The organism is Clostridium minihomine, assembly GCF_900240385.1.
GTDB classification, from domain to species: Bacteria; Bacillota; Clostridia; order Oscillospirales; family Acutalibacteraceae; genus Faecalispora; species Faecalispora minihomine.
Window position 1 is genome coordinate 171,294 of sequence record NZ_OEQH01000005.1, and the last position, 115,343, is coordinate 286,636.

Annotated in this window: 117 protein-coding genes and 1 tRNA gene (2 of these 118 cut by a window edge); 33 read left to right on the forward strand and 85 right to left on the reverse strand. The window is 45.6% G+C overall.

Annotation, left to right across the window (positions count from 1 at the left end; genetic code table 11):
* From C1A02_RS12120 to C1A02_RS12315, 41 genes are all read right to left on the reverse strand, one after another.
* A protein-coding gene (locus tag C1A02_RS12120; RefSeq protein WP_101698495.1) for a hypothetical protein crosses the window boundary here: on the reverse strand, positions 1-474 show its start. It extends 1,257 nt beyond the left edge of the window; the window shows 474 of its 1,731 coding nt (coding positions 1-474); it begins with the start codon at positions 472-474; its stop codon lies beyond the left edge, outside the window.
* 12 nt (positions 475-486) lie between these two features.
* Positions 487-867: a hypothetical protein gene (locus tag C1A02_RS12125; protein WP_101698496.1), complete on the reverse strand. Its 381-nt coding sequence runs from the start codon at positions 865-867 to the stop codon at positions 487-489.
* A complete protein-coding gene (locus C1A02_RS12130) occupies positions 867-3,740 on the reverse strand; it encodes a YhgE/Pip domain-containing protein (protein ID WP_101698497.1) in 2,874 nt (957 codons plus the stop codon). The genes C1A02_RS12125 and C1A02_RS12130 overlap by 1 nt, the downstream gene beginning before the upstream one ends.
* A gap of 40 nt (positions 3,741-3,780) precedes the next feature.
* Positions 3,781-4,347 (reverse strand): bacteriophage Gp15 family protein, encoded by a 567-nt coding sequence (locus C1A02_RS12135; RefSeq protein WP_101698498.1) that lies wholly within the window; start codon positions 4,345-4,347, stop codon positions 3,781-3,783.
* On the reverse strand, positions 4,344-4,784 hold the full coding sequence (locus C1A02_RS12140; RefSeq protein ID WP_101698499.1) for a DUF6673 family protein: 441 nt from the start codon (positions 4,782-4,784) through the stop codon (positions 4,344-4,346). Before C1A02_RS12140 ends, C1A02_RS12135 begins: the two co-directional genes overlap by 4 nt.
* Positions 4,784-5,239 (reverse strand): phage tail tube protein, encoded by a 456-nt coding sequence (locus C1A02_RS12145; RefSeq protein ID WP_129588170.1) that lies wholly within the window; start codon positions 5,237-5,239, stop codon positions 4,784-4,786. Before C1A02_RS12145 ends, C1A02_RS12140 begins: the two co-directional genes overlap by 1 nt.
* 45 nt (positions 5,240-5,284) lie before the next feature.
* Positions 5,285-5,713 (reverse strand): chloramphenicol resistance protein, encoded by a 429-nt coding sequence (locus tag C1A02_RS12150; RefSeq protein WP_101698501.1) that lies wholly within the window; start codon positions 5,711-5,713, stop codon positions 5,285-5,287.
* The gene (locus tag C1A02_RS12155) at positions 5,710-6,114 is read right to left on the reverse strand and encodes a hypothetical protein (protein ID WP_101698502.1); all 405 of its coding nucleotides are present in this window, start codon (positions 6,112-6,114) and stop codon (positions 5,710-5,712) included. Before C1A02_RS12155 ends, C1A02_RS12150 begins: the two co-directional genes overlap by 4 nt.
* Positions 6,114-6,506 carry a DUF6751 family protein gene (locus C1A02_RS12160; RefSeq protein WP_101698503.1) on the reverse strand — a complete coding sequence of 131 codons (393 nt, stop codon included), beginning with the start codon at positions 6,504-6,506 and terminating at the stop codon, positions 6,114-6,116. The genes C1A02_RS12155 and C1A02_RS12160 overlap by 1 nt, the downstream gene beginning before the upstream one ends.
* Entirely contained in the window at positions 6,488-6,862 is a 375-nt protein-coding gene (locus tag C1A02_RS12165) for a head-tail connector protein (protein WP_101698504.1), read from the reverse strand. Before C1A02_RS12165 ends, C1A02_RS12160 begins: the two co-directional genes overlap by 19 nt.
* Before the next feature lie 13 nt (positions 6,863-6,875).
* Positions 6,876-7,913 (reverse strand): coat protein, encoded by a 1,038-nt coding sequence (locus C1A02_RS12170; protein WP_101698505.1) that lies wholly within the window; start codon positions 7,911-7,913, stop codon positions 6,876-6,878.
* 13 nt (positions 7,914-7,926) lie between these two features.
* On the reverse strand, positions 7,927-8,559 hold the full coding sequence (locus tag C1A02_RS12175) for a phage scaffolding protein (RefSeq protein ID WP_101698506.1): 633 nt from the start codon (positions 8,557-8,559) through the stop codon (positions 7,927-7,929).
* 223 nt (positions 8,560-8,782) lie between these two features.
* Positions 8,783-9,007 (reverse strand): hypothetical protein, encoded by a 225-nt coding sequence (locus C1A02_RS12180; protein WP_101698507.1) that lies wholly within the window; start codon positions 9,005-9,007, stop codon positions 8,783-8,785.
* Positions 9,004-10,557 carry a phage minor capsid protein gene (locus C1A02_RS12185; RefSeq protein ID WP_101698508.1) on the reverse strand — a complete coding sequence of 518 codons (1,554 nt, stop codon included), beginning with the start codon at positions 10,555-10,557 and terminating at the stop codon, positions 9,004-9,006. Before C1A02_RS12185 ends, C1A02_RS12180 begins: the two co-directional genes overlap by 4 nt.
* On the reverse strand, positions 10,557-11,957 hold the full coding sequence (locus C1A02_RS12190; RefSeq protein WP_101698509.1) for a hypothetical protein: 1,401 nt from the start codon (positions 11,955-11,957) through the stop codon (positions 10,557-10,559). The genes C1A02_RS12185 and C1A02_RS12190 overlap by 1 nt, the downstream gene beginning before the upstream one ends.
* 12 nt (positions 11,958-11,969) lie before the next feature.
* Positions 11,970-12,251: a hypothetical protein gene (locus C1A02_RS12195; RefSeq protein WP_101698510.1), complete on the reverse strand. Its 282-nt coding sequence runs from the start codon at positions 12,249-12,251 to the stop codon at positions 11,970-11,972.
* Positions 12,238-13,608 carry a PBSX family phage terminase large subunit gene (locus tag C1A02_RS12200; RefSeq protein WP_243578009.1) on the reverse strand — a complete coding sequence of 457 codons (1,371 nt, stop codon included), beginning with the start codon at positions 13,606-13,608 and terminating at the stop codon, positions 12,238-12,240. The genes C1A02_RS12195 and C1A02_RS12200 overlap by 14 nt, the downstream gene beginning before the upstream one ends.
* Complete coding sequence (locus C1A02_RS12205) at positions 13,559-14,467, reverse strand: terminase small subunit (protein ID WP_129588171.1); 909 nt, start codon at positions 14,465-14,467, stop codon at positions 13,559-13,561. The genes C1A02_RS12200 and C1A02_RS12205 overlap by 50 nt, the downstream gene beginning before the upstream one ends.
* A 780-nt stretch (positions 14,468-15,247) precedes the next feature.
* Positions 15,248-15,709, reverse strand: coding sequence for a hypothetical protein (locus C1A02_RS12210; RefSeq protein WP_101698513.1), 462 nt, complete (start codon positions 15,707-15,709; stop codon positions 15,248-15,250).
* Positions 15,710-15,714: 5 nt separating this feature from the next.
* Entirely contained in the window at positions 15,715-15,954 is a 240-nt protein-coding gene (locus C1A02_RS12215) for a hypothetical protein (protein ID WP_101698514.1), read from the reverse strand.
* Positions 15,951-16,307 carry a hypothetical protein gene (locus tag C1A02_RS12220; protein WP_101698515.1) on the reverse strand — a complete coding sequence of 119 codons (357 nt, stop codon included), beginning with the start codon at positions 16,305-16,307 and terminating at the stop codon, positions 15,951-15,953. The genes C1A02_RS12215 and C1A02_RS12220 overlap by 4 nt, the downstream gene beginning before the upstream one ends.
* Positions 16,304-16,693 carry a VRR-NUC domain-containing protein gene (locus C1A02_RS12225; RefSeq protein ID WP_101698612.1) on the reverse strand — a complete coding sequence of 130 codons (390 nt, stop codon included), beginning with the start codon at positions 16,691-16,693 and terminating at the stop codon, positions 16,304-16,306. The genes C1A02_RS12220 and C1A02_RS12225 overlap by 4 nt, the downstream gene beginning before the upstream one ends.
* Before the next feature lie 5 nt (positions 16,694-16,698).
* Positions 16,699-16,857 (reverse strand): hypothetical protein, encoded by a 159-nt coding sequence (locus tag C1A02_RS13565; RefSeq protein WP_164997206.1) that lies wholly within the window; start codon positions 16,855-16,857, stop codon positions 16,699-16,701.
* On the reverse strand, positions 16,854-18,374 hold the full coding sequence (locus C1A02_RS12230) for a DEAD/DEAH box helicase (protein WP_164997207.1): 1,521 nt from the start codon (positions 18,372-18,374) through the stop codon (positions 16,854-16,856). The genes C1A02_RS13565 and C1A02_RS12230 overlap by 4 nt, the downstream gene beginning before the upstream one ends.
* Positions 18,375-18,669: 295 nt before the next feature.
* Positions 18,670-20,661 (reverse strand): DUF927 domain-containing protein, encoded by a 1,992-nt coding sequence (locus C1A02_RS12235; RefSeq protein WP_101698517.1) that lies wholly within the window; start codon positions 20,659-20,661, stop codon positions 18,670-18,672.
* Entirely contained in the window at positions 20,583-21,047 is a 465-nt protein-coding gene (locus tag C1A02_RS12240; protein ID WP_164997208.1) for a CHC2 zinc finger domain-containing protein, read from the reverse strand. The genes C1A02_RS12235 and C1A02_RS12240 overlap by 79 nt, the downstream gene beginning before the upstream one ends.
* 45 nt (positions 21,048-21,092) lie before the next feature.
* Positions 21,093-21,515, reverse strand: coding sequence for a single-stranded DNA-binding protein (locus tag C1A02_RS12245; protein ID WP_101698519.1), 423 nt, complete (start codon positions 21,513-21,515; stop codon positions 21,093-21,095).
* Positions 21,512-21,838: a hypothetical protein gene (locus C1A02_RS12250; protein ID WP_101698520.1), complete on the reverse strand. Its 327-nt coding sequence runs from the start codon at positions 21,836-21,838 to the stop codon at positions 21,512-21,514. The genes C1A02_RS12245 and C1A02_RS12250 overlap by 4 nt, the downstream gene beginning before the upstream one ends.
* The gene (locus C1A02_RS12255; protein ID WP_101698521.1) at positions 21,838-22,293 is read right to left on the reverse strand and encodes a hypothetical protein; all 456 of its coding nucleotides are present in this window, start codon (positions 22,291-22,293) and stop codon (positions 21,838-21,840) included. The genes C1A02_RS12250 and C1A02_RS12255 overlap by 1 nt, the downstream gene beginning before the upstream one ends.
* Before the next feature lie 463 nt (positions 22,294-22,756).
* Positions 22,757-23,023, reverse strand: a complete 267-nt coding sequence (locus C1A02_RS12260; RefSeq protein WP_101698522.1) for a hypothetical protein — start codon at positions 23,021-23,023, stop codon at positions 22,757-22,759.
* Entirely contained in the window at positions 23,024-23,872 is an 849-nt protein-coding gene (locus tag C1A02_RS12265; protein WP_243578010.1) for a PD-(D/E)XK nuclease-like domain-containing protein, read from the reverse strand.
* On the reverse strand, positions 23,869-24,447 hold the full coding sequence (locus C1A02_RS12270; protein WP_101698523.1) for a hypothetical protein: 579 nt from the start codon (positions 24,445-24,447) through the stop codon (positions 23,869-23,871). The genes C1A02_RS12265 and C1A02_RS12270 overlap by 4 nt, the downstream gene beginning before the upstream one ends.
* A 52-nt stretch (positions 24,448-24,499) precedes the next feature.
* Positions 24,500-25,231, reverse strand: coding sequence for a hypothetical protein (locus C1A02_RS12275; protein WP_101698524.1), 732 nt, complete (start codon positions 25,229-25,231; stop codon positions 24,500-24,502).
* 46 nt (positions 25,232-25,277) lie between these two features.
* Complete coding sequence (locus tag C1A02_RS12280; protein WP_101698525.1) at positions 25,278-25,763, reverse strand: hypothetical protein; 486 nt, start codon at positions 25,761-25,763, stop codon at positions 25,278-25,280.
* The gene (locus C1A02_RS12285) at positions 25,760-27,196 is read right to left on the reverse strand and encodes an ATP-binding protein (protein ID WP_101698526.1); all 1,437 of its coding nucleotides are present in this window, start codon (positions 27,194-27,196) and stop codon (positions 25,760-25,762) included. Before C1A02_RS12285 ends, C1A02_RS12280 begins: the two co-directional genes overlap by 4 nt.
* Complete coding sequence (locus tag C1A02_RS12290; RefSeq protein ID WP_101698527.1) at positions 27,183-27,416, reverse strand: hypothetical protein; 234 nt, start codon at positions 27,414-27,416, stop codon at positions 27,183-27,185. The genes C1A02_RS12285 and C1A02_RS12290 overlap by 14 nt, the downstream gene beginning before the upstream one ends.
* Positions 27,413-27,754 carry a sporulation initiation factor Spo0A C-terminal domain-containing protein gene (locus C1A02_RS12295; RefSeq protein WP_101698528.1) on the reverse strand — a complete coding sequence of 114 codons (342 nt, stop codon included), beginning with the start codon at positions 27,752-27,754 and terminating at the stop codon, positions 27,413-27,415. Before C1A02_RS12295 ends, C1A02_RS12290 begins: the two co-directional genes overlap by 4 nt.
* 40 nt (positions 27,755-27,794) lie before the next feature.
* On the reverse strand, positions 27,795-27,980 hold the full coding sequence (locus C1A02_RS12300; RefSeq protein WP_101698529.1) for a hypothetical protein: 186 nt from the start codon (positions 27,978-27,980) through the stop codon (positions 27,795-27,797).
* Positions 27,981-27,994: 14 nt separating this feature from the next.
* Positions 27,995-28,504, reverse strand: coding sequence for a hypothetical protein (locus C1A02_RS12305; protein ID WP_101698530.1), 510 nt, complete (start codon positions 28,502-28,504; stop codon positions 27,995-27,997).
* A gap of 241 nt (positions 28,505-28,745) precedes the next feature.
* Positions 28,746-29,006, reverse strand: coding sequence for a hypothetical protein (locus C1A02_RS12310; protein ID WP_101698531.1), 261 nt, complete (start codon positions 29,004-29,006; stop codon positions 28,746-28,748).
* A gap of 112 nt (positions 29,007-29,118) precedes the next feature.
* The gene (locus C1A02_RS12315; RefSeq protein ID WP_101698532.1) at positions 29,119-29,307 is read right to left on the reverse strand and encodes a hypothetical protein; all 189 of its coding nucleotides are present in this window, start codon (positions 29,305-29,307) and stop codon (positions 29,119-29,121) included.
* A 69-nt stretch (positions 29,308-29,376) separates the two neighbouring features.
* On the opposite strand from C1A02_RS12315, the gene C1A02_RS12320 reads away from it, so the two are divergent.
* Positions 29,377-29,763: a DUF2513 domain-containing protein gene (locus tag C1A02_RS12320; RefSeq protein WP_101698533.1), complete on the forward strand. Its 387-nt coding sequence runs from the start codon at positions 29,377-29,379 to the stop codon at positions 29,761-29,763.
* A 301-nt stretch (positions 29,764-30,064) separates the two neighbouring features.
* Here C1A02_RS12320 and C1A02_RS12330 read toward each other — a convergent pair whose 3' ends face one another.
* Both C1A02_RS12330 and C1A02_RS12335 read right to left on the reverse strand, forming a co-directional pair.
* Entirely contained in the window at positions 30,065-30,871 is an 807-nt protein-coding gene (locus C1A02_RS12330) for a BRO-N domain-containing protein (RefSeq protein ID WP_101698535.1), read from the reverse strand.
* Positions 30,872-30,895: 24 nt separating this feature from the next.
* Positions 30,896-31,123 (reverse strand): helix-turn-helix transcriptional regulator, encoded by a 228-nt coding sequence (locus tag C1A02_RS12335; RefSeq protein ID WP_101698536.1) that lies wholly within the window; start codon positions 31,121-31,123, stop codon positions 30,896-30,898.
* A gap of 159 nt (positions 31,124-31,282) precedes the next feature.
* On the opposite strand from C1A02_RS12335, the gene C1A02_RS12340 reads away from it, so the two are divergent.
* The 4 genes from C1A02_RS12340 (at position 31,283) to C1A02_RS12355 (ending at position 34,452) form a co-directional block, all read left to right on the forward strand.
* Positions 31,283-31,834 (forward strand): helix-turn-helix domain-containing protein, encoded by a 552-nt coding sequence (locus tag C1A02_RS12340; RefSeq protein WP_101698537.1) that lies wholly within the window; start codon positions 31,283-31,285, stop codon positions 31,832-31,834.
* Between the two features lie 16 nt (positions 31,835-31,850).
* Positions 31,851-32,273: an ImmA/IrrE family metallo-endopeptidase gene (locus C1A02_RS12345; protein ID WP_101698538.1), complete on the forward strand. Its 423-nt coding sequence runs from the start codon at positions 31,851-31,853 to the stop codon at positions 32,271-32,273.
* Positions 32,274-32,389: 116 nt separating this feature from the next.
* Positions 32,390-33,250: a zinc ribbon domain-containing protein gene (locus C1A02_RS13785; RefSeq protein WP_243578011.1), complete on the forward strand. Its 861-nt coding sequence runs from the start codon at positions 32,390-32,392 to the stop codon at positions 33,248-33,250.
* A gap of 158 nt (positions 33,251-33,408) precedes the next feature.
* Positions 33,409-34,452, forward strand: a complete 1,044-nt coding sequence (locus tag C1A02_RS12355) for a site-specific integrase (protein WP_164997209.1) — start codon at positions 33,409-33,411, stop codon at positions 34,450-34,452.
* A 163-nt stretch (positions 34,453-34,615) separates the two neighbouring features.
* Here C1A02_RS12355 and C1A02_RS12360 read toward each other — a convergent pair whose 3' ends face one another.
* Positions 34,616-35,410, reverse strand: coding sequence for a hypothetical protein (locus C1A02_RS12360; protein WP_101698540.1), 795 nt, complete (start codon positions 35,408-35,410; stop codon positions 34,616-34,618).
* A gap of 276 nt (positions 35,411-35,686) precedes the next feature.
* On the opposite strand from C1A02_RS12360, the gene C1A02_RS13570 reads away from it, so the two are divergent.
* Together C1A02_RS13570 and C1A02_RS12365 are read left to right on the forward strand one after the other, a co-directional pair.
* On the forward strand, positions 35,687-35,857 hold the full coding sequence (locus tag C1A02_RS13570) for a hypothetical protein (protein ID WP_164997210.1): 171 nt from the start codon (positions 35,687-35,689) through the stop codon (positions 35,855-35,857).
* 900 nt (positions 35,858-36,757) lie between these two features.
* Positions 36,758-39,673, forward strand: a complete 2,916-nt coding sequence (locus C1A02_RS12365) for a tetratricopeptide repeat protein (RefSeq protein ID WP_101698541.1) — start codon at positions 36,758-36,760, stop codon at positions 39,671-39,673.
* Positions 39,674-39,924: 251 nt separating this feature from the next.
* Here C1A02_RS12365 and C1A02_RS12370 read toward each other — a convergent pair whose 3' ends face one another.
* The gene (locus tag C1A02_RS12370) at positions 39,925-40,314 is read right to left on the reverse strand and encodes a hypothetical protein (RefSeq protein ID WP_101698542.1); all 390 of its coding nucleotides are present in this window, start codon (positions 40,312-40,314) and stop codon (positions 39,925-39,927) included.
* Positions 40,315-41,007: 693 nt separating this feature from the next.
* On the opposite strand from C1A02_RS12370, the gene C1A02_RS12375 reads away from it, so the two are divergent.
* On the forward strand, positions 41,008-41,916 hold the full coding sequence (locus tag C1A02_RS12375; RefSeq protein ID WP_101698543.1) for a hypothetical protein: 909 nt from the start codon (positions 41,008-41,010) through the stop codon (positions 41,914-41,916).
* A 733-nt stretch (positions 41,917-42,649) separates the two neighbouring features.
* Complete coding sequence (locus tag C1A02_RS12380; protein WP_101698544.1) at positions 42,650-43,081, forward strand: hypothetical protein; 432 nt, start codon at positions 42,650-42,652, stop codon at positions 43,079-43,081.
* A 123-nt stretch (positions 43,082-43,204) separates the two neighbouring features.
* On the opposite strand, the gene C1A02_RS12385 is transcribed toward C1A02_RS12380, so the two are convergent.
* The gene (locus C1A02_RS12385; RefSeq protein WP_101698545.1) at positions 43,205-43,588 is read right to left on the reverse strand and encodes a hypothetical protein; all 384 of its coding nucleotides are present in this window, start codon (positions 43,586-43,588) and stop codon (positions 43,205-43,207) included.
* Positions 43,589-44,360: 772 nt separating this feature from the next.
* Between C1A02_RS12385 and C1A02_RS12390 the strand changes: the two genes are divergently transcribed.
* A complete protein-coding gene (locus C1A02_RS12390; RefSeq protein WP_101698546.1) occupies positions 44,361-44,936 on the forward strand; it encodes a DUF5067 domain-containing protein in 576 nt (191 codons plus the stop codon).
* A gap of 815 nt (positions 44,937-45,751) precedes the next feature.
* Here the strand turns inward: C1A02_RS12390 and C1A02_RS12395 are convergent.
* From C1A02_RS12395 to C1A02_RS12410, 4 genes are all read right to left on the reverse strand, one after another.
* On the reverse strand, positions 45,752-46,615 hold the full coding sequence (locus tag C1A02_RS12395; protein ID WP_101698547.1) for a hypothetical protein: 864 nt from the start codon (positions 46,613-46,615) through the stop codon (positions 45,752-45,754).
* Positions 46,616-46,621: 6 nt separating this feature from the next.
* Positions 46,622-48,076 carry a class I adenylate-forming enzyme family protein gene (locus C1A02_RS12400; protein WP_164997211.1) on the reverse strand — a complete coding sequence of 485 codons (1,455 nt, stop codon included), beginning with the start codon at positions 48,074-48,076 and terminating at the stop codon, positions 46,622-46,624.
* Positions 48,069-48,323: an acyl carrier protein gene (locus C1A02_RS12405; protein ID WP_101698549.1), complete on the reverse strand. Its 255-nt coding sequence runs from the start codon at positions 48,321-48,323 to the stop codon at positions 48,069-48,071. Before C1A02_RS12405 ends, C1A02_RS12400 begins: the two co-directional genes overlap by 8 nt.
* A 92-nt stretch (positions 48,324-48,415) precedes the next feature.
* Positions 48,416-49,495 carry a hypothetical protein gene (locus C1A02_RS12410; RefSeq protein ID WP_101698550.1) on the reverse strand — a complete coding sequence of 360 codons (1,080 nt, stop codon included), beginning with the start codon at positions 49,493-49,495 and terminating at the stop codon, positions 48,416-48,418.
* Between the two features lie 644 nt (positions 49,496-50,139).
* Between C1A02_RS12410 and C1A02_RS12415 the strand changes: the two genes are divergently transcribed.
* The 10 genes from C1A02_RS12415 (at position 50,140) to C1A02_RS12455 (ending at position 61,370) form a co-directional block, all read left to right on the forward strand.
* Positions 50,140-51,105, forward strand: coding sequence for a CPBP family intramembrane glutamic endopeptidase (locus C1A02_RS12415; protein WP_101698551.1), 966 nt, complete (start codon positions 50,140-50,142; stop codon positions 51,103-51,105).
* 42 nt (positions 51,106-51,147) lie between these two features.
* Complete coding sequence (locus C1A02_RS12420; RefSeq protein ID WP_101698552.1) at positions 51,148-51,921, forward strand: hypothetical protein; 774 nt, start codon at positions 51,148-51,150, stop codon at positions 51,919-51,921.
* A gap of 584 nt (positions 51,922-52,505) precedes the next feature.
* Entirely contained in the window at positions 52,506-55,142 is a 2,637-nt protein-coding gene (mgtA, locus tag C1A02_RS12425; protein ID WP_370737806.1) for a magnesium-translocating P-type ATPase, read from the forward strand.
* 494 nt (positions 55,143-55,636) lie between these two features.
* The gene (locus C1A02_RS12430; protein WP_101698553.1) at positions 55,637-55,930 is read left to right on the forward strand and encodes a hypothetical protein; all 294 of its coding nucleotides are present in this window, start codon (positions 55,637-55,639) and stop codon (positions 55,928-55,930) included.
* A 181-nt stretch (positions 55,931-56,111) separates the two neighbouring features.
* Positions 56,112-56,291, forward strand: a complete 180-nt coding sequence (locus C1A02_RS12435) for a hypothetical protein (protein WP_101698554.1) — start codon at positions 56,112-56,114, stop codon at positions 56,289-56,291.
* A gap of 5 nt (positions 56,292-56,296) precedes the next feature.
* Complete coding sequence (locus C1A02_RS13575) at positions 56,297-56,449, forward strand: hypothetical protein (RefSeq protein WP_164997212.1); 153 nt, start codon at positions 56,297-56,299, stop codon at positions 56,447-56,449.
* 488 nt (positions 56,450-56,937) lie between these two features.
* The gene (locus C1A02_RS12440) at positions 56,938-58,830 is read left to right on the forward strand and encodes an OPT family oligopeptide transporter (protein ID WP_207204910.1); all 1,893 of its coding nucleotides are present in this window, start codon (positions 56,938-56,940) and stop codon (positions 58,828-58,830) included.
* 80 nt (positions 58,831-58,910) lie between these two features.
* Entirely contained in the window at positions 58,911-59,270 is a 360-nt protein-coding gene (locus C1A02_RS12445) for a PqqD family protein (protein WP_101698555.1), read from the forward strand.
* Between the two features lie 160 nt (positions 59,271-59,430).
* Entirely contained in the window at positions 59,431-60,870 is a 1,440-nt protein-coding gene (locus C1A02_RS12450) for an aminoacyl-histidine dipeptidase (protein WP_101698556.1), read from the forward strand.
* A 311-nt stretch (positions 60,871-61,181) separates the two neighbouring features.
* Positions 61,182-61,370 (forward strand): hypothetical protein, encoded by a 189-nt coding sequence (locus C1A02_RS12455; protein WP_101698557.1) that lies wholly within the window; start codon positions 61,182-61,184, stop codon positions 61,368-61,370.
* 82 nt (positions 61,371-61,452) lie between these two features.
* Here C1A02_RS12455 and C1A02_RS12460 read toward each other — a convergent pair whose 3' ends face one another.
* On the reverse strand, positions 61,453-62,277 hold the full coding sequence (locus tag C1A02_RS12460; protein ID WP_101698558.1) for an undecaprenyl-diphosphate phosphatase: 825 nt from the start codon (positions 62,275-62,277) through the stop codon (positions 61,453-61,455).
* Positions 62,278-62,961: 684 nt separating this feature from the next.
* Here C1A02_RS12460 and C1A02_RS12470 point away from each other — a divergent pair.
* Complete coding sequence (locus C1A02_RS12470; RefSeq protein ID WP_101698560.1) at positions 62,962-63,537, forward strand: 5-formyltetrahydrofolate cyclo-ligase; 576 nt, start codon at positions 62,962-62,964, stop codon at positions 63,535-63,537.
* A 204-nt stretch (positions 63,538-63,741) separates the two neighbouring features.
* Here the strand turns inward: C1A02_RS12470 and C1A02_RS12475 are convergent, their stop codons facing one another.
* The 10 genes from C1A02_RS12475 to C1A02_RS12520 all read right to left on the reverse strand — a co-directional run bounded on the left by C1A02_RS12475 (position 63,742) and on the right by C1A02_RS12520 (position 74,581).
* On the reverse strand, positions 63,742-64,530 hold the full coding sequence (locus C1A02_RS12475) for an ABC transporter ATP-binding protein (RefSeq protein ID WP_101698561.1): 789 nt from the start codon (positions 64,528-64,530) through the stop codon (positions 63,742-63,744).
* 26 nt (positions 64,531-64,556) lie between these two features.
* On the reverse strand, positions 64,557-65,609 hold the full coding sequence (locus C1A02_RS12480; RefSeq protein WP_101698562.1) for a FecCD family ABC transporter permease: 1,053 nt from the start codon (positions 65,607-65,609) through the stop codon (positions 64,557-64,559).
* 2 nt (positions 65,610-65,611) lie between these two features.
* The gene (locus tag C1A02_RS12485; RefSeq protein ID WP_101698563.1) at positions 65,612-66,664 is read right to left on the reverse strand and encodes a FecCD family ABC transporter permease; all 1,053 of its coding nucleotides are present in this window, start codon (positions 66,662-66,664) and stop codon (positions 65,612-65,614) included.
* The gene (locus C1A02_RS12490) at positions 66,661-68,439 is read right to left on the reverse strand and encodes an ABC transporter ATP-binding protein (RefSeq protein WP_243578012.1); all 1,779 of its coding nucleotides are present in this window, start codon (positions 68,437-68,439) and stop codon (positions 66,661-66,663) included. The genes C1A02_RS12485 and C1A02_RS12490 overlap by 4 nt, the downstream gene beginning before the upstream one ends.
* A 123-nt stretch (positions 68,440-68,562) precedes the next feature.
* Positions 68,563-69,531, reverse strand: a complete 969-nt coding sequence (locus tag C1A02_RS12495; protein ID WP_164997213.1) for an ABC transporter substrate-binding protein — start codon at positions 69,529-69,531, stop codon at positions 68,563-68,565.
* A gap of 102 nt (positions 69,532-69,633) precedes the next feature.
* Positions 69,634-70,458, reverse strand: coding sequence for an AraC family transcriptional regulator (locus tag C1A02_RS12500; protein WP_164997214.1), 825 nt, complete (start codon positions 70,456-70,458; stop codon positions 69,634-69,636).
* A gap of 49 nt (positions 70,459-70,507) precedes the next feature.
* The gene (locus C1A02_RS12505) at positions 70,508-71,500 is read right to left on the reverse strand and encodes an ABC transporter substrate-binding protein (RefSeq protein ID WP_101698565.1); all 993 of its coding nucleotides are present in this window, start codon (positions 71,498-71,500) and stop codon (positions 70,508-70,510) included.
* A 171-nt stretch (positions 71,501-71,671) separates the two neighbouring features.
* Positions 71,672-72,664: an ABC transporter substrate-binding protein gene (locus C1A02_RS12510; RefSeq protein ID WP_101698566.1), complete on the reverse strand. Its 993-nt coding sequence runs from the start codon at positions 72,662-72,664 to the stop codon at positions 71,672-71,674.
* Between the two features lie 230 nt (positions 72,665-72,894).
* On the reverse strand, positions 72,895-73,722 hold the full coding sequence (locus C1A02_RS12515) for an AraC family transcriptional regulator (protein WP_101698567.1): 828 nt from the start codon (positions 73,720-73,722) through the stop codon (positions 72,895-72,897).
* Between the two features lie 22 nt (positions 73,723-73,744).
* The gene (locus C1A02_RS12520) at positions 73,745-74,581 is read right to left on the reverse strand and encodes a helix-turn-helix domain-containing protein (RefSeq protein ID WP_243578013.1); all 837 of its coding nucleotides are present in this window, start codon (positions 74,579-74,581) and stop codon (positions 73,745-73,747) included.
* A gap of 360 nt (positions 74,582-74,941) precedes the next feature.
* On the opposite strand from C1A02_RS12520, the gene C1A02_RS12525 reads away from it, so the two are divergent.
* Entirely contained in the window at positions 74,942-75,133 is a 192-nt protein-coding gene (locus tag C1A02_RS12525; protein ID WP_101698569.1) for a hypothetical protein, read from the forward strand.
* A gap of 130 nt (positions 75,134-75,263) precedes the next feature.
* Here C1A02_RS12525 and C1A02_RS12530 read toward each other — a convergent pair whose 3' ends face one another.
* The 7 genes from C1A02_RS12530 to C1A02_RS12560 form a co-directional block, all read right to left on the reverse strand.
* Entirely contained in the window at positions 75,264-77,546 is a 2,283-nt protein-coding gene (locus C1A02_RS12530; RefSeq protein ID WP_101698570.1) for a hemoblobin-interacting domain-containing protein, read from the reverse strand.
* Positions 77,547-78,074: 528 nt separating this feature from the next.
* Positions 78,075-80,051, reverse strand: a complete 1,977-nt coding sequence (locus C1A02_RS12535; protein ID WP_101698571.1) for an ABC transporter permease — start codon at positions 80,049-80,051, stop codon at positions 78,075-78,077.
* Positions 80,044-80,811 carry an ABC transporter ATP-binding protein gene (locus C1A02_RS12540; RefSeq protein WP_101698572.1) on the reverse strand — a complete coding sequence of 256 codons (768 nt, stop codon included), beginning with the start codon at positions 80,809-80,811 and terminating at the stop codon, positions 80,044-80,046. The genes C1A02_RS12535 and C1A02_RS12540 overlap by 8 nt, the downstream gene beginning before the upstream one ends.
* A 115-nt stretch (positions 80,812-80,926) precedes the next feature.
* Entirely contained in the window at positions 80,927-81,934 is a 1,008-nt protein-coding gene (locus C1A02_RS12545; RefSeq protein WP_101698573.1) for a sensor histidine kinase, read from the reverse strand.
* A 1-nt stretch (position 81,935) separates the two neighbouring features.
* Positions 81,936-82,607: a response regulator transcription factor gene (locus C1A02_RS12550; RefSeq protein WP_101698574.1), complete on the reverse strand. Its 672-nt coding sequence runs from the start codon at positions 82,605-82,607 to the stop codon at positions 81,936-81,938.
* Positions 82,608-83,027: 420 nt separating this feature from the next.
* Positions 83,028-83,114: transfer RNA gene (locus C1A02_RS12555), tRNA-Leu, on the reverse strand.
* Positions 83,115-83,414: 300 nt separating this feature from the next.
* Entirely contained in the window at positions 83,415-84,209 is a 795-nt protein-coding gene (locus C1A02_RS12560) for a class I SAM-dependent methyltransferase (RefSeq protein WP_164997215.1), read from the reverse strand.
* 639 nt (positions 84,210-84,848) lie between these two features.
* Between C1A02_RS12560 and C1A02_RS12565 the strand changes: the two genes are divergently transcribed.
* Positions 84,849-85,622: an SDR family NAD(P)-dependent oxidoreductase gene (locus C1A02_RS12565; RefSeq protein ID WP_101698576.1), complete on the forward strand. Its 774-nt coding sequence runs from the start codon at positions 84,849-84,851 to the stop codon at positions 85,620-85,622.
* A 646-nt stretch (positions 85,623-86,268) separates the two neighbouring features.
* Complete coding sequence (locus tag C1A02_RS12570) at positions 86,269-86,481, forward strand: hypothetical protein (RefSeq protein WP_164997216.1); 213 nt, start codon at positions 86,269-86,271, stop codon at positions 86,479-86,481.
* A gap of 235 nt (positions 86,482-86,716) precedes the next feature.
* Here the strand turns inward: C1A02_RS12570 and adhE are convergent, their stop codons facing one another.
* The gene (gene adhE / locus C1A02_RS12575; protein WP_101698577.1) at positions 86,717-89,338 is read right to left on the reverse strand and encodes a bifunctional acetaldehyde-CoA/alcohol dehydrogenase; all 2,622 of its coding nucleotides are present in this window, start codon (positions 89,336-89,338) and stop codon (positions 86,717-86,719) included.
* Between the two features lie 485 nt (positions 89,339-89,823).
* Here adhE and C1A02_RS12580 point away from each other — a divergent pair, with 485 nt between their 5' ends.
* Both C1A02_RS12580 and C1A02_RS12585 read left to right on the forward strand, forming a co-directional pair.
* Positions 89,824-90,357, forward strand: coding sequence for a hypothetical protein (locus C1A02_RS12580; RefSeq protein WP_101698578.1), 534 nt, complete (start codon positions 89,824-89,826; stop codon positions 90,355-90,357).
* A gap of 269 nt (positions 90,358-90,626) precedes the next feature.
* Complete coding sequence (locus C1A02_RS12585) at positions 90,627-91,730, forward strand: hypothetical protein (protein WP_101698579.1); 1,104 nt, start codon at positions 90,627-90,629, stop codon at positions 91,728-91,730.
* A 63-nt stretch (positions 91,731-91,793) separates the two neighbouring features.
* Here the strand turns inward: C1A02_RS12585 and C1A02_RS12590 are convergent, their stop codons facing one another.
* The 7 genes from C1A02_RS12590 to C1A02_RS12620 form a co-directional block, all read right to left on the reverse strand.
* Positions 91,794-92,903 carry a metal ABC transporter permease gene (locus tag C1A02_RS12590; RefSeq protein ID WP_101698580.1) on the reverse strand — a complete coding sequence of 370 codons (1,110 nt, stop codon included), beginning with the start codon at positions 92,901-92,903 and terminating at the stop codon, positions 91,794-91,796.
* A complete protein-coding gene (locus C1A02_RS12595; RefSeq protein ID WP_101698619.1) occupies positions 92,887-93,810 on the reverse strand; it encodes a metal ABC transporter permease in 924 nt (307 codons plus the stop codon). The genes C1A02_RS12590 and C1A02_RS12595 overlap by 17 nt, the downstream gene beginning before the upstream one ends.
* Positions 93,810-94,574 carry a metal ABC transporter ATP-binding protein gene (locus C1A02_RS12600; protein WP_101698581.1) on the reverse strand — a complete coding sequence of 255 codons (765 nt, stop codon included), beginning with the start codon at positions 94,572-94,574 and terminating at the stop codon, positions 93,810-93,812. Before C1A02_RS12600 ends, C1A02_RS12595 begins: the two co-directional genes overlap by 1 nt.
* An 8-nt stretch (positions 94,575-94,582) precedes the next feature.
* The gene (locus tag C1A02_RS12605; protein ID WP_207204911.1) at positions 94,583-95,527 is read right to left on the reverse strand and encodes a metal ABC transporter solute-binding protein, Zn/Mn family; all 945 of its coding nucleotides are present in this window, start codon (positions 95,525-95,527) and stop codon (positions 94,583-94,585) included.
* A 27-nt stretch (positions 95,528-95,554) separates the two neighbouring features.
* Positions 95,555-96,208, reverse strand: a complete 654-nt coding sequence (locus C1A02_RS12610; protein ID WP_101698582.1) for a metal-dependent transcriptional regulator — start codon at positions 96,206-96,208, stop codon at positions 95,555-95,557.
* Between the two features lie 221 nt (positions 96,209-96,429).
* On the reverse strand, positions 96,430-97,053 hold the full coding sequence (locus C1A02_RS12615; RefSeq protein WP_101698583.1) for a DUF47 domain-containing protein: 624 nt from the start codon (positions 97,051-97,053) through the stop codon (positions 96,430-96,432).
* A 48-nt stretch (positions 97,054-97,101) separates the two neighbouring features.
* The gene (locus C1A02_RS12620; protein WP_101698584.1) at positions 97,102-98,154 is read right to left on the reverse strand and encodes an inorganic phosphate transporter; all 1,053 of its coding nucleotides are present in this window, start codon (positions 98,152-98,154) and stop codon (positions 97,102-97,104) included.
* 702 nt (positions 98,155-98,856) lie between these two features.
* Between C1A02_RS12620 and C1A02_RS12625 the strand changes: the two genes are divergently transcribed.
* The 4 genes from C1A02_RS12625 to C1A02_RS12640 all read left to right on the forward strand — a co-directional run bounded on the left by C1A02_RS12625 (position 98,857) and on the right by C1A02_RS12640 (position 101,934).
* Complete coding sequence (locus tag C1A02_RS12625; protein WP_101698585.1) at positions 98,857-99,291, forward strand: Dps family protein; 435 nt, start codon at positions 98,857-98,859, stop codon at positions 99,289-99,291.
* A 158-nt stretch (positions 99,292-99,449) separates the two neighbouring features.
* Complete coding sequence (locus C1A02_RS12630) at positions 99,450-100,349, forward strand: sigma-E processing peptidase SpoIIGA (protein WP_101698586.1); 900 nt, start codon at positions 99,450-99,452, stop codon at positions 100,347-100,349.
* Between the two features lie 8 nt (positions 100,350-100,357).
* Complete coding sequence (gene sigE, locus C1A02_RS12635) at positions 100,358-101,074, forward strand: RNA polymerase sporulation sigma factor SigE (protein WP_164997221.1); 717 nt, start codon at positions 100,358-100,360, stop codon at positions 101,072-101,074.
* A gap of 290 nt (positions 101,075-101,364) precedes the next feature.
* Positions 101,365-101,934: a hypothetical protein gene (locus tag C1A02_RS12640; protein WP_101698588.1), complete on the forward strand. Its 570-nt coding sequence runs from the start codon at positions 101,365-101,367 to the stop codon at positions 101,932-101,934.
* Positions 101,935-102,104: 170 nt separating this feature from the next.
* Here C1A02_RS12640 and C1A02_RS12645 read toward each other — a convergent pair whose 3' ends face one another.
* The 6 genes from C1A02_RS12645 to C1A02_RS12670 form a co-directional block, all read right to left on the reverse strand.
* Entirely contained in the window at positions 102,105-102,602 is a 498-nt protein-coding gene (locus tag C1A02_RS12645) for a DNA-deoxyinosine glycosylase (RefSeq protein ID WP_101698589.1), read from the reverse strand.
* On the reverse strand, positions 102,586-103,926 hold the full coding sequence (locus tag C1A02_RS12650) for a CCA tRNA nucleotidyltransferase (RefSeq protein ID WP_101698590.1): 1,341 nt from the start codon (positions 103,924-103,926) through the stop codon (positions 102,586-102,588). The genes C1A02_RS12645 and C1A02_RS12650 overlap by 17 nt, the downstream gene beginning before the upstream one ends.
* A gap of 103 nt (positions 103,927-104,029) precedes the next feature.
* Positions 104,030-104,239, reverse strand: a complete 210-nt coding sequence (locus C1A02_RS12655; protein WP_101698591.1) for a hypothetical protein — start codon at positions 104,237-104,239, stop codon at positions 104,030-104,032.
* A gap of 16 nt (positions 104,240-104,255) precedes the next feature.
* Positions 104,256-105,419: a GerAB/ArcD/ProY family transporter gene (locus C1A02_RS12660; protein ID WP_101698592.1), complete on the reverse strand. Its 1,164-nt coding sequence runs from the start codon at positions 105,417-105,419 to the stop codon at positions 104,256-104,258.
* Complete coding sequence (locus tag C1A02_RS12665) at positions 105,416-106,585, reverse strand: Ger(x)C family spore germination protein (RefSeq protein ID WP_101698593.1); 1,170 nt, start codon at positions 106,583-106,585, stop codon at positions 105,416-105,418. Before C1A02_RS12665 ends, C1A02_RS12660 begins: the two co-directional genes overlap by 4 nt.
* Complete coding sequence (locus C1A02_RS12670) at positions 106,582-108,234, reverse strand: spore germination protein (RefSeq protein WP_101698594.1); 1,653 nt, start codon at positions 108,232-108,234, stop codon at positions 106,582-106,584. Before C1A02_RS12670 ends, C1A02_RS12665 begins: the two co-directional genes overlap by 4 nt.
* Before the next feature lie 195 nt (positions 108,235-108,429).
* On the opposite strand from C1A02_RS12670, the gene C1A02_RS12675 reads away from it, so the two are divergent.
* Positions 108,430-108,705, forward strand: a complete 276-nt coding sequence (locus C1A02_RS12675; protein ID WP_101698595.1) for an anaerobic ribonucleoside-triphosphate reductase — start codon at positions 108,430-108,432, stop codon at positions 108,703-108,705.
* Positions 108,706-108,989: 284 nt separating this feature from the next.
* On the opposite strand, the gene C1A02_RS12680 is transcribed toward C1A02_RS12675, so the two are convergent.
* The gene (locus C1A02_RS12680) at positions 108,990-109,532 is read right to left on the reverse strand and encodes a type II toxin-antitoxin system PemK/MazF family toxin (RefSeq protein ID WP_101698596.1); all 543 of its coding nucleotides are present in this window, start codon (positions 109,530-109,532) and stop codon (positions 108,990-108,992) included.
* A 250-nt stretch (positions 109,533-109,782) separates the two neighbouring features.
* Between C1A02_RS12680 and C1A02_RS12685 the strand changes: the two genes are divergently transcribed.
* The gene (locus tag C1A02_RS12685; protein WP_101698597.1) at positions 109,783-110,688 is read left to right on the forward strand and encodes a patatin-like phospholipase family protein; all 906 of its coding nucleotides are present in this window, start codon (positions 109,783-109,785) and stop codon (positions 110,686-110,688) included.
* Between the two features lie 79 nt (positions 110,689-110,767).
* Here C1A02_RS12685 and trpS read toward each other — a convergent pair whose 3' ends face one another.
* Positions 110,768-111,778 carry a tryptophan--tRNA ligase gene (gene trpS / locus C1A02_RS12690; protein ID WP_101698598.1) on the reverse strand — a complete coding sequence of 337 codons (1,011 nt, stop codon included), beginning with the start codon at positions 111,776-111,778 and terminating at the stop codon, positions 110,768-110,770.
* 25 nt (positions 111,779-111,803) lie between these two features.
* Positions 111,804-112,994: an aminotransferase-like domain-containing protein gene (locus C1A02_RS12695; RefSeq protein ID WP_101698599.1), complete on the reverse strand. Its 1,191-nt coding sequence runs from the start codon at positions 112,992-112,994 to the stop codon at positions 111,804-111,806.
* Positions 112,995-113,182: 188 nt separating this feature from the next.
* On the opposite strand from C1A02_RS12695, the gene C1A02_RS12700 reads away from it, so the two are divergent.
* On the forward strand, positions 113,183-115,343 hold the 5' portion of the coding sequence (locus tag C1A02_RS12700; RefSeq protein ID WP_243578014.1) for a SpoIIE family protein phosphatase. 185 nt of this gene lie beyond the right edge of the window; only the first 2,161 of its 2,346 coding nucleotides appear in the window; it begins with the start codon at positions 113,183-113,185; its stop codon lies beyond the right edge, outside the window.

Below are 115,343 nucleotides of genomic sequence, written 5' to 3' on the forward strand. Positions count from 1 at the left end.
CTGCTTAAACGCGATGATGATCTTGCCGAAATTCTCCACGGGGCATTCGCAGAAATAATCCAGCGCATCCGGCTGAAAATCCTTGCTGATCATCAGTACACCGCCGAGCGTGTACCACTGGATATTAACCAGTGCGGGATAGTCCGGCAGGAAATGAAGCGTCAGCCCGGCGCAGGTGTGCTGTTCCGTGAAACTGATTTCCAGAGTTGGGGGATCCACAAAGGCGCCATTCTCGTCTGACATGCTCTGGCTCCAATACCCGAAATCCATACCCGCGGGAGAATCAGGGAAAAGAGCCCTGCTGCCGTCCAGCAGGAAGAAATTATCCTCTAAGGTTGCATAGTCCGGTATGGCCAGATCGTCGCGCTTGAGCTGTTCAGCGTCTGCAAAGGGCTGGATGTTTGTTGCAGCCGGTATGCTGTCGTTCTTGGCGGTTACATCAATCAAATCAAGCGCAATTTCGGTGTATTCCAATCGATCACTTCCTTATGACGGCTTTCGCGCGGGAGATTTGGCGGTAAAGTTTACAGTGAGGCCCTTCCAGTAGCTTGCGCTGTCATGCTGAGAGAGTAGCTCATCCCCGACATTTGCAAAGTAAGCGGTAAAGGTGTAGTTCCCGGACTCACCTGGAACGACGACTGTGTGGAACTCTACCGGTTCCGTGAGTTTATCCCATAGTTTTTGATACTCTGTTTTGCTAACTTTAGTGCTACGGGCCAGCTTCAGCTGATAGTTGAAATATACGCCAATCAGCTTGCGCTGTAGGTTGCCGTCCTCGGTGCGCTTTGCATACTTATCGAGGAAATCCGCTGTACGCTTTAGACTGACAATAGGGATATCAAATTTTACTCCGTCGATAATGAGCATCAGCGGCCACCTCCTGTTGCAAACGCAGGACCCACTCTGTGGCCCTCTTGTTCAATTTCGAATTTCATCCAGCGGACAAATCCCGCATTATCTCCGGAAGCAATTACATTCACCTGCGGCTGAATGTTGAGCTTGTCAATCTCACTTGCCACAATGCTGCGAATTAGGTCTGCTGGAGCCTCAATGTTTGTGCCGCTGCGCTGGTCGCCAAGAATCGCCGCGAACTCTGCGCGCGGCGGAATAACTGCGCCGGTAGCAAGGCGGGGGATAGACATGTGATCCATTTTTTGAATACTAAAGCCAAAAGTAGTGCCCGCCATATCTCCAAAAATATCCCAGTCCGGGATGTCTACGCTGATGCGGTTCAGTAATCCGATCACAACATTCATTCCGTCAATAAATCCGTTTACAAACCCCTCAAATAATCCGATTAAAAAATTGATAGATTTTTTGAAACCGTTCTCAACCGGTGTAATCACATGCTCCTGGAACCAGTCAGATACGCCTTCCCAAACGCCGCTGACCGTTTTCCAAGCGGTTCCTGCTGCGGTAGAGATTCCCGACCATAAGCCAGAAAAGAATTTGCTTACTGGCTGCACAACATTTGTATTAAACCAAGCACCCGCGACACTCCACGCATTTCTAATCCACTCCCAAGCAGCCGCGCCTGCAACTTTAACTTGGTCCCAGTGAGTGACCAGCAGGTACACAATGGCGATTAGTGCGGCAATCGCGGCCACGACGAGTGTAATTGGGGACGTAAGCACGGCCATGGCAGTATTAAAGAGCCATGTTGCCGCTGTAACGGCGACCGTAGCTGCTTGCTGCGCCCATGTGGCGACGGTATGAGCTGCGGCGCCTGCCGTGGTGATTACCCACTGTGCAGCTTGCTTTACCAGAGCGGCGGTCTGTGCCGCTATTTCAACTACTAGAGACACTGCAGTTTTAATCATCCCAACACAGGTTGATGCGAACGTCTGCATTGCACCCCACGCACCGACTAGGGCGGTCTTAAGCCCCGCGAAGCTAATGGATGCCAAGTGCTGCACGGTGGCCGCAAGAGCAGATAAGCCTTGTGTTTGGGAGAGCGCTCCGATGTATTTCACATAGTTTGCAAACTCGATCAGTTTCCACAAGCCAAAAGCAGCAGCAACCCCAACAACCCATCCCCGGATAAGTTCACCGTGATTGTTCACAAAGTCTGCAATTCCTTGGAGTGCGCCCTTAATGGCGGTGAGTACAGCCGCTATAATGCCACCAGTCCACGCGGCCAAAGGCTTTAAAAAGTTGTCAAATAACCAGAGGGCAAGAGGTTTTAGGGCATCAATGATTCCGTTCAAAATCTCGATCGCTGCCGCCAGCCCTTCTAAGAACAGCGGTACGACATTATTGCTATACCAAACGTTGATTGGAACTAAAACATTTTTATAAAACCATAATAGCCCTTCTCCGACGTTGATCGCAAAAGGCGTTAAAGCCTCCCATACTTTGTGCAAAGCTGAGTTAATTTTGCTGTAGTCGATTTTTGCAAGGCCGTCTTTCCAAGCAGTGATGAAGTCTGGGAGTCCTTTACCTAAAACCCATTTTCCAACAGGCACTAAGAAGGTGTTATAAAAATCAACAAGTCCTTGCCACGCGAACCCGCCAAAGCGTTCAAATTCTGTCCACAAGCCAGCTAAAGCAACTTTCGTAGGCTCAAATGCCTTGTTTAGATTTGCAAAAATCCCCCTGATGGTATCTGCTGCAGTCTGTACCGCCGGACTAACTGTAACACCTGCGCCGATCTCCTGACCGCCGATTGGATCTATTACTGCGCCGCTGGAAACATCCGGGGTGCTGGTATCCGTAGTCGAGTTGCCGGACGCCGTATCCTGCTGCAGAACATTCAGTTCATCGAATCCTGCGAGTGCTCCATCAGCAGCCTTACCAGCCTTTTTCGTGGCATCGGCAAGCTTGCTCTGCGCCTTTGCGGCATCGTTCGAGGACGTGGCAATATTAGTGGCCGTATTTGCCACCGCCTGCTGCTGGGTTGCCTGGCGGCCAAATAGGGCGGTTGTGACCTGTGCAAAGAGATTTGCAATACGGGTAAGGGCTGTGATGATAGCATTCAGCCCCGGCAGCACCGCGCTGGCAATCGGAATCAGAGCATTACCGACTGCAACCTTTAGGTTATTGAAATTAAAACCTAATTGCTGTACTTGGCCGGAATAGGCACCCGTTAGTTTTGCAGCATCCCCCACTTGAAAGCGTGTTTCTTCCATGATGCCGAGATATTCCGCCTGTATTTTCTGTTCTTTTGTAAGGTTGTTGCTAGATACGCCGATACTTTTAGCGTAGTCCTCCCACATCTTAGCAACGTTTTTCGTAACACCGGCGTTATCAACCAAGATTGAGTTTTCGTTTTTAAGACCTTCGGTTGCGGTAGAAACTGCGTCGCCAAGGGAATAGCTGGCCTGCCGGCCAAAGGCTGCGGAATCCTTTAGCGCCTGTAAGGTATCCTGTATCTGCGGGTCGGTGTAACCGCGCGAAGCGAGGTTTTTATAGGCAGTAATGGCGTTCGTAGCAGGAATAAGGCCGTCAGAGATATATTCGTCGATAAATTTCTGCGCTTGCTTAAAGCTACGTCCTTGACCCTCAAGGATGCTTTGTAGCCCCAGCAATGCGTTGGATAGTTCCGTTGCAGCATTTACCGAAGCTTTGCCAAAGTTGACAACCGCGGCGACACCAAAAGCAATACCGGCAGCTGCGGCCAGCTTTTTCAGGGATGAGGTAATGCCGTCCAGACCGTTGCCGATGTTTTTGACGCCCCGGTTAAAGCCCGCGCTGTCGATTTTGGTGTCAATATTAATGCTGCCGTCGTAGCCTATTGCCAAAGCACATCACCTGCCTTTCATAAATAAAACAGCTCGAGCATCACTGCCCGAGCTGCGCCATGAATTTATTGATTGCAGCCTGTTCTTCTGAGGTGTAAACCTCCGGCAGGTCGACGACTTCTCGCATGGAGTAGTACCATTCCTTTTCTTCTTTGGTGAGCTTTCCTTTCGCTTTTTGCTTGCGCAGGTAAATCAGCCGCGAGAAAAAACAATCCTCTGGCAGGTCAAGAAACATGTAGGAAAACCGCCACCAGTGTAGGTTCGTAACCGATAAATCAATATGATATGTTTGTTCAATGGCTGCCATGATGTATCGCGCGTCCTGCGTCCAGCTGTAATATCGGGCACTGTCCCCATCCACTTCGCCGGGTTTGGCATCCTGGTCGCAATTGAGAAACTTCACAGCCAATTCAGTAGATACCACACGATTAGGCGGGATTTCAGAATAAAGTAAATTCAGCATTACAACTTGCTTTTCAAAACCGGTCAACTCCGGATCCTCGAAAGCAGTCATTATTTGCAGCCCGATTCGGTAATCAGTATTCAGTTCATATTCCTGCCCGTCAATTTCCACGACGGTTGGCAAGCCGTCAATTAAGATGTTCATTTTTTCAATACGCCGGGCTTTTTACCTTTGGGAGTGTATTTCCCAATTTGTTTTTCCCGAGCCTTCTGAACAAAAGGAGTAATTCCATTGATAAACTGTTCAAACATATCGAGCGTATTAGCGTCACCAAAAGCGGCTTGGCTGGTTCCGACTCCGAATACCTCGTCGATTTTCTCACGCAGGAATTTGCTAGTTTCACGCAGCAAAGCTAGGGCGGGGCCAAAGTTTGTGGGAATACCCATTTCGTTTGTTTCGGTGTTGCTTTGCAAAGCTGCTGCTTTCTGCCGGTACTCTTTTTCTTTTTCCTCAAACTCGCTCAGCAGGCCGTAGAAGCGTTCAACGAAGGAAATGTCCGTAGGGTTAAAGGCAACTACCCGGTTCGGGTCGTCGTTGACACACAGCCGAATTTCGCCGGTGTTAATATGCAAGCTTTGCATTATTCGCCACCTCCGGCAGTAAAGGTCTTGGTAGATGGGTTGAATGTGCCCTTGACCGGGTCGCCAACCATATTCACAGTGTAGTTAATTTCCACGCTCTTGCCGCCGTCGCCGCCGAAGTCATCAATCTGGATGGACACAGTGTTTTTCTCCGCAGGGTAAGCGCCACCGGTAGCTGTTCCGTACAGGTTGACCATCACAACATCTGACCGGGCATCGTTCAGCACGGCACGCCGCTGCCGAAGGTCGTCTACAAAGTCAAATACAGCATCGCCCTGAATCGCGGTCTGCTGTGTGGCAATGGTGGGCTTGTAGCTTTCAACATCGGTCGTTCCGCTGTCTTCGGAAACGTAGGTTTCATCTGATGTTTCCGGATTGTAATCGACCTTTTGCGATGTGATGCCCTGACCCATCAGAGCATAGGTAGCAGTTTCGGTAGAGGGAGTGGTATTCAAAAAGATCGCAAACAGCGACCGTTTGATTTTTCCTGCCATTGGTTATCATCCTTTCCAATCTGTATATGTCATTTTGCAAATGATCTGATAAATTGCAGTCTGGTCGTTCTCATCGCGCTGGTACAGATACCCCCACGATGTCGCTTCAATGGATTCTACGGTTTTATTTGTTCCGAGGTCAGGCAGATCATCGTTGTCCGTCTGTTCCTCAAGCCAATCGGCAAAACCTTCGTAAAATCCGCTGTTCGCAATCCGGGCAAGGTCGTCAACGGCGGCCTCACGGGAAGTCAGCGCAAAAGGAAACTCGCGCGTTTTATTCCCGGCAAGGTCTTGTGAGAGGATTCGAGCGCCCGGCAGGGTATCAATGCTGTAGTTGACCGCGCCGGGCTCCAATCCGTCAACATGCAAATCAGCGAAAGCGTTCAGGGCGGGGCAGGTAGCGATAAAGGTTTGCAAGGATTCAATAATGCTCATTTCTCGCCGCCTCCTGCTATTTTTTTCGCACCATTCATGATTTGTGTGCTATAAATTGCCTTCATCCGCTCAAACCAAAATGCGCCGCGCTGCGGGTCATAGGGACGGGATTCAGCGGTATCGTAATATTGCTTTCGTGCATGTGGAGCTATCCAGCGTACAAGGCCGGAACCGGGCACCGTGCCAAGCTGTCCGGACTTAATCAGCATACTGGAGCGAATTGGAATAAGTGGGGTGGAGAGGCGCAGTACCTCACGGTCAACGTACTGCTGAGCACGAGAATATTGCCCCGGCCATTTGTTTTTAAAGCTACTACTCCACACGAGCTGAGCTTTACCCGCTTTTGTGACAATGATTTCCCCGCGCGGGGTTTTAATCTCGGGACCGTTATTGTCCGCCATTACTTACCACCTACTTCCCAATGCGACAGACCGCCGCAGTCGAATGTTGCGACGCTCGTAATAGATGGCGCGTCGTAATTCTGTGTTAGCTCCGCTATAGATCCACCGGGCGCTGGAATAAACGGACAATCACCCTTGACCATGAAGTCCTTGGGCTTCGTCTGCATCGTCCATGCGCCCGCAGGGGCCGCCTGATACTCGGCGGGCAGCTTATATACCGCACCGCTGGAATCGACATCAAACGGGATGAGCACTCGAACAGAATCCACCGCAGACGAGCCAGTCTTGTTGACGTTCTTCGCTTTAGTATCTTCCCAGAGAACGCCGCGCAGCACAGCACGGTTATACCCGGCCTTGGTGTAATTGTAGATTGTTACGGTGTGGGGAAACATCTATCCACCCCCGCATACATAAGACCGGTACCGGCCAGATACATATCCACAGCTTGCGACAACCGGGTACGTTCATCCGCACCAAGGCTGTTCGGATTGAGATAACTCACCGACCAACTGCCAACGCTTTCACTGGATTTCGCAGTACCAGAGCGCTCTTTTTCAAGCTGCTGGATCATTTCAGCAGCGGAGCAGGTGGCGTCCTTGACTTCTTCGCGGTCAGCGTCAGCCCTGCCGAACGTAATCGCCCGGACATAGGCCGATGCCTTAACCGCCAAGCCCGGGAAGTCAGCCTCACTGACGGCGCTGCCGCGGTAGCTGTCCCGGTAATAAGCATAATCGGCATACGCCGCCATAAAGAGCCCTCCCTTAACCGTTTGTGATGATTGACGCCATCGGAATCGCTTTCGGGTCAAACTTGATCGACCAGTTTGCCGCGGCCGCGAGCTGCGCATCAGTGGGGGAACCAGAGAACCCGGAAGAGGGGGGCGTGAAGCTAAAGCCGTTCGGATGAAAGGTCTTGCGGGTGCGGGTATAAAGCGTGTCCTGACCGCCGTTTGTCTTGGGATCGCGGAATACTTCGGAGGGAACGTCCACGCGAGCAGGAGCTGTGCGGATCACGCCGGCGCCCAGCAGGTAGGTGGTGTACTTAATAAGGTCTTTGTTATCGCCACTGCCGCCGACCGGGGCTGTAGGAACGCCGTCGTCAACAATGACCGTGTAGCCATTCGCGGATGCAATAGCCAGGGGCCGCTGGATGCCGTTCGCGTCAGTCTGCTTCCAGAATTCCAGCACCTGCAGGTTTTCCAGTGTTTTGGCGACACTGGAGTGCATGATCGCAAGGCTGAACAGCGACTTGTTGTCACCCATGGCCTCCGTGGCCAAATCGTTCAAATCGGTCAGGCCAATTTTGTAAGGGGTGGCGGTAGTGGAGCCAAGATCCACAACATGGTTATCGTGCCATTTCTTTGCGCTCCCGGACGCGCCGGTCACCGAGAACACGCCGGCCAAAATCTGCAGCAATCGGGTCTGATCCTGCTTCTGCCAATATCGAGCGATATTCCGGGTAATGTTGCCCATCGGGTCAGCGCCTGTCAGCTCGGCCACGAAGTTGCGGGCGGTGAAGCCTTTCGCGCGGCCAAAGACAACGCCAGACTGCGAATCGCCGCCAGTTTCGGCGGTGTTAATGTCAGTCTGGCCGTCGTAGTTATCAGGGTCACCGCTCAAGACGTTATAAAAGGGGATCGTGTAGAAATTACCGTCGTTCTGAATCATCGATGCGATCTGGGCATCTTCCACCAGGGCGCCACTTTGGAACATAGCGCTTTTTACGGGATCAGGAGCATCGCTCCAATCACGATTAAAGATTTCCTCATCGAAGGGGAATCCAAGAAAAGTACCAGGCATGTGTTGTTACCTCCTATTTCTGTGTCAGCCCTTTGTAGATTTCGGGCTGCTCATTCTTAAATTTTACTTTTTCCATGTAGGACATTTTTGCAAAAGCTTCTTTTGTGACCTCCGGCAAGGGCGCGCCGGTGATCGGGTCAGTGAACTTCGGCGCTGGTTTATCGCTGGCAAACGCCGAAGGGTCGTCCGTTTTGGCCTGTGCCAGAACATCATCAAATCCAACCAGCTTTCCGGCATCCAGTTTCAGCTGCTTTTCTTTCAGCAGGGAGAGAAAAGCAGTCTTTGCAGCCTTGGATGTAAACTTCACACCAGAAACAGCCACCAGTGCAGCGTCTTTGTAATCGCGTTCGGCGAGCTGCTTCTGGTGATCAGATTCAGCGGCTTCATATTTGGCTTTCCAATCGTTCGCAGCCTGCTGGATTTGTTCCACGTTCAGGCCCTTAAACTGCTCGATCTGCTGATTTGCAGCCTCCAGCTGAGTCTTGTAGTTGTCGCGGTCGGCTTCGAGAGATTGAAACTTGTCTTTGCCTACATAAGCGCCGCCCGCCAGATTTCCCAGCTTGATTTCCTTGTTTCCTTCCAGCTTTTTGACAAGCTGCTCATAAGTCAGCGCCTCTGAGCCAAAAACATCTTTCAAAAAATCCATCGTATTCCTTTCTTCGGCAGGGATTTAATTTATAAAACCGCAGCCACTCTGCGCTGTGCCTATCCTGCATTTAAAGCCCGGCAGGCAAGGGCAAATTTTAAGCATAAGAAATAAGCCTTTTACCGTCCTGCTCAGGACGTGCGCGTAACCCTGCGCCGGGAGACAGGGGATCACCGCCTTAAAATGGGTATAAGAAAACCACCGACACAAGCGTGAAGGTGGTTTATGCAAGTTCAATTTTGTCTGCGATTTGGTTCAACGAGAATCCATCGTAAATCGGATCTGACATTAAAGCGTCTATGCTGTCATATTCCTTGCCGATGTTCCCAAACCCGACTTCAAATTTGTGTTCGTTCCAAGGATTGATGCAACCACTTTTGCCGTGATAGAAGAACACGACATCATCGGTGAACTGCAGGATCAAATCTTTTATTTTATTACTTGTCATAAAATATCGCCGCTCTCCTTCCTTTCATCTGGGGTCAGTTCTCGTGTTGTTCGATTCGGCCTTTTTTGCCCTTCGATCCAGACGTAATCGTGAGCATGTTCTCCGTGCTGGCCATATGGATGTTTAACAAGGCTGCTGTGTGGCCCGGAATGGGTTTGCCTTTCCAAGCGCGAATCGGGGCCATAAAACGTGCGGTCGATTTGGGGAGATCCGCCCCGATTAGTCTTACTGGTTTCAATCACAGCATATGGCTTGTATTTTCGAGGAATTGAATCGTGGTCTCTGATTTTCCAGTCATCTGTCACAACAACGGTCCCATCTTTATTATACCGGTATCCAGAATATTTATCAACGAATTTCTTGTTGGCATGAACGGCTTTCTGTGCCTGGCTACGACCAAACCCCAGTACCTGTTCACGCTCTCCTTGCCGGAGCATACCGGTCTGAGCAAGAAAATCATCCAGCTGTGATTTTTGGTGAGATAACTTCACAGAGGTGGCTTGAAATTGCTCAGTCAAGGCATTTCGAAGTTCCTCACTATCAGTGGCTTTAATTCCGGCATCATACCCGGCCAGTTCACGCTTTGTGGCTCTGATCTGGCGTTCTGCGGCCCGCTGCATTTGGGTGGCGTCGTAATACTTAATGGTTTCGCCGTTGTACTGCACGGTCTGATTTTCGTATTCCTGGAGCTTTTTGCGCGGATAAGCGGAAGAGGACAGCCCCTCAAAGAACGGGAAGAAACTGTGCCGACAGTTCCAACCACACAATCCGGCACCACTGCCATACCCCGTGGATTTTTTGAAATCGGGGTAATCTTTACTTCCTCCGATGCGACTGAACACCTTGCCCTGCCACAGTTGATGCGAAGGGCGGGCGCCTGGATGTGCTGTCGTTTCAACCAAATCGCAGCCCATATCATCAGCGTAGCGCTCGGAAATCTTCCCGACTGTCTGAGTAACCCCAGTTAGCGTTGCCCGACGTATCGCTACGTCCAGCTTGTCGCGGTGGCCGGTGGGGTATAAGACTTCTGTCCCCGATTCCGCCGCAGAGCGTACAGCATTTCGGATAGCGGTTACATAATCAAAAGCGCCGCTCTCCACCTGCATTTCTGCAAGGGTAACGGCGTTTATATAGGTCTGCTGTGAGGCAACAGCAGTAGTCATGGAGAGATTCCGCAGGTGGCCGGAGGTTTTTTGCATCCCGGCTTGTAAAATCTGCATAGCACCCAGCGATTGCCGCAAAGGCGGGGGAGATAGTCCGGCAGCTTGATAGATGCCCCGGTCAATTTCCACGGCCTGAACACCGGCGTCCTCAAATAGTGCTTTGACTTGCTGATCGCTGGCGTCAGTCATCTGCGACACGGAGTGGATAATATCATCAAGCAACATGCCGGATTCCTGCAAACGCTGAATTTGCCAGTCTGCAGTAGCAGAAACGCCTCCTGTCTTGACCAAGCGGCGCACAATATCGCGAGTAATGGTTTCATCCAGTTTACTATAGAGTTCCAGCAGGTCATCCGCTGCGTAATCAAAGTAATCGGGTGGCAGCATCAGGCATCACCGCCTCGGAAACCGAACGGATTGCTGAGATCCGCACTCTGCTGTGCCTCCGCAACAAGCACCTTGGCCTCTTCCTCGGTGTACCCCTCGTAATCAACGAGATACTTCCACTTTGGTATCACATTTGCAATCACCATTTGCCACGCTCTGGCGCGGTCCTCAGAAACATTGACGGACAAATCGCGCATAGAGTAGGTTTCTTGATATGTTCCCGGCGGAGCTAATCCGTAAAGCGTAGCATAGGCGTCCAGTGCATAGGTCAAACCGCTCAGCGCAGCTTTTAATGCTTTTTGGATATCCGTTGCTGTGGAAACGGTGCGCTGCTGGTCTGCTTCAACCTGTGTGGCCGTGACCATACCGGTTTTCTCGTCAAAACTGAAATAACCGTTCGAGAACCCGCATTGATTCCCGGCGATATTAAGGAAAGTTTGCATACTTTGGCGGTATTCAACTATACGAATCTGCGGATTAAATTCGTGATATGTGTTCTTTTCGTCAACACCGTATTCAAGTCCTTGAATCAGGTTGGGAACAGGATTGTTTACCACATTGCCTTTGTTGTCGCGCCGCAGAATCTTATCAGACACAAACACCTTGCGGTCGGCGGTCTTGATTTCCTTACGCAGACCACGGGCGGTGAAATCGATATCTTGAATCGTATCAATTGCTTTGGAAAAGATGGAGCAGCCGAGGGGGGAAGAGCTGTCAACCTGATTCGCCCAGGGCATTTTCAAATACGAGAACAAGGAGCGCTCAAGATTGTCTATACTCACTTCCGGTTGAATGTTTTCCCACTCACGTACAGCTGCCAAGGACACAGGGCGGCCAATGGTATTCGGGCTGTCGCTGACAAACGCCTTATTGCTGATTTTGTAGGTGCTACCCTCGAAACGTTGATACTCAAATCTTGTGTAGTACTGATCACCAAGCTGTTTCGCGGATGGGAAAATAGCGCCGGTAATATCGCCGTTACTATCCAAGTCCACGGGAATAAACTCACCTTGTTTTATATAGTCCACGCCACCGCCGTTTGGTTTGAGGATCATACCACCCATGGCGCAGGCATATTCCAGCTGTGTGCGGATTTTATCCTGCAGCTTCGACATGCGCTTTTGCAGATAGTCAGCTCGGGCGGACCCGGTAATCTCAAAGGTGAGCTCAATTGTTGCCAGCCGGGCGGCCTCACTGGACACGATGGCGGCAAATTGCGCCGAACGCATTTCCGGGTCATCGTCCAACCAACAAGCGCGGCCCTCGTATATGTTCTTCCAGCTCTCTATAGCCCCCATCATCACAGAGGATGCAGCGGGCTGAACATTGAAGATTGCGTATACCTCTTGCGGAGAAAACACGTTACGAAACACCCCCTTAATCCAATTGAAAAATCCCACGGTATCACATCCTTAGTCTTCGTCCTCGGCTTCTGAATCTGTAAAATACCGGTCTTTGTTATTGAGAATCATTTGGTCAATGCAGTCATACCGGATATGCGTTTCAGCGGTCGCTTTATCTTGTAGGTCCATGTTCCAATACCCCGTAAATACTTCCCGGTCTTCGAGAATAGCAACAACCGCCAAACCTTTTACCTTTTCCTCACCAAGAGCATCGATTGTTTCGGTTAAGAAAGGCAGATATTCGTTTTGTTTGTTCACGCTTAAAATAACTGTCTTTTTATTCCCGTCCATTCCATTGCTCCCATCTGAGTTCGTTTCGCAAAATTGTGTTTACGAAGTAGCGCACATCGTCCATTGCGTGGTCATATTCTTTTATGACTGCGTCCTCGTGGTTTTTAGGGTCCCAAGAGTACGCCCCAAACTCTCGGATGCAATCCTCGCAACACTCGCATATTTGAATCTTACCAGCTAAAAGCAAAGTGGACACCGCCGCGATACCGGGAACAACGTCATTTCTTGCTTTGTCGACTGAAAAACGGCCATGACGATAAACTGTTTCAATGAAGCTGCTGGCAGAGGGGTCGACGACTACACGCTCTATGTAGTTTTCACCGGCCAGCTTTTCAACCTCTGCATAATGTTCCTCGTCAGTGCGTTGCTGCTTTGTTTTGCGGCCATCGTGGTAATACTCGGCTACACGCGTTGCCACCCCGTCACGCAAGCACCACAGCCCAGCAGAGAAAGGGTTTTGTATTCCATAGTCAATGGATATCCAATAGCGGCCAGTACCAAGAAATTCCGGTACGACGTGCCTGTCACGGTCAAACATGGGGTAGACAAGTCCCTCGGCCAAACACCACAAACCCAGTATAAACCGTTTATAAAACACCCCGACATACTGCCTGCGGTAACGCTCTTTGATTTCCTCTGATAGCGATAGGTTATCTTCCATGGTAAAATGCAGGTACAAAATTTTGCGGGTCCTGCACCTTTTAATCCAATTGGTATAAAACCAATGTTGCGGGCCTTGCGGATTGCAGTTAAACCAAAACTTTGAGCCGGTCACAGAGCAACGCGCCGTCGCTTGGTTTACAAACGATTCTGGCATTAGGGCAACTTCGTCGAATAGGACTCCTGCCAAAGTGATACCCTGTATTAAATCCTGCGACCTCTCGTCCTTACCGCCAAACTGGTAAAAATAGTTGATTATATTGCCCCTGCGGACAACCATAAGGTTTTCAGACCGACGGTCTTGCACCTTATATCCTCGCGATTTTAGCATCAGTTTAAGCCAAAACATAACGTTTCGGCGTAAGCTGCCTATTGTCTTACCAGCGATAGCAAAGTTTTGACCGTCAAAGGTTTCCGTAGCCCACATAACAAACGACAAGGACATGCAGACCGTTTTACCGGAACGGATGGAACCATCGGCTATGATACCCTCTGAATCCTTTACAGGGCTGCTGGGGCACCACCAAGTAAGTACCATCTTTTGCTTTATCGAAAACGGCTTGAATTGAAAAAAACCTTGACTTACCTGCTGCCGTAGTTTGACAACGTTATCAGACAAAGATTTTTTCAGCTTTGCAATACCCTCGTCAATCTTCGTCCACATCCGGCGCCCTCCAATCGGGGTTTGAATTATCACCGTCTACCCATATTGATTCAGCTTGACTATCCATTGCAGATTTAAACCCATCATCCGGTATGGTCTGTTCGCCGGTGTCCTTTATAGAGGATTGTGCTTTCAGTAGGTCGATTTCCAACTTACGTTGGTCATATTCACGGCGGTGACGGTCAGCTGGGTGAGCCTCAAAGTATTTGCCCAACCAATCCAGCGCTTTCATACGGTCAGCTAATTTGACGCTGGCCCCGTCCTTACCTTGCTTAACCTCGGACAGCAAGGTACCGTCAATCTCGGTAGACTCCTTAAAGCGTACCTCGTTGATTTCTTTGGTCAGCGTGACCTTTGCGTCGCTGCCCTCAATGGGTACTTGGATAGGCCCGAACGGCCCCATAACAGGGACCCAAGCCCGGCCAAACTCCAAAAAATCTGTAATGTCAGCGAAAGCAACGTGCATGTACTTTTCCACAACATCGTCAACAGAAGCGAGTAGGGTAGAGGAGCGAATTTCTTTAAGCCGGGTGATTTCGTTGCGAACTCTATCATTACCTAGCAATCTTGTTCCATTTGACAATGCTGATTCATAGCTACACCCATACGCTTTTTTATACGACATCGTTGCATTAAACGTTTTGGAGTAAAACAAGCAGAACGCCTTTTGCGCATCAGTGAGTTCGTTGTTATCTTCAACGGCCTTTGTGGCTTTAATATCTGCAAGTGTTGCGTTGCAACGCTCTTTTGCAACGTTGCGTTGCGTTGCAGCGTTATCACCCCAGCCCCCACGGCTTTTCCAACTGCGTACCGTACCGGGGGATACTCCTAATAGCTCGGCTATCTCAGACGGTGTTTTGCCCTCTTGATAAAGGGTTTTTGCTTGTTCCATTAATTCTGCTCTCGACACACCTGTCCTCACCTCGCTCTATTTGATATATGCACCGTGGCAAGATGCAAAGAAAATTATCATTACGCTTAAAATCATTAAACCAACAATCTTTACATAGCATCGTTACCACTCCTTTTTAGGTATGAAAAAAGCGCCCAGTATAAAACCGGGTGCTTTTTGTATCGGGCGAATAGCCCTTAATTGTGGAGGTCGTAAGACCTTGGGACCAACCCCGGCTCTTGAACCGTTGCAACTCTTATTAGGGTTACGGTTGGTATGTATGCCCGTCTTTCCGGGCTGTCAGTGTTTATTCTTTACTGGCTGCTTGTTCAACAAAACACCTGTGCGAACACTCGAAGTCGTGCCAGCTTGACCTGTGGAACTGGGGGAGTCTACCACAGTGTTCACATTGCCCCCGAACTTGTGGTGCAGTGGTGAGGAGTTGAACCCCACTTTATCGCCTTAATATCCCGTTGCTTTTTCTGAACTTCACCAACCTTGCCCTTAGTGCTCCGTTGTCACATTCATATTTTCAACGTCTTTTTAAAACTCACTCTTACGAATTTTACTTCCGCTTCCGCTCTAAGGCGCATTAGCTTATCGCAAAGAGACACCGCATATCACGCCCGGTGAAGGAAGAAACCGGGCGATTAAAAAGAGGGAGGAAACAACTAGGAGCTCGTGCGCTCTTTGTTGTGTATATATCCCAAGGTGTTTTACCATCGGGACACTACAGAAATTCGTCGACGTGGAATTAGTATATTTTTCCACAATACTATTTTACATCGGATAATCAGTACATTTCGTACATTTTAAAAATCTATCAATTTTTCTTCTTGCATACTGTTCGTCGTGGTGCCCAATCTTAAAGGCCACCTGCTGCCAACTCAATCCCTGTATATAGTACAGAGTAATAATCTGCCGAATCTTACTGTCCTCAATCCCGGAAATAAAACGCTCGATTTTGTCTAACTCGGTTTGGCATCGGCGCTCACGCTCAGCAATTGCCAACCTTTTTTTCTGCAAACGGAGATTATCCTCTTGATAAGCATCCGTTTCGGAGGGTGCCACACCGTAAATCGTGACGTTATGTTTCTGGTATGGAGGATATGGGGCAGACGCCTCTATGCAATTCGGGGTTTTCATGCCTCGCATACGGTTGCGGATTTCAGCGCTTTGTTCTTTCAGCAGCTGAATTTCGCGCTTCAAATCTCGCAGTTGGGATAGTTGTTTTTTGGTCAATCCGGCTACCTCCTTTTGCTTTGCTCCATTTTTTCATAGTCCTGATGTTCTATGATGAGATTTCCGACGTGCTGTGAAAGTTCAAGATTCCGTTTTGCACCGAACCCGTACAGCTCATTCAGGGCGACAACAACCAGCTTAAATAAACGGCGGGTTAGGCTGTGGCTTTCCTCTTGGATATATTGGTCAACAGCCTTTAAGGACTGGTTTGACATTTGATTTCGGGGCGGGATACGGGCTTTCATGCAAGCTCCTCCTTGCTTATTTTTATTCTGCCGTCCAAAACTCCCATAATCTTTTTGCACCTCTCACAATCACCGGATTCAACCTCTTTTGAATAACCGCCCAACTCAACCCGAACCCGGCAGGTGTCCTGATAAATCTCACGCATTTTTTGTGTGTCCTCAAACGCCCGAAGAATCTCACGTTTTTCAGACTGCGCCTGATCCCGGGTAATCGTTCCGGCACGGTACTTGACGTACAGGCACCGGAATGATAAAAATAAGAGCTGTTCTGGCTGAGTAAGGCCGGCAGGAAAAGAGTCGTTGTGCATCGCGGTGCGCTCAATTTGCTCGGGGGTCAATCCAGTCGCGCTCATGACTTAAATTCCCCAAGGCGGAGATACCACTCCAAAACGCGGACAGCCGATTCCCACCCATGACATACCTCGCAGAAATAACCTTGCTCCCGGAGTTCTCCAAGCCACCAGTCTTGTTCGGGAGAAGTACGGCCCGTGTCGTCCTTCATTTCAATCCGTAGGCCATGATACCTTCCACGGGGAACAGGGAGATCGAGGTCTGGCACGCCGGGTTTCAAGCCCTCATCTTGCAGGTGCTTTGCCTCAATTGGATCACGCCTGCCGCCGTTCGGTACGGCATGCAGCAATTTTAGATCAGGGTATTCGGCACGATGAGCTAAGGACCAGCGAATCACATTGACCTGGTGCTGATGCTCATTCGCGGGGTGAGCATATAATTTAATCATCTGTTTCACAGTTCATCCCTCCAGTACTCCACGAAAGCAACCGCTTTGCCCGTCTCGCGGTTCTTCTCACGCCCCTGCCGAACGGTGTAACCGTTTCGGGCAAGGATAACGATTACGGATTCACGGTCGTCGGGCTTTGCAATATGGATGCGCTCTTTACTCATGCCGACCGCCTCCCTCCGCTCATAACACGATTCAATATCTGACTGGCCTGCAATTTTGTCAGTCCCGCCGGGTCAAATCCTTTGCACCGACGCTGTATTAGCTTTAGCTGAGATTCACTAGCAGGAGCTTTACCCCAGCACTTCGCTTTTTCAAGATTCCAGATATACTCCTGATCCTTGTAATTTGTGGTCAGCTTAATGTAAGCAAAGTCCAGCGCGCTCTGCATCGGCATTAACCGGCCGTTGAAAAGGACACGCCCCAGCTCGTCCTGGCAGGGGATAACAATCTTTTCGCGGTTCATCAGGCTACACACCATGGAGCCATCCGGCATCCGAAAGAAGTTTACGCCGTGGGTATTATATTTCTGTTCTTGTGCCCAGAGGTCTACGATTTGAATGTTCTTAATCCAGCTTTCCGGGCAATCCGCAGCTCGCTCCACCTTGTCAGGCAGTTCAAAGAGTAATCCATCCATTTCAGATAGGCGGCGTTCCGGCACGTCCTTGAGATCGATACCAAGCAGCGACGGCGCGGTGCAGAGAGAAGCCTTACCAGATACACCCACGCAGTCGATTAAGTTCAGGCGTTCTTTTCCCGGATATAGCCGCAGGCCACGCCCGACCATCTGCGTATAAAGGCTGTCGGATTGTGTGGGCCGCGCAACAATGACCGTTTCGACACGAGGAATATCAGTTCCCTCGGTAAACACCATGCAGTTCACAATGCAAGGAATCTTTCCATCGGTGAATGCCTGAATAATACTTGCCCGGTCTTTGGTCTCTCCGGTAACGACCACGGCGCCCGGTATCTTTGCAGCGATATCATTCGCATGTTGAACTGAAACAGCAAATATCAGCGTTGCACCGGTTGCCATAGTGCGGTACGTTTCAGCTATTGCATCAGCGGTACCGTCCATCGCCTTTTCCAACTCGCCCGGTGCATAATCACCGCCACGAGAACGCACGCCTCGAAGATCATATCCGATATTGATCCGCCGGCAGTAGATGTCAGAAAGGTATCCATTTTTGATGCCCCATTTTAAATCACGCTGAAATATAATGTCGCTGTACACATCATTCAGTTTGGCATTATCCGAACGGTTTGGTGTGGCAGTGAAGCCAAGGAGCAGTCGTGGGGTGAAGTAATCAAATATCCTGCGATACGTCCTTGCCGCGCTGTGGTGAGCCTCGTCGCACACAATGATGTCGAATTCATCCGGTGCGAACCGTTCCAGCCGGTGCGTCATGGTTTGAACCGATGCAGAAACAACTTCATCCATTGGGTGGGCATGTTCTCCGGCCATTTCAACACCAGTCAGGCAATCAAAGTATTTCAGTGGCTGCCGCACCAACTCTTCGCGGTGGGAGAGGATCAGCATCTTGCCTTTCCGTTGGATATTTGCAAATGTAACGGTCTTACCGAGGCCCGTTGCCATCTGAATAAGATAAGCGCCGGGGTCTATGTTGTTGATGATTTCAGTGCATTCGTACTGATAATCACGTAGTTTTATTTCTTTCAAGGATTTATAACCTCCTTTTGTGGGACTTTTTATTGTCTTGTGGGACGCTGTGGGACAGGCTGTCCCACAAAATAATTCAGTATTCATGCGGGTTTGCGTGGTGTTGTGGGACTGTGGGACAGATTTGCACATTTTCTCTTACGCGCAAGAAACATATACTTAACCTCTATAATTCAGGGTATACACACTGTCTATATAAGGGATGTGTTTTTGTGCCCCACTTGTCCCACAGTCCCACACCCTAGTATTCATGCGGGCTTGCGGGCTGTTGCTGTGTGGGACGTGTCCCACACAATCAAAGTGGATCAGCATCAAACGGCAAGTCGTCAGCAGCCGTTACAGCGTCCCGTGCCCCGTCAATCAGCGGCATTTTCAGCGCGACACACTCGACGTTTACACCGTTTATGCGTTTTCCTCGTGTGTTGTTGCGGCCTCTAGTCAGGATCAGATCGTTTTCGCGCAGGAAGCTTAATAGAGCTGTCGAGGAAAAACCAGCCTCTTCTGTCGCACGTCGAAACGTGGAATTGATAATGTAAGCTATATCCCTGCCTGTCTTAACTACACCCTCAACCTCATCCTCAATCACGCCGTAAACATCTCCCTGCTTGGCATCGATACTAAACTTATTGCTGTTCTGCGCTACCCAGTCGCACATATACTGATAGCCTCTGCTGCCGGCAGAAACAGCTGAGCGAGAAGCAAGGAATTTAGATAAATCATCTACAGATAAAGCGTGGTCATCCTTGAAGAGCCATTGAGTCGCCAACCAGTCAGCTGTGATAATTACCGCCGCTGCCATGGCTTGCTTTTCGGTGGTATCGTTCTCGGTGAACTTCTTAAAAAATTCCTTGTATAGCTGTGCAGCAAGCTCGGTGTTAGCGTCGCTCTCATACAACTTTAAAACGAATTCCCGGCCTGCATGACCGTAATTCTTTTTAACAATGCTACTTACCGTATGGCCATCCTCAATGATTTTGTGTGCGGATTTACATTCTATCTCTATAACGCGGTTTACGGCGCCAGCACCAGCCCCTGCACTCGTTATGGGTGTTTCCCCAGTCGTGAGAATGGTATTAGCCCAAGTGGGCGTTCGTTCTACGCCGCCCGTTTTTGTACCCCTAGTGCGGCCTACACCTTCAGCAAGCGAGTAGACGTCAAACGTCAATTTCCCACGTGCATCTCGGGCGAGCTGTAACTCATCTACCATTAGTGGAAGGTGATTCAAAAATGACGCCAACTTTTCGCGGCCGACCACAGTGCTATTGAAAGTCTGTATGTACCGGCCCATTTCAGGGTTACCCCAAACAGACGCAGCCAACATAAGCGCAACGGTTTTACCAGTGCCTGACTCGCCACCCCACAGGTGGACAAAGAACGGAAGGGCCCCAACCGGTGCAACCAACACAGACGCAAAAGACGCAGCCAAAACAATGCGGGCCATAACGTTGCCTTGCCGTATTTGTTGCGCCACAGCAAGCCATGATTTAAAGCTACCAGCACTTTTGATACTTTCAAAGGTAGCCCGGAAATTTGCATCACCATCAAATATCAAGCCATCAACGTAAGGAGAAAAACCCTCGCTATCAATGTATCCTAGACGGGAGACGCTTTTTTTTTCTGGTATTTTGTCATAGTTAAGGTTTTCGATGTCTGAAATATATCGAACAAGCGCCCGGGCGTTTTCGCTTGTCACGGCGACACCTTGATCTGCAAGGGCTAGAATACTGTTATTGCTGGCAAGGGTCTTTTTGTCTGCGATGAGCTCCCGCCACCGCTTACCCTTGGAATAAGCAATCTTGAGCTTTTCGGCGCCGGTATCAATATTGACGAGCCGTTCCACCGGCATAATCGGGTGACAGCAGGCGATTTCTTCTCCAAACGGCCCATTGCTTTTAGATATTCCAAGGTCGTCGGCCTGCCATTCTCCAGCGTCCAGCTCGATCGGTTGGCCCTGAAAGTTCGTGCTGTTTTCAACGTAGATTTCAGATGAGCTGCGCTTTAGACTTTTTACATACTCGTTAAACAACTTTTTGAAATTAAGCACACCTACTCGGCGCGCCTCTAACGACATCACAGTCAGCTGGCGCTCCATTTGAAACGGATTCTCATGATAAGAGTAGACATCTTCATAAGGCGTGACACTGTCAAAATACTCTTCTTGGGCATATTTAGGTGGAGGTAATGCTTTGTTGTCTGGTTTGATTTCGTTCACCTCCAATGATTTTCGCAAAACCAGTAATTGTCCAAATAATCCAGCCGCCCCAGCAATGCTGCGTATTCGCCCCATAGCGGGCTCTCGGGCGGTGGTTTGGGCGCAGTACGGATTGCATACGCTTCATGACACTTTGTGCCATACTCGGCGCGGTAGGCGCTGAGTGAGGCTTGTGCTTTCCGACGCTCTTGCATCCACCGGTCAACCTCACGTCGATCCGGTTTTTCCGTGGACAAGCCAAGTCGGAAATCATTGTCCAGCCGGATTGCGGCCTGCCGGACGTTGAGATGGAATAGCTTGGCCACAAAGTCAATCACTGATCCACCCTCATCACACACAAAGCAGTGCCACCCTCGGGTGTCAGGATAAACTTTGAGCGATGGCTTGCGGTCGGCGTGAAACGGGCAGAGCATCACGCCGCGGGAAACCTCGAAGCCGTACCGTTCCGCGACAGCCTGCATAGGGAGGGCCTCCTTGATTTGTGAAAAAATGTCACCGTACATGGCTTAGAAAGGCAAATCGTCATCCGTGGGAATCTCCTCAAAATCCCCCGGGCTGGGGTTAATATCAGGGACTGGGCCAGTAGCAGGTTGGTAGCTGCGCCCGGCATTTTCAGCGCTATCTGATTTGCTGCCGCAGAACTCCACGTTCGACGTGATCAGTTCCCAGGCAATGCGCTTGTTTCCGTCCCGGTCGGTATATTCCCGGCTCTGCATTTCACCCTCGACAATGATTTCGCTACCCTTGCGAAAATATTTCTCAACAAATTCTCCAGTCTTTTCCCATGCGGTCACGTTGAAAAAATCTGCCTTATCCCGGTTAAATCTGCGATTTACAGCAACGGAGAAATTCGTAACGGATTTGCCTGAATCGGTATGTCTGGTTTCAGGGTCACGGGTGAGGCGACCTTTTATGTGAATACTGTTCATATGGTAGCCTCCTGTTCCGGCTGATAAGTATGCGGTTGTCCACAAGCGTCATCACGGCCACTGCTGTCATACGCAAAATATCGCAGCCCCGGAAGCAACGGCCTAACAGTAGGGAAAGGTAGATAACCGCTGATGTCTTGAGCAAGACCACCGCAATCGCATTTGATTATAAATGGTGCCGGCTGATGCGGTCTGCCGTGCTTTCCAAAATCTTCAACACCAATTTCAAGGCTCATAAACCATGCTTTTCCACATGATTCGCATCGATATTTCATTCCGCCATGAATCGAAATTGATTTTCCCTTTTTTATATGAGCTTTCATCACTTTTCCTCCTGTTCTGGCTTGCGGGCGTAAATTGCTTTAATATGAGCCCTATGTTCGCCAAGTACAATCTGCTCTCCCCAATTGCCTGTTAATTTTAAATCTTTATACTTAACGTCCAATAACGCCCACATTGCACTATCGTCATCAAACACTACCCAAACCGGCTCCCCGTCCATCTGCCGGAGCCGGGCGAGCGTCAGCGGCTTGTTTTCCGGGGCAGGGCGGCGGTTCAGAGCCTTGCCACACACAGGGCAGGTGGTAATTTCACAATCTTCCATGTAATCATAAATTCCGGATTCCGCATGTAGATAAAATTTCCCGGTTTTTTTGTCATAAGCTATCCCTACGTAGTCGCTTCCTTTTGCTGTAAATAATGACAAGCAAAATTTTCTGTCTGGCGTTTCAATTTCTGATTCAAATTCACAAAACGGGCACGGTTTTAATTCATCCATCGTTTTCACTCCAATCTAATTTCATTGCGATTTATACTTTTGCATGTTTTATCTACTTTTATTGTAGAAATTTTTAAAAATATAGATATGTTAAAGTGGAAGTGGTATAATGTGCCAAGAAATAGCCTTATATGATATTCCGTCCTTTAGGTGTTATTACCTATAGTTCCGCCCACTTGGGCCGGCATCTTACCAATGTTAACGGTTAAATATCAATAAGGGGGTGATTTTAATTACGATTGAAATTGCTTTTTTCACTATTTCGAGGTGCGGTGTTTGGGGATTTTTTGTAATTGCGTTGATACTGGGTTTTTGTTTTTTTACTATTAACTTAGTGTTAAAAAAATGCAATTCCGAAACGATTGTCGATTTGAATTTCTTTAAGATTGTCGGTTTCCATGTACATACCAAGCCTAAGCAATAATCCCGTGCTCTGAGGTGTCATAGCCTTAGAGCACATTTTTTATTTACCTACAATTGCAAGAACAAAATATCCTTTTCCGGGCTCGGCTCCCCACTCAGGCCGCCCACGTCCGACGCGGGGAACAACTGTCCTTTCCAGTGTTGGGCTGTCGGCTCGGTAGCCGTTGCGGAATCTGACCTTTATAGGAATACCAATCCACTTTTGGAAAACGCTTTTGTAATGTGGGGATAGTGCCCGGTATTCCTCGCATTTTTCACCGCTTTCAATCATGTCATACCATTTCTTTTTGATGGGCAGTGTAATCAATCAACCCACCTCCCGATACTCAACAACCTCACTCAACACAGCCGTTTCCGCGCAATAGTCGCACTGTTCGCAGCGCTCTGGCTCAATCTCTCCACGCTTGATAGCAGCAAATCGAGGTGCTTCGTGCTTTACGATGTCAAGGCAATAATCCAGCCGTTCCGGGGCAATCTGGCCAATTTCTAAGCGAGTCGTTTTTTGCTTGGTGGCGGCCGCAATCATAAACGGCAGCGTGTCGCCTGTATTCTGCCGGACGATCTCACGATAAATTGCGCCCTGATAGTCATAACCCCAGTTAAGCCAATACGGGACGCGGTGGCCCTCAGCAGGATTCCAGATTGTTTCAAAATCTTTCATGATTTTCTGATCGACAATCGCCTTGCCGGGGTGGAAACTATCAATCTTGATTTTAAATGGTACACCCGCAATTTCTCCGGTCATGATAACCTGCTTTTGTCCGGCCATGTAGCGCATCATCATTTCATCGCGTTCGATGCGCTGTATAATCTGTTCCGCTTGTACATATTCAGATTTCAGCCCGCCGTCCTTTTTAAATAATGCCGGGTGCTGCGCTTTAAATAAACTCAGCGTACCCTCAAAATAAGCATCAACGTAGGAGCCGACTAGCAGCGCTGTGGTTTCTTCTTGCCGGTATTCGCCGCGAATTTCTGCCATAGCCGCAGCGGGGCAGGCCAGAAAGGACTTGAACTGGGACGCGCCCATATATTTGAGTTTGTTTTCGGGTGAAAAGTAGTTTTCAGAGGTCAGCAAAAATACAGAAGCGTTCGGGGAATACGGCAGAACAACTTGGCTGTTACTATTTGCATTATTCAAATCCGCTAAAGTTATCACAGCATTTCACCGTCCTTTTCAGCTGGGGCGGGTTGCTCCGACACATCTGCCAAAGGGTCAACCGGCTGTTCTGCCTTTTCTCGCTCGGCTCGCTTTTGAGCGCAGTCAGAGCAAAGTGGCTTCCCATATTTTTGCGTGGTATAATCAGCCATGGCTGGGGCTGTATACTTCCCGAACGGCTGAATCTCCTTGCTACAATCGGTACAAACCGGTTTCTCAGGGGTCTTGACGTCCGGTTTATACGGCCTGATGCGGAGTGCGTCGACTACATCGCCGAACGCTTTGACCTGCGCCACAAAAATTTGGATTTTGCAGCCACGCCAGTCCTCAATGTACGGGGTTTTGTAGATTTTGCTGATTACTTTTGCATTCGTGACGTTCAACACCATAGGCTTGATATCGCGCTCTGCAAAGTGAACGACGGTGCACTCTTCCTTTTTTCCATCGGAGCCGATAACGGTTTCTTCCCCGACGGATTTAATCGTAGCAATCAAATCCTGCCCCGGCTCCAGAGCGTACGCTCCGAGATAATCCGGGTTTTGGAGTTTCTTCCAGTGGGTTTTATGTTCAGGCATGGTGTTCCTCCTTAAAATCTTGGCGGCGGCTCACCCCGCCGCCATCTGTTTTTTAAATGTCTATATCGAAACTGCAATCAATATCATCTTCGTTATCAATATCAATTTCGACCGACGTTTTGTTATAAACGAGATTCATAATAAACGCTTGGAATTTGTTTGGATTGATTCTAAGCGCTTTGTCTAAAGGTGTATCGCCAAACGTTACCGTACTAATCCAGCCAATATTGCGGGGCTCTTTATAGCCGCGATGAACCGTAAAGCGGAAATAATCATCATCTTTATAAGACGAATACCTTTCTTGTTTTTCTTTAGAAAGGGTAAAATCAATCCAGCTGTACTCCGGTTCGCGGTCGTTCATTTCCGCAAAGAATGATTCTAAACTATATTTTTCTTCATCTTCTGTGGTATCGCAAAGCCATTCGCGGTACCTTTTGAAAATTTCAGAAAGTTTGATTTTGTCATGCTTTTTGATGAAAATTTGATTAAACGACTGCTGGATTTTTTGTGCTACATCGTTGCGCAGAGCACCCTCTGTGAGTTCTTTAACCTTTTCGGCAATAAACCCGTTGTATGTTGTAAAATCTATCTTGTTGAGAACATCCGAAACGCTTTTGGAAACGGAATCTTCAACAGCACTGCGGATTTTATAACCATCTAAAGCGTTATCAATGGATTTCAAAACCAGCTTTTCAATATCGTCCTCAAGCTGTTTCTGGATTTGGCCACTCTTGTGCATAGAAATGATTTTTTCATCGGCAATCGCCTGAATATCTAAGTGCATACAAATTTCTCCTTTTGAATTATGATGTTGTTATTCGCCGTCCAACTTATTGACTTTCTATCGCTTTGTAAAACTTACTGCCCGGAATTTCACGAAACCCTTTTGGGATTTTAATTTCATATTCCGACTCAAAAGATAGATAGACCGTTCCTTTAATCTCAAAAATTCGGCTACGCGTTTTACCATAATGACCATCAAAGAAAAACGCCACAAACGGTTTATGCTTTACTTCCAGCCCTTTAGATTTTAAAAGAGAAACCCAAGTCTTATTTACTGTCGAATTCTTTTTAAACGCATACAGCCCGTTCTGGTAACCGTTTTCATTAAGCTGGTTGCCAAACTTCAACTTATCTTCTTTAGTAGCGCAAATCAAAAACACTGTATTTTCAGCGCAATATTCTGTGGATTCTATTCCGCTTTGAATCATAAACCGCTTTACCAGTTCATTAACTTCCGCACAATTTGCCTTATAGTCCAAATATTCTTGCCGATGCGGAGATTCTTCGGTAACGATGAAAAACTTCTCGCTCACAGCTCCGTCACCTGCAATTCGTCGTCATTGGTTGTCCGGGTCGCGATAAACTGTAGCCCTTTGGCTTTGCACTTTGCGTACAGCTCCATGCGGGATTTGTCGTCCAGACGTTCGGTGCCATCAATCAGGATAATCTGCAGGCCGGATGGGTTTGAAATAGCCACATCAACGCACAAGTCAAGTTTTTCGCCGTCCGAAAGATTTGAGAGGGGCAGACCACGCACCAATGGGGTACCGTTTTCAACCGTGAGCCCCTCTACCGGGATTTTTGCTTCTTTCAGAATTTGTCCTGGAAGCTTCCGAGCAAGTTCGATCTTTTCGGTGAGTGCGTCGGATTGCACCTGCAGTTCGTCAACTTCCTTCTGCGTCTGTACCATGCGAGCATACTCGTTGAGGTGCTTTTTCATTGCATCAGCGGTATCAATTTCACTCTGCAAGGCGGTAGTGTCAACTGGCTGCCGGTCGGCATACTCGTTCGCGACGCCAGTATCGGCATCCAGCTTGGCCTTAGCGGTTTCAAAATCAGCTCGGGCGAGTGCGACTTTGTCCTGCAATTTGGAATCCAGCGTGGCAAGCTTGTCCTCGGCGGCGCGAATCTCAGCCTTGAGGCGTTCAATGGTCTTTTCCAAACCTTCGCGCTCAGCACTGATAGCGCCCTTTGCGCTACTGATTGCAATATCCCGGTCAGCTTGAATGCCGCGTAGCTTATTGTCATAGCTGTCTCGGAACATCTTGGCGCGCTGAATTTTGCTGTTCTCTTGCTGGATTTTATTCAGCTCCTGATATTTCGCGCCGGTGTTGTACTGCTCCCATTTTTCGGCATTGTAGCCGTCGGGAATACTCACCGCGATATCCTCTGCCATTTTGCGTTTAAAGAGCTTATCCGAATTAATCTGCTGCCGGGTTTGATAATACACTCCGTTCTCGGCCTGTATCTGATTTAATACAGAAAGAATGTTTTGATGCCAGTCAACACCCTTCGGGATCTCTCCGAACCACTCCTGAATGGTGCTCATATCCCATTTGTAGTCGATCAGATTCAGGATGATACGGTTCTGCTCGGCAATAGGTTTGCTGATAAATTCGACCGGGTTTAACTGCAGCGGCGTAATGATATCATTCAAAAACGTTTGAGGCCGGGGCACGTTCAGCCCGTTTTCTTTCAGGTTAAGGCTGGACGTATCAAGCCCGGCCTTCTGCCGCCGGTCAATTTTTAGTCCGGTATCGGTTTCTATGATGATTTCGGCCTCGTCCGCGCCCTGCTTGACGATATAATCTCGGTCGGAACGGTTGGTCAAAGCAAACCGGATAGCATCCAAAACAGATGATTTGCCAGTGCCTTTGCGACCGGTCAACTCGACTGATTTATCAGAAAGCTGCGTTTCAGACACACCAAAAGCAGTACGGATTTTAATTAAGCTAGTTTTCGGCATTTTGTGGAGCCTCCAATCTTTTCAAATTTTCCTGCAAATCTGCAATCTGCTGGCTGCGGCAGGAAATCTTATCGTTGTATCGTTGGGAAATCAGTTCTACATGGGCAAAGTCCAAATACCGGCAACTTCGCAATACCGCAACGGTGGTGAGCTGCTCGTCTAATACTCGGTCACGCTCTTTCGTCAGGTTCTCAATCGCCTGCTTAATATCATCAATCATGCCGATTCCTCCATCCTCAGATGCTCCGCCAGCGCCGCAATAAACTCAGCGTTCGCGGGCCGCTTTTCTCGGGCACCTACAACCGGCCCGAATACACTCGTCAGGGTGTTTTTGTCACAGCGAGCCCAGCAAATCTCAATTGCGTGGCGGATTCCACGTTCCACTTTTGAAGGGGTGGTCCCGTGCGTCTCGGCTATGGCTGGGTAGATGCCGGCGGTCATACTAAAAATAGCCCGGGGATTATCCAAGCAAATAGATAGCGCCGATTTTAAGTACTCGTATCCCAGCACGTGCGCTGGAATACCGATGCTCTGCAGCTTTAGAGCAATGTTGTTCATTGACTTTTGCCTCCAATCTGCTATAATGCAGTTAAGATATTTACTTGTGCGCCGCTTCCCGATTGCCGTCGGGGGCGGTTTTTCCTTTGTTCAGGGCGTCTTGTGTCGCTTCAAAGGTATTGCGGGTTTTGCGTTCCAGCTGATGCACTCTGTTAATAAGCCGGGCTTGAGATATCGCCAGCAAAACAAATAGCATAGCTAAACCGAAAATTAAGTAGTCGTACATGGTGGGACCTCCTTTCATTGATTCGCTTTGAAAAATGCCTGTGCGAATCCGGGCGGGGTTATGGCGCGAATGGCAGCTCTGTCAAGTCCAAGGTGTGCGTATTCTGGGGGGCATGTTGGTTTTGACCATCCCCGACCGTTGATGCGGCTGCCGTACTTTTTTGTTAGCCCCTCCGGTTTAGCGTGTACGGTCTTTCGCGGCTCCCGGAAATAGCCCCAAAGGTCAGTTCGCTTGATTTGTGGGTCGCCAAACTCCCAATGTTCAAATTGATATTTCGGGATACCGAGAAACTGCCGCATAAATCCCACTGGGTTTTCTAGCGCCCAAAACTTGAGTGTTCCAGCGATTCGACATTGCCAGACAATCCGCAAGCAAGCTGCCATAACCGGCACTGCGCTTTCAAAATCACGAGGTTTGTTGCCTTTTGCAATCGAAAACTCCGTACACGGCGGTGCAGCCAGTATGCCGTAAACATTTTTGGGCGGTTCGTATGTAAGCACATTGTAATCGGGTAGGGTAATCAATCTGACGTCATAACCGGCATCACGATACGGCTTACTCCACGAGCCTGTCCCGCCGCAAAGGTCGAGGATTATCTTATCCTGGTTGATAGTGGTTCACTTCCTCTCCGCCAGCTTCCGCCGGCCTTATCACTCCCGCCGCTATGTACCGCTGCCGTAAATCACAGTCCGGGCAGACATAACCGGCGGGGCCTTGTCCTAATGCTGATGATCCAGACCCGCCCGCAGCGGGTGCAGGTGGCGGTCACGAGATTTTCTGTTGCTCAATTGGTGCTGCTCCGAGAATAACTTCCAACGGCATTCGAAGCTTTTGGCTGATACGCCGCAGCTCCGCTAACGTAAATCCCTCTGGATTTTTAAGGCGGTCGAACCACGTAGAACGGGAAACGTGTGCGGAAAGCGCCATGTCATTATTGCTGTAACCGTTGATTGACATACCATATTTGATACGGCCTGTGATTTCACGGTCAGAGCGTATAGTGGGCGATGTGCGTAATTTGGGCATTTGCAGAAACTCCTTTCTTATTGATTTACAGTCCCAATTTTGGTACTGAGCTTTTTCGAGGGATTGAAACAGGGGAGAGGGGAAGGTATACTGGTGTTAAGTTGCTGAACGGTTAAATCTCGCAAATCTCTATTTGTTCAGCGGATTGAATGACAATCTGAGAAACGATACTGCGGGCAGATAGTCCAGTTTCGCGCATTAGCTGGCGAATCATGACTTCTGCTTCGGGACTAATGCGGATATGCCCACTTAATCCAGCGCTTAAATCTGGTGTTTTGTGAACGGTCAACTTGATCGGCACGATGAATCACCCCTTTCTTGTAAAATTTTCCTCCCCGCGGTAAGATAGTGATCAGAGGAGGTGAGATAAATGAGATTAAATCCAGACTGCGTTAGAGATATATTGCTGTATATCGAAAACGCACCTTACAGAGAAATAATTACTCCAGAAGAAATTGTCGAAAATGTTTCGGGGTACAACCTTGATGAAATTGAATATGCATGTGAGAAGCTTGAGGAAGGAAATTTGATTAACGCAGATATCAAAACTTATTCGGACGGAAACCTAGCTATCTATATTTCGAGCATCTCTTACAACGGTCACCAATTTCTCGAAAATATTAGAAAAGATGAAATTTGGGATGGCGTTAAAAACGTGGCTTCGAAAATAGGAACCAATTCACTGTCGGCTCTTTCTCAAATTTCCTCTTCCGTGGTTTTGTCCCTCATCAAGGCTCATTTTGGACTAAATCTTTAATTAGGCGCTTTACTACAAAGTGGGCACACTCTTCTGTTTCTTTTTTTGACGGTTGAGTGTATCCGCTTTTTTCGATGTAATACACCATGGTCAGAAACAACACATAATTGTGAAACCACTTGAACAAAGAAAGCACCAGTAATGCCACAGAAAGCCAAAACAAAAACACCACTTCGTCTTTTCACTTCCTTTCAGTTATTTCCCTAATATTGCAATCAAAGAAATAACGATAGATGGTATTGAAAAACATAGAGATAACCACCAGGGCGGCTCGTGCTTGAACATCTTTATCACTTTCTTTCTAAGCAGCATTCTTGTTGTAATAAACTTTATAGGACTTGCCTTTGTAAACAATTTCGCTTGGATACTTGTGGCAGGAAATCCAAGCGCACACCTTATCAACAACACTCTGCGTGTACTGCCATGTCGGCCCTGAATGCCCGCTGGATTGGCTTTGGAAAGGAACAAGCGTCTTTTCATCGACGTCAATTGATAGCTGCGTTATGATCGCAGCTACTGCCTGATTGTGCGGCTTGCCTGTCTTTGATACCAGCCCGAGCTCGTCCGCAATCGCTGTGCAGTCAAATAACTGCTTGTCCGTTTTGATGCCATCCAGAGGGATTTCCACACCTACGGGTGCGTAAAGGCTTTTGATTGCAACAGCCACATACTGCGGAGGCATACCAGCTTTTTCTAGAGTTTGTCCGATAATCTTTGCCGCCGTGTTGGTTGCACTAAGAGTGCGTTTTGCCGGGACAAGTTTCAAATCTCCTTTGCGTAAACCTTTTAGAATTTTGCGAATCCATGCGCGGAATTCTTTGGCTTTTGGCTGATTGGATAGCATAGTTACTTCGTAAATGCCGTCCTCGGTGAAAACGCGGGTGTTATATTGCTTTCCGTCAGTAGCCGACAATTTGTCGGTAACTGAAAATTCCGGGGTTTTGAGATAAGAATTTCTTGTGAGCATCTTTTCAATTGCGTCTCGGCTTGTGTACTCCAAGCACCCCGCCAACTGGTCAATGGTCATAAACATGTCGTTACCATTGCTGTAGATATCTGCTTCAACGGAACCAAAGTTTTCAGATTTCACTAATTGTAGATTTTTCATAGCCAATCTCCTTTCTTCGTTGAATTAAATAAAGTCACGATTCGTGGACTTTAGATTAAAAAAAATTGCTTCTACAGAAGATGAATAATATTTTGCCAAGGCAACTTTGATTTCATCTCTAGGCATCCGTGCACCGGTTTCATACATTGCAAGCGCAGATAGGCTTATGTTGACTGCACTCGCCACTTCTTCTCTGCTTTTATCCCCGCGCAGCTTTCTCAACCGTTGCGCAACGACTTCTAAATCAGGCATTAGGTGTCCTCCTTTTCTATCTAGGGAAAAATCACGAAACGTGGTTTTCTTTATGTTATCAGTAAAACCACACAATGTCAACACATATCGTGAACTTTTTCTTTACAAATATCACGTATTGTGATATTCTAATCTCATAAAGACAGTGGAGGTGCTCGTGTGGCTACAGATTTTTCAAATACACTAAAACAATTACGAAAGAATAAAGGGCTTACTCAAGCCGAGCTAGCGCAAGAGTTGGGCATGAGTAAGAGTTCTATTAGTATGTATGAAATCGGGGCTAGAGAGCCTGATTTTGAGACATTAGAAGCATTTGCTGACTATTTTAATGTGGACATGAATTATTTAACTGGCTGGAGTGATGATCCGTACGATTACGAGGGCGACCCAGACGGATATCTTGCCGAGATTCCAATTGCAATAATGGAACATTTATTAGAAGCGCATAACGGAGATCTGAAAGCTGTTCATAAAGCTTATACTGCTATGGTAGAAGATGCGAAACAAGATTCTTTGACCCAGAGAATAAAAGCAAAAATAAAAGATTCATTTACTTACAAGGACGAGCCTGAAATTACTTTCGATGATTTTACGTATGCACTACATGCCGAATCACAAGATTTGACGGAAGAAAACAAACAGAAATTGCTGGAGATGGCTAAATTGTTTAAATTGAGCCAAGAGCACATAGAGCACAAAAAGAACGAATGATTTCGGAGGACAAGGCATGGTCGAACTTTCGGCTATTTACAATGATATAGAGGCGCAGGGTATTACAATATTTACCCAAGACATAGGTTTTGCGGATGCTGCTACAATAGAATTGAATGGTAAGTATGGTATTTTTTTAGATTTGTCTTGCTTTGAAAGTGTACCGAAGTATAAAGCGATGCTTGCACATGAACTTGGGCATTGTGCTACTGGCTGCACTCAAAAAGTCAGCAGTCCTTTGGATTTGATTGAAAAGCATGAGTATAAAGCAGATAAGTGGGCGATTGAGCAATACATACCGTTTTCGGCTATCAATGAAGCTGTTAATGATGGGTATACAGAGGGATGGCAATTAGCTGAATATTTTGATGTGCCGGAAACCTTTATTGAAAAAGCATTACTCTATTACTTTTCTGCTAGACAGTTGAAATTAGCATAAAAAAGCCCCACCACTACTGCGAATAGTGATGGGGGTAAGGCGGATAATTCCCGACACAGAAACTCTCCAAAGATATTGTAACATGTTGGAATAATATGTCAATCAGGAGGGATAGGATGATTTGTTCAAATTGTGGTACTGAAATTCAGAGCGGAAAATTTTGTTCCGAGTGCGGTGCACCGGTTATTCAAGCGGAACCCCAACTGCCGAATCAGTTTAGGGCAGTCGATACTTCGACTAAACTTGGAGCTGAAAAGTATTATAAAAAAGATGAAAAGATTGTAAATTTAGCCTTGTCCCGCGAGGCAGTGACCGACTCGGAAGATATTGTATTGCATGCCGGGAAATATTTTTCTAATGTTGATAACTATTTTATATTTGTTTGTGTAAATGAATTGGTTTTCTGCAAATTAAACGAAAAGAAACCGGAGAACGACATAGTTGCCCGATTCAGTTATACAGATAGCCGGATTGCGGATTTTTACAACCCAAAGAATTATAAGTTTAATATTTCAGAAGAAGATGTAGGCTTTAATCCCAAAAAAGTTATTGCGTATATTCCCACGCTCCAAGTCGTTTATGATGAAGTTCAAAGATTGTGCGGAAAAGATTATGCTTTTCCTGTAACCGAGCTGAAACAGCCAGAAAAATCATTTTGGCAGAAAATAAGTGAAGAAAGCCGCGAATTGAATAGACAACGCGAAATGACACCGCCGCCAATAAAACCCAAACAGCTATCAAAAAAAGAGCGTATCAAGGAGAACAAAACTAACGGTATAGCTTGCTGCCCGAAATGTGCGTCAACCTCTTTGAGCGCCAACAAGAAAGGTTTTGGAATTGGTAAAGCTGTCGTAGGCGCGGGTGCAGGGATATTTACCGCTGGCGCAGCCGGTCTAATTGGTTTGACGGCGGGTAACGCCGGTGCTAAAAAAGTAATAATCACCTGCCTTAACTGTGGGCATCAGTGGAAACCTTAATTTAAATAAAAAAAGCCGCGCTACCCTGTTGGCGCAGGATAGCGCGGCCACCATCAACCAAGGGCTGACAGTACGATAAACGCAATAATATTGTACCAAATCAGCCCGGAATAATCAATATCCCGGGCATTTTTATGCCCTTTTTAGGAGGATTTTACGTGGCAAAGGCTAAAAAACTGCCCAGTGGCAGTTGGAGGGCATTGGCATACATCGGAAAAGACAAGGATGGCAAACGAAAGTATAAGTCGTTTACGGCCTCCACTCGAAAAGAAGCGGAGTTTCAGGCCGCAGAATACGTATTGTCGAACAACAGCGGCCAAAGCACAATTGATATAACGGTGGGGGAGGCAATCAATCGTTATATTAGCAGCAAAGAAAATGTATTATCTCCGTCCACAGTACGAGAGTATAAATTAGAGAGAAAACTTTTTCTGCAAGATATAATGAGTGTGAAAATACAATTATTGACTCAAGAGCAGGTCCAGCTTGCGGTCAACTCGGACGCTGCGAAACATGCTCCCAAAACAGTAAGAAATGCTCATGGACTGTTGGTTGCTGCTATGAAGATGTTCGTACCAGAAACCAATTTTCATACAAGCTTACCTCAAAAGATTAAATCCAATTTTTACATACCAAGCGATACTGTGATAGAAAACATTAGAGATAAAATAAAAGAGCTACCAATAGAAATTCCCTTTTTGTTATCCTCCCAATGTGGTTTGCGACCTAGCGAAATCAGTGCGCTGAATATTAATTGCGTTTCTGAAACAAATATAGAAATTACACAGGCGAGGGTAAGAGGGGAGAAAGGGACGACTTTAAAACCGCCCAAAACTTTTTCAGGGTATAGAAGTATCCCTGCTCCAGAAGCACTTATCGCGCTGCTTAAAGAGAGAGCCACAGAAGACGGGCGAGTGTGCAGTATGTCTGCCAGCCAAATAAGTGATGTTTGGACAGATTTCTTAAAAAAGGAGAACATAGCGCATTTTAGATTTTATGCGTTGAGGCATTACTTTGCCTCTAAAGCACTATTATTGGGCATACCTCAGAAATATATCGCAGAGATTATGGGACACTCGTCATTAGATATGCTAAATAAGGTGTACCAGCATACTTTTCCTTCTGCAATGAGTGAGTTTCAAGAGCTGTTAAGAAAGAGAACGGCGGCGTTTATGCAACATGAAATGCAACACGAAAAATAAAGAGTGGCTTATTATATGGATTTTTAAGGTATTTAGGATAGGTTCAAGTCCTGTCATCCGCACCAAAGAAAAGACCGTCGATTTATGTCGACGGTCTTTTGCTATGGTATGGATTTATGCGGCAGTGCCAAGGATAAACAATTGAAAGAACCCGCCTAACCGGCTAGCACACCTTGGTTAATACCATGCTCGCCTGATAAACAGCATTCATAACGGTAACTGCACCCGAAGAAGTATTGTGCAATGTTATAATATCACCCGGTTGCGCTTCAAAAAGCGCGTTTCCAACTATCTGTCCTGTCGTATTAGGCGACTCTCCCCTGAATTGATAGTTCCCTGTATTCAAATCAAAACTTATGTCGACGCCTACGGTTACGCCCGTGACCCCAATCCACCAGTTTGCGCTGTACAGACCCGGTTCGTTAATAACGAACCCATACTGTATCGCGTCGAAGCTAACGCCTCCGCTGGTTATTCTGAGAAAGTCAAACGGAACGGCGAGTGCGGGCGGCAGGCTGCCCCCACTCATCTGCGTAAGCATCACCTGTCCGCCCGTTGCAATGGCCGACTCATTAATTTCCACGATCGTCATGGCAGCTTTAACAGGCACAATGGCAGAGAGGTAAAAGTCGGATGCGTCATTGACAAGCGACAAGGTGCTTGCTTCGTCTGCGGTAACAATCGAGCAGCCGACCACCTCGCCTGTTTTGATGGGCGACGCGCCAATTTTCGGCTCGCCTCCGTCAATTTTTAATGCAAAATGCGCCCCCGTAGTGGAAACGGATGATTGTGTCGTTGTCCACCAGTTTATTAAATATTTCCCAGAAGAATGGAATGTTACCAATCCGGTTGCATCGTCATATGAAATGTTGCTATCGCTCAGTGCAATATTGTCAAACAACACATTGTCATTGGAAGCAACTACTCCCGTCGCAATGCGTTCCACATATAAAGCCATAATGTCCCCCCCATTAGAATGCTTATATTTTCCGAAGCTGATCAAAAACCAAAATTCATTCATATACTCTAGCGGTTTTGTGCAATTTTATTGTGCTTTTATCTGAATAGTCCACTTATTCGTTTTATGCTGTCAAATCAAATTTATTGCAGAAAAGTGGATTGGCAATATTGATCTGCGCGCAAGTTTGAGCAATATTTGTAAGATACTGGATACGGATGCTTATGATTATGCCTTAAGTAAATTGTTGAATTTTATAAATAACGTTACGTTGACTTGGCAGAGAAACCAAAATGGTATTTACATGACCTTAGACCGATTGCTATGTCTTTGCTTTCAAATCCTAATGCTAAATCAAATATTAAAGAATTAGCGAAACTATATGAAGATAATAATGCTTATGCCCATAAATATGCTCTTAAAGAAGATGGAGAGCAAGAAACGTGAAAACTACTCATTTGAAAGTCTGTAAACCATTGATATAGCCGTTTTTTCCCAAGTCCCATAATTCCACTCGGACCAAACGCACATAACCCGAACATTCACTTTATTGGTGAAGCGTTCGGGTTTGTGTTTTTATTGAGCTAACATAAAACGAGGGATAGCCTGTTACAGGTATCCCTCGTTTGCTATTTGACGGACAAATTAACCTTGATTTTCTGCTGCTTTTTCTTTTTGTTGCTTCTGCCACGCCTTGAATTCTGCTTGCTCCTGTTCGCCTCCAAAAAAATCAACAAAGGGCTTCTAACTCGTGTTTAGGAATGGTTGTTCCCTGTTTTTTGGTTTTTGCCATTGGGAACACCTCCTATTGGTATGGATTTTTTGCACTCATCAGTATCGAAAGGTAAATCGCTGGTATCTTTGATTTCCGTCCAACCCTTTAACACTTTTTGGCGTGGTACAAAATAATGGTAAAAAAGTGTCGGACGAAAAAGTCCTGCATCAATAAAGATGTTTTAGTTTTTAGGATTTGCCGCAGGGTTTTGAACTACGGCTTTTCTCTTGTTCTAAACCCTGTCTATAAAGTTGGAATAGACATCAACTTGTTGGGTTGGGTATAGTTTTTCTTCTTTTACGGCTCGGAGCGCTCATGCACCACTATCTTCTTTACAAACTTTCGCACCATTTCAGGTTACACCTGAAATGGTGCGAAAGGCACACTCGTTCTTGTGCTGAATAGAGCTGTTTTAAACTGAGGCATAAAGGTCAAGCCGAAATTGTGACAAAACCCGATTCTTATGGTATTCTAAAAATAATATTTCCTGTTCTGCCCGTACTTGAATGAAAAAACTGTTACCGAGTAGGACACCGGCATCTGGTTTTTATAACTTGAATAGGAGTTTTTATATGATAGACAAAAGCACAAACCCGCCGAATGAGAAAACGTCAAATAACGGTTCCGAAATATTATTTCTGAATCCCCAGCTGATTACCGAAGCGGCAATCGCTATAAAGCAGCGGAAAGCAAATTTTCAGGAGCTGCTCGAACGCGCCAACGGCAGCGACTTGCAGGCACAGCACGAGTTGGCGCTTTGTTACTACACGGGCGACGGTACAGAAAAAGACTGTGAGCAGGCCGTTTTCTGGTTTGCCCATGCCGCAGAGCAGGGGCACGTGATTGCGCAATACGCTCTCGGCGTCTGCTATGAAAACGGCTTTGGCGTGGAGCAAGACGATGAAAAGGCCGCGAAGTGGTATCAGGAATCGGCGGAGCAGGACTATCCCCGGGCGCAGTGTGCATACGGCTTGTTTTTCGAGCTTGGGCAAGGTGTGGAGATGGATAAAGAGCAGGCGGCGCACCTCTACCGCCTATCGGCGGAACAGGGGTATGCTCCTGCACAATGTAACTTGGGCTTTTTCTATTACCGCGGCATTGCCGTAGAACAAAATGAAAAGGAAGCCATCTTTTGGTTGTTTAAGGCGGCAGAGCAGAAATATCCCCGTGCACAATTTTTGCTGGGAGAATGCTATGATTATGGCTATGACGTGGACAAAGAAACCGGCAAAGCGATAGAGCTCTACCGGCTTGCCGCCGAGGGAGGTTCTGCTTCGGCTCAAAGCAGACTGGGGCTTCTTTATTTGCGCGGGGAAGGGTTGGAACAAAGCGATGAGCAGGCATTTTTATGGTTTTCCAAGGGCGCTGAACAGGAGGAGCCTTCTGCACAGTGCCTTTTAGGCGAGTGCTATGAATTTGGTTACGGTGTGGATGAAGATTTTAGCAGAGCGTCGGAGCTGTACCGACAGGCCGCCGTGCAGGGATATGTGCCTGCCCAGTGCAATCTGGGCTATTTGTATTATCGCGGTATCGGTGTGGAGGAAAATAGTGAAGAGGCCATTAAATGGTTTTCTTTGGCTGCAGAGCGCGGTCATCCCCGCGCGCAGTGCCTTTTGGGAGAATGCCGGCTGAACGGTTACGGTGTGGAGAATGACCCCGTAAAGGCAACGGAAGATTTCCGCTGTGCGGCAGAGCAGAGCTATCCGCAGGCGCAGTATAATCTGGGCTGGTGCTTTGAAAACGGCGTCGGCATCGAACAAGACCCTGCCAAAGCGTTGGCGCTGTACCGCCTGGCAGCCGAGCAGGGGCATGTTCCCGCTCAGTGCAATATCGGCGTTTTCTACTACTGCGGAATTGCTGTGGAGGAAAATAACGAAGAAGCTGTCAAATGGTTTTCTTTGGCTGCAGAGCGCGGTCATCCCCGTGCGCAGTTTTTTCTGGGGGAATGTTTTGAAAATGGCTATTACGTGAAGCAGGATAGTGAAAAGGCATTTGAGCTATACTTTTTGTCTGCCGAACGGGAGTACGCCCTTGCACAGAACAGGGTTGGTGTTTTTTATTATCATGGAATCGGGGTAGAGCAAGACTATATTGCTGCCACAGGATGGTTTGAACGTGCGGCTGAGAAGGGAGTCATTCGTGCGCGGCATAGTTTGGGAAAATGCTATGAATTTGGCTGCGGTGTAGAGCAGGATTACGCACAGGCCGCAAAACATTATCATATTTCAGCCGAACAGGGCTATGCGCCGTCTCAGGTAGATTTGGGCGTGTTTTATGAACACGGGCGGGGTGTGGAAAAAAACACAGAAACAGGCTTTCGTTTTCACATGATGGCGGCAGAACAGGGCTTTGAGATTGGGCAGTGCAATGTGGGTTACTGCTATGAGAATGGGATTGGCGTAGAGCAAAATTACGCCGAAGCGCTGCGCTGGTATCATCTTGCCGCCGAGCAGGGATATGCTACCGCACAGTATCATCTTGGCCTGTGCCATGAACACGGCATAGGCGTAGAACAAGACTATTTAAAAGCGATGGAATGGTTTCAGCTTGCCGCCGAGCAGGGGGATGTGTATTCTCAGCGCAGTATGGGTCGATTTTATGAACAGGGGCTTGGAGTCGAGCAGGATTACGAGAAAGCGGTCGAATGGTTTTCTCTTGCCGCCCAGCAAGGGGATGACGAGTCTCAGTGTACGCTGGGTGTTTTTTTCAAATATGGGCGGGGTGTACAGCAGGATTATGAGGAGGCTGTAGGGTGGTATCAACAGGCCGCAGACCAGGGCTGCGCACGGGCGCAGAATCATCTTGCTATCATGTATGAGAGGGGATTGGGCGTTGATCGCGATTATCAGGAGGCCGCCCGGCTGTACCGCCTTGCCGCCGACAACGGCAATATAAACGCAGTACATAACCTTGCTGTACTTTACGATTATGGGCGCGGCATGCCGCAGGATCCGGTCGAGGCGGTTCGCCTGTACCGGATAGCCGCTGAGCGGGGGCAGCCAAGCGCGTTAGCCAATCTCGGCTATGCCTACGACCACGCGGAGGGCGGGCTGGAAAGAGATGCACAAGAGGCGTTCCGACTTTATCGGCTGGCAGCAGAAAAGGGGAGTGCCGTCGCGCAGTGTAATTTGGCAAATGGGTATCTGAAAGGAGAGGTAGTGGAACGTGATGCACAAGAGGCTGTTCGGCTGTTTCGACTTTCCGCCGCACAGGGCAATCTGACGGCGCTCAATAATTTAGGGGATTGCTATGAAGAGGGCAAGGGGGTAGAACAGGATTTTGCGCAGGCCATGAAGCTTTACCGACAGGCCTTTGATCAGGGGTATTCGTTTGCGGCCTGCAACATCGGGGGGCTTTATGAAAAGGGGCTGGGTGTTTTAAAGGATCTTGACGAGGCAATTCGTTGGTACCGTTTGGGTGCGGAGCAGGGCGACGAGGAATGTAAGAAAGATGTTGAGCGCTTATCCGCCGATTTGGGTGCTATATAAAGAAATATGGTATGGGGATTCTGCTGGGGGATTTTGTTATTTTAAAATACAGAACATCCTATTCTTGGCCGGCAGATAAGGCGAGTTTTGAAATTATCATGTGGTTTTATAATGGCAGATGAATGAAAGCGAATGGAAACAACATGAAAGGAAAGATTGTTATTTCCAGTATGGTTACAATATTCCTCTTTTTATGGCATAAAAGACCCCTCAACCAAAATTTGCTTCTGGCAGAGGGGATTCTTTTTTATTTAACTATTAAAAAGATAATTGCTGTTATCTAAAATAGCTTGTGTAATGGCAGCAAGGTCCTTATCATCAATAATACCATCAGGAATGACATCGGTATCAAATCTGGTGGTATCCGTATGGATGGCCTCCATACCGTAATAGTAAGCGTCAATCCCTAAGTCCAAAAGAGTATATTCGCCTGTCCGATTTACATCTTTATTGCCTTCTACTTCAATGGTATCTTCACCGCAATTTTCTTTGGCAACGTCCATTTCCAGAACATCATTATCAGCAATTCGGCCTTTTATAATATCCACTTTTCCGATGCCAACCGCTTTCGCTTTGAAAGTCAGTTCTATTAAGTCTTTGTCACCGGTCGTTTCATATTTAATTTCATTTGAACTCTCCATTCATTTTGTAGAGCATTAATGCTTTAGTGTAATTTAAACAATTGTTCATCTAATTATATCGTGTTATATTGTGAAAGATTAAGTGTAAAACATAAAAAACTCCCACTTTCACAATGAAAGTGGGAGTTTCTGGTTATTATTCAGTTTTATTTTCTCAGATATAAAAAAGCTGGGGCAGGTTAGCCTATCCTGCCCCAGCACACGGAGATACGGGCTCCATATACAACGGATAATTTTAATATAGCCCTGTTTTCTGGTTTTGTCAATGGGGATTTGCGATTATTCGATTTTTTCTGAATCGCCGCACATGTATTTTTGACCGCAGGCGACATAGGTATGCCCATGATGCCGATTAAAAAGTGCAAGCTGGTATCCCAACTGCCCAAATAAGATAAGATAGCAGCACCGGCCGCAGGAAATACGGCCAGCGCAGAAATGTAAAAACACGTTCACGGTCTTACGCTCTATCAAGATCGCTGGTATGAAACAACATAGCATCCTTAAAATAGACTGGTAACAGATCCATTGCTTTTTTTATGTCACAAAGCCACCTTCTAAATTGTCTATATATTATAGAGAGAGCATTAACGGAAAAATCGACATGTAATGAAGTCGGATTTTAAAAGATTCGATTTCAGTCATTCGCTTTTATTCATATGAAAGCTGCAAAAAGTAAGCAAAGGAGTTATCGCCATGAAACGAAAAAATAAAATCATTATTTTCTCTAGTGTTGTTTTTGTTGTTATTTTAGCTGTGTTATCTACGCTTTTTCTTACTCATAAAACAAAAGAGATCCGATTTATGAATGCATTAAATTGCTTTAATGTAGATGAAAATGATAACACCATACAATTTGCATTTATCACTGACAGAAACCCCGATATTGATTTTTTGGATCCTGAAAACATCTTGAGTATCCAACCGGTAGATGCTCCAAATCTTCAAGTTACAAAGTATGAAATTCTTCCAGATACATCGACTGATTTGTTGGGGGCTCGTAAGCATCGACTCTCTTTGCATTACTCTGTAAAAGGGGAAGAACCTATCGTATTTGAAAAAATAAATATCAAAACCAAAAACGAAGAACATACCTACGATATTGGTCACACAATATTAAATAGAAAGGATGAATCGAAAGAACCGGAAAGCATGGGTATCCTGGGGAATATAGCTATGACTGCTCGCTATCCATTGCACATATATTATGTAATGTATAAAAATGAGGGGAACACGAATGAAATCGTTGAAAAAATCGATATTGATCCTAACTTTCTAGTGTTTAACCCCAGGGTATATCTGAGTAATACAGACTATAATTCTACTTGGGAAAAAACAAAAGAAGGTTCCCCATTCCTCGATGACGAACTAGCGATTCCACCAGTCAAGGACATCAGCCATATTAATTTTGTGATTCCCCCAGAGAAGATGTTAACCATGATTATTACTTTCGAGGAAAAGGATGTTCCTTACGACCTGTTTGGATTTAGTACCACAATTCATTTCCAGAATTCTAAAATTCTTTATACCCCCGAATTAAAAACCGGATTAGGTTTTCGCAATCAGAAAGATGTTGATAAATTATTTCACAAATATTTTGGTTAATCATCAGTAAGTATACTGATTAAAAAATAAAGGAAGGTGTATTTTATGAAGACCAAAAATTAGCATCGTTAGATCTTTCTTTTCCAGTTAAATTACCCCTTTTTATTTAAGGGCAGCACACCGAGCACAAGGCAGAAACAAAGCGTGAAAAGATTTTAAAAGCCCACCTCTTTTTTAATTCAATCACGAATAGAAACGTTCCGGTTTATGCTGAAGAATTCAAAGTGTTTTAGAAATTGCTTTGCTTCTCTGTCACAAAACAGTCTTTTCAATTGTCTATACGTAATAGAAACTCAAAATCCCGACATTCTGCTGATGGAAAGGGGGGAGTCCAATGGGTTAAGAATTATCTATTAGCCGACCGATATTCTGTTGTACATTTAACAAGTTTAGAAACGACTTAGAAAACATTGAAATAAGATTTTGTAAAGACTCATTCGCCTTTTAAATCGTTATGAAAAGGAAGAGAAATAATCTATGACTAGAAAAGTACTTGCAAGTATACTCAGTATATCCATGGCTTTTAGCTTATTTGCTTTTCCCGCATATGCAACAGAAAATAGTTTAGAGGATGTTTCTGTCACCATTCATGAAAAGTCATACAACTTATTGGGTTAATGATACACTGGTCAAAGAAAAAGCGGCCTATGGAGATTCTGTATTATTAACAAGTGACGGAGAACCGGATGGTAGATATGAATTTATCTTTTATTAAGTAGGAATGAGGTGAGCCATGCTTCACGTATTTGAGCAAAAAAAGTGGGTTCTGGGCCTCACTTTATTGGTTGTGCTGTTGGTATTGGGGGGAACTTTTTTCTTTGTTTTTTATAATCACCCAAAACCAACAAGAGAAAAAGAGTTAACTGAAATTTGTTTTACGTTTGAAAATCCGCAGGATACGGACTATATCATACTTACCCCAAAAGACGGTGCCGAAGAGGGTGATTCAGACAAAAGATTCTTAGATGAGAACCATCAAGCTGTTTTTTTGATGAGTGTAGAATCAGATCATATCTTTTTAATAGATGGAATTACAGGAAATAATCGGATTAACGGTGAATTTACACTTTCAAAAGAGGATGAAAAACTTCTGTTTTTGGTGGACAAACTAGGAGCGATTCATAACACTTCTGATAACGTCTTATCAGAAAAGAAACAAGGATAAACGGCTTGTCCAACTAACAATTAAACATGTACAGACCTGGATTCTTTTAGCCGAATATAACCTGAATAGAAAATACTTTTAAAAAAATCCCCTCAACCGGAATTTTCCGGTTGAGGGGAACGTTTATGTAAGTAGAAAAAATATCACCTTTATAAGGGAATAGAGAAAACACAACCCAAAAGTAATCATAAAAGCTACACCCCAAAGGCGGTCTCTATTTTCTCTTTTTTGTGACACACATGCATAATAGCGCTTTGGCTCACCGCGAAATGTATATCTTCTTTGATAGTGTTCCCAAAATTGTCGTGGGAAAAAGGTTTGATAAAATCCCACCATAAAGAATATGGCAGAGATCCCAAGCCCGTTGATGCCGTTGGGGTCAATCACAATCAGGCAGACAAGCCAAGCCATCCCGACAATGAAAAACAAGTACGCTATTCCTATAAAAATCTTTTTAATACACGAATCACGCGGATGTACATATTCAATTTTATGCTTCCTTTTCAATGTTTTTCCCCGTTCATTATAAATCTTTCAATATCATATCACAAATACAAAAGCGGTGCACCGGAAAATTGTTCCAGTGCGCCGCTTTGTTGTTTTTATTCTATTCCCTGGTTTTTCGCTTAATTGCTGCAAATGCTTCACTGTATCAAGCTGTACCGTAACATACACAACCAATAATGCGCTAAATTTACCAAGTATTCCTTTAGGCTTGCATTGCTGTTGCAGCTTTCTTTTGATTCTAAAAGGGATTCATTTCATACAACTGCCGTGTTATGATAAATATAATATTGTTGCTGTGAATGTCCGATTTGACGGAGCCAAAGTGATTCCTAGTTTTGTGTGATTTAGGTTGAAAAAATCGCTTGAGCCGATGTGAAAAAATGGTTTGCCCATGCGACTTTTATTTTATCCCTGAGCATTTGAATCCCTATATGCGATATCCTAGTTAAAGACTGCGAAGGTTTTGGTGTGATGACTTATAAAAAAGATAAGGGAATTGCGCAAGCAGAATGAGCGGAAGTGATGGGCATTCGTAAAAGTACAAATCAGCATGTATGAAATTGGAAAAAGAGAACTTGATTTTGAAATTTTGAAAGTTCTTGCTGAAGTAATTGGCTTATTATTTTCTGTACGGTATAGAAATATAGCATAACAAAAGCCCCACCTGCTACCGCAAATAGCAGGTGGGGAAAGTAGAAAGCTTCCCAGAAGTAACTTTCTTGATACAATTATACAATATTGGAAAATGTTGTCAAGAAAGGGAGACGTAAAAATGAAAAAACAAACAATTGCTTTATTTTCAGCAGTTCTGCTTATTGCAGGGAGCCTAGCGGGATGTGGAGGAACAAGTACATCATCAAGTCCTTCTGAGGGCCAAGGTGCTGCAGACAGCACAGCATCTGTAGAAAGTGTAAACGCCCCAGAAGAAAAGAGCAAATATTATTTTAAAGATGGTGTTTTACAGGCAGAAGATATTAAAATTGAAATTACGGACCACAAAATTATCCAGTCAGGTGAAGAAGGTAATAAGTATGGGGATAAACCGGTTATTGCGTTTTGGTATAACACCACCAATATCACCGGTAAAGACATTGCTCCGTCAACCGCATGGATTATTATGTTTGAAGCAGTGCAAGATAATAACCCAAATGCGATCAATAAGCTGAAAATGGCAGCTCTTCCAGATAGTAAATTTTTAGATACACAAATAGAGACAATCAAAAAAGATGGTACAGTGGAAAATGCCGTTGCCTATAAACTTGACGATCTGCAAACTCCAGTCACTTTATATGCAAATAGGGGCCTAGCTGGGGAAAAACTCGGATCGCAGACATTTGAAATTAAATAAATAAATAAAAAAACGCCCGTTCCCGGCTGGCACCAGAAACGAGCGGTCACCATCAACCAAGAGCTGACGGTACATAAAATGCAATTATATTATATCTGTATAGCCCTCTAAAATCAATAAGAGGGCTATAATTATCTCTAAAGCTAAAAAGGGATCCAATGGCAATTGGTGAGCACTGGCTGATATCGAAAAAGATAAGGATGGCAAGCGTGAATATAATTTTTTCTGCTAGTACCCGAAAAAGAGACAGAATTGCAAGCAGTAAAACATGTTGTTTCTAAAAAGAAATTTCAGGATTTGCTAAACATAGACAGTGGGAAAATATTGATTGTTATATTAGCAGCAAAAAAGCGCATTGTCTCTATCAACAGTGCGGGAATATAAGTTGGAGAGAAGGCTTTTTTTAAAAATAGTATAAATTTAAAATAAAATGTTTATGCCAGAAATACATGTTGAAATTACACAGGTGTGAATAAGAAGGGGAAAAGGGCAGTATACTAAAGCCACCCAAATCATATCCTTCCGCAATGATTGAATTTGAAGAGCTATTGAGAAAAAGCGCCGCGGCATTTATGCAATATGAATGCAACGAGATGAGTAATGAAAGGCTTATTATAAAGGCATTTTAGGTTTGTTTAGATAGGTTCCAGTTCTGTTATACACAAAGAAAGGGCCGTCGAATTTATGTCGACGGCCTTTTGCTATGTCTGTATTCGTGCGACTTTCCAATTCTAAGAATGCTGTAAGAACACTCACGTTCAAAGTGTGAGTGATTGAACTTTTTAAGGGTTGTCATGTATAAAGGACAGGCGTATTTATTTTTTTGCAAAAACTGTCAATAATCTGGCAATGCTGGTTTCTTCGGCAATTAATTCTTTAAGCAGCTCGCAAACAGAAGGGGCTGTTTCTGAGTGGTTTGATGTGATTGCCATTTTATACAATCCGTTTTTTACCGCAGTCCATTTCGCAAATAATGCATGGGTAAAAAGTGAAGCTTCCTCCTCAAAAGGAACTTGTGTTTTCAAAAATTCTTGGAACATAAGGCGGTTATCGCGTAAAGTCTCCGTATATTTTGCCAACATAACCCCGTCTTCTGCGGACTTGTCTTTTAATGACTGTATCTGCTCCATCAGGTCTGCAAGCAAGAAGGGATGTTGCCGAAGAATGGCCTCCGCTTCCCGGGGAACATCAATGGTAAGAGGCTGCGGGTTGCTTTTTTGCACGCAGAGGATATCAAACGCATGCTCTGCAATGTATTCATATGGCAACGAAACATATTTTGCCTGATATAACGGATCAAAACAAATCAGCCGATTGCAATCTGCTTTCAGGCCAAAAAAATAGTGCAGCCTGTGGCGAAGCTGATAAACGACGCTCCACGGGAGATGAAAAGCATCCGTTCCAACCAGCACAATGTCCGGTGCTGGGCCGATAGCGGCGATGCTGTCTGCTGATTTTTGGCAGGAGTCTGCATTCAGGCAGATTAATTTTACACCCAAAATTTCCAGATTCTTGATAAAACGGGTGGGGGCATACATCTGGTGCTTTTTGTTATAAATCAGTTCATTTTCAGACCAGAGCGTGCCGCATGCGGTGCGGTAGTCAATGCCAAAGTAATCGGCAATGCTGGCGATACAGCTGTAATAACAGTTCAGGCCCTTTGCACTTATCAGGTTCATTTCTTATTACCTTTCTGTTTTCCCAGACAGGTTTTTCTTAATCTGTTCACGGATGTAATACTGTTGAGGTTGTTTATAGCTTGCAAGATTGGCTCGGCCATAAGCCACTATCTCTGGCAGTGTGTGCGGCCCATGGACCGGTATCACATCGGCGAACACCGTTTCTTGCCCTTCTTCATCTGTCTTTCCATACACCAAGCAGTCACTGACAAGGCCGCTGTTCATCAGGCAGTTTTCCACTTCTTCTGGATAAACCGTAAAACCTCGCACCAATATAATATTTTTCTTTCTGCCGCACAAAAATAAATAACCATTTTCGTCCAGATATCCGATATCTCCAGTGTGCAGATATCCATCGATAATCACACGATTTGTTTCAGACTGATTTTTATAGTACCCCAACATGACATTGTCGCCCTTTACCACAACTTCTCCGTGGACGAAGGGGGCATCTGTTATGCCATCTGGTGTTTTAATTCCAATTGTGACCCCTTTGATAGCCGTACCAACCGAATCTGTGGGGATTGGCATACCACGCTCGTGTTTGGCTATGAGCGGGGAGCTTTCTGTCATGCCATAGCCCTGAAGAAATGTAATGTCCGGATAGGCATTTTGTACGGCTTCGATGGTTTTTCCAGATACCGGGCCGCCCCCAAAACCAAAGAAACGAAGAGTATGGATATCATACCCCACAGATCGTCCCAGCATTTTCTCCATGAGTTGAATAATAATGCCGCCGCCGGCATAATGTGTGACCTTATCCCGCTGTACGGCCCTGAAAAAGCGATCCAGTGTAAAGGTGCCGCTGGTGAGGACGAGAGGAAAGCCCATCATCAGGCAGATGGTGAGAATCATCACGCCATAGGCGGAACAAAACGACAGGGCAATATAATATCGTGTCGATTCCAGTTCAGCTGCCGTAAAATGCAGTTTTTCCAGATACCCCTGAACAGACGTCAGAACATTGCGTTCAGACAACTGTACAATCTTAGGCTTTCCAACTGTTCCTGAGGTGCTGAGCAGTATCATGGGGTCGTCTTCCATTCTTTTTATGGCATTGCTATGCACTGACTGTAACGGCAAAAGCTCTTCAATAAATACAACGCGTAAGGGAAGCGTATACTCATTTTGAATCTCATCTGTCAGTGAACGGAAGGCGGATGAAGTGATGAGAGTTGTAACCTGGGTATGCTGTATCAGATGAAAAATCTCGTGCTTTTTGAGCTGCGTATGTATGGGGAGTGCTACCATACCCGCCTGGAGTATACCATAAAATGCAGAGATGAAATCACCGCCGTTGGGCAGTAATAAAGCGACGGGTTCACTGATTTCAGCATGTTGAAAAAGCGCCTCAACCGCATTTGCTTTATAGAGGATATCTGCATATGTTGTTTCCTGTCCGTCTGCGATCAACGCGCAGCGGTGAATGTCGGCTTTGCTGTGTAAGATGTTTCTAATCATGGTCATCCTCCCTCGTTTTTTGTTTAATCAGTTTTACTAAATACGCAAGGTCTGCGCAGTCTTCCATTTGCATAATATCGAAACGAATACCAAAAGTATCTTCAATCTTGATTAATAAATTTATAAAAGCAAATGAGTCGATGCCCACATCCTGAAAGAGATGTAAGTGCTCTGTATTGGATGCGATGAAAATTCCCTCTTCGTTTATTAACTGAATGACGATTTTGCGGATGTGGCTTGTGTCCATAGGCCGCCTCCTATTATGCTGTATAGAAAACAGTCTGCATAGCCGCGGCTTCTGCTTTTTTGCGCCACGGCTTATACAGACAGTAGTCCTGTTTATTCGATAAATAGTCCGCCGGTAATGCTTAATTGCGCATCTTGAACTTCTGTGGTGCCTTCGGACATAATGCCAAGTACGATGGCCACTATGGTTCCTGCCGCCAGCGGTACGTTCAGGTCGATTGTTGAACCTTTGCGCAAGGTGTGCTGGGGAATGGGTTCACCACCCACATACGGAGCCGCATAGGTCATCGTATCCTGTTGAATTACGTAAGTCAGCTCATCCGTAGTGCACATAGCAATGCACGCAAAGGGATTTATAACGACGCCCGGCTGAAACTCAAAGTTTCTACTGCTGGAAAAGCCTACATAAAGAGATTTCAGCACGCCATCATAGGGCATCATAAATGATATTCCAGTATCCATAGTTCCAGTGAACGTAATTTGTCCAGTTTGCCATGTACCCAACTCGATATCGATGTATTCTTCTTGTTTTCCAAATCCTGCAAAGCAGATTTGGGATGGATATCCGTCTCCATATGCCGAAAGCTCGATTCCATATCCGGCAGCGGCAAAGGGGATTGTTGCGGCGATAGGGCCGGGGTTACCTTGCACGCCTTGTGGGCCAACCAAACTGTTGAGCCATTCCTGTTGGGTGCCGACAAATCCGTTTTCCACCGCTACTTCATAAGCACTTAAACCGTCTGGTCCTGTGGGGCCTGGTGGGCCGTTCAAAACATCCTCAAAAAGCACCAACGTACCCTGAAGGGGTACAGAAGGCGATAAATAGATTGGCCCTGTTCCAATGTTTTTTAGCACGACGGTTACTGGCGCTGTTGTCACTTCAATAATTCCTATCCCATAAACCTCGTCTGTTTTTATGGGCGAATTCCCTATGATCAAATCACCTTGTGATGTTTCCAGTGCAAACGCCGCGCCGCTTGTCGATAAACTGAATTGTACCGCCAACCACCAATCGATTACATACCTGCCTGCGGCCGAAAGAGTGAGTTCTCCTGTTGTTGTGTTATAAGAAATGTCCCCAACTGAATATTTAATAGTATTAAAAATAACCCGTTCATTTGACTCGATTACCGATGATGCATTCAAGTCCATTTGTAAAGCTGTTTGTCCCATATACGATCCTCCATAATATTCGCTCTATATCACTATATGTTGCTGCTTGGAATTTGTACCTTTGGGTCTCTGAATGATGGGAACCTTGAAAACTGTGGCTCAGATTCAGTGGACGCAAAAGGATCGCGATTGCCCAGTGGTTAGGAAAAACTTAAAATTACAAACCATTTTATTAATTTTAACGTACTAAAATTCAATCGAAACCTGGTAAAGTTGTAACCATTCGTGTTTGTATTTGCTTCAAGTGTAAAAGCAGAAGCTGCCCGATAAGGTTCGGATGTGATTTTAGAACAATTGACTGATTTTATCGTTATATACGATTGATTTTTAACAAAATGAAAGCTACAATTAAAAGGGATCTATTCCATTTCATTTACATAACATTTGCACGGGAATCAGAAATAGAAGTGCAATAAAATATACTCAGTGATGACGATTCAAACAGCTTTGAAAAAAGAGGCAAATTCGATAAAGAAAGAAATAACGATTGCGTTTTGCTTTCTATCCGTTTAAACAGCTGTAATTTCATGAAAAGACGTGGTCGCTAAGGGGTTCAGTCAGCACCGCTTTCATCGGTGCTTATTTCCTTTTGCAATGTTGCAAAAAACTGGCCGTTATGAAAGTTTTTATGGAGGAGAATTGGTATGGAAGAAAAAGTTATTTTTGAACACAATCTGCTGGAATCACAAGAGAGCAAACAGGATTTAAAAGAAATTGCGTCTTTTGCAAACCGCCTTCTGCTTCTTTTTCTCACTGCTTACGGTTTGTCTTCGATTGTGGTACAGATTATTCAAAGAAGCGTGACAAGCGCGTTGGTGGATGATTTAAGGCATATTTTACTGCTGTGTTTTTCTGTGATTCTTGTGTTTGTTGCCGGCAGCCGCCTGTTTCGCACAACTCCAAAACGAATTGCCTTTGGAACGCTGGCAGCTCCCAAGCTGCCAGCGGTTGATAGTGTTTTTTTAATGCTATCCCTTTTCTTTTTTGAATGGGGAATCGTTTTATGGAGTCTGCCTTTTATTCAAAAATTTTCACCGGACCAATTTAACCCGCCGCCCCTTTTTTATTTGATTATAGCAATAATTGGTCCCTGCATTCTTGGTCCTATTAATGAAGAGATTCTATTCCGCAGAATCGGGTTTCAGTATGCACAAAAATACGGGATGATGTTTGCTGTGGTGACTTCTTCTATCGTGTTCGCATTCGTACATGGCGCCCGCTTTCAAGTGTTTTATGCTCTTTTGCTTGGGCTGTGCGCAGGAATCCTCTGCGCCAAAACCGGCAGCATTTTGTGGCCCATTCTTCTGCATATGGCGCATAACGGCTTTCAAATCGCTATGTCTTACCTTTTTCCATTCTACGAAGGTATTCCATCCTTCCGTTTCTATCTCCTTTTGTTTGTGTTTGCGGTGCTATGTGTTACCTGCTTTCTTCTTTATGCGGCGCGTCAGCAGATTAGACTACGGAATATTTCCATAAAAGCAGGGATGAAAGCATTCTGGACACAGATGAAATCCGATAAAAGCAAATATAAGGCCTATTTTACCTCGGCAGGCGGGCTGGGATTTCTTATGCTTGCTATCGGCAATTTATTAGGTGAGCTGTTCTGAAGGGCGCAAAAGGAAACTGTTTTCATTTCGATTATTGATAGAATGAAAGCTTGGGAATCGAAACAACAGGATAGAGAATACAAGGGGGCGGTTCCTATTTATTTTAGCGATGTATTAAAATGGGTAAAAGAGGTTTATTACGACAACCAAACGGTTCAGAAAGTATGCAATAGAATCCTTATAATTATTGCAGCAGTATCAATCGCTGGTTTCTTTACGTTTGCATTTACTTTAGGACAAAATTGTGAAAAAGTCCGATTGGCTTCCACACACTACAACTGTTGGTTTGAGCAGTTACCCCCGGAACACCCGCTGAAACAAGATCCATATGGATTTCAACAGGCCATTCAATTACCAAGTGAGCTGGGCATAGTAGCAGGGGTGATATTTGATACTCAAGAAGAAATCGTAAAATATGAATTTAGCAAATTGGATATCACTGAATTGGGGGTGCTGGACGCTTATTTAAACCAAAAGTTTGATGAGTCTAAGCCGGAATATTTGCTTATTGATGCAAAGACAACCAAAACCCTTTCAAACATTAAGTTAAAGAATGGCGAAACAAAATTAATTCAGTTGTATCGAAACGGAGAAGAATTATCGTTTGATTATATACCGCCAGAGAATATGTGGCGGTATCATAAGAATTTGGAACTACATGAGTTAATCTCTATGGGCTTTGTAAAAGCGTATGTACAAAATCCTGACATAGCAAAAATCACTAATAATCAAATTACTGCCGTTACAAAAGGGAAAACAAAATTAGTGCTTATTTATGGAACACAATTACTTGAGTGTGATATTATTGTTCGGTAACGGTTAACCTTCAAGTTTCTTACATTACAAAGTCTTTCAATTGACTGCTGTGCTCATAATGGGAATTTCAATACCCGAAGCAATTTTTAAAAAGAGTTTGGGGTAAGGTATGATATCCGGAATATATTTGGGGTTTGGTAAACTGGTGCCTTTTCTTTTGGGCAGGCAGGTGTGCCCGGCTACCTGGTAATACTAAGCACATGATAAGGATGAATTTAATTTTTAAGGAATATAGCCCGATAAAGCATCTGCTTTCTGTTTTAAAACAGTTCACTTTGCCTTTTTACAGTCATACGTTTGACTGTTTGTGCCCAAACGGGTATAATAATATTATAAATTTTCCCAAAAGGAAGTGAAACAATGGATGGCAACCCTCGAAGTCAACGAAAAGGCTTCAATCTCCCCTGTAAAAACATAAACCAATGTGCCGGTGCTTATTGCAGGCTGTTGTCCATTGTGCATTTTTGCTGATGGGCTAATTTTCCTGTGTATTTTCTGCCGTCCATTGGGGCGGCTTTTTTGTTGCTATATTGTGTTTTCACTGGGGAATCCTAAAACAGAAAGGACTGATTCCAGTGAATTTCATCAACAAGAACACTCGAAGCAAGCAGATTCAAAAAAATAAGCAGGATACCGAAGCAAAGCTTCGTTCCTATGCGTTTTTGACAGCAGAGGAGCTGTTTGTGCATCTGTCTGCTGCACCGGAAGGGCTTACCAGTGACGAAGCTGCAAACAGACAAGATGAATTCGGTAAAAACGTTATCACGATAGGAAATAAGAATACGGTACTGCATCGGCTGAGAGAATCGGTGGTCAACCCTTTTAACGTCATTTTACTGTTAATCGCCGCTATTACGTATTTTACGGATGTAGTTGCATCCTCACAGCCGGACTATCTCACTGTCGTAATTATTTTATCTCTTGTTTTTCTGTCCAGTTCGGTTGCGTTTGTACAAAGCCAGCGTTCCAACGCCGCGGCTGAAAAACTATCTCAAATGATTTCGAACAAAGCGGATGTCTGGCGGGATGGAAAGCTGACGGAAATTTCGATGGATGAGGTAGTGCCCGGCGATATTGTTCGGCTTTCGGCTGGCGATATGCTTCCGGCGGATGTGCGTTTTTTAACGACGAAAGACTCATTTTTGGCACAGGCAGCTTTGACCGGTGAGTCGAATCCGGTGGAAAAGTTCAGCGATGCCAAAAATAACTCTAACGATGGACTTACCGATTTGCAGAACCTTGGTTTCATGGGTTCAAACGTGATTAGCGGCAGCGCAACGGCGATTGTGCTGGCTACCGGAAACAATACGTATTTCGGTTCCATGGCAAAATCATTATCTGGCGACAGGGCAAAAACCAGTTTTGAGCGCGGTGTGGATTCGGTCAGCAGTCTGTTGGTTCGCATGATGCTCATTATGCTTCCCACTGTATTTTTGATTAATGGACTGGTGAAGAATGACTGGCCCGGTGCGCTGCTTTTTGCCATCAGCATTGCGGTGGGGCTTACCCCGGAAATGCTGCCTGTGATTATGACCTCCACTTTGGCAAAAGGTGCAGTTACCATGTCGAAACACAAGGTCATTGTGCGCACCCTCGGCGCCATACAGACTTTTGGGGAAATGGATGTGCTTTGCACCGATAAAACCGGAACGCTGACTGAGGATAAGATTGTACTGGAAAAGTACATGAACCTTCATGGTGAAGATGATGACCGTGTACTGCGCCATGCTTACCTGAACAGCTATTTTCAGACGGGGCTTAAAAATTTGATTGATCTTGCCATTATCAATCGAGCGGTGCAGACCAGTTTAGAACCTGTTTTAGACTCTTACAGCCGTGTGGATGAGATTCCCTTTGATTTTTCCCGCCGCAGAATGAGTGTGGTTTTGGCGGACAAAAATGGCAAACGGCAGCTTATTACAAAAGGTGCGGTAGAAGAGATTCTTGCTATTTCCTCTTTTGTAGAGATGAACGGGCGTGTTTTGCCCATGGATGAAGAAACAAGACGCGCTGCCCTTGATGTTTATGAAAAACACAATGCCGACGGCCTTCGAATGATTGCAGTGGCACAAAAAAATGAGATCTCTGACAGTGAAACGTTTGGCGTAGCAGATGAAAAAGAGATGGTCTTAATCGGCTTTGTGGGATTTCTGGATCCGCCGAAAGAGAGCGCCAAGGCGGCGATTACTGCGCTGCGGGAACATGGGGTTCGCACCGTTGTACTTACCGGCGACAGCGAAGGCGTAGCCTTGAAGGTTTGCGGCAAAGTGGGGGTGAATACGTCACGCCTTCTGACAGGCCGCGATATTGAAAAAATGGACGACACAGAATTGCTGGATGCGGTAAACAGCTGCGATCTTTTTGCAAAATTATCGCCTTCCCAAAAAGAAAGAGTGGTAAAAGCACTTCAGACAGCAGGCCATACGGTTGGTTACATGGGGGACGGCATCAACGATGCTCCTGCGCTTAGCCAAGCGGATGTGGGGATCTCTGTGGACAGTGCTGTGGATATTGCCAAAGAAACGGCGGATATTATTCTGCTGAAAAAAGACTTGATGGTGCTGGAAGAAGGTGTCATCCAGGGACGCCGCACCTTTGGAAACATTGTAAAATATATCAAGATGGCGGCAAGTGGAAATTTTGGCAACATGATATCAGTGATTGCAGCCAGTATCTTTCTTCCGTTTTTGCCAATGCTGCCGGTTCAGATATTGACGCAAAACCTTTTGTGTGATTTTTCTCAAATGGGCATGCCCTTTGATAATGTGGATGATGAATATGTAAAAAAGCCGCGCAGATGGGAAACGAAATCGATTAAGACCTTTATGGCCTTTTTAGGGCCTCTTAGTTCGGTGTTCGATCTTTTATGCTTTGCCATCATGTGGTGGGCAATTGGGGCAAATACAATGGAGTTGTCCCCGCTGTTTCAATGCGGATGGTTTGTATTCGGAACCGTGTCGCAGGTGTTGGTTATTCACATGATTCGTACGGCAAAATTACCATTCCTGCAAAGCAAACCCTCTATGCCGCTGTTCCTGTCCACACTGATTGTAGCGGTGATAGCGCTTACCATCAGCTTTACCGGATTTGCAGTCGGTATCGACATGATGCCGCTCCCGGTTTCGTTTATCCCATGGCTTGTGCTGATTCTGGCAGGATATTTCCTGTCGGCACAGTTGGTTAAAAAAATCTATGTCAAGCGATATAAAGAATGGCTTTGAGCCAATAAAGCAAAGCGTTTACTTGCAAAGGCGGGATAAAGAACTGTTTATCGTTCCTGCTGTTAAAAATTCGGCTTGATAGGAAAAAACATCAAACCAAAAGGCGGCATCAGCAAAGAGCTGATGCCGCCTTTTCTACTTCTGTATCAATACTTTATGCAAGGTGTTTTACGGGAGAAAGAAATCATGGTGACAGGCAAATTCCTCTGTTACCGCAGCAGACCAAACTTTTCAGGCAGATTGATACGGGGAAACACTTTATGCTGCAAAATAAAAAAAGATTGAGCCTAACCGGGGCTGTATGTTCCTGTTGTGATTTTTCACTATCCCTTCATATAAATTCCGCATAACCCATTCATGCTTATGATTCGCATAAATTGTGCACTGAATAGGTTAGGGGCACAATATGTTGATAAGTCGGTTGAAACGGTGGAATCATTCCAGTGCGTAATGACATATATTAGGATTATCCTTATAGAAATGTGGTGCCAAAATTGAATGGAAATTATAGAATATCGCTGCGTACTCCGCTTGGCGTTCAAAATGGAATAATTACCTTTGTAAATAAAGAGGGGGCGCTTAGCGGTTCTATTCGAGCAATGGGGAATGTCAGTTTTTTTAGAAATGGAAAAATCGATGGAAATCGATTTGAATTTTCCGGAATTCTGAATGCCGGTTTATTGAATCTTAAATATACCGCGCAGGGTGTTGTGGATGGAGAGAAACTTCAGGTCACAGCAGTAACCAGTTACGGAACCTTTTTGATCGTTGGAACAAAAACAGTATAAGAAAAGCGCTTAGCTTGGCAGCTAGGCGCTTTTTTCTGTTTTTACACGGTTTATTAGGACAATCCCTGCCTGAAAAGAAGAAAGTGTCTCAAACAAAAAAGTGTGGCTTATGATTCAAATGATTTCATATTTGTGGTTAAAGTTTTGCGTAATGGAACACACTACTGTTGAGGTGATAAGTATGAATCATAACAGCAATATGCCCACTGGGTTAAGAATGGCACTGACTGGAAATTTGGATGCTTTAAACCATTTTTCTTCTTTATCGCAGGGGGAGCAAGAACGTTTTATTGAGGGAGCAAAACAAGTGAGCTCAAAGCAGGAAATGCAGTCGTATGTCGATCATCTAACATTGAGGTAAAGAATATGGAAGCAAAAAGAAGTCAAAATGTACAGCCACCGAAAAAAGATAATGCAGAAAAACCCATCCCGAAAGATATTTATCCGGTCATCGATACCGACCTTGCCCGGGATAATCTTCAAAACGATATTCCAGATGCTGATTTGCAGGACTTATAATCTTTCACCGCCCATATGGGCGGTCTTTTTTTGATTAAAAAAGAGATTTCACCGTTTTTGCGGCTGCGCCTTGTGCCTGAGAATCTTCGGAATAAAAGGAAGTGCTTTCTAAACAGTGTCGGTTGGTTTCTGCCTTTTGCAGGATAGCCCCATTCCATTGCTGCAATGCTCTGGCAGCCGATAATTTTATTCAGCAGACGGTAAAGAGTCTTGCAAAGAAATTGTATACCGGTTTACCCGTTTGACGTCCGATCCATCGCACCCGGTCAAGGGGACTGAAGTGGTTCCCAAAATGCAGATCATTTTTATTGTGATGCCGGTTTTAGGCAGCTTTTTCTTATTCTTTTTCATCATTGAAACTTTTTAGCAAATTTAAACAAGAACCTTGACGAATGTGCTCGAAAAGATTAAAATGATTTTATCTCTGTAGTGTGTAACGGATTTACAGTGATAAAAACAACTTGACAGAAAAAACGGGGGTAAGTATATTGGACGACAAAAATTTTAAGCCTTATATTCCGGCAGACAAAGTGATGCCGGAATTTACCGTTTATTCGGTAGGGCTGGGTATCCTGTTGGTTATTCTTTTTGGTGCTGCAAACGCATACCTGGGTTTGCGTGTCGGCATGACGGTTTCGGCGGCGATTCCTGCAGCAGTTATTTCTATGGGTATTATCCGTGTGGTCTTAAAACGTGATTCTATTCTGGAAAACAACATGGTACAAACGATTGGATCAGCTGGTGAAGCGCTGGCGGCTGGCGCAATTTTCACCATGCCTGCTTTGTTTATGTGGGCAAAAGAAGGTCTTTCAGACATGCCTTCTTTGACTGAGATTTCTTTGATTGCACTTTGCGGCGGTATTCTTGGTGTTCTGTTTATGGTGCCTTTGCGTACGGCGCTGATTGTAAAAGAACACGGTACATTAGCCTATCCGGAAGGACAAGCCTGTGCGCAGGTTTTGATGGCCGGTGAGGAGGGTGGAAACAAAGCTTCCACCGTATTTATCGGTTTGGGTGTAGCTGCAGGCTATAAGTTCATTACAGATGGAATGAAGCTGTTCCCCAGCGAGATCGATTGGGCAATCCCTGCTTATCGGGGTGCCGGAATCGGTGCCGACGTGCTTCCTGCATTGGCCGGTGTCGGTTATATCTGTGGGGCAAAAGTGTCTTCTTATCTTTTGGCCGGCGGTGCAACTGCCTGGTTTGTCATTATGCCTTTGATGGCTCTTTTTGGCAGTGATCTGGTTATTTTCCCTGCCAGTGTTTCGGTTGCGGAACTGTGGGCAACCGGCGGCACATGGGGCCTTTGGAGTAATTTCGTCCGGTATATCGGCGCAGGAGCAGTTGCGGCCGGCGGTATTATTACATTGATTAAAACGTTACCCTTAATTGTAAGAACATTCCGGGATGCAATTTCTGGTTTTGGCCAGAATACAAAGGGAACACTGCGCACAGAGCAGGATATTCCCATGAAATATCTGCTGGGCGGCATCGTTGTCATTGCTTTGGTGATGTGGCTGGTTCCGGCAATCCCTGTGAACCTGTTGGGTGCATTGATTATCATTGTATTCGGTTTCTTCTTTGCGACTGTTTCTTCTCGCATGGTGGGACTGATCGGTTCTTCTAACAACCCGGTTTCGGGCATGTCGATTGCTACTTTGCTAATCGCCACCATGATTTTGAAAGCAACCGGCAATGGCGGCATTGGCGGTATGATTGCGGCGATTACCATCGGTTCTGTTATTTGCATCACAGCGGCAATGGCCGGCGACACCTCTCAAGATTTGAAAACCGGTTATCTTGTGGGCGCTACGCCCATCAAGCAGCAGGTTGGCCAGCTGATTGGTGCAGTTGTTTCTGCTTTAACCATCGGCGGTGTTCTGTACCTGCTTAATATGGCTTGGGGATACGGCTCCGCTGAGCTCCCTGCGCCTCAGGCTACTTTGATGAAGATGGTTGTAGAAGGCGTTATGGGCGATAATCTGCCCTGGTCACTTGTTTTCACCGGAGTTTGCATTGCAATCGTGATTGAGATTTTGCAGATTCCTGTGCTTCCTTTCGCAATTGGTCTGTATCTGCCGATTCACCTTTCTGTGCCGATTATGGCAGGCGGTTTGATTCGTCTGTATCTGGAAAAACGCAAGGCTTCCTCTGAAAAAGCAAGGGAAGATATGGTACAGTCTGGTGTTCTGTATAGCTCTGGCCTGATTGCGGGCGAGGGATTGATCGGTGTTCTGCTGGCTGTGTTTGCCGCAGTTGGCGCTAATTTGGCGCTGCCCGAGAATCTTCGCTTTGGCAATTTCGGCGGCCTGATTGCGTTTATTCTTCTGCTGCTGACCATGCTGAAATTCACTGTTTGGAATAAGAAGCTGAACAAATAATCAGACTTTTATGAAATAGGATCGGGCTGTATACTCGAAAGAGTGTACAGCCCGGTTTGGACAAATTAGGAGAAGATCGGATGAAGAAGAGAAAAAGAGAAAACTATCTGGACTTTGTGCCGGTTATAAATCCTCGCAACACATGGGATGAAAAGAAAAGTATTGTTACGATTCACATGGTGAATCGAGGCTTTGCCCACACGATAGCCCAGAAGCTGTTTCGCTCTCCCCGGGTCAGCCATATTGCGCTGGATCAATACGGCAGCTTTCTCTGGAAGAAAATTGACGGTGTTAGAACGGTGGGGGACTTGGCCAATGAAATGAAAGCACAGTTCGGTGATAAGGCAGAACCGCTTTATGATCGGCTGATTCATTATATGAAGATTCTGCACAACAACCGATTCATCCTGTATCAAGGCAAAGATAAGATAAAGTCATAGTGTGCCGGCAGATGACGATTACTGTTCTGCTTTTTAAGCAATACAATCGTGCAGAACCAAAAGATTTTGTAAGGCGGATGATTGGCGGTTCAATCACTGGTTGAGTCTGCCGAAAATGTATATACCGTTTATCATAGTAAATCGTAAAGGAGCGAGTGTCATGGGAGTATTAGAACATTTGGAACCCCGCAGTGTTTTTCATTTTTTTGAAGAGATTTCTGCGATTCCGAGAGGATCAACGAACACCAAAGGCATTAGTGACTGGTGTGTAGCCTTTGCAAAAGAGCGTGGGCTGGAATATTATCAAGATAGCTTCAACAATGTGATTATCATCAAAGAAGCGACAGCAGGGTATGAAAAAGCCGAGCCGATTATTTTGCAGGGACATTTGGATATGGTTTGCGAAAAGGCCCCGGATTGCACCAAGGATATGGAGAAGGAAGGCCTTGACCTGATGGTGGATGGCGACTTTATCCGGGCAAAGGGCACAACGCTGGGCGGTGACAACGGAATTGCGGTTGCCATGGCTTTGGCCGTGCTTGATTCCAAGGAATTGTCCCATCCCCGTGTAGAAGTTATTCTTACCATTGATGAGGAAATCGGTATGCTGGGGGCCGTTGAACTGGACTTGTCCCCTTTAAAAGGAACCAAGCTTATCAACATTGATTCCGAAGAAGAGGGAATTTTCACCGTTAGCTGCGCCGGCGGAAATATGACCCGCTGCCGTTTGCCTTTGCAGAGAGCTCCCTTTGCCGGAACTGTGCTGAAAGTTACAGTGGGCGGCCTGTTGGGCGGCCACTCTGGCGCTGAGATCGATAAAGGACGTGCAAACGCCAGCATGCTGCTGGGCCGCTTGTTGTTTGCGGCACAGAAAAAGTCCGAATTCCGTTTGGTGGCGGTTGAGGGCGGCAAAAAGGATAATGCCATCCCGCAGGAGTCCTATGCTTTGCTGGTGGCTTCTGATGCCGATTCCATCGGCGCTGTGGCAGAAGAGATGGAAGCGGCTTTCAAACATGAATACCTGAGCACAGATTCTGGTGTGTTTGTCAAAGTGGAAGCAGCCCGGACAGAACAGCTGCCTATGGACGAAAGCTCCACCTTGAAAACCGTTAACCTGCTCACCTGCATGCCGAATGGAATTCAGGCAATGAGTGCCGACATTGCCGGACTGGTTCAAACCTCGCTGAATTTGGGCGTGTTGGTAACCGAAGAGAAAGAGCTGTTTGCTTCTTTCTGCATCCGCAGCAGTGTGGCTACCCAAAAGCAGATGTTGGTTGACCGCCTTGCCTGCCAAATGCAGTTGTTAGGCGGCAGTATTGAGATTTCAGGGGATTATCCCGCGTGGGAATACAAACAGGAATCGTCTTTGCGCAATCTGATGGTTGAGGTTTTCCAAAAGCAGTATGGCCGTGATCCAGAGATTTCGGCAATCCATGCCGGATTAGAATGCGGCATGTTTATGGGCAAACGCCCGGAACTGGATTGTGTGTCAATTGGACCGGACATGTGGGAAGTTCATACTTACCGTGAAAGCATGAGTATTTCGTCAGTTCGTCGTGTGTGGGAATACCTTACTGAGCTTCTGAAATGCTCGAAATAAAATAGAATCAGGCTATTTCCGATTGCAATGGGAGATAGTTTTAAAAGAAAACAGGATGCCTTCTAAACCAGAAGGCATCCTGTTTCTATGTTAATATAAAAAGAAAGTTTGGCAATAGAAAGTGCTTTTCTCCATGCAGTTTCTTTGCGCAGCATTTCGGCGGTTTTGCTATCTTCATGCCATCATTACAAAATCGGAAAGCCCGCAATTGGTGGCTTTCCGGTGAAGAGCCTTATGAAGTCTTTTAGTGCCAAAGTTCTCGTTTATCACTAAAAAGTGCCCCTAGCATATGATATGGCGAGGTGACATGTATGGCCAATTACTGTGTTCCGGGCGAAGATTTAGTGCTGATTGCTTCTTCCATTGCCGTCTCGCTGGCAAATGGGCGCAGCACGGACGAAGTGAACGTCTTGGGCAATTTGCTTCAGGCAATTGGTGAGAATCTGTCGCTGATCGCTTCTCAAAGAAGTGCTTGTGAAGGCTGGACTTCGAATAAATAACGCATCTTCTTGCCGGCTGATTTGCTTTGGCTGGTATGGGGGAGAGCACACAGGTTTCCCTTTTTTATCGAGGAAGCACAGATTATTTTGAAAATAGAAATATCGCTGCCACGATAACACCAAGAACAATTCGATACCAACCAAATACTTTAAAGTTGTGACGTTTGATGTATACGGTTAAAAATCGAATGGCAAGAATAGAGACGAAAAAAGCCACAATGGTTCCTGTCAATAAAACGGCGATTTCCAAGCTTGTGCCTGGCAGGCCAAGCTTTGCTGTTTTTAGCAGACTGGCGCCAAACATCACCGGGATTGCCAAATAAAAGGTGAATTCAGTGGCTGCCACTCTAGAAGTGCCAAGAAGCATGGCTCCGATAATCGTTGCCCCGGATCGGGACGTGCCGGGGATGAGCGCCAGTACTTGAAATATCCCAATCAGAAGTGCAGTTCGATAATCAATTTGATGAACCTCTTTGATTTTGGGGGTTCGATCCATAGTCTTGTTTTCAATCAGAATAAATAAAATACCATATAAAATCAATGTAAAGGATACGGTTTGATAGTTATAAAACAGGCTGTCGATCCAATCATCCAGCAAAAGACCGATGATAGCTGCCGGAATGCATGCAAACAGTATTTTTCCCCAAAGAGACAGGATGTCTTTTTTTACATGAAGCTTTCCTTCGTTGGAGAAGGGCAATAGCTTTTTCCAATAAAATGTGATTACTGCAAAAATTGCCCCAAGCTGTATCACCACAAAGAACAGTTCTTTAAACTCTTGAGACGCATTTAACTTTAAGAATTCATCTAATAGAATCAAATGTCCCGTGCTGCTGATGGGCAGCCATTCGGTAATCCCTTCTACGATTCCCAAAAGGATGGCTTTTAAAATTTCTATCATGTCCATATAACGATTCGAGCTCCCATTCTATCAATCAAAAATTTCTGTATGTTGGAAGGACAAGCCGAAATTACTTTTTCTGTTTGGCTTGATATCAAAGGAACTGCTGTTTGGGGATCCCTTATTTTTTTCCACTTGATATTCCTCCATTCTTGGTAAGATTGTTCTTCGATATTTTGGGATGGGTTGTTTCATTTCTCTTTTGCTGCCCGGTAATTTTGATTTTATGGAATCTTTTTCCCATCTTGTTCGGGCTGGATGTTTGCTTTAATGATTTGCTTCTAATTTTTATCCCACGATATCATACCATTTTTTCGGGGCTCAGAAAACCATTCACAGAAAAGTTTACAGTTCTGACACGGACGGCCGCTTTATAACTTGATAAGAATAAATAAAACAGAAAATGTTTGTGGCACAAAGGGGAAAATCAAAGATTATTTTCTCGTTTATTCCTGCTGATCCGGTTCCTTTTTCCGTTTTTATCCGTTATAATAAAAACAAAGAATTTTGCCTTTTTGTGTGCAAATCAAGACAGTTTTCATTCTTTGTTAGTCAGAATATGAACCGGGTTTTTGGGATCCGCTGTTTCCGGTTTTTGTTATTTTAAGGGGAGAAAAACGTGTTTGGGCATAGCTGGAACTCAACTTTATTTTCGTATTTTTAAAAATCATTTGGGTCAGGAGGTTCCTTATGACACTTGTGGAAGAAAAAAAATTACTTCGTACTGAAATTAAGAATCGAATCTCGAACCTTTCCGCAGAATATGTTCGCGAGTCGGACAAAGCCATTGTTCAAAACATGTTACAGCACCCCTGGTATCAAGAAGCAAACATGATTTTCTGCTTTGTGGGGACTGAGAAAGAAATTCATACAAAACTATTTCTCGAGCAGGCATTTGCCGATCACAAAAGAGTGTGTGTTCCTTTGTGTGTGGCAAAAGGAGTGATGGAGCCCCGAGAGATCGGTTCCCTTTCGGAACTTGTTCAACAAGGCCATTACGGAATTTTAGAACCGGCAAACAATAGCCGGCGTGTTTTAACCGATGAAATCGATTTGGCAATTCTTCCTTGTGTTACCTACAATAAAAAAGGGGAAAGGCTGGGGCATGGCGGCGGCTATTACGATCGCTTTTTGGAAAAGGCAGGCTTTCGCTCTATCCTTATTTGCCGGGAACAGCTTTTAAGCGAGCAAATTCCCATGGAAGAACATGATATCCGAATTCCGGCTGTCATTACGGAGCTGGGTTGCTTTTCCACCATGGAGTGATGCTGAGCTATGACATGTTTCTGTCTCAAAAAAGAGAGAAACCCAATGAAACTGAAAGGAACCGTACAAAAATCCCATGCAGGGATCTTTTGTACGGTTCCTTTATTCATTTACAATAAAGATAGTGCGTTCTAGATGCAGTTTGCGGTGTTGCATTTGAACTCAACCTGTGCTAATAATGCAGCGAATTCAGAAAGGGAAACGCTATTGCTTGATCAGGTTATAAGAAATGCAGGTGGGGCGTCCGGTATGGGGCTCCGCCATAATTTCTGCATCAATATGAAAGGTTTCTTTTAACACTTCGTGAGTCATCACTTGTTCCGGTGTGCCGTGGCAAATAATATTGCCGGAGCGGATGGCTATCATATAATCGGCAAAGCGGGCGGCCAGATTCAGATCATGAAGCACCATTACAATGGTGCAGCCCTGTTCCCGGTTGAGCCGATACAGCAGTTCTAATACTTCCAGCTGATAGGCCAAATCCAGATAGGTGGTGGGTTCATCCAGCAAAATTAAGTCGGTTTGCTGCGCAAGAGCCATAGCAATCCAAACCCGCTGACGCTGCCCGCCGGACAAATTATCTACGGCTGTTGTTTCCAAATCGGTTAGCTTTGTCACTTCCAGCGCCCAACGGATGATCTGTTTATCCTGTGGCTGTAATTTTCCGAATCCCCGCTGGTGGGGAAAGCGGCCATAAGCGACCAGTTCACCCACGGTAAGCCCTGCCGGTGCTTGGGGGGACTGAGGCAAAATGGCCATTTTCTGCGCCACTTCTTTTGTGGTAAGCTGGCGGATATCATCGCCGTTTAAATACACCATGCCGCCTTTGGGCTTTAAAATGCGCCCCACAGCTTTTAATACGGTGGATTTTCCGCATCCGTTGGGGCCGATAATGGTGGTGATTTTCCCCTGAGGGATCTGCATGTCCAAGTCATCAACCACCAGATGATCTTCATAAGAAATGGCCAGATTTTCTGCCACGATGCTGTTCATTTCACTCACTCCTTTGAAAAGGGTTTTTATGCATTGCTTTTTGCCAGCAAATAAAGGAAATAGGGGGCGCCGATGATTGCCACCATGATTCCTGTTGGGATTTCAGAGGGCTGTACGATCACCCGCGCGATGGTGTCGGCAACAGACACCAACACGGCTCCTGTCAATGCACAGGTGGGGAGAAGCACCGCATGACGGGGCCCCACCAGCCGCCGGGCCAAATGGGGGGCTATCAGCCCGACAAAGCTGATGCTGCCGCTGACGGCCACACAAGAAGCTGCCAATGCAACAGAAGCCCCCAGCAGCCTGCGCCGTTCTTTTTCTACAGAGGCACCCAGGCTGTAAGCCACGTCGTCCCCCAAGCTTAAAACATCCAATACCCGGGCTTTTGTCAAAACATAGGGGATCAGAACCAACAACCATGGCAAAAGGGCTAACACAAACTTCCAGTTGCTGCCCCAGATGCTGCCGGCTTGCCAGGTTGCCACAAAGTCAAACTGGGTTTCGTCCAGCTTGACCACCAGCACGGTAGTCAAAGCCGAAATTCCGGCCTGTATTGCCACACCGGTTAAAATTAGGCGCATGGGGGCAACGCCTTCTCCTTTTTTAAAGGCCAGTGCATAAATAGCCACGGCGGTTACCCCGGCCCCGGCCAGCGCCAGAAACGGCAAAGTAAACACGGATAAAAAGGACTGTGCACCAAAGAACAGCACATACAGAATCACCATGAGCCCTGCGCCCGCATTGATTCCCAACAGGCCGGGATCTGCCAGCGCGTTTTTCGAAATGCCCTGTATTATGCAGCCGGACAGCGCAAGCCCGGATCCCACAAGCATAGAAACCACAATACGGGGCAGCCGGAACCCGAACAGAATCAGGTTTTCTTTGCCGGTTCCCCCGCCAAACAGTGTTCTAAGGGTGTCCAGGGGCGATAGCTTTGTATATCCGGTATTCATGCTAATGAGAAAAGAAAGAACCAGCAGTATTGCGCATCCAATGACAATGGCAGCATTCCGTTTGGCTATTTTGCGCTGATAGGCTTCGTTTTTTATTTGTTGAGCAGTCATTTGCTTGTTCATCCTTAGATCGCCCTCCTTTGTTTTCGGGATAGATACAAAAAGAAGGGAACGCCCACAAGGGCAGTGAGAACGCCGATGGGGGTTTCAAAGGGGGGATTCAGCATTCTTGCGCCCAAATCTGCCAGCACCATTAAAATTGCGCCCAATACGGCAGAGGAGGGAATGATCCAACGGTAATCCACACCCACCAGATAGCGGGCCAAGTGCGGAATCATCAGCCCCACAAAGCCCACTGATCCCACAACCGAAACAGAGGCTCCCGCCAAAATCAAAACAATCAGAGAACAAAGCACATTGACGGCGATGGTATTCAGCCCCAAGCCTTTTGCCACATCTTCCCCCAGACTTAACAGGGATACCGAACGGGATAAAACAATCGCTGCCAGCAAGGCGCCCAAAATCCAGGGAGTCATAATTTGAACTTGCTCCCAATTGGAACCCGCAACTCCGCCCACTGTCCAAAACATAATATCCTGAGCCACATGAAAGTACAGGGCAATTCCCTGGCTCAAAGCGGCCAAAAGCGCACTGACTGCCGCGCCTGCCAGCACCAGGCGCATGGGGGTGGCCCCACCCCGGCGCATAGAAGCGATGCCTTGAACCAAAACGGTTCCCAGTGCTGCCCCCAAAAAGGAAAAGAGAATGATTTGAAGGTAACCCATTCCGGGGAAAAAGGCAAAACAGAGCGAAAGTGCAAAACCTGCCCCTGCGTTCAGGCCCAACAAACCCGAATCGGCCATGGGGTTGCGTGTGGTTCCCTGCATAATGGCCCCGGATACAGCAAAGGCTGCACCCACCAAAGCGCTGGCGATTACGCGGGGCAGGCGCAGATCCAGAACAATGAGGTGGTGGGTGTTTTCTTTATCAAAGCGGAACAGGGCATCCCATACCGTTTGCAGCGAAATCTCGGCTGCCCCTTTGGTGATGGAAAACGCCATCAAAAAGCAAAGCAGTCCGGATCCGCCAAACAGAATGAGCCATGCTACCCAGACCCGGCTGTTTTGTTTATGTTGTATGGTTTGAGCCGGCTGTGCCGGATTGTTCGGTGAATTCATTTTGATTTGTTGCCTCCTTGCCGCTTTGCTCCGGCCTGTGCCTGATGCAGGCGGCTATAGATTCCCCCCTGCTGTATCAGTTCTTGATGTTCTCCTTGCTCTGCAATTCCGTTTTCGCTCAGCACGATGATACGGTCGGCCTGTTGTATGGTTGCCAAACGGTGAGCAACCACCAATGTGGTGCGTCCTTTGGAAAGCTCTGCCAAAGACTGCTGAATGGCAGCTTCTGTTTGTGTGTCCAGAGAAGACGTGGCTTCGTCTAAAATCAGAATCGGTGGGTTTTTCAGAAACATTCGGGCGATGGAAAGCCGTTGTTTTTGTCCGCCGGACAGCTTTACGCCCCGTTCCCCAATGACCGTGTCCAAGCCATTCGGTTGTTGGCTGATAAATTCATCCAGCTGTGCCTGCCGGGCTGCTTCCCGAATTTCTGACTCAGTGGCATCCAGCTTTCCGAACCGAATGTTTTCCCGAATGGTGCCAGAGAATAAGAAAACATCTTGCTGCACCACGCCGATTTGCCGGCGAAGAGAAGCCAGCGTCATCTGGCGGATATCGATTCCATCAATGGTAATGCGGCCGGAATCCGGTTCATAAAACCGGGGAAGCAGGCTGCATAGTGTGGATTTCCCCGCCCCAGAGGTTCCCACAAAGGCAACGGTTTCTCCGGCATGGATGGTCAGGCTGATGTTTTCCAGCACATGGCGATTTTCTTCATAGCCGAATGTGACGGCTTCATAACGAATATCCCCTTTTAACGAGGTAACTTCCACAGCATCTTTTGCGTCCTGAATTTCCGGCTCGGTATCCAACAGTTCCACACAATTCTGAAAGCCCGCCATACCGTTAGGAAATCGAACAGAAAAAGCTGCCAGCATTCGAATGGGCGCCATGGTTACGTTTGTTAAAAGAATAAAGCGGAACAGTTCGCCGTTGCTCATCGTTCCGTTTAGGGTAAAATAACTGCCCCCCAGCAAAGCAAGAACTGGCAGAATGCTGAGAAAAACATAAGAAACCGCTTCGTTTTTTGCCGTGTTACGAAAGCCCTCTATTTTGGCTTCACAAAAACTTCGGTTATCTTCAATAAAAAGATCTCTTTGGTAATCTTCATTGGCAAAGGCCTGTACCACGCGGATGCCCCCAATGCCGTCTTCCAGACGGTTTAGAAAACCGCCGATGGCTCCAAACAGTTTTGATCTGGCTGCCACCAGTTTGTGCATATAATAGATGTTGATCATGAGCAGAACCGCTACACAAATGCTTAGAAGCAATGCCAGCTGCCAGTTAGTTCGGAACATCAGGGTCATAGAACCGAGCAAAGTGAAGGTGGCGATTAAAAAATGTTCCGGCCCGTAATGAGCCATGTTGCCCACATCCAGCAAATCGTTGGAAATCCGCGAGGCAAGCTGTCCGGTTTTATGATTATCGAAGAATCGGAAGGAAAGCTTTTGCAGGTGGGTGTAAAGTTCTGTGCGCAAATCGGTTTCAATGTACAGCCCAAGACACTCGCCCCAATAACCCACGATGTATTTCAGACCGGTGTTGATAAGATAAATTACCGTAAGGGCGGCGCAGGCAGAAAGAATCAGGTTCCAGTTTCCGGTGGGAAGGAGCGAATCCACAATGTGGCTGACGGTAACCGGAAAAAGCAGTTCCAGCAAAGCGGCCGATACGGCACAGAATAAATCCAGAAAAAATAGTCCTTTATAAGGACAGTAATATTTAAAAAATCGTTTGACAGTTTGAATCACAGCTGATTTTTCTTTCCTTTCACTCAAAATTTGTTTATCCGTTCAAAAATGCGAAGTTTTTTGAAAATAAACAGAGCGAAGCAAGGCAAAAACCGGGTGTCGTCCGCTGTCAGCGGGCTGCGCCCGGTTTTTCCTTTTTTATTTTTTAAATCAGTGATTTGTTTCTTCTACCACACGAACCACCTCATCCAAAGCCCAGTCCAGAGTCAAAACATCCCCTGCGGACAGACGTGCCCCCAAGGTATAAACATGATTGTTTTTGACTGCGGACAAAGAGTTCCAAACCGAATGATTGGTAAATTCCTGTTTCAGTTCTGGCATGCTTGCGTCGTTTACACTGGTCAGAAAAATATAATCCGGGTTATATTCGGTTAGCTGATCCAAAGACAAATTCGCCCCTGCGGTCAATTCTTTCAGGGGGGCTGCATCCGGCAGAGTCAGACCCAAGACCTCATAAATAGTTGGCCAGGTGCTGGCGGGATAAATATAGGTGGCATTTTTAGATGACAGCTGGATGAGCAGAGCGGTTTTTCCTTCCGGAATCTCATCAGACAGTTTTGACTTTACGTTTTTTGCTTTCTCTTCATAAGAGGAAATCCAAGATTCTGCCTCTTCAGCTTTTCCCAATATATCACCGATGGTGCGAAGGTTTTCAATGGCATTGCCGAAAAAAGGCCCGACAACAGTTGGGGCGATTTTACTAAGTGCTTCAATGGTATCTTCATTGGTGACATTCATGGGTGTAATGATTAGTTCCGGCTCAAGTTCCAGAATTTTTTCATAATTCAGGTTGCTTACTGCCCCCACAGATTCAATGCCCTCTTTTTGCGTTTCGTCTAAACTGGTCAGCCAGTTTTCGGCAGCACCTGCAGGTTTTATTCCCAAAGCGATGGCTTCTGCGGTCATATTAATGGTTACAATCCGCTGCGGATTCACAGGGATTTCTACCTCACGCCCAGCTTTATCCACATAGGTTTTGGTTTGTGTCGTACCGGCAGAAGAGGATTCCGACACTCCCGGGTTACTGCTTTCTGGGGAAGTGCCGGCACAGCCGGTCAATACGCCGGCCAGCAATGAGATAGAGGCAAAGATTCCGATCCATTTATTCGTTGTTTTCATATGTTTCATTCTCCTATTCGGACAAAGGTTAGCGTAACCTAACGTTATGCCTTAGTTAGTATAGCAAAAGTGCTTTTCGATTGGAATGGAATAATTCTGAATTCACCATGTATTATTCTTGAATTTGTTTCGAAACTCGCTGGGGGAAATTCCGAACTGCTTTTTAAAGGCACGGCTGAAATGATAGGGATCTGTGTATCCCACGCTTTTTGCCACAACACTGACCGTAAGAGAAAAATTCAACAGAAGTTCTTTGGCTCGGTTTAGCCGGTAAGCAATCAGATAATTCCCCGGCCCCATACCGGAGTATTTTTGAAACAAATAGGACAGGCGGTTTTCGTTTACCTGATAGTGCTTGGCCAGCGCACCCACAGAAAGAGGATCCATATAATTCTCGTGGATATAGGCTATGATTTGATCAAACAAAACCTGTGTTTCATTGCTGTTTGAGCGGTGAACACTGCGAAATAACTCGTCCAGTACACAGCGGAACAGCATTTCGGTGCGAAAGGCATAAATGCCGCCGGGTCGGCTGGAAATCTGCCACAAGCGTTCCAGCAGTTCCATGAGCCGGGGGCTCTGACCGGTTTGCAGTTCAAAGTGAGAAGAAAGCAGAGAGAAATCTTTCGGTTCGCTGCCGCAGATGCTGTAAAGCACCAAAAGGTATTCCCAGTTTTCCTTCCCGACCACCCGGCGGCTTAACTGCAGATTTGCACCGCCATGAACCACATTCCCCGGCGCAAGAAGATAAGGGGTTCCGTCAAATACAAATTCTGCTTTGCCGCTCAGCGGAAATACAAATCCGGGGCAGGGATCGGACTGACTGCTGTAATACATGCCAGGTTCCCGAACGAATCGGTGCACCAGCTCAACCCGAAAGGCGGTGTGCGCAAAGTGTTCGGCCAGTGTGTTCATGTCCAGTTTCACTTTGGGTTCCTCCTTCCGGGTGCTGCTTTTCTATTCGGCTGGGGTTCATTTATTCTTTCTGTAAACTATTTACCACAAAATCAACACCGTATTGAGTGGCAATGGGGGAGTTAAAAGCAAAAATGGAACGATCGGTCTGATAGATATTTCCCTTTTGAATGGCTGAGATGGAAGTCCATACGGAATTTTTGTTCAGCTCTTCTAACCGTTGTTTTGCGGTTTCATCGCCATAGTCGGTCATCAAAAAGATATGATCCGGATTGCATTCCGCCAAAGTTTCCAGCGAGATTGGATCAGAACGATTGGTCACCACCGGATAAGCTTCGGGCGCTGTCAGACCCAGTCCGCTTTTTTCATCGTATACCACTTGAAGTTGAGATACGCTGTAGGGCCATATGGTCTTATCGTTGATCGAAATAAAAATTAAAGTTTCTCCTTTGGAACGAAAATCCTGAAGCTTTTTGGCTGAATCTGAAACAGTGGTTTCCACTTTGGCAATGGCGGCATCTGCCTCGGCTTCTTTGCCCAAAAGTTTTGAGAATTCTGCCACGCCATATTTCCAGTCGGAATTGATCTGGTTATAGTCCAGAACAACGGTGGGGGCAATTTTAGAAAGTTCTGCATAGATATCTTCGTGCAGGGGAGCGGCAAGAATCAAATCTGGCTCTAATTCCAGAATCTTTTCCAGATTGGGGGCAGTTGGACTTCCGACATCAACAATGGATTGGTTAGAGGTATAATCCCGATAGGCAGCCCATTGATTGAGCAATGTATCGGCAGATGCAACGCCCACGGGTGATACCCCAAAAACATACAGATAATCTGGGTACATGGCATGAAACACAGAAACCACCCGCTTCGGCTGCTGTTCCAAAACTACCTCATGGCCCAAAGAATCCACATAGGTGTTGGGGAATGAGGTTTCGCTGGCAGAGGGTGTGCTTTCGTTCGCTGAGGGATTTTCTGTGGATGGCTTAGCGCATCCAGCCAACAGCCCTGTCAAAATGGCAAGTGAGACCATCAGTCCCATAAATCGTTTCATACTAGATTCCTCCAATGTTATTTTAGTTAGGTTTGGCTAACTTGTACCAAGCCAGTATAGCAAAGGATAAAAAGGATTGGAATGGGGCTGTTTACAAAACACCATGGACTTTTGCCGGAAAACAATAGGCCAATCCGTACCAAGCATAGACATGGCAAGTTACAGAAAAGATTATTGGGAATCTACATTTTTGACAATGGTTTCAATTGCAAGCTGCACACCCAAAGGTGAACCGGTAACACAAGAGGCATCCAGAAAATAAACATTCCCATTTTGTACGGCTTTCAGGGATTTCCAGACCGATGATTCCTCGGTGGTTTTGTGCAAATAAGTCTGCTGATATCCCGTTTCTTCCGAGCCAAGCTGTCCCACAATGAAAATAGAATCCGGATTCCAATCTGCCATGGTTTCCAGTGAGATTTGGCCGTATTTTTCCGGGTATCCTGCCGGAGCAGTTAGGCCAAGCCCGTTTTCTGTGTCAAAGAAAGATTGCTGAGAGGTTGCTTTGGATCCAAAAGCGCCAAACGTATTTTTCTCTTGAGACCAGGCGATCACAAAGGTTTTGTTGCGATAAGCAGAAAGCTTTTCTCGCGATGTTGTCATCAGAGCATCCACTTGCTGAATGTATTCTTCTGCTTCTTTTTCTGCACCTAAAAATGCCGCATAGTCATTCAGATTATCTTTCCAGTCTGTGCTGTCAAACAACAGGGTGGGGGCGATTTGATTGAGTTCCTCATATCGTTCCGTAAAGAAGGCAGTGCCCACGATGAAATCGGGTTCTGCTTCCAGAATTTTTTCCAGATTCGGTTCTCTTGGATTTCCCAAATCAATAATTTCTGCTTCTTTGGCGTATGGCTGAAGTGTGCCGAATCCATTCATCGCAGTGGTTGCCCACCCGGCGGCGACTGGGGGACTCCCCAGCACAATCAGGGGTTCTATGTGGCCAAAGTATAAGCAGACAATGCGCTGCGGCTTCTGTTCTAAAGTAATTGTATGTCCAAAATCGTCTGTTACGGTTCTGGGCCATGCAGATTCAGAATCGTCATTGCTTGTTTGTGCCATGCTGGCTTCCATCTGGCTGTTTTCAGCGGGTGTCCCGGTGCATCCGGACAGAATTCCGGTAAAAAGCGCAAAGGACAAAATCAGTCCCATTCGTTTTTTCATGATATATTCCCTCCATTTTGTTTTTTTTGGTTAGATGTCGCTAACTTATCACAAGCCAGTATACCAAACCGAAAAATAGATTGGAATGGAATGAATGCCCGAATCCTATGGAATTTTTCCCGACTGTTTATACAAGGTAGTGGTTGAGGAGAAAAACACAATTTTTTAGAGCTGTTTGCTATTTGGGAAACGGAAACAATTGGGGGAAGAATCTTTGCACTTAAAACATTTTACATGCGGTTTTGGGTATGTATCCGGAATTCAGAGGGAGAGATTCCGGTCTTTTTGCGGAATACTTTGCTAAAATAAAGATTATCAGTGTATCCCACACACTCCGCCACTTGTTTTATGGGGCAGGAACAGGTGCGCAGCAGTTCTTGGGCATGCTGAATACGAAGTTCAGACAAATAGCGGGAAGGATTCACACCCATATGTTTGCGGAACAATTCAGCAAACTGCCTTCCGTTTAGCCGGTATTGTTCCGCCAGCTGGGTAATAGAAAGCGGCTGCGAATAGTTCTCCTGCAGAAAAACGGCGGCATCTTCCATCAAGCTGCCATGATTCTCACGATGCTGCCGTTTGGCGGATAACAAAATTTCTTCCAGCAACTGGTGAAACAGAGAGCGGCTGCGCAGCGCCGCCATGCTGCCGGGTGCTGCATCACTGGCCAAAAGCTGCCGGGTCATATCGATGATTCGGGAGTTGATTCCGATTGGAAGATTAAAATGAGTATGATAAAAAGGGGAAGACTGATGTTTTTGATCGGGAATTCGATAATGAATCAAAGCATAATGCCATTTTTTGTTTCCGATGACTTCTTTGTCCAGCCGCATGCCGGGGCCGGCGTGAATCAGCATACCGGGTTCCATCACATAAGGTGTGCTGTTTAGTGTAAAACAGGCGCTGCCTGCCAAAGGGATTACCAGGCCGCATACATTTTGAGCTGTGGATCCGTTGGACAGTGCGTTCCCCGGAACAACACAGTCTTCAAACGTATCAGAAAGGGACAGATTTGCGGTTGCATAGTAATCCGTCAGGTCACTCAGGTCAATCTTCATGCCGTCTGTTGACTCCTTTGCATTAAATGCGGTTTCTCATAGATTCTCGATATTCCGAAGGGGAAAAGCCGGTTTGCTTTTTGAATGCTCTGCTGAAATACAGGCTATCTGCATAGCCGACACTTTCTGCCACTTGTTTTACCGGGCACTCACAAATGTGCAGCAGTTCTTTTGCCTTTCGCATTCGGCATTCAATTAAGTATTGAATGGGACTCATTCCCACATGGCGCTCAAATAAATACGAGAGCCTTCGCCTATCTATTTCATATCGTTCCGCAATTTGAGAAACCGTCAGCAAGGTTGCGTAATTTTGCCGAATGTAATCCATAATCTGTTCAATTTGAAGGGTATCATCGTTTACTGTTTGCCTTTTGGCTAAAGTGAAAAATTCCCCCAACAGATTGCTGAATAAAATCTTAGACTGAAAGGCTGCCAGCGCACCGGGAATGGATTGCTGAGAAAGCAGCTGCTGAATTAAATCGGTAATTTTAGCGTTTTCACCGGTAGAAAAGGAAAAGTGAGATTGGAAAAAAGGAAATCTTTTTATTTCATTTATAGGAATTCGGTAATGAATAACAGCAAACCGCCAAGGTTCGCGGCCTGCTCCCTTTATGTTCAGGTTCATACCCGGGCCTGCGTGAACCACTATGCCGGGTTTCATCAAATAAGAAGTGCCGTTTAGGGTAAAATGTGACATTCCGGCAAGGGGAATAGCCAGTCCACCATACAGTGCATTGGTTTTTCGGTGAATGCCCGGTTTGCCCGGTAAGGCTTGTTCCAGAAAGATTCCCACAAACGACCAGTTTGCTTTTGCGTAATAATCAATTATGTCATTGATGTTTCTTTCCAACAGGTTCACCTCGTTGCGCCCAAATCAGTTGTAAGCGGGCCGGACTCTATTGTATTTGACACAAAAAATGGTCTATCCGTTTTCTGTTTTGGAAAAAGAAAAAGTTAGACACAGCTAACTTTTATATAGTATCATAATTATTTCTATTTTACAAGAGAAGCAAACATAGACAGGACTTCGAAAAAAGGTGAATAAAATTTAGTTTAGAGGGGTGATGCTACACTTGCCATTCTTTCATTTTTGGTGTGTCTGTTAAAATCAAAACAGGCTGGAATCGCCGGAATAACAGCTGGCTTTCTGACAGAATATTTTTCAAAGGGGATGTATGTTTGTCCGGATCCCTTCATATAGATTTCATGGGGTGTTTTTTTGCCACATCTAAAAGATATTCCAGGGGAGACACTTGCCTATTTGGCCACTACTACAGCCATTGCCATATCACAGGATTTTGATCTGGATGATCTAGCTATTTTATCCAGCTTCTTTGGCGCAATTGGTTCCAATTTAAGCATCATTGCCGCTCAAAGAGGTGCACAAAAGGGGATTATTATAGATCCATAACTGGTATCAATGGCTGTTTACTTTTGGGGTATGACAGAAAGAGCGAATCTGAAAATCAAAAAAAACCAGCTGTAAAACAGCTGGTTTTTTCGCCGAAAGCAACAAGTGTTGTTTTTTAATAAAAGGGGAATTAGCCTTCTTCAGACAAGTCTTCCGATTCCGAAGATTCCTCGATAGAAGGGCTTACTTCTTCGGTGGATTCCTCGATGGTGGTTTCTTCTTCTATGTCATCAGATTCTTCTACAATCGGTGTTTCTTCCGTTTCTTCTTCCTCTTCAATTAAAACAATTTCGGAAGTATCTTCTTCCTCTAACACAAAAGAATCCGGCTCTTCTGTCACTGCCATGGATTTTCCGGTTGCTTCCGGTTCTGCCAAGCGGGGAATTTCAAGAACAATATCTACATATTCCGGGTTAGAGAGCACCAGTATGTTGGTTTCTTCTGTAAAATACTGGAAGGGAATGGCAAGACCGAATCCGGAAGAGTTTATGTTTGTGAAGCTTTCTCCGTTTAACGTGGCGGTTACATTATCGGCAAAGCTAAAATCGGTATATCCATCGCTGCGGAAGGAAAGAATCAATTCTTTATACCAATTGTTTTCACTTTGAACGGCCTGCGCCTCTTTCAGAATGATGAAGGTGGCGGTGACATCATCATAGCCCTGCGCCTGAATGGTCAGCCTGTTCTTTCCGGGATCTTCAAAGTAATCACCTGCAACCACAATGGTGTCGCCCTGAATTTGATAATTTACCTCTTTGGTGTGCTGGCGGGGATAGGTCAATACAATTTTGGTAATATTCTCTTTCCAGTTGTCGTATCCGGCATCGAACAGGATGGCGACATCTTTGCCCTGCAGCGTGTTTTCTACTGTGATCTGAGGTGCTTCATCGGGGACGATGATTTCGTCAGGGCAGGTAATGCTCAGCACTTGGGTGCTGTAATATTTGGTTTTGTCTGTGATGCGCAGAGTATAGGTTTCGCCGGGAGTAAAGTTCTTTGCTAGAATCTCAATTCCGCCCCAAGAGGGTTTCAGGACAAAGTCTTCGTTTTCTACCAGTTTTCTGTCATTCAGTTCAAAGATACATTCTTGTCTGAGATATACAGATACGCTGCTTTCTGCCTCGACGATTTCCAGACTATTATTGCCTTGTGTCAGCCACTTGGTGCTGAGTTCCGGCGCTTGTACGCGGGGGCTGAAGTTTACCCAAACCGGATTATATCCGGGCACCGATACAATTACCTGATACAAAGAATAATTGTAAAGGGATGTTGTTTCGGGAATTGCCAGAATAAAGCGGTTGTTTTCCAGATCTTTTTCCAAAGTCCACCCGCGCATCTGGAAGGGAACTTCATTGGGGAACATGATATTGTACTGATAGGTGATGTGTTCCTCTTTCAGATCATTGAGCCAGTCTTGGGAATTTTCACCCACAGCATCAATGACGAGCGGAACACCGTATCCCTCAACCATTTCAATTGCTGCAATGGCCGGTGCAATTTTTGGCATGACAAAATCATTGGGTGTGGTGAAGTGAAGCGTTACATTCTGATAGCCTTGGGCAGTTAAAACAATGGTGTTTTCGCCGATGTTCAGAAACTTATAGGGGACCTGTACCTGAGTAAGAGAATACGGGCCGCACTCTGCTTTGCGCTCAACACCGTTGACATAGATTGCGTCCAGATTCTCACTGTAATAGAACAGGTAGTCCAGATCCTTAATTTCCATGACCGCCACACAGGTAACGTCATCCCATTTTAACTGAATTTCGGGTCCTTTTTCCCCAGTGTTTTCTGGGATATCGGTGTTGCCGTTATTACCTTCAGAGCCACCGGGATTAGTACTTTCACCGGGATTGGTGTTTTCATTAGAACCACCGGGATTGGTGTTGCTGCCAGTGTTGCTGCTGCTTTTTCCGCCGCTGCTTTTTTTGCTGCTTCCGCCGCCGGAAGAGCTGCCGGTGGGAATGACATCATTGCCGGGAGCAGAAATAACGTCTTGAGCAGGAGGGGTTGTATCCACAACGGGAGCGACCAAAGGAACTTGGGGCTCCACAATGTTCTGCTGCTGTGCAGGAGCCGTATTTGGGGACACGGCAGAGTTTTTAGAACCAGCAGAGTTTTTAGGATTGGAGGCTACAGCAGGTTGTCCCTTTGCTGCGGCAGCCGGAACCACTGAGTCTGCTATGATTTCGAGCTCGGCTTCTTCGGTTGTTTGTGCTGCAATGTTTTCTTCGGTGTCAGGTTCTTCTGCCAGCGGAATTTCTGTTTCTTCCGCTGTAATAATTTCTTCGGCCTGTGATATTACCGATGTGGTTTCTTCCACTGTTTTTTCGTTGTTTGGCCACACAAAAAAAACCAGCAAAAGTGCAAACAATGCCGCACCTGCTCCAAACCAAACTTTCTTTTTTATCACAAAAACTCCTCCTCGTTTTTAGCATTTGCCACAGATTCCGCAATTCGGTCGGCAAAAGCATGTGATTCTTCTTCTTTTTGTTCTTCCGGGGCGCGTTCGAAAGCGTATGTTAGTTATATCTAACATACGCTGATGGTATAATCTCGTTTTGCTGTTCTGCCGGGGGGACTCCCCTGAAATTGTCTGTGTTTCCCCCTTTCTTAATTCAATTAACGAGAATGTTAGTTATTACTAACATTCCAAACTATACAGAAAATAATACCAATAGTCAATATCCAGTTTTGAGCAAAGGAATGTGAAAACTGGTACTATTGTAGGAAATAGTGCAACTTTTTTTAGCGGATTTTAAAGTATTTAAAAGAAAATACAGGGTTTTGCAGGCTTTTAGAAGAGCGGAATTTTAGAAGATTATTATCTGAAAGTGATCAAATGAAAAAAGGATCTGGCTTTTCATGCCAGATCCTTTTAGACCGTAATGGGGGCTGTGTTTCGAGAAGCAACTTCTCATGGTTCTTGAATCAATCAAAATCAGCTGACGATTTTATAATACGTTTTTGCTGTTGCTGCATAAATAAGGGTGTAGAATACCGCAAAAACCAGCAGGCATCCAATGGTGCAGTAAGTGAACAAGGCCGTATTCGTCAGGCCTAAAGCAGACAAAAGCAGTGTGACCACCGGGAAAGAAAAGGCAACATGAACAGCGGCAGTGATAAGGGGAAGGAAGAATACCGTCAGCACTTGTGAGTGAATGGATTTTTTGACTTCTGCATGGCTCATGCCCACTTGCTGCATGATTCGGAACCGTTCTTTATCCTCATAACCTTCAGAAATCTGCTTGTAGTAGATAATCAGAATGGTTGCCATTAAAAACAGAATTCCCAAAAAAATTCCTATGAAAAACAGTCCGCCATAAGCGCCGAAAACTTCTTGTGTATTATTGTCGCGGGACTGCAAAGAGCCTTGGAAGTGAAATGGTTCCATCGTGTCTATCCATTGCTGGATGGCGGTTTGGACAGTGGAAGAGTCGGCGTCCAAATCAAATCCGTATATGGTTTGAATTCTGGATTCGTCTTGAGGGGATACTTGCTGAAACTGTGAGTCTAATTGTTTTAAAACAGAAGCATCCTTTACAAACACCACATAGGTGTTTAGCGAGCGGGAAGCAAGGATTGGGGAATCCTTTAATTCATCCAGCTTTTGGGTGATCTGAAATTCCTGATCCCAGATTTTTAAAGTATTCGGCTGATAAGTGGATTGACTGGAGTAAAGCAATGCTTCCCCGGGGTTTAGGGTCAGTGATGTTCCGGCCGAACGGTTATAATCATCCACGGGAACAAAAAACATCAAGTTCATATTGTTGACATCCCCATTGGGCTGGCTCAACTGGAACTCATTTTCCTGACGGTTTGTGGTAACGATTAAATAGGTGTATTCCACTGGGTTTTCTGCTGTCAGGCTGTTTTTTTCCAGAGTGTTATCGATCCACTGGTGCATGATCTCTTGGGAATCGGGAGCCGTATTATTTGCGGTAATCAGAATCCTTTTTGGATACATGGTGTGGATAATGTCGTCAAGCCCCATGTAAAGCGACAGTGTGGTGGAAACCGTGACCAGAACCATAGTCGACAGAATACAAATATTGGCCAGACCCGCCGCATTTTTTTTCATCCGATACATCATACCGGACACGGAAATAAAATGCTTGGTGCGGTAATAGTAGTTTTTATTTTTGCGCAGCAGCTTTAAAAGAGCAATGCTGCCTGCGGTAAACAGGCAATAGGTGCCGAAAATCACCAGAATAACGGCCATGAAAAAGCGATAAAGTGCAGCTACGGGATTTGTAGTTGTTACGGAAATAAAGTATCCGGCTCCCAAAAGGATCAAACCAATCAGAGCCAAAATCCACCGGGCTTTGGGTTCTTTTTCTCCTACAGCACCGCCGTGCAGCAGCTCGATGGGGTTGGAAAGATGAATTTGGCGCAGACTGTTGAGCAAGATTAAAAGAAAAATTCCGGCAAACAGAGCGCAGGAAATTCCCAGTGAAGAAAGCGAAAAGTCAAATCCCAGCGGGATATCGGCATTCATCACTTTCAGCACGGCTAGATACATCAGTTTGTACAGCAAAATTCCAATCAGTAAGCCCGAAATCAGGCTGATGATACCGATAAAAGCGGTTTCCCATCCAATAATACGAGAGATATGCCTTTTTTCCATTCCAAGAATATTGTATAGGCCAAACTCTTTTTTTCTGCGTTTCATCAAAAAACTATTGGTATAAAACAGAAAGATAACAGAAAAGATTGCGGTAATCCAGGACCCAAGACTTAAAATGATCGTCATGGTTCCTCCGCCATGGATTTGCTGCAATCCCGGGTTGCGGGATAAAGCCAGAATCATGTAATACATGGCGATGGTGCCGATACAAGTCAGGATGTAGGGAAAATAGGTTTTGCTGTTTTTTCGAATATTGATTGCCGCCAGTTTGGGATAAAAAGCTTTACTCATTTCTGGCACCGCCTGTCGCAATCATCGTCAGGGTATCCGAAATTTTTTGAAACATGGTTTCTGTGCTGGAAGAACCCTTATACAGCTGATGATAAATTTCGCCGTCTTTAATAAACAGTACCCGTTTGGCACTGCTGGCGGCTTTGATGCTGTGTGTTACCATCAAAATGGTCTGGCCGCTTTCGTTAATCTCAGAAAAAATACGCAGAAGTCCATCGGTTGCGCGGGAATCCAGCGCGCCGGTGGGTTCGTCTGCCAGAATCAGCTGTGGGTTGGTAATCAGAGCACGGCAAACGGCGGCTCGCTGTTTTTGTCCGCCCGAAACTTCATAAGGATATTTTTCTAAAAGCTCTAAAATTCCCAACTTTGCTGCCAAAGGCTGAAGTCTGCGGTTCATCTCGTCATAGGTTTTCCCGGATAAAACAAGGGGAAGAAAAATATTATCTTTTAAAGAAAAAGTATCCAAAAGATTAAAATCCTGAAAAACAAACCCCAAATTATCCCGCCGAAAAGCAGAAATTTCTTTTTCTTTTAAATCCGGCAGGCTTTTTCCGTTCAAAAGCACCTCGCCGCTGGTGGGTTTGTCCAAAGCAGCCAAAGTGTTCAGAAGCGTGGTTTTTCCCGAACCGGATTCGCCCATGATGGCGACATATTCACCCTGTTCTACCGAAAAAGTGACGTTGGACAAGGCTTGCACGTGATTTCCGCCAAAGCGGGTTGTATATACTTTTTTTAGGTTGTTTACTTCTAAAAGGGTCATAGGTTATTTTCCTCCTTTGTGGTTTCCTTGTCCAGTATAGCAAAAAGGAGAAATGGGCTGCCATTGCTTTGGCTTACATTTCTCCCGCTGTTCTTACATTTTTGAAAGACCGAATTTATTCCCCGCGCAGGTCCAGTGTATTTAAATCCAAAATTACTTTGGTTCCCTGGCCGGGGGTAGATTCAATGGAAATTGTGTGCGACAGTTTTTTGCAGATTTGTTTGCACAGATACAAACCCAGCCCGGTGGCTTTTTTGTCGGTGCGTCCATTGTATCCGGTAAAGCCCTGTTCAAAAATACGGGGAAGATCCTCCGGCGCGATTCCGATGCCCGTATCCTCAATGACCAAAATGTTTTCTGCTTGCAGATAAATGGAGATACTGCCGGTCATCGTGTATTTCAGTGCATTGGATAAGAGCTGCTCGATGACGAATACCAGCCATTTTTCATCGGTTAATACTTGGCAGTCCATCGGCTGCAGGTTCAGGCGGATCTTTTTGTGAATAAACAGGGGGGCATATTTTCGAACAGCTTGTTTTACCAGTTTTTCCAGAGGATGGCGACGAAATACAAAATCGGTACTGGTGCTGTTCAGGCGAAGATAAGACAGAACCATTTGGACATATTGTTCAATTTTAAAAAGTTCAGCCAAAAGCTGGCTGTTTTGTTCGCTTTCTTCTTCTTTTAGCAGCAGTCGCATAGCGGCGATAGGGGTTTTAATTTGATGTGCCCAAAGGGTGTAATAATCCACCATATCTGTAATTGCACTGTCGGCCCGGTAGCTTTGCCGCGCGCTTTCTTTCATCATGACGGCAATCAAATCGTGATAATCCTGATCCACAGCGTTGTGGGGTTCTGGTAATTGACCCAAAAGAAAAATGACCCGGTGCCTTAGTTCCAGCAACTGAAGCCGCTGTTTATAATAGCGCAAAAAATCGACTAAAGCGAAAACAGCCCCCAAACAAAGGCATAAAATAGCTGCATAAAATACCGCTTCAGTTTCCAAACGGTACAACGAAAAGACAAGGCCGAAGATCAGAATGAATGAAAACAACAGAAAAAGCAGTTTGGCATGTCCCCGAAAATAATCCCATACAGCGTCCCAAAAACTTAGTTTCTCCATCTTACTGCACCAAATATCCAATTCCCTTGCGGGTAGAGATAAAGTCGGTTAGCCCGGTTTCTTCCAGTTTGCGTCGCAGCCGTGTCATATTGACGCTCAAAGCGTTTTCGTCCACAAAACTGTCCGTTTCCCAAAGCTTGGTCATCAGGGTTTCGCGGCTGACTACCTTTCCTTTGTTTTGCAGAAGAGTCTGCAAAAGTTTATACTCATTTTTGGTCAGTTCGGTTTTGTTTCCCTGATAGGTTAGCGTGGCGTCGCTGGTGTTCAGAATGGCCCCCCGATGTTCCATCAGGCCGGTTTGGCCGACAAAATCATAGGCGCGGCGCAGGACAGCCTGCACTTTGGCAGTTAATACTTCCAGATCAAAGGGCTTGGCAATAAAATCATCCCCGCCCATATTCATTGCCATTACAATATTAATATTGTCTGAAGCCGAAGAAAGGAAGATAATCGGCACTTTGGAAAGCTTTCGGATTTCATTGCACCAGTGATATCCGTTAAAAAACGGCAAAGAAATATCCAGCAGAACCAGCTGAGGCTGAAACTCTGCAAATTCCGCCAGAATATTTTGAAAATTGGTTGCGCATTTTACCTCGCATCCCCATGTGGCGATATGTCTTTCAATAGAAGATGCGATCACAGCATCGTCTTCCACAATCAATATTTTATACATATAAATCACCGGACCTTTCGCAACGAGTATACCATTTTGTGACAGGAAAATACAAATAAAAAAAGAATCATTTGGCCGGATTAAGGCACCGAGAAAAAGAAACTTTCTTTATCTTTACCCGTTTCTTACAAGAAACCAGAAAGAAATCGGAGCCGGAAAATTCGTGCTGATTTCGTATCATTTGGTTTCTCATCAAGAAGCAATTAGCAGTTGCTTTTCTGATCTGGCAGGATGGACATCCAGAGTTTAATAAGGCCGGTGTGCAGAAAAAGCAAAATGATAAAATCATTGCATCTGATCATTTTTGGGTTCTTAGGCTGTTTTTCTGGATGCGCCTGATTCTATGAAAATACAATTTAAAAGAATTTTTACAGATAGAAAAAACCACTTATAACGATTGTTATAAGTGGTTTTTATTTTTGGTGCGAGGGAGGAGACTTGAACTCCTATGAACTTGCGTTCACTAGAACCTGAATCTAGCGCGTCTGCCAATTCCGCCACTCTCGCGAGTTTTTTTCGCAATCCCTTGACTGCTTGAGTATTATAACATGGGTCTAATGGTTTGTCAACAAAATACTAAGAGAAATTTCAAATTATTTCTAAATCCCTTTTTTCTCTCATAATAGCTATCTGTAGCGGTGTGACGTTTGAAAAACACGATAGAATGTTTGGGTAACGTTGGGTCATTTTTAGAGGGTAGAAAGACACTGAAAAGCAGTGCCTTTCTACCCTTTTTAAAACAAAATCAGTATAGAAAAACGAAACTTTTGCTAGTTGAGTTTCTTTGTTTTGAGAAATTTTCTATTCTTATTTTTTGCCCCAAATAAGCCCCATGTTTCCGGCTACCATCGGCGTTTTTAACAGCAAGGGAACAAAATTATTTTGCCGGGTATCCACAAAATGAAGTTCTTGCACCTCTTTTGAAAGTTCGGCAAGAAGAGCATCTAAGTCCGGATAATGTTTGACTGAGTAAAAGATATCCTCAAAAGCAAAAGGCGCACCGGGCTTTAGCACCCGCAAAGCTTCTCGAATCAAAGCCAGTTTGTCCGGCTGGCTGCGCACCTCGTGAAATACAAAATTGCTGACTGCCGCATCAAAATGTGCATCGGGAAAATCAAGCTGGGCCGCATCCCCTTTTTGAAAAGAAGTCTGTTTTATAACGCCCTCTAATGCTGCATTGGTTTCACATTGGCTTTGAGCATAGTCCCACTCGTTCCCCCAGTAGTCGATCCCTACCACGTGAGCCTGCGGGTATTTCTTGGCCGCTTTTATTGTTAATGCACCGCTGCCGCATCCAATGTCCAGCAATTGTCCATTTCCGTCCCAAGAAAGAAAATGAAGGACATTGTCTAAAATTTTTCCCTGTATGCCGCCGCCTTGATAAGAAAGCAGCCTGCGGGCACAGATTAGATAACCAAAAACCAACAGGCAAAATGCAGCGGCTGCTGCCATTAAGACCTGAAAAACGGTTATTAACAGCCCACTGGGCAGCAGAAAACTCAAGAAAAACAGCAGAGCAAGAATCCCGCCGGTCAGGCCGGGGGCCAGGGCAACTTTCAGGGGGATCCAATTGGCATAATCAATCTTTTTTGATTCTTTCATCATTTCTTCCTCCGCTTTGGTCTGCCTGAACTTGCGTGTTCATACAGCACTCAATTTTCTATGTAGTAAAAAACAACAACACAGCAGAGTTTGGGCTTTCACAGGCTTTTCGGATATTTGTTTTTAGCCGTAAACAAACCAAGTTGCCGCGTTTGTTAGCTTAATCTAACTTATAGTTTACTACTGATTTGCTGAGAAATCAATATGAAAAGAAAAAAGCACAAAACATTTACATCTTTGCCTGATATAGAAAGAAACAAAGTTGGTTTTTTACGCCGCCGCATAGAACAAGGCCGTTGCGAAAATGATTACCATAGATTCCAGCCAATCTGTACGAAAGAGCGGGTTGAGCTATTGCAAGGCTCCTTAAAAAGTTGATATGCAAATTATTTTGGTGGGTTGCCCTTTCGAATGAACAGAGGGTTAATAAAGAATTAATACCGGATTAAAATAAGGTTAAAAGCACCTTTATTGCACAAAACAATTGCAGTAAAGATGCTTTTCTTCTTCCTTTTCCCAATTGTAAAAGGATATGTATAGTGCTAGTATATAGTTAAATGAATAAAAATAGAAATGAATCCTGTTTTTTTACGTCTTTTTATTGCGTTTTAAAATATTTTATTTTATGGAGGGATAATCATGAGTTTATTTGAGCTAACAGGAAAAGTGGCTTTTGTTACCGGGGCTTCCGGCGGACTTGGTGCGGATGCCGCACGCGCTTATGCGGAATATGGAGCAGATGTTGTTTTGTTTGCCCGCAGAAAGGAACGCTTGGAGGCGCTTGCCAAAGAAATTGAAGCAACCGGCCGAAGAGCCTTGGCAGTTGATGGCGATGTGACGAATGAAGATGATGTAAAAGCTGCTGTGCAGAAGGCCATCGATACCTTCGGACATATTGATATTTTACTTAATAATGCGGGAGTGGCTGCTGCCGGAACCGTAGAAACCCTGACCATTGAAAACTGGGATAAAAGTATGGATATCAACGTTAAGGGCATGTTCCTTACTTCCAAATATATTGTGCCGCATATGCGCAAGCAGAAGTATGGCAAGATTGTCAATATCGCTTCGATCAACGCGCTTTTAGCGTCCAAAGACCCGTCGCTTTCCCGCCATGTGTACAATGCCTCTAAGGCAGCCGTTCGCGGTCTTACAGCGGGTATGGCGGCATCTTATATGGCCGAGAACATTACGGTGAATTCCGTTGGCCCGGCTCTGTTTGAAAGCGAAATGACGGAAAATACGCTGTTTAAACATGAGGCGTTTTTAAATAGCTATAATACGATTTGCCCTGCTTCCCGGCCGGGAAAAAAGGGTGAACTGAACGGAACCATTCTTTATCTGTCCAGTGACGCTTCCAGCTATGTAACCGCCCAGCACATTTTAGTGGATGGCGGAATGGCTATTGTTTAATAAAATAGGTGAAAAGATGCCGGAGAATGATTCTCCGGCATTTTTACAGCATTTTTTCTTTTGATAGGATTCTTTAAAATACGAAATCAATGAGAAGGTGCCGCCATAAGAAAGAAACTGTGATGCTGCATTTGCAAAATTACGTTTCTGCTGGTTCTTTGCACTTTTCGCATCACACAGGTACCTTTGAAAAAAGAACCGCACCAGAGTCGAAATTACTCAAGAGAATAAGCAGGGAGAAAAACTGTGCTTTTGCGCCAGAAGCGAGCTGACGTTCTTTTGAAAATATTATATTTGAAAGCACAATGAAATAGAGAGTGTCTGCTGATTTTAAGCGTCTGCATACGGCTTTTGGCCTTAACTTTGTTTCGCAAGCCAGCTATTGAAAGAGCAGGCCTTTTCAAAGCAAATATAAGATTTTACAACCGTTTCTTTTAAACTATGAATGGTATCTTTCTAAACCGCTTATTTTCTGATTTCTTCATCATAATTACTCAATGCATAACAAAAAAGTTGCGTTTTTTTATGAATGCAGACATTTTTTACAGATATAGGGAATAATCATATTTTTTGACAAGATTCATCATCGGGTTTCGGTATAATATCATTGAATATGAATCATAAAAAGAAAGGATGTCTAAACCTGATGAAAATTATTGTTACCTGGGAGGATCTCCAAAGAAAGATGGAACAGACAAATAAGGGAGATTTGCTGGAACTTTGTATTGTTCCGTCGCAAGTGGATGGGCTCGAGAGCAATCCCGCTTTTTTGCATATAGCGTCGATACATAACGGATGCTATTCTGATTTGGAGTCAATTGATGCTTATTCTACGGATGCCGTCATTAAAACAGCATAATCTTATTTTTTTTGATACACTTTATCTATACTATAACAATAACGGCTTTTCATCCTTTTAACGCTGATTCAGTGTGTATCAATTAAGATTTGCAATGTCTGGCAGGCAGAGGTAAAAAGCTGATAACGTTACACTTTTCCAATATAATATTTTCTCATACCCACCAGAAAACCCGCCTAAAATAGGCGGGTTTTCTGGGGTTCATTACATATTTATGGGAAAAGTATGTCGTAAGCTATTTTCCGTAATACGCTTTTCGATACATTTCGCGTATTTCGTTCATTAAAGGATATCTGGGGTTCGAGCCGGTGCACTGATCATCAAAGGCCTGCTCGGTCATTTCATCCAGTGTATCGAGGAAATCCGACTCTTTTATGCCGTAATCTGCAATGGTAGCCTTAATTCCTATTTTTGTTTTCAAATCCTCTACAGCCTGAATCAAACGCTCCAGTTTTTCCTCATCGGTTTTTCCGCCCAGTGCCAAGAAATCTGCACATTCGGCATATCTTGCAAGAGCGTGAGGATATTGATATTGCGGGAAGGTTCCCATTCGCACCGGCGCCTCTGCGGAGTTAAAACGCATGACCTGAGTAATCATCAGTGCGTTGGCAACACCGTGGGGCAGGTGATGGAATGCGCCCAATTTGTGCGCCATGGAATGGCAGACACCCAAAAAGGCGTTGGCAAACGCCATGCCTGCGTTGCAAGAGGCATTGGCCATTTTTTCTCGTGCCACCGGGTCATTGGAGCCATTGTCAAAGCAGCGGGGCAAATAAGCAAATATATTCTTCATGGCCTGTAAAGCAAGGCCATCGGTATAATCGGTCGCCATGACAGAAGCATACGCTTCTAAGGCGTGAGTCAGCGCGTCAATGCCAGATGCTGAGGTGAGGCCCTTCGGGGCATTCATCATATTGTCTGCATCGACAATCGCCATATGGGGCATCAGCTCATAATCGGCCAGGGGATATTTAATTCCGGTTTTTTCATCGGTAATAACGGCAAACGGGGTGCATTCCGAACCAGTTCCCGCTGTGGTGGGAATGGCAATGAAATAGGCTTTTTCGCCCATTTTCGGGAAAGCATACACGCGCTTGCGAATATCCATAAAGCGCATGGCCAAATCCAAAAACTCGGCTTCGGGATGCTCATACATTACCCACATAATTTTTGCGGCATCCATGGCAGAACCGCCGCCCAGTGCAATAATGCAATCCGGCTGGAAGGCACGCATGGCTTCGGCACCCTGTTTGGTGCAGGCTAATGTGGGGTCCGGTTCCACTTCAAAGAAAACGGAATAAGCGAGCCCCATTTCTTTGAGCTGGTCGGTAATGGGTTTGGTATAGCCATTCTGGTATAAGAAAGAATCCGTAACAAGAAATACTTTTTTCTTATTTAAGACATCTTTTAATTCATGCAGAGCCACAGGCATGCAGCCCTTTTTGAAATAGACCTTTTCGGGCGCACGGAACCACAGCATATTCTCTCTCCTGTCTGCGACGGTTTTGATGTTGAGAAGATGTTTGACACCAACGTTTTCCGAAACGGAGTTGCCGCCCCAGGAACCGCAGCCCAATGTCAGCGACGGAGCCAAATTAAAGTTATAAAGGTCACCAATGCCGCCCTGAGCCGCCGGTGTGTTAATCAAAATCCGGCAGGTTTTCATTGCTGCGGAAAACCGGGCAATTTTATCCGGCTGGGTGATCGAATTTACATACAAAGAGGAGGTGTGGCCATATCCTCCGTCTGCCACCAGCTGTTCTGCTTTCTTTACGGCATCCTCAAAGGATTTTGCCCGATACATCGCCAGAACAGGGGACAGTTTTTCGTGGGCAAAAGGCTCTTCAATATCGGTAGAGGTTACTTCACCGATTAAAATCTTAGAAGATTCCGGAATCTGGACTCCTGCCATCGAAGCAATGGTAAAAGCGGACTGACCGACAATTTTAGCGTTCAGTGCGCCGTTAATTAAAATAGTATCGCGAACCGGGTTTAACTCTTGCTTTTGCAAAAAGTAGCAGCCGCGTGCTTGAAATTCTGTTTTTACTGCATCATAAATAGAATCACTGACAATAACCGATTGTTCGGAAGCGCAAATCATACCATTATCAAATGTTTTGGAATGGATAATGGAGTTAACCGCCAAACGGATATCAGCAGTTTCATCAATGATAGCCGGGGTATTTCCGGCTCCCACGCCAAGAGCGGGCTTGCCAGAGGAATAAGCAGCTTTTACCATTCCCGGGCCGCCGGTAGCCAGTGTCAAATCGGATTCGCACATTAACTGGTTGGTCAGCTCTACCGAAGGCTGATCAATCCAACCGATAATTCCCTGGGGGGCGCCGGCTTGCACCGCAGCTGCTAAAACGACTTTGGCTGCCTGAATGGTGCTGATTCTGGCGCGGGGGTGGGGGGAAAACAAAATGGCGTTTCGGGTTTTTAAAGCCAGTAAAGCCTTAAAAATAGTAGTGGAAGTGGGGTTGGTGGTTGGAATGACCGCTGCGATTACACCGATGGGTTCTGCAATGATTTTGGTGCCATAAGCGGGATTTTCTTCAATCACACCACAGGTTTTCGTGTTTTTGTATGCATTGTAAATGTACTCTGCAGCATAGTGGTTTTTAATGACTTTGTCCTCGACCAGACCCATACCGGTTTCTGATACCGCCATCTTGGCCAAAGGAATTCTTTTCTGGTTGGCCGCAGTCGCGGCGGCCAGGAATATGCGATCCACTTGCTCTTGGGAATAAGAGGAAAATTCCCTCTGTGCGGTTCTCAGTTCTGCCAGTTTTGCCGTCAAGGCCTCTGCGCAGTCCACCGAACCTGAAATAACAGTATTTGTGCGTTTGGTTGTCATCAACGTACCTCCTTGTATTGAAAAGAAAATGGTGAAAATTCGATGGAAAAGATTGTGCAAGGAGTGAATCTGGGATGAAATCAACTGTTTTTGTCATAGCCTTTTAGTACATTGAATTTCGAAAATCACACGATCGACTCATAAGGACCAAAAGGACGCTGTACTGTGTTTGATAATATAATAACAAAGTGTTATTTTTTTGTCAATCATATTTTCAGTTATTTTGTAAATTTTTTAATAAGTATTTATAAAATTTTCTAGTCAAATATAAAAATTGTTTTCAAAGGTTTCCTTTTTATAAGGAAAAGAATGGAATAGATGAGAATATTTTCTTCGACAGAAAATTGGATTTTTCCTGTGATTTCATTTGGAGTATCCTGTCTTTTTTTGCAAATGCATTCATAAAAGTTCTTTTGACATCTCTTACCAAATAATGATAGACTGAATTTAATCTTACGATTGGAATCGTTAAGGGGGGATTTGCCATGAACAAGGTACGCTATGCGAAAAAACCGGCTGTTTGGGTTTGTGTGGGAATAGCTGCGGCGCTATTAGCCGGATTCTTTTTGATTTATCGTCCGGCCGCAAACGTATCCCAATTGGGAGCGGAACAAGAGAAACAGGAAGTCGTGTCTCTTGTTGAATCCTTTGGTGATGCGCTAAAAATGGTTTCGCTGACCGCACCGGATGATGTTGTGGCAAAAAATATCAAAGAACAGTATGCAGCGTTTGTGACACCAGAGCTTTTGGCGATATGGCAATCAAAACCGCAGAGCGCGCCGGGCCGCAGGGTTTCAAGCCCTTGGCCCGACCGAATAGAGGTCAAAAAGATAGAAGCCGACGGCAATGGCGGCTATGTGGTTTTGGGAGAAGTAATCGAAGTGACGAGTACGGAACTGGAAAGCGGCGGTGCCGCGGCCCAATATCCGATTACACTTCAGGTGATAAAACAGGAGAATGCGTGGCGGATATCCAGTGTAGAACAGAACGATACACCGGAAACGCAACCGGATTTTTGAATGGTTTTGAGTTTGCATGAGTGTTTAAATATTGTATTTGAATTGCGGTTGGCAGCAAGGGGCATTCGGGCAGAATGCTGGCAATTACTTTACGGAATGACGGGAAGAAGCCTTTTAACGGCAGAAAGAATCGAGAAACAAGGTTTGTTGCCTGGGAAATAACGATCGATGAGAATTTCAAAGGAAAAGAGTGCGTTTCCCAGCTGACTGTGCAGATATCACACAGATGGCTGGGAATTTGAGAAAACATCGGGAAGGATGTCATAAAAATGAAAACTAAGTTTGATTGTGCCTGGTTGGGCAAAGGAACTGAAATTGGCGGCCGAGTGCAGAAAACCCGCTGGCAGTTTGAGTATGCGGGGCTTCGGCATTTTATCCCGGTCATTTACCATTTTGAAGAAGGAATTATTTTTGACGTTGTTACTCTGTTGGAGGAAGAACAGATGCGAAACTTTTTCGCCAAATATGAAGGTGATGAAGATGACTTTTCTCCCCAGAAGCAAATGGATGCGGAGCGGGACCACCCTTACCACCCAGCGTCTATCCAAAACATTTGGCTAAATGGCCGGCAGATAGAAGGTGGATTTTCTTCTTCCAGTTGTGTTTATTCCAAATGGAACCAGCAGGATAGGGAGGGGAAAACGTTTCAAAAAGCATATGCTTCGATTTTGCAGGGCAGCTCCTGCTTTGCTTGTCAGAGGTATCAGATTCCCTTTGACACCGAACCTTCGGGCTGGGAGAGATTTATTCGTCGTTTTTTCCCCAAGAAACTTAAGACCCTGCGGATAGAAACGGAGCCTTTCATAGTCTATTATCCGGTGGAAGGTGCAGTGGAGATTTGCCCTGATGAGCTGGAAACTGCTGTTTCGTCCATTGTATTTCAGCATCCGGTAACCGGACAGGAACACACTGTGATGCTTAGTCGGGGGAAAGAAGAAGAACTGCCGATAAATTTTTCGGGTTTTCCGCAGCTTTATTGTGCATCTGCCTATTATGAAATAACACCACCGCTGTCAAAGGGCGAGCAGCTGCAATTCCAGACCGCCATGCAAGAAGATTTTTCGCCGGAAGAATCCCCGGTTCCGGAGGATGCATGCAGCGTTGGCGTGATATTCTCTCCGGAACGGGGAGCGTGTGAGGAATGCATGGGTTCGGATGAAACCGAGAATGTAGAGAGCGTGGGAATTATTGGGTCAGCGGATGGCCCGACTGCTATCTTAATTGCAACCCAGAATTCGGAAGAAATGAACAGCGGGGGACTGCCGCTTGCCAGTTGCTGTTCGGTTCCTTCCACGAAAAAACCGCAAACATATCGATTCGAGATTTCTTCGATTCAGATTCAGGCTTCGGACAGGCAAATATTTGAGTTTTAAACAAAAAGAAAAGCCAATTTTTCGCTTCATACGAAAAATTGGCTTTTTCTATGGGGAAAGAAGTCAGGCAAACAATTCCTGATATTCCTTGCGGCTTTGATTTAGCCCATGGGGCGTTAACACAATTACATCCGACTGTATCTGAATGCATCCGCTTTTTAAAAGGCGGTTCAGGATTTTCTCGGTAAAATTCTGGTTCCAGCGCAACTGACCCGACACAGATGCCACGGCGGTTTGTTCTTCCCGTTCCGTTTCGTTGTTTAACAGATGGAACAGCAGAGCTTTTTCCGCAAATTCCAAACGCTGTTTTTTACGAAGGGTTAATGTTCTGACCAGACCTCTGGATGGGGCAAATAAAAACACCAGGAAAAAGACAAAACCGGTCATGACGGCCATGCTTCCTGCTATGGATACGTCCAGCCATACGGCCAGATGATATCCGGCAATTCCGTTAAATGCACCGATCAATCCGCTGAGCCAAAGCATTCGCTTTAAATTATCCGTTAAAAGGTATGCCGTTACCGGCGGGCCAATCATGAAGGCGACCACAAGAACGGAACCCACCGCCTGAAAGGAGCCCACCGCGGTCAGGGAAACCAAGGTCATCAGGCCGTAATGAACCAGCCCCGGCGAAAATCCCAATACGGCAGCCAGCATCGGATCAAAGGTGGAAACTTCCAGCTCTTTGCAAAACAGCAAAATAGCCGCTAAGTTCATGAAAAGAAGGATTCCTGTGGTGTAAAGAGCCTTGGCGCCGATGTCCACCCCGCCGACGATCATGCGGTCAAAGGGGGCAAAGGCCAACTCGCCCAAGAGTACGGAATCCGTATCCAGATGAACAGATCCGGCATAGCGGGTAATTAAAATAATAGCGATAGAAAATAACAAAGGGAATACCAGCCCAATGGCGGCGTCCTCTGCAAACAGGCGGGTACGGTTCAGTGTTTCGGTTAGCCAGACAGTAATGACCCCCATCAGAGCGGCCCCCACAATTAAAATGGGGGAGGATAAGTCCTGAGTCAGAAAAAAGGCCAGAACAATTCCCAAAAGAATGGTGTGAGTGATAGAGTCAGACATCATAGACATTTTTCTCAGCACCAGAAAAACACCGGGCAGCGCACTGGCCACTGCCACAAAAACGGCTATCAGTTGTATTTCAAGTCCCGGGGACATGGGGAACGCCTCCTTCGGGTTTCAGGACATATTGATTTTTTCTTCTGGCCCACATCTTTGAAAGCATACCGCGGCCGGGTGCAAACAGAATGCTGATGAACACCAGCAGGCTGACACACACCACAATGGCAGGGCCGGTGGGCATCTTTTGCATCAAAGAGCTGGCAGTTGTTCCGGCAATTCCAGACACCGCACCAAAGGCGGCGGAAAGCAGAACCATCACCCACAGGCGGTTGGTCCATTGGCGTGCAGCGACCGCCGGGGCAATCAGCATGGCGCTCATTAGAATCACGCCCACGGTTTGCAGGCCGATGATAATGGCCACAACAATCATAAAAGAAAGAAGCAGGTTCAGTCTTTTCTGCGAAAAGCCCAAGCTTTGGGCAAATTCCGGATCAAAGGTAAAGAGTTTAAACTCTTTCCAAAACAGCAGTACCACCAGCAGCAAAACAGCGCCGCAAACAGACATCAGCAATACGTCACGCTGCAAAAGGGTAGACGCCTGCCCGAAAATAAAACGCTTGAGTCCCGCCTGATTGGAATTGGGGATTTTTTGAACATAAGTCAAAAGTACCATTCCCAGTCCAAAAAAGACAGACATGACCAGGGCAAGCGCGCTGTCAAACTTAATGCGGGTATGGCGGACAATGCTGATGATAAACAAAGTGGCCACAAGACCGGAAAGCAAACCGCCTAAAAGTAAAATCTCTGTGTTTTTGCTGCCCAGCAGCAGAAATGCCAAGACCACACCGGGCAAAGCGGAGTGCGATACTCCGTCCCCCAGCAGACTTTGCTTTCTTAACACGGCAAAGCTTCCCAAGACGCCGCTGATCAGGCCCAAAATGGCAGAGCCCAGTGCAACGGTTTGAAATGTATAATCCGTCCAAAGAGCCAGCAGCGTATTCATCATGACGCGGCACTTCCCAACAGGCTGCCGGTGCTGTGATAAGCCTTTTTCAGATTTTCTTCGTTAAACGCTTCGTCTACTCGTCCGCAGGCAATCACCCGCAAATTAATTAAAGTTACCCAGTCAAAATAATCGGATACGGTTTGCAGATCATGGTGTACGACAATAACTGTTTTTCCCTGATCCTTTAATTCTTTCAGCAGCTGGATAATGGCCTTTTCTGTTTGAACGTCTACCCCTTTAAAAGGTTCATCCATAAAATATAGATCTGCCTGCTGAATCAGAGCTCTGGCCAAAAAGACGCGCTGCTGCTGGCCGCCGGAAAGCTGGCTGATCTGCCGATTGGCGTACTCTCGCATTCCCACCTTTTCCAGTGTTTGCAGGGCAAGTTCTGCATCGCTGCGCTTTGGGCGGCGCAGCCAGCCCAAACGGCCGTAGCACCCCATCAGCACAACATCCAGCACTGTGGCGGGAAAGTCCCAGTCCACACTGCCGCTTTGGGGAACATATCCAATGCGGTTTTTCTGTTTGCCGGCAGGTTCTTTGCTGTCCGGGAAAAATTCTACGGCGCCGGTTATCGGCTTCATCAGCCCCAGCATAGTTTTAATTAATGTAGTTTTTCCGGCGCCGTTGGGCCCCACAATTGCCATCAGGGTTCCCTGTGGAATTTTTAGGTCAATATCCCACAGCACCGGTTTTGCATCATATGCCACGGTCAGGTCTTCCACCTTGACTGCATATGCCAGTTCTTTTTCCATGTCGATTCTCCTTTTTATTTCAGGGCATCTACGATGGTGTCAATATTCGCTTTGAAAGAAGTAATATAGGTATCGGTTCCGGCTTCTGCATCCCCCAAAGAGTCGGAATACAGCTCGCCGCCGATGACGCTTTCAAATCCTTTGGCGCGAATTGCCGCCTGAAGCGCCTGAATGGTTTTGGGCGGGACAGAAGATTCTACAAAGATCGCTTTGATTTTGCGTTCCACAATAAAATCGGCAAGGGTGCTCACATCAGCCGTTCCCGCCTCTGCATCTGTGCTGATGCCCTGCAGGCCCTTGACTTCAAATCCATATGCTCTTCCAAAATATTGAAAAGCATCATGGGCTGTTACTAATACACGCTGCTGCTGGGGAATTTCTTCTGCCCGGCTGTGAATATAGGCATCCAGCTCTTCCAGCTCTGTTAAATAAGTTTTCATGTTGGCCTGATAAGTGTCTGTGTGGGCACTGTCGGCTTTTGATAATCCATCCGCCACGGTTTGTGCCGCTGATTTCCACAAGGAAACATCAAACCAAATGTGGGGATCTGGAATATCGGAACTGCCTTCTGCACTTAGAAGCTGGGAAGGCTCCAATCCGTTTTCAATGCAAATGACATGATCACCCCGAGTGGAAAGAGACTGGAAGATTTCTCCCATTTTTCCTTCCAGGTGCAGACCATTGTAAATGACCACGTCTGCTTGCTGCATCAAAGAAACATCACCGGCGCTGGCCTGATAAAGGTGAGGATCGATGCCGGGCCCCATCAGTGCACTGACATTGGCATATTCTCCACCGATGTTCCGCGCCAGATCGGCCAGCATTGTGGTGGTGGCCACAACCTTGAGCGGTTCATCCGAAGAAGCTGTGGTAGGGTGATTCGCGGTCTGGCCGCAGCCGGTTAACATTAAAAGGGCGGCGCAAAACACCCCCAACAGGCTTTTCATACTTTTTTTCACACAAAAACCTCCCAATCATATTGTATCTTAAGCGATATTCGTCCCCATATAGAGTTTGCAGGAAGCCTTGTAGCTGAGTTGTACTTTGTTGCCGTCAATCACGACGGTCAGCGGCCCTTCATAGGGCGCTTGTTCTACAAGTGTAATTTTACTACCGATTTTCACACCCAGCGTTTGCAGGTAATCCATCAATTCGGTTTCTTCCACAACGCGCCGTACATAAGCAGAAGCGCCGGGCGCTAACTGATTTAGTGGAACCAAAGGCACTACCTCAATGCTTCCGTCCGGGTGAGGGATCGCGCTTCCGTGGGGACAGTAGGCAGGAAAATTTAAAAATTGATCCAAGCGTTCGATGAGCCGAATGGGCGTCATATGTTCCAGCATTTCCGCATCCTCGTGAGCCTCGCTCCAGGAATACCCCAAATGGCGCATTAAAAACACTTCCCAAAGGCGGTGGCCTCTTAATAGGGATATAGCTTTCCGAATTCCTTCGGCAGTCAGCTGAGAGCCATGGTACGGTTTGTATTCAATTAATTTTTCGTGTTGCAGTTTGCCCAGCATTTCGGTAACAGAAGGCGGTGTGACTTTCAGTGCCTCTGCCAGTTTTTTGTTTCCAACCTGCTGTTCCGCTCCGCCCAATTTATACAATTCTTTAATATAATCTTCTTTTTGTGGTGTCATTGTTTACTTCCCCTTATTTTTAGGTTATCCTAACTTTAATTTTATTATATGCCTAAAAAATTGTTTTGACAAGTCAAATGAAGAAAATTAGAAGAAGTCACAATCTGGTGCCAAGAGCCAAGCATTTTGTTTTGCAATGTAGCCGGTAAAATAAAAAAAGCCCGGGCAGAAAAGGCTTTTGACCTTTTCTGCCCGGGCTTTTTTTATTTCAGGGAAGAAAATTATGTGTTTTTCATGATAACGCTTTCCACCACATTGGCTACGTCTTCGCATTTATCGCAGCAGCGCTCAAAATGGTTGAAGATTTCGGTCCAGGTGAAAATTTCGATGGGATCTTTGGGGTTCGAGTACAGGGCATGCATGGCATCTGTGTACAGCTTGTCCCCGTCTTCCTCTAAACGGTTGATTTCCACAATCATCTGATGGATGGTATTGGATTTGCTAAAGTTATGGAATTCTTCCATCATGTTTTTCATTGCATGACAGCAGGATACAATTAAGGTACAGAACTCCAAAGCTTCGGGACGAATGGTTTTGGTATGGAACATATACATTCTTAAAAGGACGTCTTCGATACCGTCGGTCACATCGTCAATGGTCTGAGCCAGTTCGATAATATCTTCCCGCTCAATGGGGGTGATAAACTCTTTGACCAATTTGCTCATCATCACATGCTTGGCCAAATCCGCTGCATGCTCAATGGCGTGCATCTCTTTGATGCGGGTATCCATTTCTTCCGTCTGGTAATTCTTCAGGGTTTCATAAAGCAGTTCAGCCGCCTGTACGCAATATTCCACACCTTCCGTTAAAACCTTATAATAATACTGATCACTTTTTCTAGCCATCTTTTGTATTCTCCTGTTCCATCAAGTTACCGGGCGGATGCCGGTGGGTTAAAATATAGCCATAAACAGCTTTGCCATGAGATAACCGATGATTCCACAGCCGGGGAAGGTAAGTACCCAGGTCAATACCATTTCTTTGACTACGCCCCAGTTTACGGAAGACAAACGCTTTGCAGCGCCAACGCCCATAATAGAGGTTGTTTTTGTATGAGTGGTGGAAACCGGAATGCTGGTTAAAGATGAAATAAGCAGACAGCCGGCCGCAGCCAAATCTGCCGAAAAACCTTGATGCTTTTCAAGCTTTACCATGTCCATTCCCACCGCTTTAATAATCCGGTAACCGCCAATAGAGGTGCCCAAGCCCATGACAATGGAACAGAACAGCATGAGCCAAATGGGAATTTGAAATTCAGGAACGTTGGATTCCCCTTTTGCCAGGAACATTCCCAACATGAAAACGCCCATGAATTTTTGCCCGTCCTGCGCCCCGTGCATAAAGGCCATTGCAGCACCGCCGCCGATTTGAGCCTTTTTAAAAAATGAGTTTGTATTACGGCGATCCATGCCACGACAGATCAAAAGGGTCAGTTTTGAGGTAATCCAGCCCATGCCAAAACCCAAAAAAGTGGAAAGAACCAAGCCGTAAAGAACCTTAATCCATTCAGAACCGTTGATACCGGCCAGCCCGCCGTGCAGTGCAATCGCCGCACCGGAAAGTCCCGCAATCAGCGCGTGGCTTTCACTGGTTGGTATTCCAAACCACCAGGCGGCAGTCGCCCAAATCACAATGGCTAAAAGAGCCGCGCATAAGGCTACCAGGGCTTCATGAGTATTTCCGCTGAAATCGACCATATTATAAATGGTCGCGGCCACACTGGCATTGACAGCAGTCATCACAAAAACACCCAGAAAATTGAACACAGCTGCCATTAAAATCGCAGACTTTGCTGTCATTGCCCGGGTGGACACACAGGTAGCAATTGCGTTGGGGGCATCTGTCCAACCGTTTACCAGTATCACTCCGGTGGTCAAAACTACGGTTACCGCCAACATGGGGTAAGCCGTTATCCATACAAGAAAATCCGCAAGCGAAACAGTCATTTACACTCCCCTTACACTTTGTCGTTTCATTATTTAACAGAACCTTAACATGTGCTTTACATGTTTAACTTCATTATATCACAAGATAAAAGAATCGAAAGATGTTTTGTCCAGAAAAATAAAGTTTTCAAAGTATTCCAATGAGTTGGGGGATTTGAGGAGAAATTGGCATGAATTTTCACAATAATTTTCCCCCGTTTTAAAAGTATGGAAGGAAAACAAAGGGAAAAATGTGAAATTTCACAAGAGAAAGAATCAGTTATTACTATATAATCTATAGTAATAAAATAGAAATAAGGCATATATTAGGAAGAAAACGCAAAAATTATCAGAAAATAACCGGCATTGATACTCTTTCGGAAAATCAGGTATTTTATTATAATTTATATTCGATATTAAATTATAATTAAATATTTTATAAGAATACTATAGTTAATATATTTTTATCTATTGAACTTATTATAGAACTTTGTAAAAAATCGGATTTCGGATTTGTGCTTGTTAAGAAGAGTAATGAAACAAAAGGAAAAATGACTAAAATTATTATTAATAATCATTATTAATTTTACGCCTTATTTTTAGAAAAAGCGTAGACATTCTATTGCTATTATGGTATCATTTTCCTAAAGAATACTAGGCTTATAAAATATCATAGTTCTTCTGTGGTATTACAATTTTTTAAAAAAGAAAGGAAGAGGATCAATGAGCTTAACAGAAAAAATGAACGTTTATTTAGCAAACCAGCAGATCTCTTTCATCAAGCTGCATAATTTACATTGGTATGTACAGGGCAGCGCATTTTTCACATTGCATGCAAAATTCGAGGAACTTTACGATCATACCGCAGATGTTATTGATGATGTGGCAGAGCGTTTGCTGGCAATGGGTCAGTCCCCGATTGCCAACCTGAAGCAGGCATTGTCTGTGGCAACCATTAAGGAATTGGAAAGTGTTGCGATTTCTTCTGATGCCGCTATCAAACATTTGACAACAGATGTAGAGTACTGGGTGAAGGATACCAAGGAGATCATTTCTTTGGCTGAAGAGCAGAATGACGTAGTAACGGCAGATCTGTTTACCGGATATCTGAATCATTACGAAAAACTGGCTTGGATGCTAAAGGCTTATCAGGCTTAAATAACCCCAAAATCAAGGCGGAGCGTTTCACCAAAGGGTGAGCGCTCCGCCTTTTTATTTTTTACAGTTTTGTTATTCTTCCGGCGGGAACAAGTTTTGACAGAAACAGCCGTTTTGGGCAGTTATAATATTTTTGTGACGCAAAAGGAGGGGGCGGGATGAAGCAAATCATCTATGTGGATGTCTTAATTGCCGTCAATCTTTTTGTGAATTATTTTCTTCTGCTGACTGTTGCCGGATTTTTACATATTTCTGTTTCACGGCTGCGTTTGGTATGCGGGGCATCTGTGGGCGCACTTTCTTCGTTGATCATTTTGCTGCCGTACTTGCCGGCCCCGGTGTCTTTTCTTTTAAAACTGATGATTTCGGTTGTTGTTGTGCTGGCTGCGTTTGGGGCGCCTTCCTGGCGATTCTTTTTGCGGACAGTAGGCAGCTTTTATTTAACCAGTTTTGGGTTTGCGGGGCTGATGATTGCAATCTGGTATTTGGCTGCGCCCAAAGGGATGGTTATGAAAAATTCGGTTCTTTATTTTAATATTTCTCCGCTGATGCTGTTGGCGTTAACCGTGATATGTTATGGCTCGATTACTTTACTCAATCGTATCACCGGCCAGCGCTCGCCCAACTCTTTGTTTTGCACCATAACGGTAACAGCGGGCGGGAAGTGTGCGCGGCTTACCGCGAAAATTGATACGGGCAACAGCCTGAAAGAGCCTTTTTCGGGGTTTCCGGTTATTGTGGCAGAATATCAAAGCGTTCGGGACTTGGTGCCTCAGGGAGTAAATTCTTATTTATTTGCAGCGGTAGGAGAAAAAAAGGGAGAGCCGGAATCAGGTCTTCGGCTGGTGCCCTTCCGGGTGGTGGGCGGCGAAGGAATTTTGCCGGCATTTCGTCCGGAAAGCATCACGATTCAAACAGGGAAGGAAAGCATTACGGTGACAGAAGCGTACTTGGCTGTTTCTGTCAAAAAGCTTGGCACAACAGGTTTTAGCGCGTTGCTGAATCCGGAGCTCATTACACAGGGCAGGCAAACTGTCAGAAAGGAGAAATCATTGTGAAAAGGGGAATGGAAAAGTTGATTTCCGGAATCAGAGGATGGTTGTGGAGGTTGATCAAGCGGTTTTCACCGGCTTCAGAGGTTCACTATATCAACGGACCCGAAACCCTTCCTCCGCCGCTGACGCCGGATCAGGAAGCGATTGTGATGAAAAATGTGCGGGAAGGAAGGGAAAATGCACGCGAGCCTTTGATTACCCATAATCTGCGCTTGGTTGTGTACATAGCAAAAAAATTCGAATCCAGCTCGGCCGGGGTAGAAGACCTTATTTCGATTGGAACCATTGGTCTAATCAAGGCGGTGAATACATTTTGTCCGGAACGAAACATCAAGCTGGCCACTTACGCATCACGATGTATTGAAAATGAGATTTTGATGTATCTGCGAAAAAGTTCTCAGCTAAAAAATGAAATTTCCATTGACGATCCGCTGAATGTGGATTGGGATGGAAATGAGCTTTTGCTCTCTGATGTGCTGGGAAGTGAGCAGGATACCGTAAACAAAGGAATTGAAAAGGAGGTGGAGAAGGATCTGCTGCTGGAAGCGGTGGGGCACCTTTCTTCCAGAGAACAGCAGATTATGCAGTTGAGATTTGGGCTAAACAACCGCAGGGAACACACACAAAAGGAGGTAGCGGATACGCTTGGCATTTCTCAGTCTTATATCTCTCGGTTGGAAAAAAGAATCATCGAAAGGCTCAAAAAAGATTTGGAAAGAGTAGGATGAGTATCAAAATCTTCTTTTTAAATCTGACGTTTCCAACAGCAAAAGGAATCCTGTCCAAACAGCTGGCACCGTATCAAACAGTGCCGGCTGTTCTTTATTGAGAAACACACCCTTCTTTATTTTTAAAAATAAAAGAAAAATTTTTATTAAAAAGGTCACAAAACAGATCTTTCAATTGTTATCTATATGGAAGAAATTACAAATCAGATGATCCTTATCCAATCAAATTTCAGTTCATTCCCGCTGCGCTGTTTTGCCGCAATGTGGGAAAAAGACAAACGGAGGACTTTATGCTGGATGTACAGTTTTCAAAATTAAACAGGGTTCGGAAACAACCGCCGGATAGTTCAGATCGAAGCGATCCGGACTGGAGTGTGATTCCCTCTAAAGGGATGGCCCGTTTCAGTAAAGAAGAGTTAATTTGCAAAATACAGCAGCTGGCGGCTGAAGATGCAAAAGCAATGATTTTACAGGATGAAACTAAATTTAGAACCATCAAAACGCAAAGGGAAGTGTTATGTGCACAGTACATATCCCAAGTTTCACCGGATCGACAAAAAATGTATCAGAAAGCAGTGGAAAACACCTATGGGCTTTCTTTTATTTCGCCCAAAACGCCCATTGAACTGCTGTTTGAAAAAGAGGGAATTCACATCTCTTCGGTGGGATCTCAAATTTCAAGAATCGAAAGCAGTGGTCAGCTGGTGTTAGAACACAATACAGTGGGATGGAGCTATCAAAAAACGCCGGAAGAAGCCAGAAAACAAACAGAGTTTTACCAAGTGTATCACAGTGCCTATGATGCTGCAAAACGCACCATGGGGATCCAGTCAAATTTTTCAGCCTTCAAAACCACATAAAAACCATACATAATAAGGGAAAAGGAACCGCAAAGGCATAGGCCGATCACAACATTCTAATTGATTATTAAAAAAAGAAAAAACATGCCGTCTGTTCTCATGTTTCAATGAGAGCGGACGGCATTTTATCATTCTGTTTGATGGAATCTGTTTTGTGCGATTTGAGCTTGCTATGTTAAGTAGTCCAAAAGAACCCGGTACTCTTCTAAAAGCCGCTCCATAGGATATCTTCCCCGGTTGGCCGGGCTGGTAGAGGGAAGAGGAATTAACGGCAAATCGTTTTTGGATAACCAGAAGGAACGGTAAAAAGAGGTCGATTTTGTTCCGGTAGTAAAAACAGCGCGAATGTTTGCATGGTTCAAAATCAAATTCAAATCGTTTGGAACGGCATTTTTGATGCTGGCATCGTCAGCACCTTCAATAGAACAGCTTTTCAGCACATCCCATAAAGCAATGCGGTTATGAAACAAAAACTCAGTTTTTGCCTCGTTGCTTTGGGGAAGATTTTGTTTTAAAAGCTGTGACAAAACCGGCCAGAACCGGTTTTGCGGATGGGCATAATAAAAACCTTGTTGGCGGGATTTTGGGGAAGGCATGGATCCCAAAATCAGAATTTTGGAGTTTTCGTTATAAATGGGAGAGATGGTATGTTCAACATTGCTTCTCATGGTATTTTTCTGCTGCTAATTGCAGCAAAACCTCCTTATCATTGGGCGCTTTGCCGTCAATTACTGCATTGAGCAGCCAGGTTAACAGTTCCCCCAGAATGGGACCAGACGGAATCCCCAGATTTTGCAAATCGGCTCCGTTTACCTGCAACTGCTTTAAGGAAAAACACTGGCTTTCTGCCAGAACTTGTTCCAGAATTGGCTTGATGGCTGCTAAAGCATCTAGCCTGTCCCGATAAATAGGGTTTTGTGCCAGACTATCTGCCTGCTTTATCGCCAGAAGAGCGCGAAAGTCTTCTTCTCCCATTCGGTTCAGCCGGCGGCGCACCCAAGCCGGATTCAGCTGCAAAGGGACATCGTGCAGGCGGATGAGCAGGCAAACCCGCCGAATGGTTTGATGATCCATTCTGAGCCGGTGCAGCGCTTCCTCTGCCAGCTGGACGCTGACTGCTTCATGTCCATAAAAATGCCCAACCCCTTTTTTGTCTTTGGTAAAGGTGTGTGGTTTTCCGCTGTCATGAAGTAAAATGGACAAACGCAGCACAGGATCCGGCGCCACAGTGTCCAGAGCATGAAGCGTATGCTCCCATACATCATAAATATGGTGGGGGTTTTGCTGCTCAAACCCAATCATCGGCAGAATTTCTGGCAGAATTTGACCGATGATTCCAGGGAATTGCCGCAGTGTTTCTGCGGCCTTTTGTCCGCAGAGCAGTTTTACCAGTTCGGCACCAACTCGCTCTCGGGCAATGTGATCTAAGAGATGTTTGTGCTCGTTCATGCTTTGGGAGGTTTTTTGTTCCGGAGTCAAACCCAGAACCGAGCAAAAGCGAAGACCTCTTAAAATACGCAGCGCATCTTCTTCAAATCTGCGGTCAGGTTCCCCCACACACCGCAGAATTTTGTTTTTCAGATCTTCCTGCCCGCCAAAGCAATCGATCAACCCATGCTGTTCTGAATAGGCCATGGAATTGATTGTAAAATCACGTCGTGCCAAATCTTGCTCGATATTTCCGGTAAAGCAGACGCTGTCCGGGCGGCGGTTATCGGAATATTCCCCATCAATGCGATAAGTGGTTACCTCAACTGCCATACCGCCGGATAAAGCGGTGAGGGTGCCGTGTTTTAATCCGGTTTCTAACAGCTTCAGGCCGGATAAGGCCTGTTTGACCTCGTCCGGCCTGGCAGAGGTGGTGATGTCCCAGTCCTTTGGGGAAAGCCCAATCAGGCGGTCCCGTACACAGCCGCCCACCACAGCGGCTTCATATCCATGAGACAGCCCGTGCAAAATAGTTTGTACCGGTTGTGGGATGTCCAGTTTCATTTGCCGGTGCCCCTTTCTGCTATCGTTTTTTCTCATGATACCACAAAACACATAGCAAGGAAAGATTGGTTCCCCAAGTTCAGCTGCCGAACGTGGCAGGCCATTAATACGTCCAGCCAATACTTGTCATGGCCTTTTCCATAATGAGCAAATAACTGGGAATTTCTACCCCAAGTACTTTTAAAACGGCAAAACAGGCGACCAGTACAAAAAATACAGAATAGAGGATGAGCTCGCGTTTGTTTTTTTCCCGGATTAAAGGGGGAAGATCTATGGCCAGGATGATGAGGAAAGCAGTAATTAGTAAAATCATAAGCCAGTTTCACTTCCTATACGGATTGAGATTGGTAGGAGGCCGAAGGCTTGGAATCAGAGGAACTCTGTTTTGGCTCTTTCTTTTTGTCTTGTGTCAGGCCGCGCATTTTGCCAATTAATAAGGTGAGGGCTGGAATACCGATTTCCAATATCAGCCACACAAAAGGAGCAACCCTTTGAGCAACGGCAGCATGTGCCAGCGAATTTGGGAAAAGATTAAAAACTAAAATTGTTGTTAATGCACCTGTCAGAAGAATCAACCGTTTGTAATTTTGAAAGCGGAACAGCTGAGCCATACTGAGCACACTGACATAATAGAGCCAGATTACTTTAAAGCATAAAAGTACAATTAAAATAAACGAAAACAGAATTTCCATTCGGCTCAAAGCTTGGGTAACGCTGACCATTCGCAGTGTTTCAAAAGAGGGAAGCGCAAACATCGTAATGGTATTTCCCAACACTGCAATATCGCGCATTACGATTAACAGCACGCTCATACAGCCAATAAAAATTCCGATGGCAAAGTAAAAGAAAAAGCTTCTTTTACCAACATCTACATTTTGACTAACCATTAAAAATATGATAATTTCAGCAAATGGAATTGTAATGACAATATTTGTTCCCTGAATATAGTTTTTTGCTGGGAGTTCAAACATGGGCAAAAAATTTTCCCAATCCATTAAATTGAGAGTCAGAATAATGGTGAGAAAACTAATAATAACAGAAAGCATTGTCATCATGAATCCATATTTCACCATCTGTTTGAGTTTGCCCACATAAACGGCCCAGGCAGTGGTTAACAAAAACGTGACCGCAATGACAATGTCTGGGGTTTGCGGCATAATCGTATTGTTCACAAAAGTAGTCAAATCTCTGGAATTCAGTGCAGTCAGGGTAATGAAAAAAACAAGCAATAGAAAACACAAAAATTTACCCAGATATTTTCCATATACGATTTGAAACATACTAAATAGATTTTTGCCCGGAAATGCTTCAACCAGTTTGGCGTATACCCATACAACCGGAAGGCAGATTATAAATCCAATCAGAACCACAATCCAGGAGTCCTGTCGTGTAATTGACACAAAAAAGGAAGAAAGAAGAGAGGAGGATTGGATATAGCAGGCGATTGCAAACATGAAATCCAGTCCATGAACTTTTGTTGTATCTAATTTCATTTATGCCCCTCTTTCATTATCAAAGATTCCGAAATTTTACCTCTGGAACTGATATTCACATTCATAGTTACCTCTAAAGTGACTGTGGGGTATAATTCAGACCAAGCGTATTCCATCTTTTCCCATTCCTTGGGATGGTGCTTATGAATATGAGCTCCGATTCCGTAAATATCAGCTTTCAGCCGCTGAGATTCCGCAAAACTAGATCGGACTTTTGTTTCTAAATCTTTCTTTGCTTCTTTTTGTAAGAATTCTGTGACTTTGATAATATCCATGCTTCGAAAGCCATGCAGTTCAGAAATGGCAAGTTCGGTATCGATATTCATTTTTACGGTGACATTGCCCTCTTCATCCATCTCGATTTTTCTTTCACACAGGGATTTGTTCACTTTTAGATTGGCGTTTCCCAAGTCGGAAGCCAGCTCAAGATTTCCGCCGTTTACGGTCCCCATTCCCAAAATGAATCCCTGCATTAAAGAAGCGTCCATAATACTGACCAGAACATCATCCTTAAAAACAGCCATTCCGGAAAAAGTCAGGCTGGTCAGGCCGTCGATCTCTTTGGGCTCTACCACAAGAGCAACCGGAGCGGTGGAGCGATCGACCAGACGAGAGGTAAAATGAAGCATGTTGGAACTGGTATAAGGAGAAATTTGTCTTTCATTCCGGATCATCTGCGCCAGCGCCATAGCGGATAATTTCTCTTGCTTTGTTTCGGTAGTCAGAATGCTTTTTGCATCGTTTTTTGCTACTAAAATCCAAACCTCCATACGGGTTTCGGTGTTTCTCATAAACATATCCAGATAGGGTTTGACGCCTTTTCGAGCCAGATCGTTCCCGAAAATAATTACCTGATTATGATGCATAAATAATTTTCGGCTGTTTGAATAGCGCAAAGAGTCGATGCCGCCCAAAACAAAGCGATCGGTTGCTTCCAGCGTTATAAAGGAGCCATTGCTGCTGGAATCTTCTTGTGTAGCGGCATTATTCACCATGGCAACCTGAAAGCTGAGATCCAACTGGCCCGGCTGCTCGCTGGCGTCCAGCCCCACACCAGTGACAATGGAAATCGCATCTAACTCTTCCACGTCCCAGCAGCCGGTCATCAGAATGATAAGGGAGCAGCAAATGGCTGCGGCACCCCATTTCTTTATCCGTTTCTTCATTTGTTTTCCTCCGTTGTTTTAGTGCTTTTCTGGTTATTGGAGGATTTCTGCGGAGGCTGAGGATTTGGGGGGACAAAATAGTTCCTTCGGGTTACGTCACCCTTTGCCAGCCGTGCAGGACGTTTTGTCATCATCCACAAAGGCATACGGATAAATCCGTCTTTCAAATCTCTTGCGACAGAGAATCCATTAAAATAAGTGACACCAAAAGATTCCATGGCGCCCAGCTGAATTAACATTCCTAAAAATGCAAGGCAAATTCCATAACCACCCAAAAAGGCGGCAAAAAACATGATAACCAGGCGCAGAACCGACATGGAGTCGTTTTGTTCGGGAATGACAAATCCAGCCACTGAGGTCAGTGCAATGGTAATGACCATGGGGGCACCCACCAGTCCCGCAGAAACAGCTGCGTCACCCATCACCAGAGCACCTACGATACTGATTGCCTGGCCCACCGGACGGGGAAGCCGCAGGCCAGCCTCCCGTAAAATTTCAAACGAAAACACCATGATCAGCGCCTCAAAAAAGGCGGGGAAGGGGGTGCCTTCTCTGGCGCTGGCAATGGTAATCAGCAGTGTGGTAGGAATGAATTCCTGATGATAGGTGGTAAGAGCGATATAAATACCCGGGAAAAAAACCGAAATAAAAAATGCGATATATCGCAGCATTCGCATAATGCTGGCATATAATGGGCGGATGTAATAATCTTCCGCTGTCTGAAATGTTTCGATAAAGAGCAGGGGAGCAGTTAATACGAAAGGGGTGCCGTCTACAATAATGGCAATCCGTCCCTCAAGTATTTTGGCCGCAGCCACGTCAGGTTTTTCGGTATATCCAACGGTAGCAAATATCGAGAAAGGGGAATCTTCAATGTATTCTTCCAAATATCCAGAATCTAAAACAGAGTCCACATCCAAACGATTCAGACGTTCTCTTACTTGATTCACAACCTCGGGAATTGCCACACCTTCCAGATAGGCAATACACACATTCGTCAGAGTTTTTCGCCCAATTGTCATGTGTTCCATTCGCAGCTGTGGGCTTTTGATTTTTCTGCGCAGCAAAGAGGTGTTGGTTCGGAAGTTTTCCGTAAAGCCTTCTCTGGGGCCGCGGACAACCGATTCCGTCTCCGGTTCTGTTACACTTCTTTTATCCCAGCCTTTTGTGCTCACGCCAAGGCCGGTGGTGCAGCCATCCACCAGCAGTGCAGTGTCGCCCGACAGAATACCAGCAACTGCCTGAGAAAGCTTGGCATACATCTGAGTATCGCCGGAACACACGATTTTTTCTCTTAATTGATTGATGCGATCTTGTCCCCGGGAGGGTGTGACCGAATAATCAAGGGCCATAATAGGGAACAAAATACCATCCGAGATAATCTGCTGGTTTACCAGCCCGTCGATAAACAGTAAAGCGGCTTTGCATCGGCGTTCATTGCCGATAAAAAAGCGATGTATTTTGACGTCGCCGCTGTTGCCCAAATGTTTGCTGATGTATTCCAGGTTTGTTTCCAGATTTTCTTGAATTTCTGGATCCTGGCTGTCTTTCAACTGCTCTTGTTCCTGATCTTTCTGTTGTTTTTGACTTTCGGTATTTTTTTTATGGCTATAAAAACCCATTTTGCGCTTAAACAGATTCCATATCATGGTGAATCCTTCCTTTCCCAGGGGTATTTTTCTAGTATGACAGAAAACAAGGATTTCATACGGAATCAGGGAGCAAATCCGATGATTTTGATGATTTTTCAGAATTGTTTTACAATATGTATGAATGCTATTGACATAATACACAATATAGAGTATCTTAAAGGAAAGGCAAGAGAAACAAGGAGGGACTAGGCGATGAAAGAAAAGATTACGGTGACAGGCGGAGCCCTGGAAGAGAATGAGCTGAATCATTATTTGGAATATGTACAAAAGAAAAATCCGGGCCGGCGCTTGGAATCCCTGGATATTGAGCTGGATGGAGAATTCGTTAATTTAAAATATCAGTTTGAGCCGGTACCCTTTGACAGAATCCGCCGAATCACCGGATATCTGGTGGGCGGAACCGACCGGTGGAACGACGCAAAGCTGGCGGAACTGAACGACCGCTTGAACCACGGCACAAAAAATTGATTTCAGGCGGTGAAACCACGCTGGAACATCAGAATACAAAATCAGGGCTCTGAATGGAAGAATCGGCATGATGGCCGAAAAAACATATTTAAAACACGAAAAAGGAGTCAACTTGTAAGTTGACTCCTCTTTCTAAAATATCCATGTTTATCACTCTGAAAGACTCGCCCGATTCTTTCAGAAACCGATGAATATTTTTATCAGACCCCCGCCAGAACGGGTCACTTCCGCAAAGCGAAAGTTTATGTATATCGGTTTAATAATAGCACTGTTTTTGAGCAACGTCAATCCTTTTTACTCAAATCTAACTCAATTTTTATTGCTTCTGCTACCTGCTCCCAAGCTTCGCTTTTGGTATCAATGACATCAATCCGGTTACTCAGGCGATTTTTGGAAATACAACGCATTTGTTCGATCAGAATAACACCCCGAACAGGACAATTTGCCTTCAGGCGGCGGATGTAAATATGAGTGGGAAGTTTGGCCTTGGTTTCGTCGGTGATGGGCGCAACGATGGTGGTGGGGCTGTGAAGGTTTCCCTTGTCATTTTGCAATACAATGGCAGGCCGGAATTTGTCCTGTTCTGAACCAATGTTCCGGCCAAAATTGCAATGATAGATTTCACCCTTTTTGACCACTAAAGAGTTGGGTGGATTACGAAATTTATATTTGTATTTTTCTTCAAACCACGATACATAATCGGTGACTTCAGCAAGCCAGCGGGCATTGTGATTTTTGAGCCGTATATCTTCTAAAATCATTTGAAGAATTTTGGATATTGTATTTTGTATTTCTTGTGTTTTTGCTTTATCTGCGTCAGCCGGCACCAAAGGCCCCCCTTTTTATATCTATGCTATTATATTACGATAAGTCACCCTTATAGTAAATATGTTTTGGGATTATTCTGAAATATTATTTGCTTTTTTTTGTGAAAAATGCTGCCGGTGATGGGGAAATCCCATTACCGGCAATTATTATGCGCCGATTTTAATTTTTTTTGATAGTCAGGCAAATACGGAAAGTTTCCATCATATAGTGAAAGTAAGAGCATCGTAAAAAAGGATGGAGGGGTTGGACATGTCATTTGGACTGGCACTTTCCGGCGGGGGCATACGGGGCGCAGCGCATGTGGGGGTACTTTTGGCGTTAGAAGAGGCCGGGATGGTTCCGGATTCTGTTGCCGGTGCCAGCGCTGGCGGAATTGTGGCAGGACTTTATGCCGCGGGGTATTCTGCCCATGAGCTGAAAGAGATCGTGCTGGATTTATGTCACAGCGGATACCGGATGCTGGATCCGGATTATGTGGGGTTGGCCAGAGCCATTCCGCAGCTTTTAACAAGACGGGAAGTGACGGTTTCCGGATTTTTAAAGGGAAATCGGCTGGAAGATTATTTGTGCGGCCTGACCGGGGGAAAGCTGATGCGGGATTTGACCATGCGCACAGTGATTCCCTGTGTGGATCTAAATACCGGCAACACCATTGCCTGCACCAGTCAGCTCAGGGGAGTGAAGCAGATGGAGCGGGTACGATGGAATTCGGGTTTGCGAATCTGTGAGGCTCTGCGGGCTACTTCGGCGGTTCCTGCGGTATTCCGCCCCAAGCAAATCGGGGATTTGTGTCTGGTGGATGGGGGGGTAACCGATGTGCTGCCGGTGAATCTGCTGATTGCAGCCGGGGAACCCAATGTGCTGGCGGTGGATGTGGGCAAAGCTTACCGCATGCCGGAAGAGATCAATTTGTGGGAAGTCGCTTCTCATTCTCTTGGGGTGATGCAGGATCATTTGAGGGACTATGTAGCTCACGGAGAAAAATTACAGCTGAATCCGCCTTTGCCTGACAATACGAATCTGTTGGGATTCCGAAAAATGGAGGAATGTATGGAGTTAGGATATGCCGAAACGAAAAAATGGATGCCGGAAATTCGAAAGCTCTTTTCACCTTCTTATCCCGGTTCCCGCCGGGTGTTTCGAACCCGGGATTAATCCACTTTGAAACAAAAAATCCCCCTGAAAACCATAGCGGACAGTATCCGCCTGGAATTCGGGGGGATTTCTGATTGTATTAAAACTTCTTGGGAAGAAACCCAATCTTTTTCATAACCTTATTTAAAGTGCGGATGGAAATAGAAAGTGCCTGCTGTGCGCCTTCGGTATAGCATTGTTCCAGATATTCTTTGTCAGAAATCAGCTGGCTGTACCGCTCTTGCACCGGGCGCAATTCTTCGATGACTGCTTCGGCTACCCGCACCTTAAAGTCGCCGTAGCCCTTTCCTTCAAATTCGACTTCAATTTGCTCGTTTGTCAGGCCGGTAATGCTGGAATAAATACCCATCAGGTTATTTACGCCTTCTTTTTCCGGTGCAAAATGAACTCTTGCTTCACTGTCGGTAATCGCACGCTTGAATTTACGCAGGATATCATCGGGTTTATCCAGAACAGCAATATAACTGTTTGCGTTTTCATCAGATTTGGACATCTTGCGGGTGGGCTCTTGCAAAGACATAATTTTAGCACCCACTTTTGGGATATAAGGTTCCGGAACCGTAAAGGTGGGGCTGTAGGCTCCGTTAAAACGTTCCGCAATATTGCGTGCCAGCTCCAGATGTTGTTTCTGATCTGCACCTACCGGAACCAAATCTGATTGGTACAGAAGGATATCTGCCGCCATCAGGCTGGGGTAAGTGAACAGCCCGGCGTTGATGTTGTCGGCGTGTTTGGCCGATTTATCTTTAAACTGAGTCATACGAGAGAGCTCGCCAAACTGGGTGTAACAGTTTAATATCCAAGCCAGTTCTGCGTGGGTATGCACTTGGCTTTGCAGAAAGAATGGATTTTTCTTCGGGTCGATTCCGCAGGCCAAGAACAAGGCATAAGCTTCCAGCGAATGGCGCCGGAAGGCGGCGGGATCTTGCCGTACGGTGATGGTGTGCAAATCTGCCAAAGCAAAAATGCAGCGGTAATCGTCCTGCATGGTGACCCAGTTTTTAATCGCCCCCAGATAATTCCCCAGTGTAATGGTTCCACTGGGCTGAACGGCGCTGAATATAACTTTTTTCGGTGTTGCTGTTTCCATAAAAAAGGGACTCCTATCTATCAAATTAATATAGCAGTTCTTTTGCGAGCTGCCCTAATTGTTCTATGCCTTGTGCTAATTGTTCGTCGGTGGGGGCGCTGTAATTGATGCGGAAGGATTGGCAAGGCTGACTTTCGTCCACTAAAAAGGCGTTGCCGGGCACTACGCAGACGTTTTTTTCCATAGCACGGCGGCAGAAATCCATCATGTCAATTTTTTCAGGAAGACTGCACCATAAAAACAGTCCGCCTTCAATGGGTTCCCAAGAAATGTCCGGGGCCAGATGCTGCTGGGCCAACTGGAGCAGAAGCTCTGCCTTTTTCCGGTAGATACCGCGAATCCTATCCAGATGCGCCTCAAAATTATAGTTTTTCAAAAATTCTTCGCAAATCAACTGAGACCAGATATTGGTATGCACATCTTCGCCTTGCTTGCACACCACCATCTTTTGAATGATAGGCTGGGGGGCCAGTGTGTACCCCACCCGCATTCCGGGGGAGATCACTTTCGAGAACGATCCGGCATAAATCACCAGGCCGTCTTCATCCAGCGCTTTTATCGGCGGAATTTCTTCCCCGGTAAACCGCAAATCACCGTAAGGGTTGTCTTCCAGAATCAAAACGCCGTACTGCTTTGCGAGGCGATACACTTCACGCCGCTTTTCTGCGCTCATAGTAATACCCGAGGGATTTTGAAAATTTGGAATCGTATATAGGAATTTGGCACGCGGCTCTTCGCGCAGGGCCTGTTCCAGCTTTTCCAGATGAATGCCGTCAGATTCCATTTCCACACCCCGCAGGCGCACCTGATAAGAGCGAAAGGAATTCAGCGAGCCAATAAAGCTGGGGGCTTCGCAGATGACAACATCACCGGGGTTGCAAAGTGCCTTGGTGGCCAAATCCATAACCTGCTGTGCGCCAGAGGTAATCAACAGGTCGTCAAATTCCCGTCCTGCGCCATGACGCTCCTTTAAATAAGAAGAAAGTCGATTCCGCAGGGGAAGGTAGCCTTCCGTCACATTATACTGTAAAGCGTCGATAGGGCGCTCTTGAAAAACATGGGCGGAAATTTCGGCAATTTCTTTGGCTGGGAAGGCTTCCGGCGCCGGATTCCCTACGGAAAGGGAGATCATTCCGGGGGTTCCGGCGGATTTTAAAATCTCCCGAATAGCGGAAGGTTTTAGATTTTTCACCCGATCTGAAAAGAAATATTCCATAAAAAGCGACCTTTCCGACTAAAAATCATTAAAAATAGTCTAGCACAAATTGGAAAAAGAATCAATTCAGCTTTGTTGCCTAAAACTACGGCATTTTATGCCAAAAAATAACAGCGAGTTATGACAATTCTGTAACTATACACAATGTATAATAAGTAGGACAAGCTAAATGGAAGTGGTGATGCGGAATGATGAAAGAAAAAGCGGTTGTGCGGCAAAGGCTGACCTTTGGCGAACTGCTTGAGACACCTGCAGCCAGAAAAATCATGGTTCAGGTGGTTTGCTTTGCGGTTGGATTTGCCTGTTCACGAGCGATTGTATTCGGAAGATATGCTCCTTTTGGCGTGGCGGCCGTTGGTGCTGTTCCTTTCGGGGGAATGTGGGGTATGGTGCTGGGGGTGCTGCTCGGTTATCTTTTGCCGACACCGGTTTTATTCCCCGTGCGGTATGTGGCGGCGGTTTTGGCGGCGGCAGCCATTCGCTGGACACTCAACGATTTAGTCAAGCTGCGGATGCATCCTTTTTTCGCTCCGCTGATTTCTTTTGCCCCGGTTTTAATGACGGGGCTTGCGATGGCCATGGTCAATGGGACCGATGCCAGCGGTGTGGCCATGTATGTGGCAGAATCACTTTTGGCAGCGGGCGGCGCTTATTTTTTGGTTCGCAGCGGCACGGTACTGCTTCGGGGCAAAGGAATTTCTTCGCTGAAGAATCAGGATTTGGCCTGTGTCACGCTATCTTTGGGAATTCTGGTGTTGGCTTTTTCGAATATTAAGCTGGGCGGAATTTCTTTGGGACATGTGATTGCGGTAATTGGTATTTTGTTTGCGGCCCGCTATGGCGGAGTCACGGGGGGCAGTGTGACCGGAATCGGTGCGGGTGTGATTCTCAGTCTGTCCACTGCCGGGGTCAGCTATCTTTCCGGAGCCTATGCGTTGGGCGGAATGATGGCAGGCGTATTTTCTCCTTTGGGCCGGTTGGTTTCGGCTTCGGCCTTTGTGGTGTCTAATGCGGTGGCGTCCCTTCAGGTGGGAAGCCGGGAGTCGGTTTTAATTGGTTTGTATGAAGTGATGGCGGCAACCGTCATTTATATGGTGTGGCCGAAAGACGTGGGCAGCCGGCTTTCTGCAGTTTTTACCCAGCCGGTGGATTTGCTGCACAGCGAAGGGCTGCGGCGTTCTGTGATTATGAAGCTGGACTATGCGGCCAAGGCATTGGAGAACATATCGGATTCCGTGGAAGAGGTATCCCGCAGATTGGACAAGTTCAGTGCGCCGGATATTAACGGAATCTATAGCAGGGTAATCGACAACACCTGCATTCGCTGCGGCCTGCGGGTTTATTGCTGGGAACGCAACTATAATGATACGATGCAGTCCTTTAATGATATTACCCAATTGCTTCGAAAAAACGGGAAAGTGACAAAAGATGATTTCTCTAAGCAGTTTTCTGAGCATTGCAGCCATATGGCAGAAATCGTAGAGAATATCAACCGGCAATATTCCGAGTTTTTAACCCGAGAAGCGGCAGAGCGGCGGGTATCGCAAGTTCGTGGGGTGGTGGCGGATCAGTTTGAAACCACTTCTCAGATGCTGAAAAACATGGCAGAGGAACTGGAACTGTTTGAGCGGTTTGACTTTACGGCTGCCCAGCGGATTAGTGAAGTGTTGAGTCAGGCCGGGATTATTCCCATTGATGTCAGCTGCCGGGTAGACCGGTATGATCGGATGACGGTGGAAGCGGAAGCGACTCAGGTAGACAAAACCAGACTGAATAAAGCAGAACTCACCCGGCAGATTTCTTATGTATGCGGGCGAACGTTTGAGGCCCCCTGTATCAGCGTGGCTCAGGGTAAATGCCGAATGCAGATGAGCGAACGCCCCGTTTACCGAATTCAGAGCGGATTTTTCCAGCATGTTGCCGGCAACGCACAGCTTTGCGGTGACAGTCAAGAGATGTTCTCTGATGGAAATGGCAGACAGATTGCCATTATCAGTGACGGCATGGGAACCGGAGGCCGGGCAGCGGTGGATGGCGCCATGGCTGCTGGGATTATGGCAAAGCTGATTAAAGCGGGAATAGGATTTGATTGTGCACTGAAAATCGTCAATTCGGCTTTGCTGGCCAAATCGGGGGATGAGTCCCTTGCAACTCTGGACGTAGCCGCCATCGATTTGTTTAATGGCAAAACAGAATTGATGAAAGCGGGAGCTACGGTTAGTGTCCTTCGCAAAAACGGCCGGGCGATTACCATTGATGCCCCTTCCTTGCCGGTGGGAATTTTAACGGAAGCCAAGTTCAGCAAAGAAACGGTTCGCTTGTCTGACGGTGATTTGCTGGTGATGTTCT

Excerpts from the sequence above, each read along its gene's own strand:
- C1A02_RS12125 (WP_101698496.1), bottom strand. The coding sequence starts at position 867 with ATGCTCATTATCGACGGAGTAAAATTTGATATCCCTATTGTCAGTCTA.
- C1A02_RS12135 (WP_101698498.1), bottom strand. The coding sequence starts at position 4,347 with ATGAACATCTTAATTGACGGCTTGCCAACCGTCGTGGAAATTGACGGG.
- C1A02_RS12140 (WP_101698499.1), bottom strand. The coding sequence starts at position 4,784 with ATGCAAAGCTTGCATATTAACACCGGCGAAATTCGGCTGTGTGTCAAC.
- C1A02_RS12150 (WP_101698501.1), bottom strand. The coding sequence starts at position 5,713 with ATGAGCATTATTGAATCCTTGCAAACCTTTATCGCTACCTGCCCCGCC.
- C1A02_RS12155 (WP_101698502.1), bottom strand. The coding sequence starts at position 6,114 with ATGGCGGACAATAACGGTCCCGAGATTAAAACCCCGCGCGGGGAAATC.
- C1A02_RS12160 (WP_101698503.1), bottom strand. The coding sequence starts at position 6,506 with ATGTTTCCCCACACCGTAACAATCTACAATTACACCAAGGCCGGGTAT.
- C1A02_RS12165 (WP_101698504.1), bottom strand. The coding sequence starts at position 6,862 with ATGGCGGCGTATGCCGATTATGCTTATTACCGGGACAGCTACCGCGGC.
- C1A02_RS12170 (WP_101698505.1), bottom strand. The coding sequence starts at position 7,913 with ATGCCTGGTACTTTTCTTGGATTCCCCTTCGATGAGGAAATCTTTAAT.
- C1A02_RS12175 (WP_101698506.1), bottom strand. The coding sequence starts at position 8,559 with ATGGATTTTTTGAAAGATGTTTTTGGCTCAGAGGCGCTGACTTATGAG.
- C1A02_RS12180 (WP_101698507.1), bottom strand. The coding sequence starts at position 9,007 with ATGACAAGTAATAAAATAAAAGATTTGATCCTGCAGTTCACCGATGAT.
- C1A02_RS12185 (WP_101698508.1), bottom strand. The coding sequence starts at position 10,557 with ATGCTGCCACCCGATTACTTTGATTACGCAGCGGATGACCTGCTGGAA.
- C1A02_RS12195 (WP_101698510.1), bottom strand. The coding sequence starts at position 12,251 with ATGGACGGGAATAAAAAGACAGTTATTTTAAGCGTGAACAAACAAAAC.
- C1A02_RS12205 (WP_129588171.1), bottom strand. The coding sequence starts at position 14,467 with ATGGAACAAGCAAAAACCCTTTATCAAGAGGGCAAAACACCGTCTGAG.
- C1A02_RS12215 (WP_101698514.1), bottom strand. The coding sequence starts at position 15,954 with ATGAAAGCCCGTATCCCGCCCCGAAATCAAATGTCAAACCAGTCCTTA.
- C1A02_RS12220 (WP_101698515.1), bottom strand. The coding sequence starts at position 16,307 with ATGAGCGCGACTGGATTGACCCCCGAGCAAATTGAGCGCACCGCGATG.
- C1A02_RS12225 (WP_101698612.1), bottom strand. The coding sequence starts at position 16,693 with ATGATTAAATTATATGCTCACCCCGCGAATGAGCATCAGCACCAGGTC.
- C1A02_RS13565 (WP_164997206.1), bottom strand. The coding sequence starts at position 16,857 with ATGAGTAAAGAGCGCATCCATATTGCAAAGCCCGACGACCGTGAATCC.
- C1A02_RS12235 (WP_101698517.1), bottom strand. The coding sequence starts at position 20,661 with ATGGGGCGAATACGCAGCATTGCTGGGGCGGCTGGATTATTTGGACAA.
- C1A02_RS12240 (WP_164997208.1), bottom strand. The coding sequence starts at position 21,047 with ATGCAGGCTGTCGCGGAACGGTACGGCTTCGAGGTTTCCCGCGGCGTG.
- C1A02_RS12245 (WP_101698519.1), bottom strand. The coding sequence starts at position 21,515 with ATGAACAGTATTCACATAAAAGGTCGCCTCACCCGTGACCCTGAAACC.
- C1A02_RS12250 (WP_101698520.1), bottom strand. The coding sequence starts at position 21,838 with ATGAAAGCTCATATAAAAAAGGGAAAATCAATTTCGATTCATGGCGGA.
- C1A02_RS12255 (WP_101698521.1), bottom strand. The coding sequence starts at position 22,293 with ATGGATGAATTAAAACCGTGCCCGTTTTGTGAATTTGAATCAGAAATT.
- C1A02_RS12270 (WP_101698523.1), bottom strand. The coding sequence starts at position 24,447 with ATGCCTGAACATAAAACCCACTGGAAGAAACTCCAAAACCCGGATTAT.
- C1A02_RS12275 (WP_101698524.1), bottom strand. The coding sequence starts at position 25,231 with ATGCACTTAGATATTCAGGCGATTGCCGATGAAAAAATCATTTCTATG.
- C1A02_RS12285 (WP_101698526.1), bottom strand. The coding sequence starts at position 27,196 with ATGCCGAAAACTAGCTTAATTAAAATCCGTACTGCTTTTGGTGTGTCT.
- C1A02_RS12290 (WP_101698527.1), bottom strand. The coding sequence starts at position 27,416 with ATGATTGATGATATTAAGCAGGCGATTGAGAACCTGACGAAAGAGCGT.
- C1A02_RS12295 (WP_101698528.1), bottom strand. The coding sequence starts at position 27,754 with ATGAACAACATTGCTCTAAAGCTGCAGAGCATCGGTATTCCAGCGCAC.
- C1A02_RS12300 (WP_101698529.1), bottom strand. The coding sequence starts at position 27,980 with ATGTACGACTACTTAATTTTCGGTTTAGCTATGCTATTTGTTTTGCTG.
- C1A02_RS12310 (WP_101698531.1), bottom strand. The coding sequence starts at position 29,006 with ATGCCCAAATTACGCACATCGCCCACTATACGCTCTGACCGTGAAATC.
- C1A02_RS12320 (WP_101698533.1), top strand. The coding sequence starts at position 29,377 with ATGAGATTAAATCCAGACTGCGTTAGAGATATATTGCTGTATATCGAA.
- C1A02_RS12330 (WP_101698535.1), bottom strand. The coding sequence starts at position 30,871 with ATGAAAAATCTACAATTAGTGAAATCTGAAAACTTTGGTTCCGTTGAA.
- C1A02_RS12335 (WP_101698536.1), bottom strand. The coding sequence starts at position 31,123 with ATGCCTGATTTAGAAGTCGTTGCGCAACGGTTGAGAAAGCTGCGCGGG.
- C1A02_RS12345 (WP_101698538.1), top strand. The coding sequence starts at position 31,851 with ATGGTCGAACTTTCGGCTATTTACAATGATATAGAGGCGCAGGGTATT.
- C1A02_RS13785 (WP_243578011.1), top strand. The coding sequence starts at position 32,390 with ATGATTTGTTCAAATTGTGGTACTGAAATTCAGAGCGGAAAATTTTGT.
- C1A02_RS12360 (WP_101698540.1), bottom strand. The coding sequence starts at position 35,410 with ATGGCTTTATATGTGGAACGCATTGCGACGGGAGTAGTTGCTTCCAAT.
- C1A02_RS12365 (WP_101698541.1), top strand. The coding sequence starts at position 36,758 with ATGATAGACAAAAGCACAAACCCGCCGAATGAGAAAACGTCAAATAAC.
- C1A02_RS12370 (WP_101698542.1), bottom strand. The coding sequence starts at position 40,314 with ATGGAGAGTTCAAATGAAATTAAATATGAAACGACCGGTGACAAAGAC.
- C1A02_RS12375 (WP_101698543.1), top strand. The coding sequence starts at position 41,008 with ATGAAACGAAAAAATAAAATCATTATTTTCTCTAGTGTTGTTTTTGTT.
- C1A02_RS12380 (WP_101698544.1), top strand. The coding sequence starts at position 42,650 with ATGCTTCACGTATTTGAGCAAAAAAAGTGGGTTCTGGGCCTCACTTTA.
- C1A02_RS12390 (WP_101698546.1), top strand. The coding sequence starts at position 44,361 with ATGAAAAAACAAACAATTGCTTTATTTTCAGCAGTTCTGCTTATTGCA.
- C1A02_RS12395 (WP_101698547.1), bottom strand. The coding sequence starts at position 46,615 with ATGAACCTGATAAGTGCAAAGGGCCTGAACTGTTATTACAGCTGTATC.
- C1A02_RS12400 (WP_164997211.1), bottom strand. The coding sequence starts at position 48,076 with ATGATTAGAAACATCTTACACAGCAAAGCCGACATTCACCGCTGCGCG.
- C1A02_RS12405 (WP_101698549.1), bottom strand. The coding sequence starts at position 48,323 with ATGGACACAAGCCACATCCGCAAAATCGTCATTCAGTTAATAAACGAA.
- C1A02_RS12410 (WP_101698550.1), bottom strand. The coding sequence starts at position 49,495 with ATGGGACAAACAGCTTTACAAATGGACTTGAATGCATCATCGGTAATC.
- C1A02_RS12415 (WP_101698551.1), top strand. The coding sequence starts at position 50,140 with ATGGAAGAAAAAGTTATTTTTGAACACAATCTGCTGGAATCACAAGAG.
- C1A02_RS12420 (WP_101698552.1), top strand. The coding sequence starts at position 51,148 with ATGAAAGCTTGGGAATCGAAACAACAGGATAGAGAATACAAGGGGGCG.
- C1A02_RS12435 (WP_101698554.1), top strand. The coding sequence starts at position 56,112 with ATGAATCATAACAGCAATATGCCCACTGGGTTAAGAATGGCACTGACT.
- C1A02_RS13575 (WP_164997212.1), top strand. The coding sequence starts at position 56,297 with ATGGAAGCAAAAAGAAGTCAAAATGTACAGCCACCGAAAAAAGATAAT.
- C1A02_RS12445 (WP_101698555.1), top strand. The coding sequence starts at position 58,911 with ATGAAGAAGAGAAAAAGAGAAAACTATCTGGACTTTGTGCCGGTTATA.
- C1A02_RS12450 (WP_101698556.1), top strand. The coding sequence starts at position 59,431 with ATGGGAGTATTAGAACATTTGGAACCCCGCAGTGTTTTTCATTTTTTT.
- C1A02_RS12455 (WP_101698557.1), top strand. The coding sequence starts at position 61,182 with ATGGCCAATTACTGTGTTCCGGGCGAAGATTTAGTGCTGATTGCTTCT.
- C1A02_RS12460 (WP_101698558.1), bottom strand. The coding sequence starts at position 62,277 with ATGGACATGATAGAAATTTTAAAAGCCATCCTTTTGGGAATCGTAGAA.
- C1A02_RS12470 (WP_101698560.1), top strand. The coding sequence starts at position 62,962 with ATGACACTTGTGGAAGAAAAAAAATTACTTCGTACTGAAATTAAGAAT.
- C1A02_RS12475 (WP_101698561.1), bottom strand. The coding sequence starts at position 64,530 with ATGAACAGCATCGTGGCAGAAAATCTGGCCATTTCTTATGAAGATCAT.
- C1A02_RS12480 (WP_101698562.1), bottom strand. The coding sequence starts at position 65,609 with ATGAACAAGCAAATGACTGCTCAACAAATAAAAAACGAAGCCTATCAG.
- C1A02_RS12485 (WP_101698563.1), bottom strand. The coding sequence starts at position 66,664 with ATGAATTCACCGAACAATCCGGCACAGCCGGCTCAAACCATACAACAT.
- C1A02_RS12495 (WP_164997213.1), bottom strand. The coding sequence starts at position 69,531 with ATGAAAACAACGAATAAATGGATCGGAATCTTTGCCTCTATCTCATTG.
- C1A02_RS12505 (WP_101698565.1), bottom strand. The coding sequence starts at position 71,500 with ATGAAACGATTTATGGGACTGATGGTCTCACTTGCCATTTTGACAGGG.
- C1A02_RS12510 (WP_101698566.1), bottom strand. The coding sequence starts at position 72,664 with ATGAAAAAACGAATGGGACTGATTTTGTCCTTTGCGCTTTTTACCGGA.
- C1A02_RS12515 (WP_101698567.1), bottom strand. The coding sequence starts at position 73,722 with ATGAAGATTGACCTGAGTGACCTGACGGATTACTATGCAACCGCAAAT.
- C1A02_RS12535 (WP_101698571.1), bottom strand. The coding sequence starts at position 80,051 with ATGAGTAAAGCTTTTTATCCCAAACTGGCGGCAATCAATATTCGAAAA.
- C1A02_RS12540 (WP_101698572.1), bottom strand. The coding sequence starts at position 80,811 with ATGACCCTTTTAGAAGTAAACAACCTAAAAAAAGTATATACAACCCGC.
- C1A02_RS12545 (WP_101698573.1), bottom strand. The coding sequence starts at position 81,934 with ATGGAGAAACTAAGTTTTTGGGACGCTGTATGGGATTATTTTCGGGGA.
- C1A02_RS12550 (WP_101698574.1), bottom strand. The coding sequence starts at position 82,607 with ATGTATAAAATATTGATTGTGGAAGACGATGCTGTGATCGCATCTTCT.
- C1A02_RS12560 (WP_164997215.1), bottom strand. The coding sequence starts at position 84,209 with ATGAAAGAATCAAAAAAGATTGATTATGCCAATTGGATCCCCCTGAAA.
- C1A02_RS12565 (WP_101698576.1), top strand. The coding sequence starts at position 84,849 with ATGAGTTTATTTGAGCTAACAGGAAAAGTGGCTTTTGTTACCGGGGCT.
- C1A02_RS12570 (WP_164997216.1), top strand. The coding sequence starts at position 86,269 with ATGAAAATTATTGTTACCTGGGAGGATCTCCAAAGAAAGATGGAACAG.
- adhE (WP_101698577.1), bottom strand. The coding sequence starts at position 89,338 with ATGACAACCAAACGCACAAATACTGTTATTTCAGGTTCGGTGGACTGC.
- C1A02_RS12580 (WP_101698578.1), top strand. The coding sequence starts at position 89,824 with ATGAACAAGGTACGCTATGCGAAAAAACCGGCTGTTTGGGTTTGTGTG.
- C1A02_RS12585 (WP_101698579.1), top strand. The coding sequence starts at position 90,627 with ATGAAAACTAAGTTTGATTGTGCCTGGTTGGGCAAAGGAACTGAAATT.
- C1A02_RS12590 (WP_101698580.1), bottom strand. The coding sequence starts at position 92,903 with ATGTCCCCGGGACTTGAAATACAACTGATAGCCGTTTTTGTGGCAGTG.
- C1A02_RS12595 (WP_101698619.1), bottom strand. The coding sequence starts at position 93,810 with ATGAATACGCTGCTGGCTCTTTGGACGGATTATACATTTCAAACCGTT.
- C1A02_RS12610 (WP_101698582.1), bottom strand. The coding sequence starts at position 96,208 with ATGACACCACAAAAAGAAGATTATATTAAAGAATTGTATAAATTGGGC.
- C1A02_RS12615 (WP_101698583.1), bottom strand. The coding sequence starts at position 97,053 with ATGGCTAGAAAAAGTGATCAGTATTATTATAAGGTTTTAACGGAAGGT.
- C1A02_RS12620 (WP_101698584.1), bottom strand. The coding sequence starts at position 98,154 with ATGACTGTTTCGCTTGCGGATTTTCTTGTATGGATAACGGCTTACCCC.
- C1A02_RS12625 (WP_101698585.1), top strand. The coding sequence starts at position 98,857 with ATGAGCTTAACAGAAAAAATGAACGTTTATTTAGCAAACCAGCAGATC.
- C1A02_RS12630 (WP_101698586.1), top strand. The coding sequence starts at position 99,450 with ATGAAGCAAATCATCTATGTGGATGTCTTAATTGCCGTCAATCTTTTT.
- sigE (WP_164997221.1), top strand. The coding sequence starts at position 100,358 with ATGGAAAAGTTGATTTCCGGAATCAGAGGATGGTTGTGGAGGTTGATC.
- C1A02_RS12640 (WP_101698588.1), top strand. The coding sequence starts at position 101,365 with ATGCTGGATGTACAGTTTTCAAAATTAAACAGGGTTCGGAAACAACCG.
- C1A02_RS12645 (WP_101698589.1), bottom strand. The coding sequence starts at position 102,602 with ATGAGAAGCAATGTTGAACATACCATCTCTCCCATTTATAACGAAAAC.
- C1A02_RS12650 (WP_101698590.1), bottom strand. The coding sequence starts at position 103,926 with ATGAAACTGGACATCCCACAACCGGTACAAACTATTTTGCACGGGCTG.
- C1A02_RS12655 (WP_101698591.1), bottom strand. The coding sequence starts at position 104,239 with ATGATTTTACTAATTACTGCTTTCCTCATCATCCTGGCCATAGATCTT.
- C1A02_RS12660 (WP_101698592.1), bottom strand. The coding sequence starts at position 105,419 with ATGAAATTAGATACAACAAAAGTTCATGGACTGGATTTCATGTTTGCA.
- C1A02_RS12665 (WP_101698593.1), bottom strand. The coding sequence starts at position 106,585 with ATGAAGAAACGGATAAAGAAATGGGGTGCCGCAGCCATTTGCTGCTCC.
- C1A02_RS12670 (WP_101698594.1), bottom strand. The coding sequence starts at position 108,234 with ATGATATGGAATCTGTTTAAGCGCAAAATGGGTTTTTATAGCCATAAA.
- C1A02_RS12675 (WP_101698595.1), top strand. The coding sequence starts at position 108,430 with ATGAAAGAAAAGATTACGGTGACAGGCGGAGCCCTGGAAGAGAATGAG.
- C1A02_RS12685 (WP_101698597.1), top strand. The coding sequence starts at position 109,783 with ATGTCATTTGGACTGGCACTTTCCGGCGGGGGCATACGGGGCGCAGCG.
- trpS (WP_101698598.1), bottom strand. The coding sequence starts at position 111,778 with ATGGAAACAGCAACACCGAAAAAAGTTATATTCAGCGCCGTTCAGCCC.
- C1A02_RS12695 (WP_101698599.1), bottom strand. The coding sequence starts at position 112,994 with ATGGAATATTTCTTTTCAGATCGGGTGAAAAATCTAAAACCTTCCGCT.